At 73.6% G+C, this 112,368-nt stretch carries 108 protein-coding genes (2 of these 108 running past the window's edge); 38 read left to right on the top strand and 70 right to left on the bottom strand.

The features are described 5' to 3' along the window. From pcaH to ACN268_RS02865, 3 genes are all read right to left on the bottom strand, one after another. Window positions 1-508, bottom strand: partial view of a protocatechuate 3,4-dioxygenase subunit beta gene (pcaH, locus tag ACN268_RS02875; protein ID WP_421481585.1) — the 5' portion only. It extends 233 nt beyond the left edge of the window; 508 of the gene's 741 nt are visible here — the first part of the coding sequence; it begins with the start codon at window positions 506-508; the stop codon falls past the left edge of the window. After that, complete coding sequence (locus tag ACN268_RS02870; protein WP_421486793.1) at window positions 505-1,248, bottom strand: CoA-transferase subunit beta; 744 nt, start codon at window positions 1,246-1,248, stop codon at window positions 505-507. Before ACN268_RS02870 ends, pcaH begins: the two co-directional genes overlap by 4 nt. A 76-nt stretch (window positions 1,249-1,324) precedes the next feature. Further along, window positions 1,325-2,143, bottom strand: a complete 819-nt coding sequence (locus tag ACN268_RS02865) for a CoA transferase subunit A (protein WP_421481584.1) — start codon at window positions 2,141-2,143, stop codon at window positions 1,325-1,327. A 259-nt stretch (window positions 2,144-2,402) separates the two neighbouring features. On the opposite strand from ACN268_RS02865, the gene ACN268_RS02860 reads away from it, so the two are divergent. The 6 genes from ACN268_RS02860 (at window position 2,403) to ACN268_RS02835 (ending at window position 8,114) form a co-directional block, all read left to right on the top strand. After that, window positions 2,403-3,575, top strand: coding sequence for a 4-hydroxybenzoate 3-monooxygenase (locus tag ACN268_RS02860; protein WP_421481583.1), 1,173 nt, complete (start codon window positions 2,403-2,405; stop codon window positions 3,573-3,575). A gap of 212 nt (window positions 3,576-3,787) precedes the next feature. Beyond that, on the top strand, window positions 3,788-4,747 hold the full coding sequence (locus ACN268_RS02855) for an ABC transporter substrate-binding protein (protein ID WP_421481582.1): 960 nt from the start codon (window positions 3,788-3,790) through the stop codon (window positions 4,745-4,747). 64 nt (window positions 4,748-4,811) lie between these two features. Then, the gene (locus ACN268_RS02850) at window positions 4,812-5,606 is read left to right on the top strand and encodes an ABC transporter permease (protein ID WP_363654577.1); all 795 of its coding nucleotides are present in this window, start codon (window positions 4,812-4,814) and stop codon (window positions 5,604-5,606) included. Continuing rightward, window positions 5,603-6,424 carry an ABC transporter permease gene (locus ACN268_RS02845; protein ID WP_421481581.1) on the top strand — a complete coding sequence of 274 codons (822 nt, stop codon included), beginning with the start codon at window positions 5,603-5,605 and terminating at the stop codon, window positions 6,422-6,424. Before ACN268_RS02850 ends, ACN268_RS02845 begins: the two co-directional genes overlap by 4 nt. Further along, window positions 6,417-7,229, top strand: coding sequence for an ABC transporter ATP-binding protein (locus tag ACN268_RS02840; RefSeq protein WP_204926584.1), 813 nt, complete (start codon window positions 6,417-6,419; stop codon window positions 7,227-7,229). The genes ACN268_RS02845 and ACN268_RS02840 overlap by 8 nt, the downstream gene beginning before the upstream one ends. A 30-nt stretch (window positions 7,230-7,259) precedes the next feature. Continuing rightward, window positions 7,260-8,114: a PaaX family transcriptional regulator C-terminal domain-containing protein gene (locus ACN268_RS02835; RefSeq protein WP_357935270.1), complete on the top strand. Its 855-nt coding sequence runs from the start codon at window positions 7,260-7,262 to the stop codon at window positions 8,112-8,114. Here the strand turns inward: ACN268_RS02835 and ACN268_RS02830 are convergent. The 4 genes from ACN268_RS02830 to ACN268_RS02815 all read right to left on the bottom strand — a co-directional run bounded on the left by ACN268_RS02830 (window position 8,077) and on the right by ACN268_RS02815 (window position 12,014). After that, on the bottom strand, window positions 8,077-9,603 hold the full coding sequence (locus tag ACN268_RS02830; protein ID WP_421481580.1) for an acyl-CoA synthetase: 1,527 nt from the start codon (window positions 9,601-9,603) through the stop codon (window positions 8,077-8,079). The two genes, ACN268_RS02835 and ACN268_RS02830, sit on opposite strands and share 38 nt — an antisense overlap. 53 nt (window positions 9,604-9,656) lie before the next feature. After that, the gene (locus ACN268_RS02825) at window positions 9,657-10,109 is read right to left on the bottom strand and encodes a MaoC family dehydratase (protein WP_421481579.1); all 453 of its coding nucleotides are present in this window, start codon (window positions 10,107-10,109) and stop codon (window positions 9,657-9,659) included. Continuing rightward, on the bottom strand, window positions 10,106-11,008 hold the full coding sequence (locus tag ACN268_RS02820) for an amidohydrolase family protein (protein ID WP_421481578.1): 903 nt from the start codon (window positions 11,006-11,008) through the stop codon (window positions 10,106-10,108). Before ACN268_RS02820 ends, ACN268_RS02825 begins: the two co-directional genes overlap by 4 nt. 79 nt (window positions 11,009-11,087) lie before the next feature. Further along, entirely contained in the window at window positions 11,088-12,014 is a 927-nt protein-coding gene (locus ACN268_RS02815) for an SDR family oxidoreductase (protein WP_421481577.1), read from the bottom strand. Window positions 12,015-12,096: 82 nt separating this feature from the next. On the opposite strand from ACN268_RS02815, the gene ACN268_RS02810 reads away from it, so the two are divergent. Then, window positions 12,097-12,561 carry a MarR family winged helix-turn-helix transcriptional regulator gene (locus ACN268_RS02810; protein WP_421481576.1) on the top strand — a complete coding sequence of 155 codons (465 nt, stop codon included), beginning with the start codon at window positions 12,097-12,099 and terminating at the stop codon, window positions 12,559-12,561. Between the two features lie 6 nt (window positions 12,562-12,567). On the opposite strand, the gene ACN268_RS02805 is transcribed toward ACN268_RS02810, so the two are convergent. The 4 genes from ACN268_RS02805 to ACN268_RS02790 are packed head-to-tail and all read right to left on the bottom strand — an operon-like array spanning window position 12,568 to window position 15,535. Next, the gene (locus ACN268_RS02805; RefSeq protein WP_421481575.1) at window positions 12,568-13,320 is read right to left on the bottom strand and encodes an IclR family transcriptional regulator; all 753 of its coding nucleotides are present in this window, start codon (window positions 13,318-13,320) and stop codon (window positions 12,568-12,570) included. Window positions 13,321-13,350: 30 nt separating this feature from the next. Then, a complete protein-coding gene (locus ACN268_RS02800) occupies window positions 13,351-14,289 on the bottom strand; it encodes a PDR/VanB family oxidoreductase (protein WP_421481574.1) in 939 nt (312 codons plus the stop codon). After that, window positions 14,286-14,495, bottom strand: a complete 210-nt coding sequence (locus tag ACN268_RS02795) for a hypothetical protein (RefSeq protein ID WP_421481573.1) — start codon at window positions 14,493-14,495, stop codon at window positions 14,286-14,288. The genes ACN268_RS02800 and ACN268_RS02795 overlap by 4 nt, the downstream gene beginning before the upstream one ends. Next, window positions 14,492-15,535 carry a Rieske 2Fe-2S domain-containing protein gene (locus ACN268_RS02790; RefSeq protein WP_421481572.1) on the bottom strand — a complete coding sequence of 348 codons (1,044 nt, stop codon included), beginning with the start codon at window positions 15,533-15,535 and terminating at the stop codon, window positions 14,492-14,494. Before ACN268_RS02790 ends, ACN268_RS02795 begins: the two co-directional genes overlap by 4 nt. Before the next feature lie 181 nt (window positions 15,536-15,716). On the opposite strand from ACN268_RS02790, the gene ACN268_RS02785 reads away from it, so the two are divergent. Beyond that, window positions 15,717-16,505 (top strand): class I SAM-dependent methyltransferase, encoded by a 789-nt coding sequence (locus ACN268_RS02785; RefSeq protein ID WP_421481571.1) that lies wholly within the window; start codon window positions 15,717-15,719, stop codon window positions 16,503-16,505. 33 nt (window positions 16,506-16,538) lie between these two features. Here the strand turns inward: ACN268_RS02785 and ACN268_RS02780 are convergent, their stop codons facing one another. The 5 genes from ACN268_RS02780 to ACN268_RS02760 all read right to left on the bottom strand — a co-directional run bounded on the left by ACN268_RS02780 (window position 16,539) and on the right by ACN268_RS02760 (window position 22,124). Further along, window positions 16,539-17,504: a nitroreductase gene (locus tag ACN268_RS02780; protein ID WP_421481570.1), complete on the bottom strand. Its 966-nt coding sequence runs from the start codon at window positions 17,502-17,504 to the stop codon at window positions 16,539-16,541. Beyond that, complete coding sequence (locus ACN268_RS02775; protein WP_421481569.1) at window positions 17,504-18,592, bottom strand: hypothetical protein; 1,089 nt, start codon at window positions 18,590-18,592, stop codon at window positions 17,504-17,506. The genes ACN268_RS02780 and ACN268_RS02775 overlap by 1 nt, the downstream gene beginning before the upstream one ends. Next, a complete protein-coding gene (locus tag ACN268_RS02770) occupies window positions 18,589-19,029 on the bottom strand; it encodes a DUF4188 domain-containing protein (RefSeq protein ID WP_088642613.1) in 441 nt (146 codons plus the stop codon). Before ACN268_RS02770 ends, ACN268_RS02775 begins: the two co-directional genes overlap by 4 nt. Window positions 19,030-19,031: 2 nt before the next feature. Beyond that, window positions 19,032-20,609, bottom strand: a complete 1,578-nt coding sequence (locus ACN268_RS02765; protein WP_421481568.1) for a phenylacetate--CoA ligase family protein — start codon at window positions 20,607-20,609, stop codon at window positions 19,032-19,034. Between the two features lie 132 nt (window positions 20,610-20,741). Next, window positions 20,742-22,124 (bottom strand): FAD-dependent monooxygenase, encoded by a 1,383-nt coding sequence (locus ACN268_RS02760; RefSeq protein ID WP_421486792.1) that lies wholly within the window; start codon window positions 22,122-22,124, stop codon window positions 20,742-20,744. Between the two features lie 609 nt (window positions 22,125-22,733). Between ACN268_RS02760 and ACN268_RS02755 the strand changes: the two genes are divergently transcribed. Next, window positions 22,734-24,239, top strand: coding sequence for an endo-1,4-beta-xylanase (locus ACN268_RS02755; protein WP_421481567.1), 1,506 nt, complete (start codon window positions 22,734-22,736; stop codon window positions 24,237-24,239). A gap of 155 nt (window positions 24,240-24,394) precedes the next feature. Further along, window positions 24,395-24,835, top strand: coding sequence for a hypothetical protein (locus tag ACN268_RS02750; protein WP_421481566.1), 441 nt, complete (start codon window positions 24,395-24,397; stop codon window positions 24,833-24,835). 33 nt (window positions 24,836-24,868) lie between these two features. On the opposite strand, the gene ACN268_RS02745 is transcribed toward ACN268_RS02750, so the two are convergent. The 11 genes from ACN268_RS02745 to ACN268_RS02695 form a co-directional block, all read right to left on the bottom strand. Continuing rightward, window positions 24,869-26,503 carry an FAD-dependent oxidoreductase gene (locus tag ACN268_RS02745; protein WP_421481565.1) on the bottom strand — a complete coding sequence of 545 codons (1,635 nt, stop codon included), beginning with the start codon at window positions 26,501-26,503 and terminating at the stop codon, window positions 24,869-24,871. Further along, window positions 26,503-27,210, bottom strand: a complete 708-nt coding sequence (locus ACN268_RS02740; RefSeq protein ID WP_421481564.1) for a GntR family transcriptional regulator — start codon at window positions 27,208-27,210, stop codon at window positions 26,503-26,505. Before ACN268_RS02740 ends, ACN268_RS02745 begins: the two co-directional genes overlap by 1 nt. Beyond that, entirely contained in the window at window positions 27,210-27,893 is a 684-nt protein-coding gene (locus tag ACN268_RS02735; protein WP_421481563.1) for an N-acetylmannosamine-6-phosphate 2-epimerase, read from the bottom strand. Before ACN268_RS02735 ends, ACN268_RS02740 begins: the two co-directional genes overlap by 1 nt. Beyond that, window positions 27,890-28,858 carry an N-acetylglucosamine kinase gene (locus ACN268_RS02730; protein ID WP_421481562.1) on the bottom strand — a complete coding sequence of 323 codons (969 nt, stop codon included), beginning with the start codon at window positions 28,856-28,858 and terminating at the stop codon, window positions 27,890-27,892. The genes ACN268_RS02735 and ACN268_RS02730 overlap by 4 nt, the downstream gene beginning before the upstream one ends. After that, window positions 28,855-29,877, bottom strand: coding sequence for an ABC transporter ATP-binding protein (locus ACN268_RS02725; RefSeq protein ID WP_421481561.1), 1,023 nt, complete (start codon window positions 29,875-29,877; stop codon window positions 28,855-28,857). The genes ACN268_RS02730 and ACN268_RS02725 overlap by 4 nt, the downstream gene beginning before the upstream one ends. Continuing rightward, a complete protein-coding gene (locus tag ACN268_RS02720; protein WP_421481560.1) occupies window positions 29,852-30,874 on the bottom strand; it encodes an ABC transporter ATP-binding protein in 1,023 nt (340 codons plus the stop codon). Before ACN268_RS02720 ends, ACN268_RS02725 begins: the two co-directional genes overlap by 26 nt. A gap of 26 nt (window positions 30,875-30,900) precedes the next feature. Further along, window positions 30,901-32,415, bottom strand: coding sequence for an ABC transporter substrate-binding protein (locus ACN268_RS02715; protein ID WP_421481559.1), 1,515 nt, complete (start codon window positions 32,413-32,415; stop codon window positions 30,901-30,903). Window positions 32,416-32,438: 23 nt separating this feature from the next. After that, a complete protein-coding gene (locus tag ACN268_RS02710) occupies window positions 32,439-33,386 on the bottom strand; it encodes an ABC transporter permease (protein WP_421481558.1) in 948 nt (315 codons plus the stop codon). A gap of 3 nt (window positions 33,387-33,389) precedes the next feature. Continuing rightward, complete coding sequence (locus tag ACN268_RS02705; RefSeq protein ID WP_088642602.1) at window positions 33,390-34,313, bottom strand: ABC transporter permease; 924 nt, start codon at window positions 34,311-34,313, stop codon at window positions 33,390-33,392. A gap of 10 nt (window positions 34,314-34,323) precedes the next feature. Continuing rightward, on the bottom strand, window positions 34,324-35,328 hold the full coding sequence (locus tag ACN268_RS02700) for a Gfo/Idh/MocA family protein (RefSeq protein ID WP_421481557.1): 1,005 nt from the start codon (window positions 35,326-35,328) through the stop codon (window positions 34,324-34,326). A gap of 73 nt (window positions 35,329-35,401) precedes the next feature. Then, window positions 35,402-36,292 (bottom strand): S1 family peptidase, encoded by an 891-nt coding sequence (locus tag ACN268_RS02695; RefSeq protein WP_421481556.1) that lies wholly within the window; start codon window positions 36,290-36,292, stop codon window positions 35,402-35,404. A 185-nt stretch (window positions 36,293-36,477) separates the two neighbouring features. Here ACN268_RS02695 and ACN268_RS02690 point away from each other — a divergent pair, with 185 nt between their 5' ends. Both ACN268_RS02690 and ACN268_RS02685 read left to right on the top strand, forming a co-directional pair. Beyond that, window positions 36,478-37,137, top strand: coding sequence for a response regulator transcription factor (locus tag ACN268_RS02690; RefSeq protein ID WP_421481555.1), 660 nt, complete (start codon window positions 36,478-36,480; stop codon window positions 37,135-37,137). Further along, window positions 37,134-38,237, top strand: coding sequence for a sensor histidine kinase (locus tag ACN268_RS02685; RefSeq protein WP_421481554.1), 1,104 nt, complete (start codon window positions 37,134-37,136; stop codon window positions 38,235-38,237). The genes ACN268_RS02690 and ACN268_RS02685 overlap by 4 nt, the downstream gene beginning before the upstream one ends. A gap of 21 nt (window positions 38,238-38,258) precedes the next feature. Here the strand turns inward: ACN268_RS02685 and ACN268_RS02680 are convergent, their stop codons facing one another. Further along, window positions 38,259-38,729, bottom strand: a complete 471-nt coding sequence (locus ACN268_RS02680) for a septum formation initiator (RefSeq protein WP_421481553.1) — start codon at window positions 38,727-38,729, stop codon at window positions 38,259-38,261. A gap of 136 nt (window positions 38,730-38,865) precedes the next feature. Here ACN268_RS02680 and ACN268_RS02675 point away from each other — a divergent pair, with 136 nt between their 5' ends. Together ACN268_RS02675 and ACN268_RS02670 are read left to right on the top strand one after the other, a co-directional pair. Continuing rightward, the gene (locus ACN268_RS02675; protein WP_421481552.1) at window positions 38,866-40,167 is read left to right on the top strand and encodes an ATP-binding protein; all 1,302 of its coding nucleotides are present in this window, start codon (window positions 38,866-38,868) and stop codon (window positions 40,165-40,167) included. A 76-nt stretch (window positions 40,168-40,243) separates the two neighbouring features. Further along, window positions 40,244-40,780 (top strand): PepSY domain-containing protein, encoded by a 537-nt coding sequence (locus ACN268_RS02670; protein ID WP_421481551.1) that lies wholly within the window; start codon window positions 40,244-40,246, stop codon window positions 40,778-40,780. A gap of 15 nt (window positions 40,781-40,795) precedes the next feature. Here the strand turns inward: ACN268_RS02670 and ACN268_RS02665 are convergent, their stop codons facing one another. Further along, window positions 40,796-42,190: a PQQ-binding-like beta-propeller repeat protein gene (locus ACN268_RS02665; protein WP_421481550.1), complete on the bottom strand. Its 1,395-nt coding sequence runs from the start codon at window positions 42,188-42,190 to the stop codon at window positions 40,796-40,798. 242 nt (window positions 42,191-42,432) lie between these two features. Here ACN268_RS02665 and ACN268_RS02660 point away from each other — a divergent pair, with 242 nt between their 5' ends. After that, window positions 42,433-44,373 (top strand): sensor histidine kinase, encoded by a 1,941-nt coding sequence (locus tag ACN268_RS02660; RefSeq protein ID WP_421481549.1) that lies wholly within the window; start codon window positions 42,433-42,435, stop codon window positions 44,371-44,373. Further along, on the top strand, window positions 44,370-45,056 hold the full coding sequence (locus ACN268_RS02655) for a response regulator (RefSeq protein WP_421481548.1): 687 nt from the start codon (window positions 44,370-44,372) through the stop codon (window positions 45,054-45,056). Before ACN268_RS02660 ends, ACN268_RS02655 begins: the two co-directional genes overlap by 4 nt. Before the next feature lie 71 nt (window positions 45,057-45,127). Here the strand turns inward: ACN268_RS02655 and ACN268_RS02650 are convergent, their stop codons facing one another. Next, window positions 45,128-45,943 (bottom strand): SDR family NAD(P)-dependent oxidoreductase, encoded by an 816-nt coding sequence (locus ACN268_RS02650; protein ID WP_421481547.1) that lies wholly within the window; start codon window positions 45,941-45,943, stop codon window positions 45,128-45,130. 145 nt (window positions 45,944-46,088) lie between these two features. Here ACN268_RS02650 and ACN268_RS02645 point away from each other — a divergent pair, with 145 nt between their 5' ends. Both ACN268_RS02645 and ACN268_RS02640 read left to right on the top strand, forming a co-directional pair. After that, window positions 46,089-46,958, top strand: coding sequence for a hypothetical protein (locus ACN268_RS02645; protein ID WP_421481546.1), 870 nt, complete (start codon window positions 46,089-46,091; stop codon window positions 46,956-46,958). Between the two features lie 13 nt (window positions 46,959-46,971). After that, window positions 46,972-49,002, top strand: a complete 2,031-nt coding sequence (locus ACN268_RS02640; RefSeq protein ID WP_421481545.1) for a BTAD domain-containing putative transcriptional regulator — start codon at window positions 46,972-46,974, stop codon at window positions 49,000-49,002. A 41-nt stretch (window positions 49,003-49,043) separates the two neighbouring features. Here ACN268_RS02640 and ACN268_RS02635 read toward each other — a convergent pair whose 3' ends face one another. The 3 genes from ACN268_RS02635 to ACN268_RS02625 form a co-directional block, all read right to left on the bottom strand. After that, the gene (locus tag ACN268_RS02635; RefSeq protein WP_421481544.1) at window positions 49,044-49,886 is read right to left on the bottom strand and encodes an AfsR/SARP family transcriptional regulator; all 843 of its coding nucleotides are present in this window, start codon (window positions 49,884-49,886) and stop codon (window positions 49,044-49,046) included. 373 nt (window positions 49,887-50,259) lie between these two features. Next, window positions 50,260-51,582: an FAD-dependent oxidoreductase gene (locus ACN268_RS02630; protein WP_421481543.1), complete on the bottom strand. Its 1,323-nt coding sequence runs from the start codon at window positions 51,580-51,582 to the stop codon at window positions 50,260-50,262. Further along, window positions 51,582-52,166: a 4'-phosphopantetheinyl transferase family protein gene (locus ACN268_RS02625; protein WP_421481542.1), complete on the bottom strand. Its 585-nt coding sequence runs from the start codon at window positions 52,164-52,166 to the stop codon at window positions 51,582-51,584. Before ACN268_RS02625 ends, ACN268_RS02630 begins: the two co-directional genes overlap by 1 nt. Window positions 52,167-52,362: 196 nt before the next feature. Between ACN268_RS02625 and ACN268_RS02620 the strand changes: the two genes are divergently transcribed. Continuing rightward, window positions 52,363-53,382 (top strand): methyltransferase, encoded by a 1,020-nt coding sequence (locus ACN268_RS02620; protein ID WP_421481541.1) that lies wholly within the window; start codon window positions 52,363-52,365, stop codon window positions 53,380-53,382. A 49-nt stretch (window positions 53,383-53,431) separates the two neighbouring features. Here the strand turns inward: ACN268_RS02620 and ACN268_RS02615 are convergent, their stop codons facing one another. From ACN268_RS02615 to ACN268_RS02600, 4 genes are read right to left on the bottom strand one after another with little or no spacing between them, the layout of a single operon-like run. Then, window positions 53,432-54,361 carry an acyl-CoA thioesterase domain-containing protein gene (locus ACN268_RS02615; protein WP_421481540.1) on the bottom strand — a complete coding sequence of 310 codons (930 nt, stop codon included), beginning with the start codon at window positions 54,359-54,361 and terminating at the stop codon, window positions 53,432-53,434. Then, window positions 54,358-55,617 (bottom strand): glycosyltransferase, encoded by a 1,260-nt coding sequence (locus ACN268_RS02610; RefSeq protein ID WP_421481539.1) that lies wholly within the window; start codon window positions 55,615-55,617, stop codon window positions 54,358-54,360. The genes ACN268_RS02615 and ACN268_RS02610 overlap by 4 nt, the downstream gene beginning before the upstream one ends. Next, window positions 55,580-56,500: an SDR family oxidoreductase gene (locus ACN268_RS02605; RefSeq protein ID WP_421481538.1), complete on the bottom strand. Its 921-nt coding sequence runs from the start codon at window positions 56,498-56,500 to the stop codon at window positions 55,580-55,582. Before ACN268_RS02605 ends, ACN268_RS02610 begins: the two co-directional genes overlap by 38 nt. Continuing rightward, entirely contained in the window at window positions 56,497-57,531 is a 1,035-nt protein-coding gene (locus ACN268_RS02600; RefSeq protein ID WP_421481537.1) for a ketoacyl-ACP synthase III family protein, read from the bottom strand. Before ACN268_RS02600 ends, ACN268_RS02605 begins: the two co-directional genes overlap by 4 nt. Before the next feature lie 329 nt (window positions 57,532-57,860). Between ACN268_RS02600 and ACN268_RS02595 the strand changes: the two genes are divergently transcribed. After that, the gene (locus ACN268_RS02595) at window positions 57,861-58,139 is read left to right on the top strand and encodes a phosphopantetheine-binding protein (RefSeq protein ID WP_363654658.1); all 279 of its coding nucleotides are present in this window, start codon (window positions 57,861-57,863) and stop codon (window positions 58,137-58,139) included. Between the two features lie 169 nt (window positions 58,140-58,308). Here ACN268_RS02595 and ACN268_RS02590 read toward each other — a convergent pair whose 3' ends face one another. Next, window positions 58,309-64,755 (bottom strand): type I polyketide synthase, encoded by a 6,447-nt coding sequence (locus ACN268_RS02590; RefSeq protein ID WP_421481536.1) that lies wholly within the window; start codon window positions 64,753-64,755, stop codon window positions 58,309-58,311. A gap of 343 nt (window positions 64,756-65,098) precedes the next feature. Between ACN268_RS02590 and ACN268_RS02585 the strand changes: the two genes are divergently transcribed. From ACN268_RS02585 to ACN268_RS02575, 3 genes are read left to right on the top strand one after another with little or no spacing between them, the layout of a single operon-like run. Next, window positions 65,099-65,920, top strand: coding sequence for a glycosyltransferase domain-containing protein (locus tag ACN268_RS02585; protein ID WP_421481535.1), 822 nt, complete (start codon window positions 65,099-65,101; stop codon window positions 65,918-65,920). Further along, window positions 65,917-66,615: a class I SAM-dependent methyltransferase gene (locus ACN268_RS02580; RefSeq protein WP_421481534.1), complete on the top strand. Its 699-nt coding sequence runs from the start codon at window positions 65,917-65,919 to the stop codon at window positions 66,613-66,615. Before ACN268_RS02585 ends, ACN268_RS02580 begins: the two co-directional genes overlap by 4 nt. 52 nt (window positions 66,616-66,667) lie before the next feature. Then, window positions 66,668-67,618 (top strand): hypothetical protein, encoded by a 951-nt coding sequence (locus ACN268_RS02575; protein ID WP_421481533.1) that lies wholly within the window; start codon window positions 66,668-66,670, stop codon window positions 67,616-67,618. A 115-nt stretch (window positions 67,619-67,733) separates the two neighbouring features. Here the strand turns inward: ACN268_RS02575 and ACN268_RS02570 are convergent, their stop codons facing one another. From ACN268_RS02570 to ACN268_RS02550, 5 genes are all read right to left on the bottom strand, one after another. After that, window positions 67,734-67,994: a hypothetical protein gene (locus tag ACN268_RS02570; protein ID WP_421481532.1), complete on the bottom strand. Its 261-nt coding sequence runs from the start codon at window positions 67,992-67,994 to the stop codon at window positions 67,734-67,736. 137 nt (window positions 67,995-68,131) lie between these two features. After that, entirely contained in the window at window positions 68,132-68,542 is a 411-nt protein-coding gene (locus ACN268_RS02565; protein WP_421481531.1) for a hypothetical protein, read from the bottom strand. A gap of 214 nt (window positions 68,543-68,756) precedes the next feature. Then, window positions 68,757-69,431 (bottom strand): hypothetical protein, encoded by a 675-nt coding sequence (locus ACN268_RS02560; RefSeq protein ID WP_421481530.1) that lies wholly within the window; start codon window positions 69,429-69,431, stop codon window positions 68,757-68,759. Between the two features lie 135 nt (window positions 69,432-69,566). Beyond that, window positions 69,567-70,148 (bottom strand): TetR/AcrR family transcriptional regulator, encoded by a 582-nt coding sequence (locus tag ACN268_RS02555; protein WP_421481529.1) that lies wholly within the window; start codon window positions 70,146-70,148, stop codon window positions 69,567-69,569. 13 nt (window positions 70,149-70,161) lie between these two features. Then, window positions 70,162-71,670, bottom strand: a complete 1,509-nt coding sequence (locus ACN268_RS02550) for an MFS transporter (protein ID WP_421481528.1) — start codon at window positions 71,668-71,670, stop codon at window positions 70,162-70,164. 123 nt (window positions 71,671-71,793) lie between these two features. Here ACN268_RS02550 and ACN268_RS02545 point away from each other — a divergent pair, with 123 nt between their 5' ends. Beyond that, entirely contained in the window at window positions 71,794-72,183 is a 390-nt protein-coding gene (locus tag ACN268_RS02545) for a YybH family protein (protein ID WP_421481527.1), read from the top strand. 25 nt (window positions 72,184-72,208) lie between these two features. Here ACN268_RS02545 and ACN268_RS02540 read toward each other — a convergent pair whose 3' ends face one another. From ACN268_RS02540 to ACN268_RS02530, 3 genes are all read right to left on the bottom strand, one after another. Next, the gene (locus ACN268_RS02540; protein ID WP_421481526.1) at window positions 72,209-73,093 is read right to left on the bottom strand and encodes a fructosamine kinase family protein; all 885 of its coding nucleotides are present in this window, start codon (window positions 73,091-73,093) and stop codon (window positions 72,209-72,211) included. Next, entirely contained in the window at window positions 73,090-73,734 is a 645-nt protein-coding gene (locus ACN268_RS02535) for a hypothetical protein (protein WP_421481525.1), read from the bottom strand. The genes ACN268_RS02540 and ACN268_RS02535 overlap by 4 nt, the downstream gene beginning before the upstream one ends. A gap of 84 nt (window positions 73,735-73,818) precedes the next feature. Further along, a complete protein-coding gene (locus ACN268_RS02530) occupies window positions 73,819-75,057 on the bottom strand; it encodes a hypothetical protein (protein WP_421481524.1) in 1,239 nt (412 codons plus the stop codon). Window positions 75,058-75,174: 117 nt separating this feature from the next. On the opposite strand from ACN268_RS02530, the gene ACN268_RS02525 reads away from it, so the two are divergent. Further along, the gene (locus tag ACN268_RS02525) at window positions 75,175-75,639 is read left to right on the top strand and encodes a DIP1984 family protein (RefSeq protein ID WP_421481523.1); all 465 of its coding nucleotides are present in this window, start codon (window positions 75,175-75,177) and stop codon (window positions 75,637-75,639) included. A 224-nt stretch (window positions 75,640-75,863) separates the two neighbouring features. Here the strand turns inward: ACN268_RS02525 and ACN268_RS02520 are convergent, their stop codons facing one another. Beyond that, the gene (locus ACN268_RS02520) at window positions 75,864-76,451 is read right to left on the bottom strand and encodes a nucleotidyltransferase family protein (RefSeq protein WP_421481522.1); all 588 of its coding nucleotides are present in this window, start codon (window positions 76,449-76,451) and stop codon (window positions 75,864-75,866) included. 57 nt (window positions 76,452-76,508) lie between these two features. After that, the gene (locus tag ACN268_RS02515; RefSeq protein ID WP_421481521.1) at window positions 76,509-77,075 is read right to left on the bottom strand and encodes a kinase; all 567 of its coding nucleotides are present in this window, start codon (window positions 77,073-77,075) and stop codon (window positions 76,509-76,511) included. 80 nt (window positions 77,076-77,155) lie between these two features. Here ACN268_RS02515 and ACN268_RS02510 point away from each other — a divergent pair, with 80 nt between their 5' ends. The 3 genes from ACN268_RS02510 (at window position 77,156) to ACN268_RS02500 (ending at window position 79,537) form a co-directional block, all read left to right on the top strand. Then, complete coding sequence (locus ACN268_RS02510; protein ID WP_421481520.1) at window positions 77,156-77,641, top strand: YkvA family protein; 486 nt, start codon at window positions 77,156-77,158, stop codon at window positions 77,639-77,641. A gap of 390 nt (window positions 77,642-78,031) precedes the next feature. Further along, window positions 78,032-78,607, top strand: a complete 576-nt coding sequence (locus ACN268_RS02505) for a hypothetical protein (RefSeq protein ID WP_421481519.1) — start codon at window positions 78,032-78,034, stop codon at window positions 78,605-78,607. Between the two features lie 354 nt (window positions 78,608-78,961). Next, window positions 78,962-79,537, top strand: coding sequence for a lytic polysaccharide monooxygenase (locus ACN268_RS02500; RefSeq protein WP_421481518.1), 576 nt, complete (start codon window positions 78,962-78,964; stop codon window positions 79,535-79,537). 85 nt (window positions 79,538-79,622) lie between these two features. Here ACN268_RS02500 and ACN268_RS02495 read toward each other — a convergent pair whose 3' ends face one another. Then, window positions 79,623-79,751, bottom strand: coding sequence for a hypothetical protein (locus tag ACN268_RS02495; RefSeq protein ID WP_421481517.1), 129 nt, complete (start codon window positions 79,749-79,751; stop codon window positions 79,623-79,625). An 85-nt stretch (window positions 79,752-79,836) separates the two neighbouring features. Between ACN268_RS02495 and ACN268_RS02490 the strand changes: the two genes are divergently transcribed. Then, entirely contained in the window at window positions 79,837-80,688 is an 852-nt protein-coding gene (locus ACN268_RS02490; RefSeq protein WP_421481516.1) for an ABC transporter ATP-binding protein, read from the top strand. On the opposite strand, the gene ACN268_RS02485 is transcribed toward ACN268_RS02490, so the two are convergent. Genes ACN268_RS02485 through ACN268_RS02470 form a run of 4 tightly spaced genes read right to left on the bottom strand, consistent with a single transcriptional unit; the run spans window position 80,685 to window position 84,608 of the window. Next, window positions 80,685-81,497 carry an ABC transporter ATP-binding protein gene (locus tag ACN268_RS02485; protein WP_421481515.1) on the bottom strand — a complete coding sequence of 271 codons (813 nt, stop codon included), beginning with the start codon at window positions 81,495-81,497 and terminating at the stop codon, window positions 80,685-80,687. The two genes, ACN268_RS02490 and ACN268_RS02485, sit on opposite strands and share 4 nt — an antisense overlap. Beyond that, on the bottom strand, window positions 81,494-82,528 hold the full coding sequence (locus ACN268_RS02480; RefSeq protein WP_421481514.1) for a FecCD family ABC transporter permease: 1,035 nt from the start codon (window positions 82,526-82,528) through the stop codon (window positions 81,494-81,496). Before ACN268_RS02480 ends, ACN268_RS02485 begins: the two co-directional genes overlap by 4 nt. Continuing rightward, window positions 82,525-83,565 carry a FecCD family ABC transporter permease gene (locus ACN268_RS02475; protein WP_421481513.1) on the bottom strand — a complete coding sequence of 347 codons (1,041 nt, stop codon included), beginning with the start codon at window positions 83,563-83,565 and terminating at the stop codon, window positions 82,525-82,527. The genes ACN268_RS02480 and ACN268_RS02475 overlap by 4 nt, the downstream gene beginning before the upstream one ends. Further along, window positions 83,565-84,608, bottom strand: a complete 1,044-nt coding sequence (locus ACN268_RS02470) for an iron-siderophore ABC transporter substrate-binding protein (RefSeq protein WP_421481512.1) — start codon at window positions 84,606-84,608, stop codon at window positions 83,565-83,567. The genes ACN268_RS02475 and ACN268_RS02470 overlap by 1 nt, the downstream gene beginning before the upstream one ends. 99 nt (window positions 84,609-84,707) lie before the next feature. Here ACN268_RS02470 and ACN268_RS02465 point away from each other — a divergent pair, with 99 nt between their 5' ends. Next, complete coding sequence (locus ACN268_RS02465) at window positions 84,708-86,405, top strand: ABC transporter transmembrane domain-containing protein (RefSeq protein WP_421481511.1); 1,698 nt, start codon at window positions 84,708-84,710, stop codon at window positions 86,403-86,405. Continuing rightward, window positions 86,402-88,255, top strand: a complete 1,854-nt coding sequence (locus ACN268_RS02460) for an ABC transporter ATP-binding protein (RefSeq protein ID WP_421481510.1) — start codon at window positions 86,402-86,404, stop codon at window positions 88,253-88,255. The genes ACN268_RS02465 and ACN268_RS02460 overlap by 4 nt, the downstream gene beginning before the upstream one ends. Here ACN268_RS02460 and rpsD read toward each other — a convergent pair. After that, window positions 88,243-88,851 (bottom strand): 30S ribosomal protein S4, encoded by a 609-nt coding sequence (gene rpsD / locus ACN268_RS02455; protein WP_421481509.1) that lies wholly within the window; start codon window positions 88,849-88,851, stop codon window positions 88,243-88,245. The genes ACN268_RS02460 and rpsD overlap by 13 nt on opposite strands. Before the next feature lie 73 nt (window positions 88,852-88,924). On the opposite strand from rpsD, the gene ACN268_RS02450 reads away from it, so the two are divergent. The 3 genes from ACN268_RS02450 to ACN268_RS02440 all read left to right on the top strand — a co-directional run bounded on the left by ACN268_RS02450 (window position 88,925) and on the right by ACN268_RS02440 (window position 90,981). Then, window positions 88,925-89,659 (top strand): DUF2470 domain-containing protein, encoded by a 735-nt coding sequence (locus ACN268_RS02450; protein WP_421481508.1) that lies wholly within the window; start codon window positions 88,925-88,927, stop codon window positions 89,657-89,659. Between the two features lie 154 nt (window positions 89,660-89,813). After that, window positions 89,814-90,362 (top strand): hypothetical protein, encoded by a 549-nt coding sequence (locus tag ACN268_RS02445; protein ID WP_421481507.1) that lies wholly within the window; start codon window positions 89,814-89,816, stop codon window positions 90,360-90,362. An 82-nt stretch (window positions 90,363-90,444) separates the two neighbouring features. Further along, window positions 90,445-90,981: an AAA family ATPase gene (locus tag ACN268_RS02440; RefSeq protein ID WP_421481506.1), complete on the top strand. Its 537-nt coding sequence runs from the start codon at window positions 90,445-90,447 to the stop codon at window positions 90,979-90,981. Between the two features lie 36 nt (window positions 90,982-91,017). On the opposite strand, the gene ACN268_RS02435 is transcribed toward ACN268_RS02440, so the two are convergent. The 11 genes from ACN268_RS02435 to idi form a co-directional block, all read right to left on the bottom strand. Then, window positions 91,018-91,590, bottom strand: coding sequence for a cellulose binding domain-containing protein (locus ACN268_RS02435; protein WP_421481505.1), 573 nt, complete (start codon window positions 91,588-91,590; stop codon window positions 91,018-91,020). Window positions 91,591-91,804: 214 nt separating this feature from the next. Further along, window positions 91,805-93,106 carry an FAD-binding oxidoreductase gene (locus ACN268_RS02430; RefSeq protein WP_421481504.1) on the bottom strand — a complete coding sequence of 434 codons (1,302 nt, stop codon included), beginning with the start codon at window positions 93,104-93,106 and terminating at the stop codon, window positions 91,805-91,807. After that, a complete protein-coding gene (locus ACN268_RS02425) occupies window positions 93,106-93,915 on the bottom strand; it encodes a hypothetical protein (RefSeq protein ID WP_421481503.1) in 810 nt (269 codons plus the stop codon). Before ACN268_RS02425 ends, ACN268_RS02430 begins: the two co-directional genes overlap by 1 nt. Next, window positions 93,899-94,714 carry a hypothetical protein gene (locus tag ACN268_RS02420; RefSeq protein ID WP_421481502.1) on the bottom strand — a complete coding sequence of 272 codons (816 nt, stop codon included), beginning with the start codon at window positions 94,712-94,714 and terminating at the stop codon, window positions 93,899-93,901. Before ACN268_RS02420 ends, ACN268_RS02425 begins: the two co-directional genes overlap by 17 nt. Continuing rightward, window positions 94,699-95,967 (bottom strand): hypothetical protein, encoded by a 1,269-nt coding sequence (locus ACN268_RS02415; protein ID WP_421481501.1) that lies wholly within the window; start codon window positions 95,965-95,967, stop codon window positions 94,699-94,701. The genes ACN268_RS02420 and ACN268_RS02415 overlap by 16 nt, the downstream gene beginning before the upstream one ends. 28 nt (window positions 95,968-95,995) lie before the next feature. Beyond that, entirely contained in the window at window positions 95,996-98,134 is a 2,139-nt protein-coding gene (locus ACN268_RS02410) for a geranylgeranylglyceryl/heptaprenylglyceryl phosphate synthase (protein ID WP_421481500.1), read from the bottom strand. Further along, a complete protein-coding gene (locus ACN268_RS02405) occupies window positions 98,104-98,940 on the bottom strand; it encodes a radical SAM/SPASM domain-containing protein (protein WP_204926682.1) in 837 nt (278 codons plus the stop codon). Before ACN268_RS02405 ends, ACN268_RS02410 begins: the two co-directional genes overlap by 31 nt. Further along, window positions 98,937-100,133 carry a glycosyltransferase gene (locus tag ACN268_RS02400; protein ID WP_421481499.1) on the bottom strand — a complete coding sequence of 399 codons (1,197 nt, stop codon included), beginning with the start codon at window positions 100,131-100,133 and terminating at the stop codon, window positions 98,937-98,939. Before ACN268_RS02400 ends, ACN268_RS02405 begins: the two co-directional genes overlap by 4 nt. Window positions 100,134-100,151: 18 nt before the next feature. Continuing rightward, window positions 100,152-101,924, bottom strand: a complete 1,773-nt coding sequence (locus ACN268_RS02395; protein ID WP_421481498.1) for an ATP-binding cassette domain-containing protein — start codon at window positions 101,922-101,924, stop codon at window positions 100,152-100,154. Next, the gene (locus ACN268_RS02390) at window positions 101,924-103,663 is read right to left on the bottom strand and encodes an ABC transporter ATP-binding protein (RefSeq protein ID WP_421481497.1); all 1,740 of its coding nucleotides are present in this window, start codon (window positions 103,661-103,663) and stop codon (window positions 101,924-101,926) included. The genes ACN268_RS02395 and ACN268_RS02390 overlap by 1 nt, the downstream gene beginning before the upstream one ends. Before the next feature lie 4 nt (window positions 103,664-103,667). Further along, window positions 103,668-104,255 carry an isopentenyl-diphosphate Delta-isomerase gene (gene idi, locus ACN268_RS02385; protein WP_421481496.1) on the bottom strand — a complete coding sequence of 196 codons (588 nt, stop codon included), beginning with the start codon at window positions 104,253-104,255 and terminating at the stop codon, window positions 103,668-103,670. 345 nt (window positions 104,256-104,600) lie between these two features. On the opposite strand from idi, the gene ACN268_RS02380 reads away from it, so the two are divergent. Genes ACN268_RS02380 through ACN268_RS02370 form a run of 3 tightly spaced genes read left to right on the top strand, consistent with a single transcriptional unit; the run spans window position 104,601 to window position 107,462 of the window. Further along, a complete protein-coding gene (locus tag ACN268_RS02380) occupies window positions 104,601-105,686 on the top strand; it encodes a polyprenyl synthetase family protein (RefSeq protein ID WP_421481495.1) in 1,086 nt (361 codons plus the stop codon). A 43-nt stretch (window positions 105,687-105,729) separates the two neighbouring features. Then, window positions 105,730-106,665, top strand: a complete 936-nt coding sequence (locus ACN268_RS02375) for an NAD-dependent epimerase/dehydratase family protein (RefSeq protein ID WP_421481494.1) — start codon at window positions 105,730-105,732, stop codon at window positions 106,663-106,665. Then, window positions 106,665-107,462 (top strand): glycosyltransferase family 2 protein, encoded by a 798-nt coding sequence (locus ACN268_RS02370; RefSeq protein WP_421481493.1) that lies wholly within the window; start codon window positions 106,665-106,667, stop codon window positions 107,460-107,462. The genes ACN268_RS02375 and ACN268_RS02370 overlap by 1 nt, the downstream gene beginning before the upstream one ends. 59 nt (window positions 107,463-107,521) lie before the next feature. On the opposite strand, the gene ACN268_RS02365 is transcribed toward ACN268_RS02370, so the two are convergent. Both ACN268_RS02365 and ACN268_RS02360 read right to left on the bottom strand, forming a co-directional pair. Further along, complete coding sequence (locus tag ACN268_RS02365; protein WP_421481492.1) at window positions 107,522-108,220, bottom strand: hypothetical protein; 699 nt, start codon at window positions 108,218-108,220, stop codon at window positions 107,522-107,524. Next, window positions 108,217-108,894 (bottom strand): ATP-binding cassette domain-containing protein, encoded by a 678-nt coding sequence (locus ACN268_RS02360; protein WP_421481491.1) that lies wholly within the window; start codon window positions 108,892-108,894, stop codon window positions 108,217-108,219. The genes ACN268_RS02365 and ACN268_RS02360 overlap by 4 nt, the downstream gene beginning before the upstream one ends. Window positions 108,895-109,155: 261 nt before the next feature. Here ACN268_RS02360 and ACN268_RS02355 point away from each other — a divergent pair, with 261 nt between their 5' ends. Then, the gene (locus ACN268_RS02355) at window positions 109,156-110,184 is read left to right on the top strand and encodes a hypothetical protein (protein WP_421481490.1); all 1,029 of its coding nucleotides are present in this window, start codon (window positions 109,156-109,158) and stop codon (window positions 110,182-110,184) included. A 190-nt stretch (window positions 110,185-110,374) separates the two neighbouring features. Here ACN268_RS02355 and ACN268_RS02350 read toward each other — a convergent pair whose 3' ends face one another. The 3 genes in view from ACN268_RS02350 to ACN268_RS02340 are tightly spaced (at most 5 nt apart) and all read right to left on the bottom strand, a layout consistent with a single transcriptional unit that may run on beyond the window. Beyond that, window positions 110,375-110,839, bottom strand: a complete 465-nt coding sequence (locus tag ACN268_RS02350) for a hypothetical protein (protein WP_363654835.1) — start codon at window positions 110,837-110,839, stop codon at window positions 110,375-110,377. 5 nt (window positions 110,840-110,844) lie between these two features. Continuing rightward, complete coding sequence (locus ACN268_RS02345; RefSeq protein WP_421481489.1) at window positions 110,845-111,489, bottom strand: RNA polymerase sigma factor; 645 nt, start codon at window positions 111,487-111,489, stop codon at window positions 110,845-110,847. Then, on the bottom strand, window positions 111,486-112,368 hold the 3' portion of the coding sequence (locus tag ACN268_RS02340; protein ID WP_421481488.1) for a S8 family peptidase. Its footprint extends 431 nt past the window's final position; only the last 883 of its 1,314 coding nucleotides appear in the window; the start codon falls outside the window, past its right edge; the stop codon is at window positions 111,486-111,488. The genes ACN268_RS02345 and ACN268_RS02340 overlap by 4 nt, the downstream gene beginning before the upstream one ends.

The raw sequence follows: 112,368 nt of genomic DNA, 5'->3' as shown, positions 1-112,368 counted from the left end.
GGGAGAAGTGGATGTGCGCCGGCCGCCAGGCGTTGTCGTGGTTGCGCCAGGGGTAGGCCCCCGGTTGCACGGTGACGAACCGGTAGCGCCCCTGGTCGTCGGTGAGCGTCCGGCCCACCCCGTCGAAGTGCGGGTCGATCGGGGCCGGCCAGGTGTCGCGGGCGTGGCGGTAGCGTCCGGCGGCGTTGGCCTGCCAGATCTCGACCAACGTACGCGGCACCGGCCGGCCGTCGCCGTCGCGGACCCGGCCGTGCACGATGATCCGCTGCCCCTGTGGTGACCCGTCGTGCTGGCGGGTCAGGTCGTGGTCGAGGTCGCCGAGGCGTCCCTCGCCCAGCAGCGGCCCGGTGATCTCGGTCAGCCGCTGCGGCAGGTGGGCCAGCGGCTGCCGGGGCGCCCGCGTCACGGTCGACCGGTAGCCGGGGCTGAACAGCGGCGGGTGGGCGTCGACGTCGTCGCGCCGGTACACCGGCAGCGGCAGCCGGCGGCCGGTGGTGTCCTCGGTCATGGTCGGCTCCCCTCGGCCGTCGCCCGCAACGCGCGCAGCACCGCCAGCTCGTGTGCCGTGGGCGGTTCGTTCGTGGTCAGCGGCTCGGCGACGGCGAGGTCCCAGCCGGTGGCGGCCCGCGCCTGCTCCCGGCTCACCCCGGGGTGCAACCGGGTCAGGGTCAGCTCGCAGCTGACCGGGTCGGGTTCCAGGACGCCGAGGTCGGTGATCACCAGTCGGGGGCCGCCGCCGCGCAGGCCGAGCCGTTCCCGGTCCCCCGGGCCCGTGCCGTAGCCGACCGAGGTGACGAAGTCGACCCGCCCGGTGAAGGTGCGCGGGTTCTGCCGGACGATCACCACGACCTCGCGGCAGGAGGCGGCGATCTCGGGTGCCCCGCCCGCGCCGGGCAGCCGGACGGCCGGGGTGGCGTAGTCGTCGCCGACGACCGTGGTGTTGAGGTTGCCGTACCTGTCGAGTTGGGCCGCGCCGAGGAAGCCGACATCGATCCGGCCGGGCTGGAGCCAGTAGTTGAACACCTCGGGCACCGACACGACCGCGTCGGCGGTGTCGGCGAGGACACCGTCGCCGATGGACAGCGGCAGCCGGTCCGGTTTCGCGCCGAGGCAGCCGGACTCGTAGACGAGCACCAGGTTCGGGGCGTGGGTGGCGCGGGCGAGGTTCGCCGCGGTGCTGGGCAGTCCGATCCCGACGAAGCAGGCGACGCCGTCGCGGAGCTGCCGGGCGGCGGCGACGGTCATCATCTCGTCGGCGGTCCACCCGGCCGGCGGGGGCGGACCGGTCACGTCGGCCTCCCGGGGTGGGGGGCGGGCCGCGCGGTCACGCCGCCGCCCCGGCCCGGTGCACGTGCCGGTCGAGCCAGGCGCGGAAGGTGTCGCGGTCCCGGCTGACGGCGTCCCAGGCCCGGTAGAAGTCGTTGTCCCGGACCGAGTAGCCCTGGGCGTAGGAGGGGTGGGCGCCGCCGGGCACCTCGGCCACGGCGGTGACCGCCCAGCCGGGCAGTACGACCTGCCCGGGGACGGGGGTCAGCTCGGGCACGACCTCCTCGACGGTGACCAGCGACCGGCGGGCGGCGAGCACCGCCTCCTTCTGTACGCCGGTGATGCCCCACAGCTGCACGTTGCCGGCCCGGTCGGCGCGTTGGGCGTGCACCACGGTCACGTCGGGGCGCAGGGCCGCCACGGCGGTGAGGGTCTCGCCGGTGAACGGGCAGTCGACCGAGCTGACGTTGGCGGTGTGCCGGGGCAGGTCGGTGCCGGTGTAGCCGCGCAACACGGCGAACGGCAGGCCGGACGCGCCGGCCACGTAACGGTTGGCCATCCCGGCGTGGCTGTGTTCCTCCAGCTCCAGCGGGCGCGGCCAGGAGTGCTGCACGGCGTCGCGGAACCGGTGCAGCGACCCCACGCCGGGGTTGCCGCCCCAGGAGAAGACCAGCCGGCGGGCGCACCCGGCGCCGATGAGCTGGTCGTAGACGACGTCGGGGGTCATCCGGACCAGGGTCAGCTCCTGCCGTCGCTGGCGGATGATCTCGTGACCGGCGGCGAACGGAATGAGGTGGGTGAAGCCCTCCAGGGCCACCACGTCACCGTCGCGGACCAGTTCCGCCACGGCCTGCGCCAGCGGGACGAGCGTCGCCATGGGCCTCCCGCCTCACCTCTGACCGGTGTTCGCCATGCGGACCGTCGTGCTCATGTCGAACGTACGACCGATGGCGACATCCGTCAATGTCCATCCCGGACCCGGGCATCGGGACGACCATCGTCCGGGCAGGGCGTTGACGGGAGCCGGGTCGCGTGCCAACGTTCAATGGGAGAACACCCGTTCGCCAAGCGAACGCTTTCGGTGGCCCGCCGCCGGGCCCCGGTGTCGGGCCGGCGTCCAGGAAGGACGGACCGGGATGCGTACCCAGGTCGGCATCGTCGGCGCCGGGCCGGCGGGGCTCATGCTGTCGCACCTGCTGCACCGGCAGGGCATCTCCTCGGTGGTGCTGGAGAGCCGCAGCCGCGAGCACGTCGAGCACCGGCTGCGCGCCGGGGTGCTCGAACAGGGGTCGGTCGACCTGCTGTGCCGCACCGGCGTCGGCGAGCGACTGCTCCGCGAGGGGCTGCGGCACGAGGGCATCGAACTGCGCTTCGCCGGGGAGTCGCACCGGGTGCCGATGACCGAGCTGACCGGGCGGGCGATCACCGTCTACGGGCAGCAGGAGGTGGTCAAGGACCTGATCGCCGCGCGCCTCGCGGCCGGCGGCACGATCCTGTTCGACGCCGGGGTGACCCGGCTGGACGGGCTCGACTCCCCCGACCCGGTGGTCCACTACCGACGCGACGGCCGCGACGAGGAACTGCGCTGCGACTTCGTGGCCGGCTGCGACGGGTTCCACGGGGTGAGCCGGGGCGCGGTGCCCGACGGGGTGCTGACCAGCTACGAGCGGGCGTACCCGTTCGCCTGGCTGGGGGTGCTCGCCGCCGCCGCGCCGGCCGTGGAGGAACTCGTCTACGCCCACCACGACCGGGGTTTCGCCCTCTACAGCATGCGCTCACCGCAGGTCTCCCGGCTCTACCTCCAGGTCGCCCCGGACGAGGACATCGCCGCGTGGCCGGACGAACGGATCTGGGCGGAGCTGCGGGTCCGGCTGGAGACGGTGCCGGGCTGGTCGCTCACCGAGGGGCCGGTGCTGGAGAAGTCGATCACCCCGATGCGCAGTTTCGTGGTGGAGCCGATGCAGTGGGAGCGGCTGTACCTGGCCGGGGACGCCGTGCACATCGTCCCGCCCACCGGGGCCAAGGGCATGAACCTGGCGCTGGCCGACGTGGCGCTGCTCGGCGAGGCGTTCGCCGCGTGGTACTCCCACGGCCGCACCGACCTGCTGGCGGGCTACTCGACCACCGCGCTGCGCCGGGTCTGGCGGGCCCAGCACTTCTCCTGGTGGATGACCTCGATGCTGCACCGGCTGGCGCACGACGACCCGTACGAGGCGAAGTTGCAGACCGCGACGCTGCGGTACGCCGCCACCTCGCGGGCGTACGCGACGAGCCTGGCCGAGAACTACGTGGGCCTGCCCGAGGTCTGAGCGACGCCACCACGACGCAACGTCGTTCAACTGATTCATGACGGGCGTCAGAAATTCTTGACTTTCGATGTCGGGGTGGCTGACCATGGCCACCACAGCGGCGTGCGCCCCCACGCAGCGGTTGGTTCCCCCCGCAGGTCCGAGGCATCCCGCCGACTTCCGACGCACCCCACCACCCCCGCCCAGGAAGGGCCTCGTCAATGAAGAAGGTCATGGCTCTCGGGTTGATCGCCGCCGCGGTCGCCCTCACCGGATGTACCGACTCCGACGCCTCCACCCCGTCCGCGCCGACCTCCGGCGACCTGCGCAAGGTCCGGGTCGCGGCGCTGCCGATCACCGAGACCGCCGCGCTGTGGGGCGGCATCAAGGCGGGCCTGTTCGCCGAGCGCGGGCTCCAGGTCGAGGTGCTGCCCGCCCAGGGCGGCGCGCAGGCCATCCCGGCGCTGATGAACGGCGACATCGACTTCGCCATCGGCCAGCCGTTCGGCCCGTTCCGCGCCGACCTGCAGAACCTCGGCGTCGTCATCATCGGCAACTACGCCTCCTCCTACGCCCAGGGCGACGACATCAACGCCGTGGTGGCCTCGGCGAAGTCGGGTGTCACCCGGCCGGCCGACCTCGCCGGCAAACGGGTCGCGGTCAACAGCCTGGGCGCGGCCGGCGACGTCACGATCATGGCGGCGGTGGAGAAGGACGGCGGCGACCCCAGGAAGGTCAAGTTCGTCGAGGTGGCCTTCCCGGACGCCCCGGCCCAGCTCGCGGCGGGCAACATCGACGCCGCCTGGGTGCCGGAACCCTTCGTCACCCAGCTGAAGGGCCGGGGCGACAGGTTCGTCGTGGCGCCCTACCAGGCGGTGGTGCCGGGCCTTGCCACCCTGACCACCATCACCACCACCGCCCGCCTCGACAAGGACGCCGAGCTGGTCGAGGACTTCTCCGCGGCGATGAAGAAGACCCTCCAGTGGGCGCAGGACCCGGCCAACGCGCCGGCCCTGCGGCAGGCCATCAAGGACAACCTCCAACTGCCGCCGCCGGTGGCGGAGTCGGTCAGGCTGCCGGCGTTCGGCTGGGACGTCGACCGGGGCAGCCTCCAGACGCTCGCCGAACTCGCCGGCAGGTACCGGGTGCTCGACCGGCAACCCGACCTCGACCGGCTCGTCCGCCAGCAGTAGCCGACCCGGCGACGCCCCGGCGGCCCGGCCGCCGGGCGACGCCACCCTCGGAGGTGACCCGCCCGTGCCCACCACCCGACGGCCACCCGCGTTGCGCAGGACGCTGCTCGGCGTCACCGGCCTGGCCGCCTTCCTCGTCGGTTGGCAGGCGATCCCGACGCTGGGCCTGATCGACCCGCAGTACCTGCCGTACGTGACCGACGTGCTGGCCCGGCTCGCCGAACAGCTCGTCGACCTGGCGTTCTGGCGGCGGCTCGGCAGCACCATGACCTCCTGGGCGATCGGGCTGACCGTGGCGACCCTCGCCGCCGTCGCCCTCGGCACCCTCGTCGGCCTGGTGCCGTTCCTACGCCGGAGCACCCACACGATGGTCGAGTTCCTGCGCCCGATCCCGTCGGTCGCGCTCATCCCGCTCGCCGTGCTGATGTTCGGCATCCAGCGGCAGGCCGCCCTGGTCATCATCGTCTACGCGTCGTTCTGGCAGGTGTTCGTGCAGGTGATCTACGGGGTCGCCGACGTCGACGCGGTCGCCCGGGACACCGCGCGCAGCTTCGGCCTGCGCCGCCGCGAGCAGTGGACGCACCTCGTCCTGCCGACCACCCTGCCGTACCTGATGACGGGTCTGCGGCTGGCGGCGGCGGTGGCGCTCATCCTGGCCATCACCGCCGAGATGGTGATCGGCAACCCCGGCCTCGGCCGCATGATCGAGCTGTCCCGCTCCGGCGGCGACGCGGTCGGCCTGTACGCCCTCGTCGTGGTCACCGGCCTGCTCGGGCTGGCGGTGAACCTCGTCTTCCGGTTCGTCGAACGGCGGACGCTGTCCTGGCACGAGTCCGTCCGTGGGGAGCGGGCGCTGTGACCGCGTACCCGGGCCGGATCGTCGCCGCGCCACGCCGCCGGGCCGGCACCCGGGCCGTGGCGGGCCTGCTGCACGCGCTCGGGCTGCCGATGCTGCTGCTGGTGCTCTGGGGCCTGGTGGCGACCAGGGCGACGAACCGGTTCTTCCCCGACCCGGTGACGATCGCCGACGCCTTCGTCGACACCTGGATCGGGCCCGCGTTCGCCCAGGACGTGCTGCCCAGCCTCTACCGCCTCGGTCTCGGGGTCGCCGCGTCGATCGTGCTCGGCGTCGCCGCCGGCACCGTCATCGGCCTGACCCCGTGGTTGCGCGAACTGCTCGAACCGCTGCTGGAGTTCCTCCGGGCCGTCCCGCCACCGGTGCTGATCCCGGTGGCGATGCTCCTGCTCGGCATCACCGACACCATGAAGGTCGTGGTGATCGTCTCCGGCGCGGTCTGGCCGATCCTGCTCAACACCGTCGAGGGGGTACGGGGCATCGACAGCGTGCTGACGCAGACCGCACGGTCGTTCCGGGTCACCCGGTGGGAGCGGCTGTGGTTCCTGGTGCTCCCCGCCGCCAGCCCCCGGATCATGGCCGGGGTCCGGCAGGCCCTCTCGGTCGCGCTCATCCTGATGGTGATCTCCGAGATGTTCGCCTCGTCGGCCGGGCTGGGTTACCGGATCGCCTACTTCCAACGCAACTACCTCGTCGCCGAGATGTGGAGCGGCATCCTGCTGCTCGGCGGGGTCGGCGTGCTGCTCGCCGTCGTCTTCGGGGTCGTCGAGCGGCGCGTGCTGCGCTGGTACCACGGAATCAGGGAGGTCAACCGTGTCTGACCGGGGCACCCTGCTGCGGGTGACGCAGCTCAACAAGGTCTACCGGGCCCGTACCGGCGACGTCGAGGCGATCGGGGACCTCAGCTTCACGATGGACGCCGGCGAACTCGTCTGCATCGTCGGGCCGTCCGGGTGCGGCAAGACCACCCTGCTGAAGTGCCTCGCCGGGCTGCTGCGCCCGACCGGCGGCACCGTCGAGATGCACGGCGCGCCGGTCACCGGCCCCAGCCCCGCCATGGCCGTGGTGTTCCAGGAGTACGGCCGCAGCCTCTACCCGTGGCTGACCGTACGCGGCAACGTCGAGCTGCCGCTGCGGCACAAGCGGCTGTCCCGCGCGCAGCGGCACACCCTGGTCGCCGACGCGCTCGACGCGGTGGGCCTGGCGCACGCCGCCCGCAGCCACCCGTGGCAGCTCTCCGGCGGGATGCAGCAGCGGGTGGCGATCGCGCGGGCCGTCGCGTACCAGCCGGAGGTCCTGATCATGGACGAGCCGTTCGCGGCGGTGGACGCGCAGACCCGGGCCGACCTGGAGGACCTGGTGCGGGAGCTGCACGCCCGACGCGGGATCTCGGTGCTGTTCGTCACCCACGACATCGACGAGTCGGTCTACCTCGGGCAGCGGGTGCTGGTGCTCTCCCACGCGCCGACCCGGGTACGCGAGGACCTGGTGATCGACCTGCCCGCCGACCGCGACCAGATCACCACCCGCGCCCTGCCCCGGTTCACCGAACTGCGCACGCACGTCTACGGCGAGATCCAGCGGGCCAGACGCGGGCAGAATGTGGCCCCGCGACCCGCGCCGTGAGCGCGCCGGGCGTCAGAGGCGGCGGAGGGGATGACTGTGGCTAGGCGACAGCCCAAGCAGCTGGTGCTCGCCTTCTTCGGCGAACACGTCGTCGACGGCGACACCGGGCCGATCCGGGCCAGTGTCCTGATCACCGTGCTGGAGGGGGCGGGGGTCGCCGCGCCGGCGACCCGGGCCACCCTCGACCGGCTGGTGCGCAGCGGCGTCCTCGCCCGGGGGCGCAGTGGTCGGGAGACGCTGTTCTCGCTGACCGAGCACGGGGCGGCGGTGCTGCGGGAGGCGACGTACCGGGTGCGCGGGCCGCGGCCGTTCGACCCGCAGGGCAGCGGTTGGACCCTCGTCACCTTCTCGATCCCGGAGGAGCAGCGGACGCTGCGGCACCGGCTGCGCTCCACGCTCACCTGGGAGGGTTTCGCCCCGATCCGCGACGGGCTGTGGCTGGCCCCCGGCGAGGTCGACCTCGCCGGGTCGTTGGAGCCGCTGCGCCGGGATCTCGCCCCGCACCCCGTGGTCGCCTTCCACGCCCGCGAACTCGCCGGCTTCCCGATCGGCGACAGCGTCCGCGCCGCCTGGGACATCGAGGCGATCCGGCGCGAGCACCTGGCGTTCATCGACAGGTGGGCCGACCCGGCCGCGACCACGGCGACGGCGGGCGCGCTGACCCTGCGCACGATGCTGGTGGCGGACTGGCTGGCGCTGCTGCGGGCCGATCCGAGACTGCCTGCCGAGTTCATGGACGCGCAGTGGCCGGCCGCCCGGTCGGCGCAGACCTACCGCCTGGCGCACCGGGCGCTGGCCGAGGCGTCCGCGGCGGAGTTCGCCGCCCTGGTCACCCACCGGCCCACGGTCAGCCGGCGAACCGCGCCCGCAGCTCGGCCTTCCTGACCTTCCCCGACGCGGTGCGCGGCAGCTCGTCCACGACGACCACGTTCTTCGGCAGCTTGTAGCGGGCGACCCGGCCGTCGAGGTGGGCCCGGACGGTGCCGGTGTCCACCGAGGCCCCCGCCCGGACCGTCAGCACCGCCCACGGCACCTCCCCCCAGCGGTCGTCAGGCACCCCGATCACGGCCGCCGACACCACCCCGTCGATCTCGCCGAGCAGCAGTTCGAGTTCGGCCGGGTAGATGTTCTCGCCACCCGAGATGATCATGTCCTTGAGCCGGCCGGAGACGTAGAGGTAGCCGTCGTCGTCCAGGCGGCCCAGGTCGCCGGAGCGGAACCAGCCGTCGGCGGTGAACGCCTCGGCGGTCGCCTCCGGCAGGCCGTGGTAGCCGGGGAAGACGTTGGGCCCGGCCACCTCGATCTGACCCACCGCTCCGGGGGGCAGCACCGCACCTGTCGGGTCGGTGACCCGGACGTCGGTGAAGAAGTGCGGCAGGCCGACGCTGCCCTGCTTGGCCCGGGTCATCGCCGGCGGCAGCGCGGTCGCGCCCGGCGACGCCTCGGTCATCCCGTACCCCTGGGAGAACGACAGGCCGCGCGCCTCGTACGCGTCGAGGACGCGGGTCGGCACGGCGGACCCGCCGCAGGTGAGCTTCGTCAGCGTGGACAGGTCGGTCGAGGCCCAGTCGGGGTGGTCGGCCAGCAGTTGGTAGGTGGTCGGCACGCCGCTGAGCATGGTCACCCGGTGCCTGGCGATCTGCGCGAGCGCCCGGCCCGGCTCGAAACCGCGCTCGATGACCATCGTGGCCCCCTTGAGGATGACGGGCAGCGCGCCCATCCCCAGCGAGGCGACGTGGAACAGCGGCGAGATCATCAGCGCCACGTCGGTGGAGACCACGTCGTAGTCGACCACGCAGTTGAGCGCCACCCAGGTCAGGTTGCCGTGGGTGAGCACCGCGCCCTTGGCCCGGCCGGTGGTGCCCGAGGTGTAGACGATCGCCGCCGGGTCGGCGGGGCCGGGGTCGGCGTGCCCGGCCCGTGCCGGGTCGGCGTCGCGGGTCAGCGTCGCCAGGCCCGGCCGGTCCGGGGTGCCCTCGCCGGTGACCAGCACCCGTGGGGGCCGGGTGGTCGGCAGCGCGGCGGCCACCGGCACCGCGAAGTCCGGGTCGTGGATCAGCACCCGGGCCGCGCAGTCGGTCAGCACGTGGCCGATCTCGGGAGGTGCGAGCCGGGTGTTGACCGGCACGAACACGGCACCGAGCCGCACCGTCCCGAACATCACCTGGAGGAACTCGGGGCTGTTCTCGCCGAGGTAGGCGACGGTGTCGCCGGTGCCGACGCCGTACTCCCGCAGCACCGCCGCGGCCCGGTCCACGGCGTCGGCGAACTGCGCGTAGGTGACGGTCGCGCCCGCGCCGTGCACGAGGGCGACCCGGTCCGGGGACCTGAGCCGACGCCGGGCCACCCAGGCGCCGATTCCGTGCTGGTGCATCAGCAGTCTCCTGGTGGTGGAGGTGGGATGATCAGCTGGCCGGACGCGGGGCCTCAGGCGTGGAAGCGGTACAACCCCCGGGCGACCACCGCCGGCTTGGTGCCGCCCTCGATCTCGATGGTCTGGTCGACGGTGAGCTGGTAGCCGTCCCGCACCTCGGTCACCTCGACGACGGTGGCCCGCATCCGCACCCGCGCGCCGACCACGACCGGTGCGGGGAAGCGCACCCGGTCCAGGCCGTAGTTCACCTTGGTGGACACGCCCTTGACCTCCAGCAGCTCGGTCCAGAACGGCACCGCCAGCGACAGGGTGAGGAAGCCGTGGGCGATCGGCGCGCCGAACGGGCCGGCCGCCGCCCGCTGCGGGTCCACGTGGATCCACTGGTGGTCGTCGGTGGCGTCGGCGAACAGGTTCACCTGGTCCTGGGTGACCGTCCGGTAGCCGGTGTGCCCGAGGTCGGTGCCGGCGAGGTCGGCGAGCTGGTCGTAGGTGATGGTCGTCGTCATGGCGACTCCTCTCGTCGGTGCGGGGCGAGACCCAGCAGCCGGGCCGCGTTGTCCTTGAGGATGCCCGGGAGCACCTCCGGCCTCAGGTCGGTGGCCGCCACGTCACGCAACCACCGGTCGGGGGTCAGCAGCGGATAGTCGGTGCCGAACAGCACCCGGTGCCTCAGCACCGAGTTGGCGTGGCGCACCAGCGCGGCCGGGAAGTACTTCGGGCTCCAGCCGGACAGGTCGATCCAGGTGTTGGGCTTGTGGGTGGCCACCGACAGCGCCTCGTCCTGCCAGGGCACCGACGGGTGGGCCATGACGATCTGCAGGTCGGGGAAGTCGGCGGCGACCGGGTCGAGCAGCATCGGGTTGGACAGCCCGAGCCGCAGGCCGTAGCCGCCGGGCAGGCCCGCGCCGATGCCGGTCTGTCCGGTGTGGAAGATCGCCGGGAGGCCGGCGCGTTCGATCAGGGCCCACAGCGGGGCGTACGCCTCGTGGCCGGGGTCGAAGCCCTGCACCGTGGGGTGGAACTTGAACCCGCGTACCCCCTCCTGCTCGATCAGCCGGGTGGCGAGGTCGACGGCCGCCGGGCCGGTGCGCGGGTCGACCGACCCGAAGGGGATGAGCACGTCGGCGTGCTCGGCGGCGGCGCGGGCGATCTCGGCGCTGGACAGCGGCGGGTGCCGCAGTTGGGTGCCCGCGTCGACGGTGAAGACGACGGCCGCCATCTGCCGCTCGCGGTAGTACCGGGCCACCGCGTCGACGGCGGGTCGGGGCCCGTCGGTGCGGAAGTACTTCGACACGGCGGCCACCAGCGGTTCGGGCAGCGAGGCGTGGCCGTGGTCGTCGACCTCGATGTGCACGTGCATGTCGATCGCGGTGACGGCGTCGAGGTCGATTGCGGACTGGTACACGGGCGGCGGCCTCCGTCGGGCGGGTCCGGGCCGGCGGGGCGGGCGGACGGTCTCGTCGGTCAGGTGACGGTCGGCCGGGTCAGGGGCTCGCCGGCTGGAACTGGGCGGGCAGTTCGGGGAAGCGTTCGCCGACGCTCTGCGCGGCCCCGTCGAACGTCGTCGGCCAGGCCTCCACCAGCGCGTCGTAGGTCCAGCCGCCCTCGCGGTAGGCGGTCAGCGCCGCCTCCGGGTGGGTCCAGATCTGCAGGCGGTCGCCGCCGACCCCGATCACCTGCCCGGTGATCTTGGCCGCCGCGTCGGAGGCGAGGAAGGCGACCAGCCCGGCCACGTCGTCGACGGTGCCGAAGCCGAGGTCGTGCCGGAAGAACGCGGGCATCGGCTCACCGTCGGCCTCGGCGCGGACGGCGGCGGCGAAGTAGGGGACGGTGGCGGTCATCGCGGTCGCGGCGACCGGGACGACGGTGTTGGCGGTGATGCCGGCCCGCTTCAGCTCCAGCGCCCAGGTGCGCACCATGCCGACGATGCCCGCCTTGGCCGCCGCGTAGTTGGTCTGGCCGAAGGTGCCCCGCTGGCCGGTGGGCGAGCCGATGCAGATGATCCGGCCGCCCTCGCCGGCCTGCCGCATGTGCCGCACCGCCGCGCGCACGGTGGTGAAGGTGCCGCGCAGGTGCACGGTGACGACGGTGTCGAAGTCGTCGTCGCTCATCTTCCACAGCACGGTGTCGCGCAGGACCCCGGCGTTGGTGACCAGGGCGTCGAGCCGGCCGAACGCGGCCAGGGCGGTGTCGACCAGTTCCTGGGCCGTCTCGGTCGGGCCCACCGGCGCGGTCACCCCGACGGCCCGCCCGCCGGACGCCTCGATCGTGGCCACCGCCTCGGCCGTGACGTCGGCGTCGACGTCGTTGACCACGACGTGGGCGCCCCGCCGCGCCAGCTCCCGGGCGTAGGCCAGGCCGAGGCCCCGCCCGGAGCCGGTGACGATGGCGACTCTGCCGTCCAGTGACATGGGCACTCCCTTCCGTCGATGCGATCTGAGCACGAACCATTGAGAATGTCAATTATTCAGGAAGCTTGCTACCATCGTCGCCATGCCCGCCGAACGGACCCGGTCGACCGGCAGCGACCGGCTGCGGGACAGCGCGCTCGCCGGTGACCTGAGCTTCCTGCTGGCCCGCGCCAACGCGCTCGCCCTCGCCGCGGCGAACGCCGCCCTGGCCACCTACGGCCTGAAGGCCCGCTCCTACTCGGTGCTCGCGCTGGCCGCCGACGACGCCCGCCCGACCCAGCGGGAGCTCGCCGAGTTCCTGCGGCTCGACCCGAGCCAGGTCGTCGCCCTCGTCGACGGGCTGGAACAGCGGCACCTCGTCGAGCGGCACGCCGACCCCGCCGACCGGCGGGCCAACGTCCTCGTCGCCACCGACGCCGGCCGGGACCTGTTCGCCCGCGCCCGCGACGCCGTCCGCGCCGTGGGGATCGACTCGATGTCCGTCGTGCCGGCGCAGGACCAGGCCCGGCTGGCCCGGCTGCTGCGGCTGCTGGCCTTCCCCGACTGATCCGCCTCACCCGGGCGTGCTGCCCAGGGCCCGGGACAGCACCCGGCCCGCCGCCTGGACCAGCGGGGCCAGCGCCACCGGGTCCGCCCGGTCGTGGGCGACCACCAGCGACAGCGCCGCCACCACCCCCTCCGGGGCCCGGATCGGCGCGGCCACCGACAGGGCGTCCATGGTGACCTGCCGGTCGCTGACCGCGTACCCGACCCGGCGCACCTCGGCCAGGCAGCGACGCAACCGCCCCGGATCGGTGACGGTCAACGCGGTGTAGCGTTCCAGCGGCGCGGCCAGCACCCGTTCCTGCACCTCGGCCGGTGCGTGGGCGAGCAGCACCAGCCCGACCCCGGTGGCGTGCAGGGCGAACCGGCCGCCCACCCGGGTGCGCACCGGCACCGCCTGCCGGCCGGCGATCCGTTCGATGAAGACCAGTTCGAGCCCCTGCCGGACGGCGAGCTGCACGTTCTCGTGTGTCACCTCGTACAGGTCCTCCATCACCGGCAAAGCCACCTCGCGCAGCCCCAGGCCCCGGGGCGCGAGCGAACCCACCTCCCACAGCCGCAGGCCGATCCGGTACCGCCCGTCCCCGCCGCGCTCCAACGCACCCCAGGCCAGCAGTTCCGCCACCCGGCGGTGCACGGTGGACAGCGGCAGCCCGGCCCGGCGGGCCAGCTCACTGAGCGTCAGGGCCGGGCTGGCCGGGCTGAACGCGTCGAGCAGCGCCAGCACCCGGCTGGTCACCGTCCGACCCGGCTGCCCGCGCATCCCACCATCCTCCCCGCCCGCGCCGGCTGGTCACAGCTCCAGGACGAGCCGTGGGGTACGGGCCCGCGAGACACAGATCAGCATGGTGTCCCCGGCGGCGCGGTCCTGGTCGGACAGCAGGCTGTCGCGGTGCTCCGGCACCCCGGCCAGCACCGGGGTCTCGCAGGTACCGCAGGTGCCCTCCCGGCAGGACGACAGGACCGGCACCCCGGCCTCCTCCACCGCCCGCAGGATCGGCACCCCCGGCGGCACGGTCACCGTCCGCCCGGACAGCGCCAGTTCCACCTCGATCGCCGTGTCCGGCCCGGCGGTGTCGTCCCGGGGGGCGAACCGCTCGACGTGCAGCCCGCCGGGCGGCCAGTCCCGGCAGTGTTCCTCCACCGCCCGCACCAGCGACTCCGGGCCGCAGCAGTAGACGGGGCCGTCGCCGGGGCCGGCCAGCAGCCCGGCCAGGTCGAGCAGCCCGGTCTCGTCCTGCGGGTACAGGCCGACCCGGTCGCCGTACCGGTCACGCAGCGCGGTGGCGTACGCCATCGCGGCGCGGGTGCGTCCGCCGTACGCCAGGTGCCAGTCCGCGCCCGCGGCGTCGGCGGCGGCGACCATCGCCACGATCGGGGTGATCCCGATGCCCCCGGCGACGAAGCGGTACCGCCGGGCCGCGACCAGCGGGAACGTGTTGCGGGGCCCGTGCACCCGGACGGTCCCGCCGACGGTGAGCCGCTCGTGCGCCGCCCGGGAGCCGCCGCGCCCCGCCGCCTCCCGCTGCACCGCGATCCGCAGGACCGACCGGTCGGCGGGGTCACCGCACAGCGAGTACTGCCGCAGCAGACCGGGGCCCAGTTCCAGGTCGACGTGCGCCCCCGGCTCCCACCCGGGCAGCGCCGCGCCGTCGGGGCGGGCCAGGCCGAACTCGACGACCCCGGCGGCCACCTGCCGGCGGGCCACCACCACCAGGTGAGTTCCGGTCACGCCGGCACCGCCTGCCGGCCGGTCGGGTCGCCCGCCGGCACGATCGGGACGTGGTGGCCGCGCGGATGGTCGAGCAGCCACTGCCACAACGCGACAGGCTCCTCGGCGAGCCGCTGCGCGCCGCAGTGGCAGATGCCGCGCAGGGTGTCGGTGCCCGGCACCCAGTGGACCCGGTAGACCCGGCCCCCGTCGACCGCGGGGGTCACCGGGGCGCTCCCACCGTCCCCGACCCGACGAGCCGGGCCAGCAGCCGCCGGGCGGCCAGCCCACCGGTGTCGATGTTGATGCTCAGCTCCTGGTACCGCTCCGGTTCCGCGGCGATCACCCGCTCCAGGACGTTCAACGCCGCCACGTCCTGCATCACCACCGTGTGGTTGCTCTGGTGCAGGTACGCGCTGACCGACTCGTCGTCGACCGCGAAGTCCCGCGCCACCGCCCAGAAGTCGTACGTGCTGTGCGCGGTCGACGGGGTGATGGCGTAGACGATCTCAGCGTGGAAGGCGGCGCTGTCCTCGCCCTCGGCGGGTGGATGGACACCCTGCGGGGCGATCCGGCTGTGCAGCAGGTAGAGGCAGGGCGGGTGGTACTCGATGTCCTGCCAGCGGGTGATCCGACCCTGGATGCCTGTCGAGCGGGCGTAGAACGGCGGACACTCGGCGTCGTCCATGTGCCGGCTGACGTGCACCACGCCCCGGTCCTCGTCCACCTCGGTGGTGATCGGGGTGTCCGCCACCTCGGGGGTGCCGATGTAGCCGCCGTGCAGGTAGGTCTCGTGGGACAGGTCCATCAGGTTGTCCACCAGCAGGCCGTAGCGGGCGTCCAGCGGGGCCATGCCACGGACCACCGCGTACCGGGGGTCGACCAGCCACGGCGCGCGGGGGATCGTCGCCGGGTCGGCCCGGTCCCGGTCGCCGATCCACACCCAGACGAAGGAGTCCTGCTCCACCACCGGGTACGCCGCGACCCGCGCGGTACGCGGAATCCGCTGCTGCCCGGGGACGAAGACGCAGACCCCGGTGGGGTCGTAGGTGAAGCCGTGGTAGCCGCAGACGACGGTGTCGCCGTCGAGGCGGCTCTGCGACAGCGGATAACGCCGGTGCACGCACCGGTCGGCGAGCGCCACCGCCTCCCCCGCGCCGGTGCGGTACAGCACCAGCGGCTCACCGAGCACGGTGCGGGCGAGCAGGTCCCGGCCGACCTCGACGCCGTGGGCCGCCACGTACCACTGGTCCCGGGCGAACTCCATCCGCACGACCTCCTCGCGGGCTGACCATCGACGGAGACGAATCATCGCGTCCGGGGCCGGCGCCCGGGACCACGCCTTCCGTTGAGTGGAAGACGGGGTGACGGCACCGCGGGCCGCCGAACGCGCCGGACGCCGCCCGAGCGGGTCACCACGGCTGCGGCCCGTGCGGCACGATGGTCGGGTGGACACGCAGGGCTACTCCTTCGACAACGCCAGCGAGCAGGCCACCGCCCACCACGACGCGCTGGCGGACCTGTTGGACGAACCGACCCGGGCCGCCCTCACCGAACTCGGCGAGCTGACCGGCCGGCGCTGCCTGGAGGTGGCCGCCGGGGCCGGCAGCATCGCGCTGTGGCTGGCCGACCGGGCCGCCGAGGTGGTCGCCACGGACATCGCCCCGCAGCACGTCCCGGCCCGGCCCGGCCTCGTCGTACGCCGCGAGGACATCGTCACCGACCAACCACCTGGCGCCTTCGACCTGGTGCACGCCCGGCTGGTCCTGTGCCACCTGCCCCGCCGGGAGGAGGCGCTGCGGCGGATGGTCGCCGCGCTACGGCCCGGCGGCGCGCTGCTCATCGGCGAGTTCGCCCACCCGCCCGCCGACTTCGTCGCCGACGCGCCCGACGCGGCAACCGCCGACCTGCTGATCCGTTACCTCGCCGCCCACGTGGCGGCGCTGACCGCCCGCGGCCTCGACACGGGGTGGGCGCTGCGGGCCCCCGCCGCCTTCGCCGACGCGGGGCTGACCGACGTGCGGTCGGGCACCACGGCACACCGGTGGCGGGGTGGCGGCCCGGGCTGCCGGTTGCTGCGGGCCGGCATTCCGCAGCTACGGGCCGCCCTGCTGGCCCACGGGGCGACCGACGCCGACCTCACCGCGACGATGGCCGCCCTCGACGACCCCCGGCTGGTTCTCAACGGTTTCCCCTTCGTGCAGGTCAGCGGGCGCGCCCCGCACCGCCCGGCCTGACCTCGCCGGTCCGTCGCCGCCGACCCGGCCCGGTCAGGCCCGGACCCGGCGGGCCGAGCGGGGTGCGGGGCTGGTGGGCCGGCCCACCCGGGTGACGTGCAGCAGGCGCTGCGGCGCGACGTCGAGCAGCGCACCGAGCGCCGCCCGGGTGGCGGGGACGTCGATGAGCTGGCTCAGCGGGTGGGCGGCCAGGCCCGCCGTGTGCAGGGTCAGCCAGGCCCGCTGCAGCACCCGTCCGAACTCGACCTGGCCGGGCGGGTCGAGGTGGTCGGGGGCGAGCAGGACCAGCACGGTGCCGCCCTGGGCGAGGGGGTCGCCAGCGGCGGCGGCGAGCAGTCGCGGCAGGCCCAGCGGGCGCAGCACCGGGTACCCGGCCAGCGCCGCGCGCAGGCCGACGGCGGCGGGGCGCGACAGGGCGAGGCACCTGTCGGTCAGCCCGTCGGCGTGGTAGCCCGGGTGTGCCGGGTCGAGCCGTAGCCAGTGCCGGAGTTCCGCGACGATCGCCGGGTCGGCGTACTGCCGGCGGTCGGCGGTGCGCAGCAGGGTGCCGAGCCGGCCGGCGTCCGGCACGGCCCGTACCCTGCCGCCGGCCGGGCGGGCGACCGCGTCCAGCGCGGTGCGGGTGTCGGCGTCCACCGTCCCGGCGAGGATGCCCCGGTGGGTCCGGCGTTCCCACACGTCGGTGGTGCGGAACGGCGTCGGGTAGCGGTCCGGGGCGGGCCGCAGCGACCCCACCCACCGGTGCTGTTCGTCGTGGTCGGCGACGTACTCCAGCCGCAGGCCGGCGTCGGCCGCGACGATCAGGCACGTTTCGACGAACGCGCCGAGGGACAGCCGCAGGTCCCGGCCGGTGGGGTCACCGACGGGCAGGGTGTGGGCGGGGTCCCAGCCGATCCGGATCGCGTCGGGCTCGTAGCGCAGCCGCCACGGTTGGGTGTTGTGCGCGCTCGGGGCCCGCCAGCACCACGGTTCGAGGGCACGGAACGCGTCGTGGTCCACTAGCGCTCCTTCGCGTAGAAGGTGTACCCGTGCAGCGGGCGACCGCCGAGGTGGCGGTACTGTGCGGCCGAGGCGACGTTGTGCCGCTCGACGTAGGTGCTGCGCAGTGTGGTGTAGCCGCTGGCGTACAGGTTGCGGTGCAGGTGGGTGGAGAGCAGCCGCTGGTAGCCGCGCCCCTGGTACTGCGGGAGCACCCCCTTGACGATCAGCACCGCCTCCCGGCGGTAGCGGCGGCGGGCGGCGAGCAACCGGGCCTGGTTGAGCAGGTGCAGGTCGCCCCGGACGGCGATCAGGAACTCGCTGATGTCGGGTACGCAGAGCACGAACGCGACCGGCTCACCGTCGCGGGTCAGGTAGAGCAGCAGCGACTCGTCCAGCAGGTACGCCAGCCCGTCGGTCTGCCGCCGTAGCTGCGCGGCGGAGATCGGCGTGTAGTAGCCGAGTTGGGCGAAGGAGGCGTTGAGCATTCCGCGCAGCAGGTCGAGCTGGTCGTCGAGGTGGCGTACGTCGCCCCGGTGCAGCGCGATCCGGGCGCCGTCCGGGTCGACGTGCACCGGCGGGAGGGGCTCCGGTGGGGCGGGCACGGGGCAGATCCAGGTGTCGGCCTCGAACCGGCGGACGAACCCGTACGCCTCGTAGGCGGTCGGGTACCACGGCGGGTTCCAGGCGCTGTCGACGAAGCCCCGCTCGGCGTGCCCTGAGGTGATCACGCCACCGGCCTGGTTGGGCAGCAGCGCCACCGGGCCGAACAGCAGGTCCCGGTCGGTGCCGGCGTGCGCGGTGATCGCGTCGAACAGCGGCTGCGCCGCCGGCTCGGTGAACTCGGTGAGCCCGAAGAGCTGGCACCGGCGGCCGAGCTTCGCGTCGAGGTCCGCGTCGGTGTGCAGGGTGGTCCGGCCGACGACCGTGCCGGCGGCGTCGCGCAGCAGGTACAGCGGCACGCCGTCGCGCCACCAGCGGCGGATCTGCTGGCGGGGGGTGGGCACGTGGCGGGGTTCGCCGGCGTAGAGCCGGTCGCCGAAGGCGAGGAACTGCCGCAGGCCGCGCCGGTCGGTGACCCGGGTGAACCGGTGCCGGGCGGGGCTCACCGGCGGACCGCCGGCCCGGTCGTCTCCGCACCCAGCGGGGTGAAGGTGTCGATGTGCCCCATCTCCGGACCCTCGGCCCGCCAGGTGCCGTTGGAGTAGCCGTCGGGGCTGGCGGTGTAGAGCCGGATGAAGCCGGCGGTGGCGTTGCGGGTGCCGTCGGTCAGCCAGACCATCAGCCGGCGGTGGTGCCGGGTGCGGGCGAAGCGCAGCATCGCGTCGCGGTCGGTGAAGAACGCGATGGTGCCCAGGGTCAGCGGGAACTGCCAGTAGACGGTGTGCCAGCAGTAGCCGTTCATCCGACGCATGTCGCGCAGCATCCGGAACCAGGACGGGGCGAGCCGCAGCAGCACCAGCGGGTTGGTGTAGCGGGTGCCGCCGATGAACATGGCGCCGGCGCGGGCCTGCGCGGGGGCACGGGAGAAGTCACGGGTACGCATGGTCACCTCACCAGGTAGCTGTTCTTGATCTTCTGTTGCCCGGCGAACGGGCCGGTGCCGGCGTCGTGCAGTTCGACCCGCAGGTCACCGGCGGTGGCGTCCTCCACCAGGGACTGCGCGAAGTCGCGGGAGACCGAGGTCAGGTGGCGGCGGACGCCGAGGCGGCACGCGTCGGCGAGCGCGGCGCGTTGCGGGGCGGCCAGCGGGCGGCGCAGTTCGAGGTGGATCACCGGCCGGCTCTCCAGCGTCGCGTCCTCGACCAGGGCCAGGCAGAACCGGCTGATCTCGGCGGCGTACGGGTTGCCGACGTAGAGGCCGTACTCGACGTCCTGCGGGTAGAGGTTCGCACCGAGGTAGGAGATGGTGGAGTCACTGCGGCCGAAGAGCAGCAGCAGTGGCAGCGTCATCCGCTCGGCGGCGAGCGCGGGGCGCAGTTCGGCCCGGCGTACCGGGTCGGCGCAGACCAGCTCGACGGCCCGCTGGTACGACACGAGCAGCGCCTCGTCCCCGACGTTGTACCGCAGCCGGGGCTGGAGCACGTCCCCGGTGACCGTGCAGAGCAGTTCCCGTCGCTCGTTGGTCTCCAGGTAGGTGGCGAACGGGTTGTACTGGAACACCATCGGCAGCCGTTGCTCGCCCGCGCCGAGCAGGGCGTCGCGCAGCCCCCGGTCGGTCTGCAGGCGGCGGCGCAGCCACACCGTGAACCGGGTCTCCGCGCCGATGCCGATGCTCAGGTCCGACGCCCCGTACGCCGACCGGACGCGGGTGAAGCGTTGCTCCAGGTAGTCGCGCAGCGCCTCGGTCATCGCCTCCCCGCCGCAGCTGGCCGCGACGCGGTACCGCGACCAGGGGAAGCCCTCGGCGTCGAGCCGGTCGCGCAGGTGCTTGAGGAACGGCGGGTAGGCGGTCACCAGGTAGTCGAAGTCGGGGCCGAACTCCCGCAGGGTGTCGATGATCTTCCCGAGGTCGGGGCCGGTGTTCTTCACCACCGCGATCCGGGCCATCGCCGCGCCGGTGGTCGTCCCGGTCGCCCAGGCCCCCATCGAGTAGGCGTTGATGACGAACGGTCGACGCATCGGGAAGACCAGTCCGGTGTAGCCGGCGATGTCCCGGTGCACGGCGTGCAGTTCGCGTTCGCCGCGCGGCCAGTTGAACGGCTGCCCGGCCGAGCCGGCGGACTCGTCGACGACCACCCCCCGGGTGGGCAGCCGGCCGTGCCGGCACCGGGCGGTGGCGTCGTGGGCCAGCACGTAGCTGCGCTTGTCGGTCTCGGGAAAGTCGGTGAGCCGGCGGCGCACGCCCGCCGGGCGGGCCTGCAGGAAGGCCCGGTAGGCGGGGACCTGCCGGGCGGCCCGCGCGCACACCGCGCGGGCGTGCGCGGCGGCCAGCGCGTCCAGTGCCGGATGGTGCCGCCGGGCCGTCCAGCGCCAGCCGGCGGGGTGCCGGGCGGCGAGCCGGCCCAGCGCGGCCACCGCGCGGCCGAGGGCCCCCAGGCCGACCTGCCGGCCGTGCGCCACCACTGCCGGCAACGGCGATTCGACGGTACGCAGGGCGACGGGTCGGTGCGGTAGCTCGGCCATGCCGACCACTCTGTCCGGGTCGGCGCGCCGGGTCCTGAGGCCGGATGCGGTGGGTACCTGAGTATCCCTACTCGGTCGGCCGCCCCGGGGTGGGCGTGCCGGGGCGTTCCGGGCACGCCCACCCGGCCGGGGTCAGCCGGTGGGCCGGCCGAACCAGCGGGCCAGCTGGCCGTCCAGGTCGCTCTGGTCGTCGCCGAGCCAGGCGACGTGACCGTCGGGGCGCAGCAGGACGCCCGGGGTGTCCAGGGCCACCGTGGGGTCGGTGAGGTGGTCGACCCGGTCGGTCCAGCCGGCGACGCCGAGCCGGCCGGTGCGGTCCAGCAGCAGGCCCCGACCGTGGCGCAGCCGGTCGTAGAGGCGACCCTGACGCAGGTCGAGGTCACGCAGCCGCCGGCCGAGCAGGTCCGGTCCCGGGCCGAGGTCGTAGCGGACGCCGATCGCGGTGATCTTCTCGGTGAGGTGGCGGTTCACCGCGTCGAAGGCCACCAGTTCGGTGAGCAGCCGGCGTACGGCCTGCGCGCCCGGCCCGTCGGACAGCAGTTCCGTCTGGGCGCGGGTGTTGTCCAGCACGTCCGCGGCGACCGGACGGCGTTCGTCCTGGTAGGTGTCCAGCAGGGTGGCCGGCGCCCAGCCCCGGACCTGCCCGGCCAGCTTCCAGCCGAGGTTGACCGCGTCCTGCACGCCGAGGTTGAGGCCCTGCCCACCGATGGGCGGATGGATGTGCGCCGCGTCGCCGGCCAGCAGCACCCGCCCCACCCGGTAGGCGTCTGCCAGCCGGGTGGCGTCGCCGAAGCGGGACAGCCAGCGTGGGGAGTGCACCCCGAAGTCGGTGCCGGCGACGGCGCGTAACCGCTCCCGGACCTCGTCGATGGTGGGCGGTACGGCCCGGTCGGTGACCCCGGCGGCGGGGACGACGACGCGGCAGACACCGTCGCCGAAGGGGGTCAGGCTGAAGCGTCTGTCGACCTCCCCGAGCCCGGCCAGCGTGGCCGCGATCTCCTCGGGCGACATGCCGACCGCCAGCTCCCCCATCAGCGTCTCGGTCCGCGCGGGTTCGCCGGGGAAGGCGACGCCGAGCAGCTTGCGCACGGTGCTCCGGCCGCCGTCGCAGCCGACGAGGTGGCGGGCCCGCAGCCGGTGCCCGTCGGCCAGCGTGACGCCCACCCCCGCGTCGTCCTGGTCGAGGCCCACCACCGGCGTGCCGTGGCGGACCTGCGCCCCGAGGCCTGTCGCGTGCTCTTCGAGCAGCCGCACGACGACCGGCTGCGGGATGCCCAGCAGGTAGGGGTGGGCGGTGTCCAGGCCGGGGGGCGGGGGCGCGGCGATGGCCGCGAAGAAGCCGGCGGCGGGTCGCCGCCGGCCGTGCTCGTGCAGGCGGTCGAGCAGTCCGCGCATCGCCATCAGTTCGATGGTGCGCACGTGCAGGCCGACGATCCGCACCATCGAGGTGGGTTCGGTCTCCCGTTCCAGGACGAGGACCCGCACGTCGTGCAGGCGTAGTTCGGCGGCGAGCATCGCGCCGGTCGGACCACAGCCGACGATGATCACGTCGGCGTCGTGGGGTGGCCGGCCGGCAGGGGCCGGGACACCCGGTGCGGGCCCGACCGCTGCGGTGGACAAGGTGGGGGCGAGCGGCGACTGGTGCACGGGAAGCGCCTTCCGGGAGAGCCTGGTGGGTGGGGCGCTCCCGGGCGACGGTTACGTCGGTCGCCCGACCGCGACGGGCAGGGGGAGCACCCACGTGGGTACGGCGTTCATGGGTCTCACCTCCTCGGGTGGCGTCACGGGCAGCGGCAACCTATCCACCGGCCGGCGGCCTGTCCAGCGCTTTTTTCGGCCGCCCGGCCCCGAATTTCGAATGTTTCGGCGTCCGCCCGCCGACCGGCGACGGCAACCGGGTGTCATCCGTCCGGCCACTCCGGGTCCCGGCGCGTCCACCTGCGCGAATCCGACTCCCGCCAGCTCAGCCCACCCGGCGAGGTTTCCGGAACATTTCCGAAAGTTGTTGACAGTGCGGTAGACCGGTATCGATACTGACCCTTCGATGGGCATACACATGCATCAATTATTGACGTCATGTAGCGAGGAGGGTCCGTGGGCAGCAGCCTGAGGCGACGCAGGATAGTGAGCAGAACGGCCTTACCGGCGGCGGTGTTGTTGCTGGTCGGCGGCGCGGTGGCGGTCCAGTCCGGCACCCCGGCCGTCGCCGCCGAGACCACGCTGCGGGCCGCGGCGGCCAAGGCCGGGCTGTTCTTCGGCACCGCGTCCTCACCGAACCGGCTCTACCCGATCCTCGGTCAGGAATTCGGCCAGCTGACCCCCGAGAACGACATGAAGCCCGACCGGATCGCCACGTCGAGCGGTGGGCTGCAGAACACCAGCGGCGCGGACCAGCTGGTCAACCACGCGCAGAGCAACGGCATGCTGGTCCGGGGGCACACCCTGGTGTGGCACTCGCAGGCGGGCGCGCTGCAGGGGGCCAGCCAGGGCACGCTGAACACCTTCATCGGCAACGCCATCAACCGCTGGGGCAGCAAGATCGCCTACTGGGACGTGGTCAACGAGGCGCTGGAGGACAACAACACCGGCCGCCGCCGCAACCAGTGGCCGCACACCATGAACCGGGACGCCAACGGCGACGGCGACTTCTTCGACGCCGGGGACACCGACGTCATCCGGGACTCGTTCATCCGGGCCAAGCAGGTCGTGCAGGCCGGGGGCTACACCACCAAGCTCTGCATCAACGACTACGACGTCGAGGGGCTGACCGTCAAGGGCGGTGGCCCGAACCGCAAGGCCAACGCGCTGTACGACATCGTGCGGACCTACCGCCAGTACATCGACTGCGTCGGGTTCCAGTCGCACTTCAACGACAACCCGAACAGCATCATCAGCAACGACCTGCAGGCCAACATCCAGCGCTTCGCCGACCTCGGCGTCGAGGTGCACCTGTCCGAGGTCGACATCGACGACGACCTGAGCAACAACGACATCGGCGCCGGCCAGGCGGACAACTACCGCAAGGTCGTCCGGGCCTGCCTGAACGTCGCGAAGTGCACCGGCATCACCGTCTGGGGCATCTCCGACAGCGAGTCGTGGCGCTCCTCCGAGCGGGGCCTGCTGTTCACCGGCGGCAACGGCAACTACCAGAAGAAGGCCGCGTACTACGCCGTCCTCGACGAGCTGAACAAGGGCCGGACCACCACCCCGCCGACCACCACGCCGCCGCCGACCACCCCGCCGCCGACGACTCCCCCGCCCACCACCCCGCCGCCGACGACGCCGCCGCCCACCACCCCGCCGCCGACGACTCCCCCGCCGACCACGCCGCCGCCGGCGGGCGGCTGCACGGCCACGGTGTCGTTGAACTCCTGGACCGGCGGCTTCGTCGCCACCGTCCGGGTGACCGCCGGCAGCGCGCCGATCCAGGGCTGGAACGTCCAGCTCACCCTGCCGTCGGGTGCCGCGATCACCAACGTGTGGAGCGCCGAGCGCACCGGCACCAGCGGCAGCGTCCAGTTCAGCAACGTCAACTACAACGGCTCGGTCGCCGCCGGCCAGTCCACCGAGTTCGGCTTCCAGGGCACCGGGTCCGCCACCGGTCTGACCCCGGTCTGCACCGCCTCCTGAGCACCGCCCGTCCCGGGTGGGCGCGGACCGCCCGCCCGGGACGGGCACAGGGGACCGGCACGGGCCGGGAGAAACTCCTGACGGCGCGAGGACGACCCGGCGGGTGACCGCCGGGTCGTCCTCCGGTCATCCGGGCGGCAGGCTAGGTTGCCTGGATGAGTCTCCTCGATGACGTCGCGCAGCGGGACGGTTGGCGATGCTGGGTGTGCGACGAACCGGTCGACGCCGACATGTCGGTGAACCACGCGCGTGGTCCCAGTGTCGACAGCCGCACCGCCGACCGGAAGGCCAAGGTCGTGGAGCGGCTCGCGCACCGCGCCTGCAACAGCCGCAAGGGGGCGGTCAAGGTCGTCATCGCCTGGCCGGAACACCTGCACGTGGTGGAGCCCGCGCCGCTGATCACCGTCGCCGAGCGGCTCTCCCGCAAGGCGGGCCGTGAGCTGGTCGCCCGCTGTCCGCGCCGCAGGGACGCCCAGGAGGCGGCGGACTGGCTGGTGGACCGGTTCTCCCGGTTGGTGCCCGGACTGCCGGTGACCGCGAGCGTCGAGGAGGGCGGTGGGCAGTACCTCGTCGCCCTGACCAGCGGTCGTCGCTGACGGCGGGGGTTCGCCGCTCCCCCGGACGTCGGGTCAGCTCGGCAGGGCGTCGCCGCCCACCGCTCCCCCCGCCGCCGCCAGGGTCTTCGGCCAGCGCAGGTCGACCCCCCGCCGGGCCAACTCGGACTGGAAGTCCTCCAGCAGTTTCGGGCTCGCCCGGACCCCGTGCGGCGACGTCTGCCGGTCCAGGCAGTAGGCGGCCAGCGCGCCGGCGGCCTCCCCGATCGACCACTCGGCCGGGTGCACCCGGTAGCAGCCGTTGGTGATGTGGGTGGTGCCCACGGCCTTGCCGGCGGCGATCACGTTGGTGACCCGCTCGGGCAGCAACGCCCCGAGCGGGATCTCGAACGGGTGCGCCGCCACGTCGAGGTAGCCGTCGCCGCCGGTCGTCGGGTGCAGGTCGATCCGGTAGTGACCGGTGCCGACCGCGTCGGGATAGTGGACCGCGCCGGCGGCCCCGCGCACCGCGACCGACAGGTCCTGCTCGGTCGGCGTGGTCACCGCCACCAGCCGGCGGGCCTCCCGGATGTACGGTGCCTGGGCGAAACCGTCGACGGTCCCGGTCACGTCGGGGCGCAACCGCAGACCGGGGAACCCGGTGCCGCCGTCCGGGCGGGGCGCCTCGGTCTGCAGCCAGTACAGGAACGCATGACTGGCCTCCCTGGCCCGTCGGACGTGCCGCCCGGCGTCCGGCACGTCGAACAGCGGCCCGTCCAGGTAGTCGTTCATCGGCCAGTTGACCAGCGTCACGTCGCTTGCGAACAGGCCGGGCCGGAACGCCTGCCGGTCGAGGATCCGCCGGTACGTCCACAACTCGGGCGCGACCAGTCCCTCCTCCATCGACGTCGCCGTCGAGCGGGGGTTGGGGGTGAACCGGCCGGTGACCGGGCGACCGGTGCGCGGATCGGGATAGGTCCAGCTGAACAGGGGGCCCGGCCAGCCGGGTGCGGTCCGGGTCCGCCAGTGGTCGTAGTCGGCCGGCCGGTCCACCGTGTGGTCGCCGTCGACGTGTTCGAGGGCGAAGCAGACGGTGGCCGCCTGCATGTTCAGCGGAGCGGGCCGGTCCGGGGCGCTCGGTTCACCGGTCTGCGCCTGCGACTCGGTGCCGGTGCGGTGTTCGATGCCGGCCAACGCCAGCAGCTCACCGGTCTCGCTCGCTTCCATGACGAGGCCGGCCCCGAGGTGGCACAGCGTGCCGTCGGCGAGCCGGACGGTCAGGGCGGTCACCGCGTCCCCGTCGGTGTGCGCCCGTTCGACCTGCGCCCGGGTGTGCACGGTGAGCCGCCCCGCCGCCCGCCAGGGGGCGATCATGGCCTGGAGTACGGCCAGCGCCACCCGGGGCTCGTGACACAGCGGACTGACCCAGCCGTTGCCCGGGTTGAGTGGACGGTCGGACCCGTCGGCGGCCAGCGGATACCAGCGCCGGTAGTGGTCGCGTACCGCCTGCCGGAACCGGCGGTAGCTGGCCGTCGAGCCGTGCGTCTCGATCCAGGGGTGCTCGTCCGGCGGCACCGCCTGCGAGGTGAGCTGTCCCCCGATCCACCCGTACGGCTCGACCACGACGACCCGGGCGCCGCCCTCGCAGGCGGCCAGCGCGGCGGCGATCCCGCCCACGCCCCCGCCGACCACCAGGACGTCGGTGTGCTGCTCCGTCGGGGTGGTACGCATCAGTCCGCCTCGCCTCGTCGTGCGGTCAGGGAGAAGTGGTAGCGGTCGCCCCGGTAGAGCGACACCGCCCGTTCGACGGCCCGGCCGCGTCCGTCGTAGCCGATCCGGCGGACCTCCAGCAGCGCCGCCGAGGGCGGGATCTCCAGCAGGTCGCACTGCCGCCGGGTCGGCACCACGGCGGCGATCATCTGCTGGGCCACCGTGACCTGCACGTGGTAGCGGTCCTTCATGATCCCGTAGAGCCCGGCGTCGAGGTTCTCCACCAGCAGCCCGGGGAACAGGTCGGCCGGCAGGTGCACCTCCTCGAGGCACATCGGTGCGCCGTCGGCGAGCCGGAGCCGCTCCACCCGGTAGAGCAGCGACCCCTCGGGCAGGCCGAGGTCCGAGGCGTCCGCGTCGCGGGCGACCATCGCGTCGGCGACGATCAGCTTGCTGCTCGGCAGCAGTCCCCGGGCCAGCATGTCCTCGGTGAACCCGCTGAGGCTGGTGCCCTTGGCGATCCGGGTGTCGGAGACGAAGGTGCCCTGCCCCCGGATGGTGTAGACCAGGCCGGCATCGAGCAGTTCGCGCAGCGCCTGGCGCAGCGTCGTCCGGCTCACGCCGAGTTCCTCGGCGAGGTCCCGTTCGCGGGGCAGGGCCGAGTGCGCCGGCAGGCCCGCGACGCGGTGCCGGAGTTCGGTGCGGATCTGGCTCAGTTTGGTGGTCATCACGAGTCCAACCGGGGATGCGGGCAGGCCTGCGCGAACCTGCGCGTGGTGTTGACCGGGTCCGAGATGGCGGTGCCGACGACGACTGCCCATGCACCCTCGTCGAACGCCGCCGCGACCTGGGTACGGGTACGGTATCGCCCCTCCGCGATGACCGGAACCGGACAATGTCGACTGAGCGTCCCCACCAGGGCGATGTCCGGTCCGTCGGGGACGGGGCCGGTGACGTATCCGGACAGCGTGGTGCCGACCAGGTCGGCGCCGGCGTCGACGGCGGCCATGGCGGCGTCCAGGCTGTCGACGTCGGCCATGAACAGCGCCCCGGCGGCATGGGTCGCCGCGACGAGGTCGGACAGCTTCTCCCCGCCGGGCCGGGGGCGGCCGGTGGCGTCGGCCGCGACGATCTGCGCCCCGGCGTCGGTCAGCGCGGTCACGTCGGCCTCGGTCGGGGTGATGTAGACCGGACTGCCGGGGGTGTGCCGCTTGACCAGCCCGACCACCGGCACCCCGAGGTCGACCATGCCCCGCACGTGGTCCACGCCCTGCCCCCGCAACCCGGCGGCGCCGCCGAGCACGGCCGCCGCCGCCATCGCCATCATGTGTCCGGTGTCCCGGAACGGGCTGCGGCCCTGGGCCTGGCAGGACACGACCAGGCGTCCACGGATGGCATCGGCCACGTTCATCGGTGTTCTGCCTTTGCGTCGAAGTCGATCTGGACGGTGAGTCCGGGGAACGGACCGGGGCCGGGTGGCCCGTCGGCCAGGGTCAGCGCACCGGCGAGCGGGTCCCCGGCGGCCGGCACCGGCTGCGCCGCGGGCGCTGCGGCCCGCAGCGCCGCGGTGAACGACGGCCACAGCAGGTCGGTGGCCCGGAAGACCCCGCCGGTGCCGGCTACCGGGACCGGGGTCGCCTCGAGGCCGGCCCGGAACAGCGCCCCGACCACGGATTCGGCGAGCAGCTCACCGGCTCGACGCCAGATCCGTCCGGCGTCGTCGTCCCCGGCGCGGGCCAGGTCGGCGACCGTGGCGGCGAAGCCCGCGATCCGTTGCGGGGTCGGTGGGTCGGCCCGCCAGCGGGCCGGCAGTGTGTCGACCGGCCCCCAGGCGGCGGTCACCGCGTCGGCGAGCCGGCCGGGCGCGGCCCGGTCCCGGTCGCGCAGGGCGAGCCGGATCGCGGTGCGGCCGATCCAGTGACCCGAGCCCCGGTCGCCGAGGTCGGCGCCCCATCCGTCGGAGCGGGCGGTCCGGCCGGCGGCGTCGGCGGCGAGGACCACCGCGCCGGTGCCGGCGGCGACGACCGCGCCGGGGACCGGGCCGAGCGCACCGAGGTACGCGGTCACGCTGTCGTCGGCGACCCGCAGCCGCCCCGCCCGGCCGAGGGTGCGCAGCCCGGCCCGCAGGGCGTCGGTCGCCGGTGGCTGGCCGTTGAGCCCGGTCATGCCGACGCCGACCAGCACCTCCAGGTCCGGGCCGAACGGTCCCAGGTCGGCCAGCGCACCGGCCACCGCGTCGACGATCAGGGCGTCGGCGGCACCGGACCAGAAGCCCGGGGTCTCGGCGTGCCCGGTCGAGCGGCCGTGCCGGGCCACCGCACGGCAGCCGCCCTGACCCAGGTCGACCCCGACGCGGACGGGGTCGGTGCCGCTCACCGGGTCACCGCCGTGGTCGACGGTGCGGCGTCGGCGAGGCTGGACTCGGCGTAGTGGCAGGCGACCTCGCGTCCGGCGACCGTGCGCAGTTCCGGTTCGACCTCGGCGCAGCGCGGCTGGGCGAGTCGGCACCGGGTCCGGAAGCGGCAGCCGGACGGCGGCGAGGCCGGGGACGGGACCTCGCCGGTGAGCAGGATGCGTTCGGCCGGCGGCGTCGCCCAGGGGCGGGGCACCGGGGCCGCCGAGATCAGCGCCCGGGTGTACGGGTGGGCCGGGGTGTCGTACACCGTCGCCGCCGGCCCGGTCTCCACGATCCGGCCCAGGTACATCACCGCGAGGTCGTCGCTGATGTGCCGGACCACCGACAGGTCGTGCGCGATGAACAGGTAGCCCAGTCCCAGGTCGGCCCGCAGGTCGGCGAGGAGGTTGAGGGTCTGTGCCTGGACCGACACGTCCAGCGCGCTGACCGGCTCGTCGCAGACCAGGATGCGGGGCGACATGGCCAGGGCGCGGGCGATGCCGACGCGCTGGCGTTGGCCGCCGGACAGCTGGTGCGGATACCGGTCGGCGAGTTCGGCGGCGAGACCGACCCGGGCCAGCAGGTCGGCGGTGCGGGCCGGCCACTGGTCGCGGGGGACGGAGCCACGGTGCACCCGCCATCCCTCGGTGACGATGAAGGACACCTTCTTGCGGGGGTTCAACGACGAGTACGGGTCCTGGTAGACCATCTGGATCTCGGCGGTCAGCCGGCGTCGGCGGGCCGCGTCGGCGGTGTCGACCCGTTCGCCGGCGTACCAGATCTCGCCGCCGGTCGGTCGGCGCAGGCCGACGATGGTCCGGGCCAGGGTGGACTTGCCGCAGCCGGACTCGCCGACCAGGCCCAGGGTGCGGCCGGTGGTGACGGTCAGGCTGAGCCGTTCCACCGCGTGCACGGCCGCCGGCCGGTGCAGCAGGCCGCCGTGGGTCGGGTAGCTGACCCGCAACTGCCGGACCTCAAGCCGCGTCGGCGACGTCGACACCGGCCATCACCTCCTCGGCGTAGTGGCAGGCCGCCTCGTGGCCGGCGGCGACGGTGCGCAGGGTGGGCCGGTCGGTGCGGCAGGCGCTGCGGGCGACCGGGCACCGGGGGTGGAACGGGCAGCCGGTGGGCGTCGCCAGTGGCGACGGCGGCATCCCCTCGATCGGGGTCAGCCGCTCACCGGGGCGGTCGGGGGCGGGAACGGAGGCCATCAACCCCCGGGTGTACGGGTGGGCCGGTGCGTCGTACACGGTGCGCAGCGGCCCCGACTCGACGACCGTGCCGGCGTACATGACGGCGACCCGGTCGGCCACGTCGGCGACCACCCCGAGGTCGTGGGTGATGAGGATCATCGACATCCCGTCGGCCTCGCGCAGTTCCCGTAGCAGGTCCATGATCTGCGCCTGCACGGTCACGTCCAGCGCGGTGGTCGGCTCGTCGGCGATGAGCAGCCGGGGCCCCAGGGCGAGGGCCATCGCGATCACCACCCGCTGGCGCATCCCGCCGGAGAACTGGTGCGGGTAGTCGTGGGCCCGGCGGGCGGCGTTCGGGATGCCGACCCGGTCCAGGCCGGCGACCGCGCGTCGCCAGGCCTCCCGGCGTGAGGTGCGCTGCCGGACCCGGAACAGTTCGGCGATCTGCTGGCCGACCCGGACCACCGGGTTGAGCGCGGTCAACGAGTCCTGGAAGACCATCGCCATCTCGGTGGCGGACAGCTCGCGGGTGCGCCGTACCGGCAGCGCGGAGATCTCCTCGCCGTCGTAGCGGATGGTGCCGCGTTCGATCGTGGCGCTGTGCCGGGGCAGCAGCGCCATCACCGCGCGGACGGTGACCGACTTACCGGACCCGGATTCCCCCAGGATCGCCAGTGTCTCGCCCCTGCCGACGGAGAACGAGACACCGTTGAGCGCCCGGTAGGCGCCGAGCGGGCCGTCGAACGAGACGACGAGATCGTCGACCGTCAACAGGGGGCGGGACGTGTGCGGTGGTGCGACCATCGGGTCCTCCGGGTCCGGTTCTCGGGTCAGCGCAGCGATACGCCGGCGAAGTCGGGCAGGTCGTTCGGGGTCGGGGTGAACCCCTCGACGTTGCCGCGCAGCACGACGTTGCCGTTGAGGTCGAGCGGGAAGAGGCCGACCGCCTGGTCCCAGACGATCTTGCCGGCCTGGGTGTACAGGGCGGCCCGCTTGTCCTGGTCGAGTTCGGCGCGGGCGGCGAGCAGGATGCGGTCGAGTTCCGGGTTGGCGTAGCCGTTGCGCTTGGCGGTCGACAGGTAGAGCCGGGCCAGGGTGAAGTCGGCGTCGCCGGTGACCGTGCTGCCGGTGGTCATCGTGCTGTCCCAGTCGAGCTTGAGCAGCTTGTCCAGCCAGGTGGCCCGTTCCAGTTCCTGGGGCTTGACCACGATGCCGACCTTGGCCCAGTCGCTGATCATCGCGTCGGCGAAGGAGTTGCCGTTGGTGCAGCAGCCGCTGCTCCACATCATCGTGGTGCTGAACCCGTCCGGGTAGCCGGCCTCGGTGAGCAGCTGCCGGGCCCGGGCCGGGTCGTAGGTGTACGGGTTCTGCCCGGCGGCGCCGAACACGGCCTCCGGCAGCGGTCCGGTGGCCGGGGTCCCGGCCTGGTCGAACAGCGACTTGCTGATCTTGGCGAAGTCGACCGCGTGCCACATGGCCTGCCGGACCCGCGCGTCGGTGAACGGCTTGCGGGAGCTGTTGAACCAGATGTAGTAGTTGGCGTACGTCGGGAACGACCGGACGGTCAGGTCCTTGTTGTCCCGCAGCCCGGTCAGCTGGTCGGGCGGCAGACCCCAGGTCACGTCGATCTCGTTGTTCGACAGCGCCGTCACCCGGCCGGACACCTCCGGGATGTAGCGGTAGGAGATGCTGGTCAGCTTCGGCCGGTCACCCCGGTAGTTGTCGTTGCGGACCAGGTTCACGCTCTGCCCGGCGGTGAACGACGAGACCTTGAACGGGCCGGTGCCGTACGGGGCGTCGAAGAACGCGTTGTCGCCGAGCTTGGCGGCGGGGGCGATCCAGAGCAGGGTGAGGTTGCTCAGCACGGTGCCGAGCTGGCTCGTGGTGTGGATGGTCAGGGTGCGTTCGTCGGGGGTGCGGATGTCGTCGACGGTGGCCCACAGCCCGGCCAGCGGCCCCTTGCCGTCGATCAGCGCCCGGAGCGAAGCCTTGACGTCGGCGCTGGTCATCGGCGTCCCGTCGGCGAAGGTGACGCCGCTGCGCAGCACGAACTGCCAGGTCAGCGGGTCGGGGTTGGTCCAGCTCTCGGCGAGCTTCGGGGCGATCTTCCCGTCCTGGCGGACCACCAGGGTCTCGAAGACCTCCTGGACGACGGTGAGGGTGGGTTGGTCGGCCGAGTTCGCGGCGAACGGGTTCAACGAGACCACCGGGGTCGGGTTGGCTACCCGCAGGGTGGTGACGCCGCCGCCGTCACCGGCGGGGTCGTCGGAGCCGAAGGAGCACGCGGTCAGTCCGAGTACGCCGGCGAGGGCCAACGCACCGAGCCGGATGGTCGAAGATCTCATGTCTTCCCATTTCGCTGACGGGGTTACCGGGTGGAGAGGTTCGGATCGGAGCGGTCCCGTAGTTCGTCGCCGAGCACGCCGACGCAGACCACGAAGACGGCCAGGACCAGGCCTGGCAGGGTGGCGATCCACCAGGCGCTGGCCAGGTAGTCGCGGCCGTTGGCGATGGTGGTGCCCCAGCTCGGCGTGCCGGCCGGGATGCCCAGGGACAGGAAGCTCAGCGACGCCTCGGCGACGATGACGAATCCGAGCTGGACGGTGGCGATGACCAGCAACGGGCTGGCCACCGCGGGGAGCACGCAGTGCCGCACGACGTGCCACGGCCCGGCGCCGAGGGTGCGGGCCGCGTTGGCGAAGTCCCGGGAGCGGGTCGCCATGGTCTGCGCGCGGGCCACCCGCGCGAAGATCGGCCAGGTGGTGATGGACAGGGTGAGTACCACGTTGGTGACGCTGGAACCGAGCACGCCGGCGACGAAGACGGCGAGCAGGATGGACGGGAAGGCCAGTTGGATGTCGGCCAGCCGCATGACTGTCGCGTCCACCACCCCGCCGAGGTAGCCGCAGAGGATGCCGATCGCGGCGCCCACGGTGCCGGCCAGCAGCAGGGTCGCCGCGCCGACCAGCAACGAGATCCGGGCCCCCTGCATGATCTGGGGTAGCAGGTCCCGGCCGACCTGGTCGGTGCCGAGCAGGGCCAGGCCGCCGTCGGACATCCGGCTGCCCGGGGGGAGCAGCCGGTCGGTGACGGAGGTCGCGATCGGGTCGTACCGGGCGATCAGCGGCCCGACCACCCCGGCGACCAGGTAGGCGGCGATCACCCCGAGCGGGAGCCACAGGCGCAGCCGGCGACGCCGACGCCGGGGTGCGGCGGCCGGTGGGGTCGCCGTCGCGTCGGGCGGACCGTCGTCGGGGGGCACGAGCGGGGCGCCGAGCACGGCCGGGCCGGGTACGCCGTCGGACACGGTGGTCACCTCTCAGACGCTCTCGCGGACCCGGGGGTCCAGCCGGACGTACAGCAGGTCGACGAGCAGGTTGATGACGATGAAGATCACCGCGACGGTGATCACGCAGGCCTGCACGACCGAGTAGTCGCGGGCGGCGATGGCGTCGGTCATCAGCCGGCCCACCCCCGGCCAGGCGAAGACGGTCTCGACGATCACCGCGCCACCGAGCAGGCTGCCGAACTCCAGGCCGGCCACGGTGACGACGGGGATCAGCATGTTGCGCATGGCGTGCCAGCCGACGACCCGGGTCTCGGACAGGCCCTTGGCCCGGGCGGTGACCACGTAGTCCTCGTGCAGCACGTCGAGCAGCCCGGAGCGGACCAGCCGGAGCACCACGCTGAGCAGCGGCAGGGCCAGCGTCACCGCCGGCATGACCATCGCGGCCGGGGACGCCGCGCCGGAGCTGGGCAGCAGGTGCAGGAACCGGGAGAAGACCAGGATCAGCATGATGCCGACCCAGAACGTCGGCAGGGACTGGGTGAGCATCGACAGCACCGAGACCACCCGGTCCACGACGCCGTTGGGTCGGGTCGCGGCCAGGGTGCCCAGGGCGAACCCGAGGACCAGGGCGATGGCGAAGGCGGTCAGCGCCAGGGCGGCCGTGGCCGACAGGTGGGTGAGCACCAGGTTCGTCGCGGCGTCGTGCAGCCGGAACGACTCACCGAAGTCGAGGGTGACGGCCCGTCGGAGGAACTGGACGTACTGGACGGGTAGCGAGGCGTCGAGCCCGTACTCCCGGCGCAACGCCTCGACGGCCGACTGGTCGGCGTCCGGGCCGAGCACCGCGGTCGCCGGGTCGCCGGAGACCGCCCGCATCGCGAAGAAGACCACCGTCGCCGCGCCGAACAGGACCAGCACCGAGATCGCGAGGCGACGCAGCGCGTACCGCAGCATCCCGGACCCCTCAGTGGCCGGGCGGCGGGTCGTCGGCCAGCGCCGCCTCGATGTCCTCGACGACGACGACGGCCGCGCGGCCCTCCTCGCCGCTGACCGGTGTCGGTCCGCCGGTCAGCGCGGCGTCGACGAACGCCTCCAGCTCGGTACGCAGGTTGTAGGCGCCGCCGCCGTCGCGGCTGGGCCAGAAGTAGGTGTCCATGAAGCTGGCCACCCCGTCGCGGCGGGCGTACAGCAGGTCGTTGTGCGAGAGGTTCATCTCGAGGATGCCGTGCTCGCCGACGATCCGCAGGCCGGCGTCGGCGCGCGACGGACGGGAGTGCGGCAACGTCCAGGTGTTCTCCATCGTGCCGATGGCCCCGTCGTCGAAGCGCACGGTGGCGTGCACGACGTCGTGGCTGGGCGAGAGCACCTTGCGGCCGACCGCGCCGGTGACCTCGACCTCGCGGCCTGTCACGAACCGGAGCAGGTCGGCGTCGTGGATGCCGAGGAACCAGGCGACCGAGGTCCGGTCCCAGATCCCCTCGCCCACCGCCTGCGAGGTGCACCGCCACACCTTGACGTGCCAGATGTCCCCGAGTTCGCCGGAGCGCACCACCTCGCGCAGGCGCAGCACCCGGGGGTCGAACCGCAGCACGTGGCCGATCATGAGCGCGTCGGGATCGGGCCGGCCGGCGATGATCCGGTCGCAACTGGCCCGCGACAGCGCCATCGGCTTCTCCAGCAGCACCCGCTTGCCCGCCGCGAGCGCGGCGAGGGTCGCGTCCTCGTGCAGGTGGTCAGGTGTGCAGACGCTCACCGCGTCGACCTCGTCGAGGAGGTCGCCGACGTCCGGGACGGCCCGCACGCCCAGGTGGGTCTCGGCCCATTGCCGGTTACCCGGCGAGATGTCGGCGACGGCGACCAGTTCGGCCTGCCGCACGTCGCGCAGCGCGCGGGCGTGCAGCTGTCCCTGGACCCCGACTCCGACGACACCGATCCTTAAGCGGTCCACACCCGGCCCCCACTGTTGCATACCACCGAAAGCTAGATGTGTACCTAGCTGCGATAGTTGTACACCTGCACCGAGGGCCGCGCAAGACGCGGATTCACTTCCGCATCCGGCCTCCGACCTGCGGGATCGACGATCGCCGGTGGCCGCCCGCGTGCCGGCGACGCAGCACCGCCAGGGCCGCCGACAGCAGCACCACCCCCGCGCCGGCACCGACCGACAGCCACCGGACCGGCACCGGGGACGGGTCGACGGTGGCGGCGATCCACTCCCCGAGGACGTCGGTGCGGGCACTGAAGTCGGGGCCCGGATGGGGACATCCCGGCCCGGTGCTGACCAGGGCCACCAGGACGGCCGTACCGTCGGCGCGCTCCCGGAAGTAGGGGCCGCCGGAGTCGTGCGGACACGGGCTGGTGTCCGCCCGGGGTCGCCGGCCGGAGGTCTCGACGAGGTCCGCACCGACCCGGTCGACGGTGAACTCGCCGGTCTGGAGCCGGTCCGTCGGCGCGGCGGCGTCGGCGGCGGTCAGGCCGTACCCGGTCAACCGCAGCACCTCGCCGGCCACCGGCGGCCCGTCGGCGATCTCCAGCGGCGGCACACCGGTGACCGCGGTGTCGAGTTCGACCAGGGCCACGTCCGCGCCGTCCGCCTGACGGACCGCGACGACGCCGGCCTCGTAGCCGTCCCGGCCGCCAAGGTCCGTCCGCCCCACCGTGACGGTGGTCCGCTCCGCCACCGTCCGGCTGACCCGCCGGCCGTCCGGGGTACGGAAGCAGTGGCCGGCGGTGATCACCCAGCGCGGGGCGACCAGCGCGCCGGAACACCAACTGTCCCGGGTGCCGCCGCCGCCCGCCGGCAGACCCGTCATGGTCAGCCGGGCGGTGAACCGGTACGCGCCGTCGGCCGCGTCCTCGCCGTGGGCGATCGCCGACGCCGGCCGGGGCGCGACGGGAGCGACGGCAACCGCCGTGGCCGCCACGGCGACCATGACACACTGTGTGGCGAGTCGGAGCACGGGTTCACCAGCCTGTACGTACGGGAGCAGGAACGCTGCGATGCTGCGCCCCCGGCCGTGCGGGCGGCGTCAGCGGCACCCTTATCGGTTCTTTATGCGCCGGGTGCCAGCCTTGCGGGCGGTCCCGGGCACGGGGGAGGCGACGGGAGGGGGACGGCGTGCGGGTGCTGATGGCCGACGACGAGCGGGTGCTGGCCGACATGGTCGCCGAGGGGCTGCGCCGGTTGTCCATGGCCGTCGACGTGGTCTACGACGGCGACAGCGCCCTGGAACGGCTCGCCGTCAACCGCTACGACGTGGCAGTGCTCGACCGGGACATGCCCGGCCAGACCGGCGACGAGGTGTGCCGGTGGATCGCCGGCTCCGCCACCGGCACCCGGGTGCTGCTGCTGACCGCCGCCGCCGGCATCCGGCACCGCGTCGAGGGCCTCGGCCTGGGCGCGGACGACTACCTGACCAAGCCGTTCGCCTTCGCCGAACTCGTCGCCCGGTTGCAGGCGCTGTCCCGGCGCTCGACCCCGGCGCTGCCCCCGGTGCTGGAACAGGACGGCCTCGTGCTGGACGTCACCCGGCACACGGCCACCCGGGACGGGATGCCGCTGGCGCTGTCGCCCAAGGAGTACGCCGTCCTGCACGTGCTGATGCGCGCCGGCGGCCGGGTGGTCAGCGCCGAGGACCTGCTGGAACAGGCGTGGGACGAGAACGCCGACCCGTTCACCAACACGGTACGGACCACCGTGATGACCCTGCGCCGCAAGCTCGGGGACCCGCCGGTGATCCACACCGTGCCCCGGGTCGGCTACCGGCTCGGGGCATGAACCTGCCCTCACCGGCCCGGCGGATGCTCCTGGTCGTCGGGGCGCTCCTGCTCGTCGCCCCGTTCGTGACGACGGCCGCCGACCTGCTGCTCGCGCTGTGGCGGGAGTTCGGCCCGTCGTGGTGCACCATCCCCGAGTTGCGGGCGCCGGGCGACGACGCCCCGTTCGTCTGCGTCCAGGTGTTCCGGCGGCCGAGCATCCCCCTGGCGATCGCCGTGACGATCGTGCTGCTGACCCTGCTGGCCGCCGCCTACCCGGCCGTGCGCTGGTGCCTGCGTCCGCTGCGGGACCTCGTCCCGGTGATCGCCGACGTCGGGCCGCAGAACCTGGGCCACCGGCTCAGGCCCGGTCCCGGCCGCGATGAGCTGGCCGTCCTCGGCCGCACCATCGACGAGATGATGGACCGGATCGCGGTGGGCTACGAGGCGCAGCGCCGGTTCGCCGCCGACGCGTCCCACGAGCTGCGCACCCCGTTGGCCGTCCAGCGCACCCTGATCGAGGTCGGCCTGACCCGCACCCTCACCGACGACCAGCTCGCACTGCTCGCCGCGCAACTGCTGGAGACCAACGAACGCAACGAACGCCTCATCGAGGGGCTGCTGGTGCTCAGCGAGAGCGACCGTGGCCTGCTGACCCGCGTCCCGCTGCGGCTCGACCGGATCGTCGCGACGGTGCTCGACGCCCACCGCAGCCGCGCCGAGCAGGCCGGGGTCACGATCGTCAGCCGGCTGAGCCCCCGGCTGGTCGTCGGTGAGCAGGTGCTGCTGGAACGGCTGGTCGTCAACCTGGTGCAGAACGGCCTGAAGTACAACCGGCCCGACGGCACCCTTACGGTTCAGGTGGGCACCGATCCGGCGCTGGTGGTCGAGAACACCGGCGACGACGTCCCCCCGGACGAGGTCGCCGCCCTGTTCGAGCCGTTCCGACGCCGGTTCGGCAAGCGAATCGACCACAGCGGCGGCGCGGGCCTCGGCCTGGCGATCGCCCGTTCGATCACCCGGGCGCACGAGGGCATCATCACCGCCTCCTCCACCGGCCGCGACGGGCTGCGGGTGCAGGTCACCTTCCCGACCGTGGACACCGGCACGGACGACGGCTGAGTCGGCGGGCCGACCCGACGCTCAGTCGTTGTCGCCCGGACGGGCGACCGGTTCGCCGCCGATGCAGCCCACGTTCACCTCGAACTCCCCCGCCGGGCCGGCGAAGGTCACCTCGGCGTCGTCGTCCGGGCCCCGGTCCACGTCCTTCACCCGGTAGTCCTGCGCCGGTGCCCAGGAGACCAGCCGCACCTCGGACCCGACGCACTCGGCGACCGCCGTACCGCCGGGGGTGGAGAAGCTGCGACGCTGGCCGGGCGTCGCGGCGGGGCCGACGGTCGGGGACGACGACGCGGACGCCGCCGGGGCCGACGGTGCCGCCGGGGTCGGCTCGGGGGCCGCCAGGGCCCGCTCCACCTCGGCCTGGCTGCGCACCCCGCCGGGGGTGCCGGTGATGCTCTCCCCGACCAGCCGGATCGCGGCCACCCCGATCAGGGTGGCGAGCACGGCGGCGGCCAGCCAGCCGGCGGTGGCGAGGAGCGTACGGCGACCCATGCCCCGACTATGCCCGACCCGTCGCCAAGCCGGGCCCGGCGGCAGGATAAGCGGAGGTTAAGAGCCGGCCCGTCAGCCGGTGGCACCGGCTAGCCTGCCTAGCGGTGGCAACCCTGCTCCTGATCGGGGACGACGGATGAGACGGCGGCTGGCGCTGCTGGTCGCGGCGACCAGTTGCCTGATCCTGGTGGCCTTCCTGGTGCCGCTGGCCCTGCTGGTGCGCACGGTCGCCGAGGACCGGGCCACCGTCCGGGCGACCGCCGACGTGCAGGGGCTGGTGCCGGTCGTCGGCACCGCCGACACCGCGACGATCCGGTTGACCGTGGAACAGCTCACCGCCGAGTCGGGGCGGCCGGTCAGCGTCTACCTGCCCGACGGCACGGTGCTCGGCGCGCAGGAGCCGCGTACCCCCGCGGTGGCGCTCGCCGCCCGGGGCCAGAGCCTCACCGCGGAGCTGGACGGCGGTCGGGAGATCGTGATCGCGGTGCAGGGCCGGCCCGACGGCACCGGCGTGATCCGCACCGTGGTGCCCCGCGCCGACGTCACCGCCGGGGTGGCCCGCGCCTGGCTGGTGCTGGCCGCCCTCGGCATCGTGCTCGTGCTGCTCGGCCTCGCCGTGGCCGACCGGCTGGCCCGCACCCTGGTCCGACCGATCACCGAGCTGTCCTCGGTCTCGCACCGGCTGGCCAACGCCGAGCTGACCGCCCGCGCCGAACCGGCCGGCCCGCCGGAGCTGCGGGAGGTCGCCGGTGCGCTCAACCACCTGGCCGCCCGGATCCAGGTGCTGCTGCGGGAGGAACGCGAGCAGGTGGCGGACCTGTCGCACCGGCTGCGGACACCGTTGACGGCGTTGCGGCTGGAGGCGGAGTCGCTGCGTGACCCGGACGACGCGGCCCGGGTGGCGGCGGCCGTGGACGGGTTGGAGCGGGCGGTGACCGGCCTGATCCGGCAGGCGCGCTGGCGCAGCGACCCGGTCGACGGTGCTCCCGGCGCGGTCGCCGCCGACGCCGCCGCGATCGTGGGGGAACGGGTCGCCTTCTGGTCGGTGCTGGCCGAGGACACCGGCCGCACCGTCGACCTCGACCTCGCGGCCGGGCCGCTGCCGGTCGGGGTGCCCGCCGACGAGTTGGCCGCGGCCGTGGACGCGCTGCTGGGCAACGTCTTCGCGCACACCCCGGAGGGCACCGGCTTCACCGTCCGGTTGACCCGGGAAGGGGCCGGGGCCGCGCTGACCGTCCACGACGCGGGACCGGGGATACCGGCCGTGCTGGTGGAACGGGGGGCCAGCCAGGCCGGCTCGACCGGGCTGGGCCTGGACATCGCCCGGCGGGCCGCGCAGGCCAGCGGCGGCCGGCTCGACCTGGGGTCGGGCGCGCAGGGTGGCGCGGTGGTGACGCTGCGGCTCGGGCCGCCCCGGTCGGCCTTAACCGGAGCTTAGGGTCGGCGCAGCGCGCCGCTATCCACCGCCGGAGCACGCTGGGCGCACCAACCGAGAAACTCCGGAGGTACGCATCATGAAGCGCACATCCCTGCTCCTGGCCGCTGCCGGCGGCGCCGCCGTCCTCGCCGTCACCGGCACGGCGATCGGCGTGTCCGCCGCGGAACGGGCCCCCGGCCCCACCGCCACCGCGACCACCGCCCCGGCCCCGGTGGACCCCACCGTCGCGCCGACGGCCGCCACCCCCGGCGGTACGCCGACGGCGGGGACGCCGGGTGGCGGCCCGACGACGGGGACGCCGGGTGGCAGCACCGCCCCGGCCACCGACGACGCGGTGAGCCAGCAGCGGGCCGGTGAGATCGCGCTGGCCAAGGTGGGTGGTGGTCGGATCACCGAGGTCGAGCGGGAGCAGGAGGGGGACCGCCCGGTCTGGAGCGTGGAGATCATCGACGGCGACACCGAGCACGAGATCGACGTCGACCGGGACAGCGGCGGCATCGTCAAGTCCGAGCAGGAGAAGGCGGACGCCGACGACCTGTCCGGTCGCGACGACGACTCCGACGACCAGGACGACGACTCCGACGACCAGGACGACGACGGCGACGACGACTGACCGTCCGGGTGGCGGTCAGAAGGTGTACAGGTCGACCGTGAGGCCACCGGCACCGGAGCGGCTGACCGCCACCCGGTCCGTGCCGGCTCCGACGAGCCACCCCGGATAGCGGCCGAGCTGCCGGCCGGTGTCCACCTCGTACACGAGCACCATCGGGCGCTCGTCCTCGGCTGCGCTGACCGCCACCAGCCCGGCCGTCACCGCCGACCGCCAGCTCGCCGACGTGCCGGGCAGCATCGGGTCCGGCGCGGTCCAGCGGGAGACGCCGGTGGCCAGGTCGAGCAACGCCAGCGCACCCGTGTCGGCGGTGTCGCGTACCAGGACCGACCGGTCGTCGCCGTCGATCGGCACGCCCGCGTTGGCACCCTGCCAGACCGTCCGACCGGTGCGCAGGTCGACCAGTTGCGGTCGCTCGTCGGCGGTGACCGCGACGAGCCGGGTCCCGGCCCCGATCAGCTCCCTGCCGCTGCGGGGGTGCGCCAGCCGCTTGGCGCACCCGCCGTCCTCCCGACGCCCGCTGTAGACCGCGCCGGACCAGCCCTTCGCCCCGGTGCGCGCGTCGACGCTGGCGATGCTGACCGTGCAGCGCCCGTCCCCCTCGGGCGGGTCGTGGTCGGTGCTGACCAGCAGGTCGTCGGCGGCGAAGCCGAACCAGGCCCGGTTCGGCAGCCGCCCGGCGCCGGCCCGCCCGGTGGTGGGGGCGACGGGGGTGTAGGTGGCCGCCCGGGCGGAGGCGCTCAGCCGCACCACGACGTACCGGCCGGCGGCCGGCGCGTACGGCAGGCGCGCGCCGAGGGTCACGTCGCTGACCCGGGCGAACCGGTCGGAGGGCAGTTTCCACAGTTGGCGGCCGCTCTCCAGCTCCCGGCCGATGATCACGCAGGTCGCCTTCGTGCCGGCACCGACGCATTCCCGGGCGTGGACGACCGTGCCCTGCACGACGACGTCCTGACTGCCGTCGGCCCGCCACCGGGTGGCCCCCGTGAGCGCGTCGAGCACCTCCACGCCGCCGCCGTCGTTGTCGCCGGCCACGATGGACCCGTCGGCGATCACGTACCGGTAGCCGCCGTCGAGCGGGTGCCGCCACCGCTCCTGCCCTGTGCCCCGGTCCACCGCCCGCAACTCCCGCTCGTCGGGGACGACGATGAGCTGACCGGTCTCCCCCACCTCCTGGTCGATCCGTCGCAGCGACACCGACCAGGCCGACGCCGGGCCCGGCGGGGGCGACGGGTCGGGCCCGTCGCGCAGCCGCTCGGGGGTCTGCTCGACCGGGGCCGGTGGTCGCTGCGGGCGGTGCTGCGCGCAGGCGGGAAGCCCCACGACCAGGGTCAGGGCGGCAGCGGCGGTACGCCAACGGGCTGGTCGGTGCGACGGCACGGGTTCCCCCTCGGTGGACGGTCGAGCCGTCACCCTAGGACCCGCGCACCTCCCCTGCCACCTGACGGTCGATGCGCCGGTCCCGACGGCGCGGGACATCCACCCCTGGCCGGCGGGACAGGACGCGGACCAGGCTGCGCTGCGCGTCCGATCCGGCGGCGCGCGGTGATCCGGAGGAAGCCCGTGGGTGTGCTGGTGCGGTCCCCGATGCCGACGGCGGCCGGTGCCGCTGTCCGTGGCGGTGGTGGTGGTCATGCTGGGACAGTGGACCGGCCATGCCGAACGTATCTGTGACCGCGCGGTCGACCGGGTGGGCGGTGCTCACCGGCACCGTCCTGCTCAGCCTCGGCGCGGTCGTCGCCTGGGCGGTGGCGACGCCGTCGTGGTCCGCCGCCCAGCTCTACTCGCTGGTCGACCTGCTGGACGGCATCGTCTACGGCACCCTGGCGTGGCTGATCCTGAGCCGGCAGCGGACCGGCAGCCGGATGCCCGCCGTGATCGCCTGCGCGGCGGCGCTGGGCAGCGCGGTCGCCGCCTGTGCCGGCCAGTGGCAGCTCGTCGTGGGCGGGCCACCGGTGCTGACCGCGCTGCACCGGTGGGCCTGGGTGCCCGGCCTGTACGCGCTGGTCGTGGTGATGCCCTGGCTGCTGCCGGACCGGCCGTTGGAGCGGTTCGGCCGGGGCGCGGTCGCCGCCGGGGTCGGCTACGTGGTGGTGACGATGGCCGCCGCCGTCACCGCGCCACCGCCGCTGGGGGTGCTGCCGCTGCCGGACGGGCTGCGGGGCGTGCGGGCCGCGCTGCTGCCCGTCCTGCCGTACCCGCTGGTCGGGCTCGGCCTGCTGGCCTGCGCCGGGTTGGGGTGGCGGTGGCGACGTGGTCCCGCCGCGCAACGCCACGGCCTCGGTTGGGCGACGGCCGGCAGCGGGCTGCTCACCCTGGCCTTCCTCGCCACCCTGCTGCCCCCGGCCGTCCCGGCGGCCCTGCCGGCGCTGCTGATGCTCGCCTCGCAGGCGTTCTTTCCCGCCGCGGTGGCGGTGGTGGTGCTGCGCCAGCAGCTGTGGGGGCTGCGGCTGGCCGTGCGCCGCACCCTCGTGTGGTACCTGATGACCGCGGTGGTGATCGCCGCCTACTGCGCGACGGTGGCGCTGCTCGACCGGTTGCTGCCGCAGCGGCTGCCGCTGCCGCAACTCGTCGTGACCGGGGTGCTCGCGGCGGCCTTCCAGCCGATGCGCGAGGTGGTGCAGCGGCGGGTGGACCGGCTCGTGCACGGTGAGGCCCCGGAGCCGCTGCTGCACCGGGTGGTGCACAGCGTCGGCAGCACCACCGAGATCAGCGCGACGATCGCCGCCGCGCTCCGGCTCGCCGAGGTGCGCATCACCGAGGGTGGGCCGCAGCCACCGCCGGACCCGTACGGCTGTCCGTTGACCGTGCCGTTGACCAGCGGCGACCGGCTCGTCGGCCAGTTGCACGCCTGGCCCCTGCCCGGTGAGCTGCTCGACGGGCGGGCCCGCGAGTCGCTCGCCGTCCTCGCTCCGGTGGTCGCCGCGGTCGTGGACCTGGCCGGCACCAACCGGGACCTGGCCCGCTCGCGCCAACGGCTGGCCGAGGTGCGCGACGAGGAACGCCGCTCCCTGCGCCGCGACCTGCACGACGGTCTCGGCCCCGCGCTCAGCGGCATCGGGTTGGGACTGGCCGCCACCCGCAACCTGCTGCGCCGGGACCCGGAACGGGCCGAGGACCTGCTGGACAGGTTGACCGGCGAGCTGACGGCACGGGCGGCGGAGGTGCGGGACATGGCGCACGGCCTGCTGCCCCCGGTGCTCGCCGACGGCGGCCTGAGCCCCGCCCTGCACCTGCTGCGGGACCAGTACGCCCGCAGCGGCCTGCGGATCGTGCTGCACGGGCCGGCCACCCTGACGCCGCTGCCGGAACCGGTCGCGACCGCCGCCTACGGGGTCACCGCCGAGGCGATCCGCAACGTGCAGCGGCACGCCGGGGTGGACCGGTGCACCGTGTCGCTGGACCAGCGGCCCGACCGGCTGCGGGTCACCGTCACCGATCAGGGTCGGGGCCTTCCGTCCGGCCCCACCGGCCACGGCGTCGGCCTGCACGCGATGCGGGAGCGGGCCGAGGCGGTGGGCGCGACCCTCACCGTGGGGCCGGCCGGCTCCCGGGGCACCACCGTCTGCCTGACCGTCCCCCTGGAGCAGCCGTGACCGACACCCCGATCCGCGTCGCCGTGGTGGACGACCACCCGGTCTTCCGGCTGGGCATGGGCGCGCTGCTCGACACTCTGGGTGGCATCGAGTGCGTGGGCGAGGCCGCCGACGCGTCGACCGCCGTGGCGCTCGTGGCCCGGGTACGCCCGGACGTGGTGCTGATGGACCTGCACCTCGGCCAGGGGTCGGGGATCGAGGTGACCCGGCTGCTGCGCCGCGACCATCCGTCGGTGCGGGTGCTGGTGGTGAGCATGCTCAACGACGACGCGTCCCTGGTCGCCGCGCTGCGCGCCGGAGCCCGCGGCTACCTGCTCAAGGGCGCCTCCGCCGCCGACGTGGAGCGGGGCATCCGGGGGGTGGCCGGCGGTGACCTGGTCCTCGGGGGCCCGCTCGCCGACCGGGCCGGCGCGCTGCTGGGTGCCCGCGCCGACGTTCCGTTCCCGCAGCTCACCGACCGGGAACGGGAGATCCTCGAACTGCTCGCCCGGGGGCTGTCGAATCCGCTGATCGCGCACCGGCTCGGGTTGAGCGCCAAGACCGTCCGCAACAACGTCTCGGTCATCCTGGTCAAGCTGCACCTGGGCAGCCGCGCCGAGGCGATCGCCCTGGCCCGCGACCACGGGCTGGGCGCGCCCAGCCCGGCCGAGGCCCCGGCGGCCCCGGTCCCGGGCCTGTCGTGACCGGGGGCGACCGCGACCCCGGTCACGGGCCGGCCGGCGGCCCGACCGCCGGTCGGGCCGGAGTCGGGCGGTCACCCGGCCGGCGGGACGCCACCGTCGGCGGGTCGGCGCGGTCGGGCATCGGGCAGGGTGACGCCGGTGAGCTGCGCACAGTAGGCCAGCAGGTCCTCCCCGAGCCCGGCGAGCCGCGACGGCGACGGCCGCCAGTCGCGGGTGCTGACGTACCGCCCGCTGGCCAGGACGTCGGGGTCGGTGCCCACGGCGAGGCGCACCTGGGCGCGGGCGGCGTCGTCGGGGCTGGTCGGGGCGGTGGCACCACCCATCCGGGTGCGCACCCAGCCGGGATCGAGGGCGTTGCTCAGGGTGGCGGGCCAGCGGCGGGCGACGGCGACGGCGAGCGCCAGGTCCAGCAGCTTCGAGGTGCAGTACGCCTCGATGCCGTCGAAGGGGCGGGTGTCGTAGCGCAGGTCGGTCAGGTCGGCCACCCCGTCGGCGGCCATCGCCGACGACACGAACACCAGCCGCCCTGGCGGCGGCAGCAGCGCCGTCAGCAGGTACGGCGCGAGCACGTTGACCTGGAACGTCGACTCCAGCCCGTCGCCGGTCAGCTCCCGCTCGACGGCGTCGAGGCGGGCGATCCCGGCGTTGTGGACGATCGCGTCGTACCTGCCGAACGCGGCCAGCGACCGGGCCAGCGCCGTGGTCTCCTCGAGGGAACCCAGGTCGCCGACGACGATTCCGGCCGCGTCGGGGACCGCCGCCTTGGCGACCGCCGCCCGTTGCTCGTCGCGGGCGTGCAGTACGACGCGGTGCCCGGCGGCGACGAGCTGCGCCGCGGTACGCCGACCGATGCCGTCCACCGACCCGGTGACCACCATGGTGCCCATACCGTTCCCTCCGTCCTGGTGCGACCGCACCCCGGGCAGGTCGTTGCCCCGACCGATGGGACCGCGCGTCACTTGGTGACGGCTGAACGGGGCCGCCACCGGGCACGCCAGGTGCACGCCAAGTGGTGCTTGCTGTGCTGGACGGATGAAGAGAATCCTCGCCATCGGCCTGGCGCTCACCCTCAGTGCCGGGCTGACCGTGACCGCGGCCGGCACCGCCCTCGCCCGCCCCTACTGCGACGTACCCAACCCGCCACCGGCCTGCGACGACGGCCCGGCCGAGCCGACTCCCCCGCCGGTGGGCAGCGACAGGTACCCGATGGGCTGGCTGGAGTCGTGGGAGTACGTCGGCGGGGCGGTCCGGGTCAGTGGCTGGGCCAGCGACCCCAACGGCGGCCCGGTGCAGGTGACGGTGCAGACCGACGTGCCGCCGGCGGTGACCCGCCCGGCGAACCTGTGGCACGTCGAGCGGGGCGGTTTCGTCGGCTTCTCGTTCACCGTGCCGAGTTCGGCGCTGGCCGGGGTGCACACGTTCTGTGTCACCGCGAACAACGTGCCCGACGGCAGCCAGCCGGTGCCGGAGGTCGTGCCGCTGTCGTGTCCGCAGTACCGGATCAGCCCGGCGACGCCGAGCGGGCTGACGCTGTCCGCCGGCTACCAGGAGGGCAAGCGGACGTTGGACGTCACCTTCACCGACAACTCGGTGCGGGAGGACAACTACCGGATCGACCTGAGCTGGCTGCAGACCACACCGGACGACACCCCGACCGATCCGGGGCTGCCCACCACCCCGCCGGGCGGGCCGTCGCTGCCGACCCCGCAGCCCACCTGGGGTGCGCCGATCCCCACCACCGAGGTCGGCGTCGCGCGGGCGGTCATCTACGGCACCCCGGACACCGGGCGGCGTACCTGGCACTTCACCCACATGCCGCAGGCCTTCGTGCACGTGGTGGTGGTCGCGAACGAGGCCGGTCTGACCTCCGCCGCGCTCAGCGGGGGCATCTCCACCCGCTGAGCGGGGGCCGGGCGTGACGGCGGTCGGCGTGCTCGGGCCGGTGCGGGCGGTCCGCGACGGCATGCCTGTCGACCTCGGCGCGCCCCGGCAACGTGCGGTGCTGGCCCGGCTCGTCGCCGGCGGCGGGCACGTCGTGTCGGTGGACCGGCTCGTCGACGATCTGTGGGCGGGCGACCCGCCGCCCCGGGCCCGGGCCGCCCTGCAGGTGTACGTGTCGAACCTGCGCCGTGTCCTGGAACCGGACCGTCGCGCCCGGACCCCCGCCCGGGTCCTGGTCACCGTCGCCCCCGGGTACGCCCTGCGGCTACCGACCACGCAGGTGGACGCCTGGCGGTTCGAGGCGGCGCTGCGGTCGGCGACGCCGGACACCGCGCCCGGTCCTGTCGCGGCGCTCGCCGTCCTCGACGCGGCGCTCGCCTGCTGGGGTGCCGACGCCCCGTACGCCGAGTTCGGTGGCCAGCCGTGGGCGGACCGGGAGGGGGAGCGGCTGACCCAGCTCCGGGCGGGCGCCGTCGAGCAGCGCGCCGGGCTCCTGCTCGAACTCGACCGACCGCACGAGGTGGTGCGCGACCTCGACCCGCACGTCCGCGAGCATCCGCTGCGGGAACGGGCCGCGATGCTGCTCGCGGTCGCCCTGTACCGCCTCGGTCGGCAGGCCGACGCGTTGGACGTGCTGCGTACGATCCGTGCGACGCTGGCGGAGCAGTTGGGCATCGACCCCAGCCGGGCCCTGCGGGCCCTGGAGACGGACCTGCTACGGCAGAGCCCCCGGCTGGAGCCGGCCGTCCCCGGGCCGCCGGTGCGCGCCGATCCCGGCCCGCCGTCGGCGGCGAGCGGGCCGCCCGCCGCGCCGGACCCGCACCAGGTGTGGGGACGTACGGCGGAACTGACCCGGCTGCGGGCGGCGGCCGACCGGGCCGCCCGGTCGGGGCTCGGCATCTGCTGGCTCGGCGCGGAGGCCGGGGCGGGGAAGTCGACGCTGGTGCGGCAGCTCGCCGGGGCCCTCGCCGACGCCGGGTGGCGCACGGCGGTCGGCACCTGCCCGCCGGTGGCGGGTGCTCCGCCGGCGTGGGCGTGGCGTGAGGTGGTCGCCGCCACCAGGCGGTTCCTGCCGCCCGGGGAGACCGGGGACCGGGACCTGCGCCCGCTGACGGACCCCGCCGGGCCGGACGACACGCGGGGCGGGTACGACGAGTTCCACCTCTGTCGGGCGCTGTCCGCCCACCTGTCCCGGCTGACCGGGCACGGTCCGCTGCTGCTGGTCGTCGAGGACGTCCACCACGGCGACGGGGCTACCCTGCGGGTGCTGCGGCAGCTCGCCGCCGCGCTCACCGGCGCCCCGGTGCTGGTGGTGGTGACCTACCGGCCGGACGAGATGACCGACGACGTGGTGGCGGCGCGGGCGGCACTGGCCGGCGTACCGGCGGTCGAGGTTCCGCTCGGTGGTCTCGACGCGCAGGCCGTCACCGCGTTGCTGCGCCGGCACGGCGTGCACGACGCCGCGCTGCTGCGCACGGTCCGGGAACGCGCGGCGGGCAATCCGCTGTTCGCCATCGAGCTGGCCGGGCTGGTGGCGGCGGAGGGGCCGGCGGCGGCCCGCGACGGGGTGCCCGCCGGCCTCGGGCACCTGCTGGCCCACCGGTTGGCACGGTTGCCCTCGGACGCGCGGACGGTGCTGCGGCACGCCGCGGTCTGTGGCGTGGAGGTCGACGTCGATCTCCTGCTCGCGGTCGATGGCGGACCGGAGGAACCGGTCCTCGCCGGCCTGGAGGCCGGCGTGGCGGCCGGCCTGCTCGTCGAGCCCGCACCGGGGCGGGTGCGGTTCGCCCATGCCCTGATGCGCGACGTGCTCTACCACGGCCTTCCGTTGCTGCGCCGGACCCGGCTGCACGCCCGCGTCCTCGCGGTGCTCCGCGAGCAGCGACGCGACGACGTGGCCACGTCGGGACGGCAGGCGCTGGCGGCGCTCACCCCGTCCGCCGGCGGTGTGCGCCGGCCGGCGAGGGCGGAGGTGACGGTCGGCCATCCGGCCGCGCCCGGATGAACAGCCGCCGGGAGGGACAGGACGTTGCCGGACGGGGACGGCTACCGGGTCCGGGGCCGCTGGAGGGCGAGGTGGTCGAGCAGTTGGGTCAGTCCGTCGTCCCGGGGCGCCACCTCCAGCGCCGGATCGTCGGCGAGGACCGCCTGTTGGAGCAGGTGCAGCCGCTTCGACGGCTCCAGCCCCAGTTCCTCCACCATGGAGGTGCGCAGCCGGTGGAAGACCGCCAGGGCCTCGCGCCGCTGGCCGCTGCGGTGCAACGCCACCATCAGCTGCGCGCAGAGGTTCTCGTTGAGCCCGTGCTCGGCGATGAGCAGGGTGAGTTCGGCCAGTACGTCCTGGTGGTGGCCGAGGCGCATGCGCGCCTCGATGCACTGTTCGACGGTGGTGAGCCGGGTCTGTTCCAGCGCCTTGAGGCGGGGCTCGGCCACGGTTCCGGCACGTACGTCGGCGAGCGCCGGGCCGCGCCAGAGCGCGCAGGCGCGCACCAGCAGCGCCGCCGCGTCGACGTTCTCACCGGCCGCCAGGGCGCGTCGACCGGCCGAGGCGAGCTGTTCGAACAGGCGCAGGTCGAACTCGTCGGGGCCGACCCGGAACACGTAGCCGCCGGGGACGGTGACCAGCACCCGCTTGGCCACCTCGGCGACCGGGACGTCGAGCAGGCCGGCGAAGCACTTGCGGATCTGGAGCACGTACGTCTGGAGCGTGGTCAGTGCACTGACCGGTGGGGACGCGCCCCACAGGTCCTGGATCAGCGCGGAGACCGGCACGGTCTGGTCCGCGTTGAGCAGCAGCAGGCCCAGCACGCTGCGGGGTTTCGGGGCGGTCGGTGTGGCGGTGTGACCGGCGTGGGCGAGCACGAGCGGTCCCAGGATCTGGATCTCCATTGCCTCTCCCCCAGAGCACGAACTGCCCGCGTCGACGTGCCGCCGCGGGGGCCGAACGACAGCGGAAACCACACCTATCCATAGACAGGCGTCAGCTACAGGCGACATTCGGGCCTTTTCGCGTCGCAGTGGTGCGACGTTCGACTGAGAGGCTAGCCGGTTTCTGAGCGATCGTCGTCAATTGTTCGAGCAATTTTCGAGGACCGGGGGGAAAACCGAGGCCAGACCCCTCGGCGAGGCGGAAGAGCAGGGCCCTGCGGTGACCCGGGACGGGCGGCAGTCACCCACACATCGACATCATTGATGGCCTTCATTAAAAAACGGGATGGGTCGCCCCGAAGCGTCCCGAGCGCCACGCTTCGGACGGGCCGGTTCACCGCCGGCGCAGCGCCGCCGCCCCGACCCGCCAGAGGATCTCCGGACGGCGCAGCCGGGCGGGGCCGGCCGTCAGGTTGACGACCTCCAGGAAAGCCCGGTGGACCACCTCGTCGGTCACGGTGGCGTGCTGGACCGCCTCGGCCAGGCCCCGGCGCAGCCGCCAGCCGAACGGTCGGGCGACGGTCACGTGCGGCAGGTAGCAGTCCTGCGCGGCGGAGAAGTCCCAGGCGTCGTCCACCACCGCCCGCACCCGCCGGAAGTACCCGTACGCCGGCCGGTCCACCGCGCCCGGCTCGGCGAGCCACTCGCCGAGCGCGACCGCCTGCAGGGCCGCCACCGAGATGCCCTGTCCGTAGGTCGGGTTGAACGAGGCGACCGCGTCACCGATCGCCACCAGCCCGGCGGGGAACCGGTCCAGCCGGTCGAAGTCCCGGCGGACGCTGTCGGGAAAGCGGTGCACGTACACCTCGCTGGCCGGCTCGCACGCGTCCGGCAGCAGCCGCAGCGGGGTGGCCGGGTCCGACCGGCAACGCTGCAGGAACCCGCCCAGGTCACGGCCCGGCCGCCGGTCGCCGTAGCCGCTGACCAGCGTCAGCCAGCGGTTCCCCTCGACGGGCGTCATCGAGCTGGGTCCGGTGCGCGCCCGGCTCGGCGTGTGGACCGAGTACACCGCCACGTGCCCGGCCAGCCGCTGGCCGGGTTCCCGGTGGAACAGGCAGGTGGCGTAGCCGAGGTCCAGGGCCATCCGGCGTTTGTCGGGGGCGGGGTAGCCGAGCCGGCCGAGCCAGTCGGCCAGCCGGCTGGACCGCCCGGTGGCGTCCACCACGAGGTCCGCGCCGTGCCGCTGGGCGTCGGTGTGGCCCGGGGCGCGCACCAGCGCCCCGTCGACCCGGCCGGCGGTGGCGGTGAGCCCGACCGCGGTCCCGCCGACCAGGGCCACGTTGGGCAGCGCGAGGACCCGCCGGCGGAGGTGCCACTCCAGGAACGGCCGGGACACGCTGACCACGCTGCCGCCACGTACCGGGACCTTGGCCCGGCCGTTGAGGAACCACTGCGCGCCACCGGGACCGCTGGTGACCAGTTGGCCGCCCTCGCGCACCATCTGCCGTACGACGCCGGGCAGCAGCCGGTCGATGACCGTCCGGCCCCGGCCGAGCAGGGTGTGCGCCTGGCTGCCGTGCGGCGCGCCACGGCGGATCACCGGGGCGTCCGCCAACCGGTCGGGCTCGACGATCCACACGTGGTCGGCGTGGTCGGCCAGGACCCGGGCGGCCACCAGGCCGGCGATGCTGCCGCCGAGGACGAGCGCGGTCCGCATCAGCGACCGACGGCCGGCCGGGGGCGGCCGGGCCACGCCGACGCGCGGGCGACCGCCAGGACGTGACCTGGCAACTCCCGGTGGGTCACCAGGACGCCGGGGGCGTCGACGGCGGCCCGCCACGCCGGTGGCGCCGGCGGCGCGGTGCGCCAGCGCAGCAGCCGGCCGCCGCACAGCCCGGTGCCGTGCAGCTTGGCCACCGCCTCCTTGCCGGTCCACAGCGCCAGGAAGTCGACGCCGAGCCGTTGCGCCGGCCGACCGCGTAGCCAGTCGGTGTCCTCCGGGGCGAACCACCGCCGGCTCAGCGCCACCGCGGGCAACGGGCGCAGCGCCTCCACGTCGACGCCGACCGGTCCGTGTCGGGACACCGCAACCGCGACCAGGCCACGGGTGTGGCTGACGCTGGTGTGCCAGCCGGTGGCGACACCGCGCAGCACCGGCGCACCCGTCGCCGTGTGCTCCACGGTCACCGCGGCCGGCGGGACGCCGGCCAGCGCCGCGGCCGTCTCGACGAGTAGCGCGCGGGCCGTCGCCCGCCCGTCGTCCACCGTGCGGCGCAGCCGCACCACCAGGTCAGCCGGCACGACGGTACGCCCCGACGGAGCACCCGACCGCAGCGACCGCACCCATTCGATCCCCCACGGCTCCCCATTGACGACAATTGTCAGCGCACCCTGGTTAATGCGAGGATGACCGGGCCGAATCGACCATACCGAGGCGCCTGCGGGCCCGGCCCGCACTTCTCTGGACATTCACTAGAGTCTCAGTGGAGGGCCATCCGTGGCGCGTGACGACGATTACTTCCGCAAGCGGCTGCTCACGGTGCTCTGTGCCACCTGGACGGCGCAGGCGTGTTCGGTGTTCGCCCTGCTCGGCCTGGCCGACCGGATCGCCGCGGGCACCACCGGCGGCGGCGAGCTGGCGACCGCCGCCGGACTGGACCCGGTGGCGCTGCGCCGGTTGCTCGCCGCGCTCGCCGACGCCGGTGTCCTGCGCCAGACCGGTCCCGACGACTTCGTCCTGTCCGGCATGGGGGAATACCTGCGCACCGACGTCCCCGGTTCGGTCCGCGACACGGCGGTCCTGTACGGCCAGGAGGTCTTCGCCTCGTTCGCCGGCCTGCTCGACACCGTCCGCACCGGCCGGCCGGCCTTCACCGACCGCTTCGGCGAGTCCTTCTACGAGTACCTGGGCGGGCATCCCGAGCTGGCCGCGACGTTCAACGGGGCGATGTCCACCGCCCCGGAACCGCCGCCGCCCCCCGCCCGGCTGTTCGACGACGCCCGTACGGTGGTGGACCTCGGTGGCGGCGACGGCGGCCTGCTCGCCGACCTCCTGCGGGCCCGCCCCGGGCTGCGCGGGGTCCTCGTCGAGCTGCCCGAGGCCGCCGCCCGGGGACGTGCCCGGCTCGCCGCCGCCGGGGTCCTGGACCGGGTCGACGTCGTCGTCGGCAGCTTCTTCGACCGGGTGCCCACCGGCGGGGACCGGTACGTGCTGCGGCGGGTCCTGCACAACTGGGACGACGGGAACGTCGCCCGGGTGCTGGCCCGGGTACGGGCGGCGATGCCGGCCGGGGCGCGGCTGCTGGTGCTGGAGGAGCTGCTGCCGGCACAGCCGCAGCGGGCCGGCGCCGGCGCGGGCACCTGGGGGGCACCCCGCAACCGGATCGTGGATCTGCTGATGCTGGTCCTGATGGAGGGCCGGGACCGCACCGCGGCGGAGTACGGCCGGCTCCTCGCCGACGCCGGCTTCGCCGTCGCGGGCGTCACCGACGGCGCGATCGAGGCAGTCCCGGTCTGAGCCGGCGGACCGGCCCCGACCCGCCGGGGCCGACTCGTCGTTTCCCGGCTCAGCGGGCGGACCGGGTCAGCAGCAGCCCCTCCTGGGCCACCGTGGCCACCAGGTCGCCGTCGCGCGTGTACAGCCGACCGGTCGCCAGGCCACGACCGGCCGCCGCCCACGGGCTGTCGCAGTCGTACAGCAGCCACTCGTCGGCCCGGCAGGGTCGGTGGAACCACACCGTGTGGTCGATGCTGACGCCGAGGTCACCCGGACCCCACTCGGTCGTGTGCCCGGCCACCATCGCGCTGAGCAGCAGGGGCAGATCCGAGACGAGCACCAGCGCGCCGGCGTGCAGCGACGCGGCGTCGGGCAGCCTCCCGGCCACCCGTACCCAGGCCCGACGGTGTGCCTCGCCCGCCCGCTCCCCGTCGGTCCGCCCGCCGGGCGGCGGGCCGAGGTACCTGACGTCGAACGCGAAGAGCATGTCCTGCACGGCGGCCAGCCGATCGGGCGCGTCGGCGAGCAGCCGGGCCAGGGTCGGCACCTCGTGCGGCGGCGTGACCTCGGGCGCGGGCCGCCCGTGCGCCGGGCCGCTGCCGGGGTCGTGGAACGAGGCGGTCAGGAAGAAGATCGGGGTGTCGCGCTGGAGGGCGACCACCCGCCGGGCGGACATGGACGGGCCGTCGCGCAGGGTCTCGACCAGGTAGGTGACGGGCCTGCGGCTGTCGCCCGGCCGGGTGAAGTAGGCGTGCAGCGAGTGCACCGGTCGACCGGAGCGCACGGTGTGCGCGGCGGCGGTCAGCGCCTGGGCGGCGATGAGCCCCCCGTACCGGCGGGTGGTGCCCCGCGTCGTGCCGCGTCCGGAGAACACCCCCGCGACGGGCACCAGCCGGTCCGTGCTGACCGACGCGGGGTCGACGGGCAGCAGGTCGAGCAGCCCGACCACCTCCTCGACGACCGCCCGGCCACGGTCGGCGGCGGTCGGTGCACCGCTCATCGGGCGAGGTACCTGTCGACCTCGTCGGCGGCGACGAGCGTGCCGTGGGGTTCCGCGCGCATCTGCTCGCCGAGCTGTGCCGCGCGCCGCCGCAGCGCGGCGGTGGTCAGGCGGGACATGCCGGAGCGCAGCACGTCCTCGGACAGGTCGGTGAACCGCACGTGCACACCGACGCCGAGCCGTTGCAGCTGGTGGCCCCAGAACGGCTGGTCGGCGTAGGAGGAGCAGACCATCGTGGGGATGCCCGCGCGCACACCGGCGGCGGTGATGCTGGCGCTGCCGTGGTGCACCACCATGGCACAGTGCGGCAGCACCAGGTCGTAGTCCACGTAGGGCACCACCCGCAGCTCCGGTGACGTGGACGGCGCGACCCCGGCCAGGCCCCAGCCGGTGGCCACCAGGGCACGTACCCCCAGCGACCGGCAGACCCGCCCGATGCCCGCCATCATCGCCGCCGGGTCCGCCACGTGCGTGCTGCCGAACGTCAGCAGGGCCGGCGGTTCGCCCGCCGAGAGCCATCCCGCGAGCTCCGGATCGAGGGTGGACATCCCGGCGCGGTCCAGGTCGTCCGGGGTCAACCGGAGGTCACCGACGATCGGCCGGTAGGCGTCCCAGGTCAGGCCCGGCACCAGGGTGGGACTGTAGCCCTGCAGCTCCAGCGGTCGCCGCAGCTGCTTCGGGGGCGGCGGCATCGCGGGGAGGCCGAGCTGGCGACGGAACGCGAACATCAGGTCCCGCCGGTACCGCCAGGCCCGTCGGGTGTAGTGCAGGTAGGTGGCCCGGTTCGCCGCGGCGGTCGGCAGCGGGTCGAGGGCCACCAGCGGATGCGGCACCACGTCGTTCGGCCGCGACGGCGTGAGGTCGTACGCGATCAGCGGGACGTCGTACGCCTCGGCCAGGGTCGCGGCCCACTGCTCACTGACCACGGCGCAGACGATGGCCTCGGTGCCGGCGGTGATCTCGATCGCCTCGTCGCCGAACCGACGGCCGTAGTCCCGGTACGCCTCGATCGTGATCTGGAGGAAGGAGTCGAGGGTGCTCTTGGTGACCCACTCCCGGCCCCGCTCGGTCTGCATCATCGACTGCTGGTTCCAGCCGACCGGCACCACGTCGAGGCCGAGCTGCCGGGGCAGGTCGACCAGGTTCATCGACGCCCCGACGCGTACCTCGTGGCCGTGGCGGGCCAGCTCGGCGGCGAGTGCCGTCAGCGGATAGACGTCACCGCGGCTGCCGAGCGCCAGGACGGTGATGCGCATCGTCGTTCCCCTCTGGTCCTCGGTGCGGCGTCAACCCGTCGCCTGCGTTCAGGTCGGTGGAGAACGCGAGTTCCCGCTGGTCCTCCAGGTCCGCCAGGCGCGCGGTCAGGCCGCGCCGGATCGCGGCGTACGCGTCGCTGCCGAGCGCGAGTCGCAGCGGGGCGGTCGGCCCGGTGGCGACGTCGACCACGGCGGCGGCCATCTTCGCCAGGTCGCCACGGCACGGCAGGCGGCCGTCCTGCGCCCGGCGACGCAGGATCGCCGCCGGGGTGCCCGCGTAGCCGGGCGACGCGGTGGTCAGTTCCTTGCTCCGTCCGAAGAATCCGGTGCTCACGGTGCCGGGCTCGACGATCGTCACGCCTATCCCGAAGCCCTTCACCTCGGCGGCCAGCGACTCGAAGAAGCCCTCCACGCCCCACTTGGTGGCGCAGTAGACGGCCGTGCCGGGTGACCCCCGTTGCCCGGCCATGCTCGACACCTGGATGATCCGCCCGCCGCCCTGCGCGCGCAGGTACGGCAGCACCGCCCGGGCCAGGTGGATGGGGCCGGTCAGGTTGGTGCGGATCTGCCTGTCGACCTGCTCGCCGCTGGCCTCCTCGGCCGCGCCGACCAGCGCGTAACCGGCGTTGCTGACCACCACGTCGAGGCGGCCGAGCGCGCGGGCGGCGTCCTCGACGACCTGCCGGATCTGCTCCGGATCGGTGACGTCCAGTCGGGCCGTCCACAGTGTTCCCGCGCCGGAAGGTCGCAGGTCGGCCAGGGCGCGCGGATCGCGGGCGGTGGCCGCCACCGTCTCGCCCCGGGCGAGCAGTTCGGTCACCAGCGCCCGGCCGATCCCGGTCGAGCTGCCGGTGACGAACCAGACACGCGGGGACGCGGTCATGCCCCGGCCCACTCCGGGACGTCCAGGATCTCCAGGACCGCGCAGGACAGGGTGGCCGGTGCGCCCCCGTACAGCAGCAGGTGGTCACCGGCGGCGAGCTGGCCGGTGACCAGCAGGTGGTTGAGCGACAGCAGCTGGTCGCTCGCGCCGGTGTGGCCGACGCCGCGACCGAACTGCCAGGTGGTGCGCTCCATCGTGATGCCCAGCGGCTCCACCAGGTCGTGCTGCACCATGTACGCCGCCGCGTTCCCGCAGATGACCCGGGTCATGTCGGTCAGCTTGCGGTCCGCCTCGTCGAGCGTGCGGTCGATCAGGTCGAGCCGGGCCCGGTTCCTCAGTTCGGCGGCGTCGGTCAGCGACATCACGTTGTCGCGGAAGTACTCGGCCCGTTCGCGCATGTCGATCGTGCGGCCCTGGCCCGCCGCCGGTGGGTACAGCGGCTCGCCGCCCCGGTACAGCGGCTCCACCTCGGGCACCGCGACGCTGCCCACGGCGCGTACCCGGGCGAAGCCGTGGTCGCGGTCCAGCAGCAGCGCGCTGCCGGCGTCGCCCAGGATGAACCCGGGTGCCGAGTTCCACCTGTCGATCAGCGGCGAGCCGAGGTTCTCCGCCGTGGTCACCAGCACCGTCGCGCCGGCCGCCGCGCCGGCCAGGTGCCCGGCGGCGATCTCCAGCGCCGCGAACACGCCGTTGCAGCCCAACCGGACCTCGAACGCGGGGGCCGCCGTTCCGACGACCTCCCGCTGGATGTACGGGCCGGGCAGCCACATCTCCGGGCCCTGGTGGTGGATGGAGGCGTGCAGCACCAGGCCGATCCCGGTCGGGTCGGCGGCGGCGCGGGTCAGCGCCTGACGGGCCGCGTGCACGGCCATCTCCGGCGGTGAGACGTCCCCGGCGATGCAGGTGCCGGTCAGCCGGTTCTCCAGGTAGGCGGCCGGGCTGTAGTCGCCGCGCCGGGCGGCCTGGCCGGCGTCGACCACGGGGGGTTGGAAGACACCCAGCCCGGACAGGTGAACGTTGGTGATCTTCAAGCGCGTCTCCCGGGTCGGCCGGCCATGGCGCCACGTCCGCCTATCGCAAGGACTGTAGTTGCCCCGCGCGCCGGGGCGGTGCACGTGACCTCGACGCCTGACTGAGAACTGCTCGAGTTCCGCCGCCGCTCCGCCTTGCGCACCCGTGGAGGCCATTTCCGGCGCATTGACCGCCGCGAGTGCCCGTTGATAGCTTCGGCCCACTCATTTCGGCAGTACGTCGTCGACCGACGTGATGACGCCGCAGGTCGTCGGTGACGGAGGACGACGTCGTCGACCGACGCCGGCCCCGCCGCTCCCGCGCCATCCGACAGGAAGGTAGCCCCACCATGTCAGCCGACGAGGTCCTGGCGTTCACCCTGCAGTCGCTGCGCGAGATGAACTTCTACACCGACGACACCGGCCCCGACTCGATGCTCGGCCCGTCCGGTGTGGACCTCGACTCGCTCGCCGTGTCCGAGCTCGCGCTGCGGGTCGAGGACCAGTTCGGTGTGACGTTCGACGACGACGACATCGAGACCCTCGCCATCATGACGCTCGGCGAGTTCGCCGCGGAGGTGGCCCGGCGGGCGGAGCTGATCCCGCAGGCCGACGCGGCCCGCGGCTGACGGCGCGACGGGCGACACCCGACGTACGACATGGTGGCGGTGACCGGCGCGTCCGGTCACCGCCACCGTTCGTGCCGGGCCCCGGCCGCGCCGGTGAGCGGGGCCGGGCGGACCGGGGCCGGCGGACGGCTACGCGGGGCGACCCGCACCGCCCACCGGCCCGGCCCCGTCAGCGGCGGCCGGCCTCGCCCAGCTGGCTGAACACCTCGCCAGCCAGCTCGGCGACGCTGTGGCCGCCGAGCATCTTCGCGATCGGCAGCAGCATCCCCAGGTCGCGCTGGACCCGGGTGCGGACCTCCACGGCCATCAGCGAGTCCAGGCCCTGCCGCTTGAGCGGCCGCCGGGTGTGCACCTGCGCCGACGGCATGCCCAGCACCTCCGCGAGGACCTGGGCCAGGTAACGCTCCACGGCGTCCCGGTCGGTCAGCGTGCCGGCCACCCCGGCCCCCGCCTCCCCTGGCCCCACCGGTGCGGGAGGGGTCGGCACGGGGGCGGGTGGGGCGGCGGTGACCGGGGCCGTGGTGACCGGGGCGGTGGCCTCGGGTCGCGCCGGGGGTGGGGAGGTGGACGGCGGCGACCAGGGCACGACGGACGCCGGGGCGGCGGGCGCGGCGACGGCGGTGGGGTCGGCGAGCAGGTCACGCAGTAGTGGCGAGGTCGCCGCGTCCGGGTGCGCGGTCGCCCACCGCCGCCAGTCCGCCGGCAGCACCACGCCGTGGGTGGCGTCGCGGGCCAGCAGCAGGCGCAGCGCCTCGATGCCCTCCCGGGGGCTGAACGTGTCCATGCCGGCCGGGTTGATCGCCCGGCCGTGCTCCCGGCCGACCCGCGCGGGCATGCCGACCGACCAGAAGCCCCAGTTCACGCTGAGCGCGGTCTGACCGGCGAGCCGGCGCTGGTCGGCCAGCGAGTCCAGGGCGGCGTTCGCGGCCGCGTACGCGCCGAGCATCGGGGAGCTGAGCACCGCCGAGCCGGAGGAGAACAGCACGAAGAAGTCCAGCGGCTGCCCGGCGAACAGCCGGTGCAGCACGGCCGCGCCGGTGACCTTCGGGCGCAGGACCGCCGACAGGGTCCGGTCGTCCAGCTCGGACAGGGCGCGGTACTCGATCACCCCGGCGGCGTGCACCACACCCCGGATCGTCACGCCGTCGGCCTCGTGCCGCCCCACGACCGCCCGCATCGCCTCCTCGTCGGCCACGTCGACCGCCTCGTACGCCACCCGCACCCCGTGCCGCCGCAGCTCCGCCAGCCGGTCCGCGCCGCCGGTCCCCGACAGCGGGGTACGCCCGGTGAGCACGATGTGCCGGGCCCCCTCGCGGACCAGCCAGTCGGTGACCACCCGGCCGAGGTCGCCGAGCCCACCGGTCACCAGGTAACCGGCGGTCGGATCGATCCGCACCGGCCGGTGCGGGGCCGGGGCGGGCTGCGGCGCGGTCAGCTCCCCGACGGACACCAGCACCTTGCCCACGTGCCGGGCCTGGGCCATGTGCCGGAACGCGCCGACCAGGTCGGTCGCGGAGAAGACGCGGTACGGCAACGGTTCGAGCAGACCGGCCTGCACCAGGGTCAGCGTCTCCTGAAGGATCGCGCCGAGCCGGCGTGGTTCGTTGAGCCCGAGGTCCACCACGTCGACCACGAAGAACGACGCCCCGCGCGCCAGCAGCCGCAGGTCGAGCCGGGTGCCCTCGACCAGGTCACGCCGGCTCAGCTCGACGTAGCGCCCCCGGTCGGCCAGCAGCTCCACGCTGCGGAGCAGGCCCTCCCCCGCCTGCGTGTTGAGCACCACGTCGACGCCCTCGCCCCGGGTGGCGTCCCGGATCTCGTCGGCGAACCCGGTGCCCCGCGAGTCGGACACGTGCGTGACGCCCATCATCCGCAGCAGCGCGCGTTTGTCCGGGCTGCCGGCGGTGGCGTACACCTCGGCACCGCGCCACCGGGCCACCTGGACCGCGGCCAGCCCCACCCCGCCGGTGGCGTGGTGGATCAGGACCCGTTCGCCGGGCCGCACCTGCGCCAGCTGGACCAGCGAGTGGTACGCGGTGACCATGGCCACCGGCACGGTGGCGGCCTCCTGCGCGGTGAGCCGGGCCGGCCGTCGGCGTACCAGGTGCGCGTCGACGCAGAGGTGGCTGGCGGCGGGTACGCGCAGCGAGATCGCCACCACCTCGTCGCCGGGCCGCAGTCCGGCCACGCCCGGTCCGACCCGGGTGACCGTGCCGGCGCACTCGCCGATCATGCTCGCGGGCTGGTCGGACAGGCGCGGATACAGGTCCATGGCGATCAGCACGTCGCGGTAGTTCAGGGCGAGGTGGTCGGCGCGGACCTCCACCTCGCCCGGCCCCGGCGGCCGGCGCGGCACCGGCACCAGGCGCACCCCGTCGAGCAGGCCGGGCGAGGTGACCTGGAGCTGGTGGGCGACGTCGGCGTCGGCCGGCCGGCCGGCGGGCGTGGGCAGCAGGCGGGCGGCGTACCGCTGGCCGTCGCGCAGCGCCACCTGGTCCTCCGGCCCGACACCTGCCAGTTCCCGGTCCAGCGCGGCGGCGAGTTCGGCGGACGGGCCCGCCGGGTCCAGGTCGACGAGCGCGCAGCGCAGTTCCCGGTGCTCGTGGGCGACGACCCGGCCCAGGCCCCACAGCGCGCCCTGCCACATCGACACGGTCCGGTCGGCGTCGCGCACCCGGTGTGCGCCCCGGCTCACCAGCGACAGCCGGGGCGGCTCGGGTAGGCCGGCGTCGGCCAGCGCCCGCAGCAGCCGCAGGACGCTGCCGCAGCCGAGGCGTTCGGCCTCCCCGGCCGCCTGCTGCGCCGACTGGGAGCTGTCAGGCTCGTCAAGCGTCCAGAGGTGCACCACCTCGGTCGGCGCGAGGCCGTCGAACCCGGCCCGGACGTCGGCGAGCAACCGCCGGTACTGTGCCGGTGCCGTCGGGTCGATCTCGTACCGGTCGGCCGCCAGCCGTTGGTATCCGCCGCCCGCGAACACCCGGACGTCGGCGGGCAGTGCGTCGCCGACGCCGGACCGGTCGGCGAAGACCAGCCGGCGCTCGGCCGGCCGGGGCGCGTCGGGCAGCGCCGGCAGCGGCTGCCACCGCAGCTCGTGGAACCATCCGTCGGGGTCGCGTACCGAGTCCGGGGGTTGCAGGTACTGCAGGCGCAGTCCCTCGATCTCGACGATCACCCGGCCGTCGGCGTCGGCCACCACGAGGTCGCCACAGACCGAGTCGGACCGCCAGGCGGTGACCGCGACGGCGTGCGCCCAGCCGGGGACGCCCGAGTCGGGGTGGATCGTCACCGCGTCGATGCCGCCTAGGACGAACGCCGACGACCGGTCCTCGGCCGGGATCAGCGACGCGAGGACCTGCCCGCACGCGTCCAGCAGCGCCGGGTGGCAGGTGTACCCGGCCGGGTCGACCCCGGCGGGCACCTGGATGCGGCCGAGTGCCTGACCGTCGCCCGTCCAGAGTTCCGCGACGCCCTGGAACGCGCCCTGCCACTCGTTGCCCCGCGCGGCGAAACGGCGGTAGAAGTCGACCCCGGTGAGCTGGTCGGGGCAGGCGGCACGGGTCGCCTCCACCGGCAGCCGGCGTCGTTCGGGCGGCGGGGTGCGGGTGACCGTCGCGGTGACGTGGGTCGTCTCCGCCCCGGTCACCGCCACGTCCCAGGTGTCGGGCCCGCGCGGGGTGAACGTGGTGGACAGCGCGGGCGGCGGCTGGTCCGGGCGCAGGAACAGCGCGTCGAGATAGCGGATGTCGCGCAGCACGGGTGTCTGCCCGGCGCAGATCCCGGCGGCGGCGGTGTGCAGCAGCTCGACGTACGCGGTGCCCGGCACGACCACGGTGCCCTGCACCCGGTGATCGAGCAGGTACGGCTCCCGGGCCGGGTCGACGACCCGGTCCACGCGGTGCGGGGCCGGCTGTCCGGCCGGGGTCGGGGCGAGCCAGTACCGCTGGCGCTGCCACGGGTAGGAAGGGAGCCGCACGTAGCGGGGCGGGGGCCCGCCGACCACCCGGCGCCAGTCGACCGGGCAGCCGGCGCGGTGCAGGGCGGCGACGGTGTCGAGCAGGCTGGCCCGTTCCGGCTCGTCGCGGCGCAGGCAGCCGACGGCGGCACCGTCGGTCCCGGCCGCCGCCAGGGTCTCCTGGATGGCCGGCAGCAGGATGGGGTGCGGGCTGATCTCGACGAACACCGTGTCGCCCGATCCGGCGAGGTGTGCCACCGCGGCCCCGAACCGCACCGGTTCGCGCAGGTTGCGGATCCAGTAGGCGGCGTCCCAGCCGGAACCGTCGCAGGGGGCGTCGTCCACGGTGGAGTACAACCGGACGTGACCCGCGCGGGGGGTGACGTCGCCGAGGTCGGCCAGCAGGTCGTCGCGGAGCTGGTCCATCTGCGGGCTGTGCGAGGCGACGTCGACCCGGACCTGCCGGCAGAACACGCCGCGTTCGTCGAGGCCCGCGACGATGGTGGCCAGCGCCTGCGGGTCGCCGGAGAGGACCGTCGAGGTGGGGCTGTTGCTGACCGCCACGGACACGAGGTGCTCGTGGCCGGCCAGCGCGGCCCGGGCGTCGTCGGCGGACAGCTCCACCGAGTACATGACGCCCTGCCCGGCGACGGTGCGCAGCAGCCGGCTGCGCCGGCAGATGACCGCACCGGCGTCGGCGAGGCTGAGCGCGCCCGCCGCGCCGGCCGCCGCCACCTCGCCCATGCTGTGCCCGACCACGTGGTCGGGCTCGACGCCCCAGTCGCGCAGCACGGCGCAGAGCGCGGTCTGCATCGCCCACAGGGTCGGCTGGACGGTGTCGATGGACGCCGGGGCATCCGTCTCCCCCGTCAGCCGGGCCAGCAGCGACCAGCCGACCTCGGCGCGGATCACCTCGTCGCAGCGGGTGAGCGTGTCGCGGAAGACCGGTGAGCGGGCCAGCAGTTCGCGGCCCATGCCGTCCCACTGCGAGCCCTGCCCGGGGAAGACGAAGACGACCGTGGGCCGGTCGCCGTCCACCGGCGCGGACGCGGTGCCGCCCAGCCGGGGGCGGGACTCACCGGCGGCGTACGCCCGAAGCCGCTCGACCAGGTCGTCGGGTGACGCGCCGACGGCGGTCAGCCGGTTCTCGTGGTGGTCCCGGCGGGTGGCCGCGCTGAAGCACACGTCGCGCAACGGCAGGTCCCGCCCGTCGCCACCCGGCCCGAGGAACCGCGCGTAGTCGGTGGCGAGGGCGGTGAGCGCCTCCCGGTCGGGTGCGGAGAGCACCAGGAGCTGCGCGGCGTCCCCGTCGGGCGTGTCACCGTCGGCGGGCGCGGGCGCGGGCGCCGGTGGGGTGTACTCGCCGAGCACCACGTGCGCGTTGGTTCCGGAGATGCCGAACGAGCTGACCCCGACCAGGCCCGGCCGGTCGGTCTGCGGCCAGGGGGTGCGTTCCCGCACCAGCCGTAGCCGCAACCCCGCCCAGTCGACCGCGTCGGTCAGCTCGGCGGCGTGCAGGCTCGGCGGGATCTCCCGGTGCTGGAGCGCGAGCACCGCCTTGATGACCCCGGCCAGCCCGGCGGCCGCCTCGGTGTGGCCGATGTTCGTCTTGACCGAGCCGACCAGGCAGTGCCCGTCCCGGCCCGCGCCGGCCACCGCGCCGAGGGCGCCCAGCTCCACCGGGTCACCGGCCGGGGTCCCGGTGCCGTGCGCCTCGACGTAGTCCACCAGCGTGGCGGACACGCCCGCGTCGGCGTACGCAGCGCGCAGCGTCTCCTCCTGGCCGGGCTGGGAGGGTGTGAGCAGGTAGCCGCCGGACTGGCCGTCGTTGCCGACCGCGGAACCCCAGATCACCGCGTGGACGGCGTCGCCGTCGGCCTCGGCCCGGTCCAGCGGTTTGAGCACCAGCACGGCGACCCCCTCGCTGCGGACGAAGCCGTCGCCGTGGGCGCTGCCGAACCTGCACCGGCCGTCGGCGGAGAGCATCCGGGCCGCCGAGAACGGGATGGTCTCCTCGGGGGCGATCACCAGGTTCACCCCGCCGGCCAGCGCCAGTTGGGTCTCCCCGTTGCGCACGCTCTGGTAGGCCAGGTGCAGCGCCGCGAGGCTGGAGGAGCAGGCGCAGTCCACCGCCATGCTGGGGCCGCGCAGGTCGAAGGCGAAGGACACCCGGCCGGCCAGGAAGCTTCGTGCGCCGCCGGTCGCCGCGTGCAGGTCCAGCACCGACGCGTCGCTGAGCAGCTGCCCGTACGCCGAGGACATGCCGCCGACGTAGACGCCGGTGCGGGTGGTGGACAGCCGGTCGCGGGTCAGGCCGGCGTCGGCCAGCGCCTCCGCCGCGGTCTCCAGCAGCAGCCGCTGCTGGGGGTCCATCCGTTCCGCCTCCCGGGGGGCCACCCCGAAGTAGCCGGCGTCGAACTGGTCGATCTGGTCGAGGAAGCCGCCCCGGCGGCTGACGATCCGGTTCGGCGTGCCCGGCCGCGGGTCGTGGTAGGCGTCGATGTCGTACCGGCTGGCCGGCACGTCGGTGATCGCGTCGCCGCCGTCGCTGAGCAGACGCCAGAACTGCGCCAACCCGTTGGCACCGGGAAACCGGCAGCCGATGCCCACCACGGCGACCGGTGTCCCGCCCGGTGTGTGCGCCGACTCGTCCCGTCCGGTCATCCGCCCCGCCTCTCTCGGCGTCGTGTGCTGGCTGCGCCCCGAGTCTTCCGGCCACCGCTTGGGAACGGCTTGAGAAACCACGGACGCCGGTGGGCAGACCCGCTCGCCTTCCGGTCGGAACCGTCGGCGCGGGGTCCCGGCCGGCAGTGCCCGGCGGTGGCCGTCCTTGAGAACGGCTCGACGACAGCTCTCGGACAGGGCCGGGGACGATGCCACGGGTCGACAACGACCATCGTGGATCGATAGTTTGGCAGCCGGTCCGACCCCGGCCCACCGGTCGGGCACCAGGGCGCAGCCGGTGTGGTCCAACGGCACGAACCGTCAGCACGATTGGACGCCGACCATGAGGGTCATCACCATCGCCACCGACCTCGAACACCCCTTCCTGCAGCGGCTGCTGGCGCCGTCCTGCGCGGCGGTGGGGCTCGATCTGGTCGTCCTGGAGGGCCGGCAGCGGGGGTTCCGGCCCCGGGACAAGCGGGCGCTGCTCACCGACCACCTGGCCCGGCACGTCCCACGGGACGAGCTGGTGCTGTTCACCGACGCGTACGACACGCTCCTGCTGCGCGGGGAGGAGTACATCCGCACGGCGTACGCGGGCTTCGCGCAGCGGATCGTGTTCAGCGCCGAGCCGAACAGCTGGCCGATGGGCCCCGTCGGTCTCGCGTTGCACGAGGACCCGCCCGTCGGCCCGTACCCGTATCTCAACAGTGGCGGTTTCCTCGGGCCCGCCGGTGACCTCCTCGCCCTGTGCGCGGCGTATCCGGACCCCCCGAGCGGGCGGTTCCCGCTGCTGAACCGGCTGCGGGCGCACCAGGTCGACACGGACCGGCTGCACGGCACGAGCGACCAGTACTACTGGACCCTCGTGCAGCTTCTCGAACCGGACACCGTCGGGCTCGACCACGGGGCCGTCCTGTTCGAGAACTTCGCGCCGAGGGTCACCAACTTCTGCGAGCTGAACCGCTGGACTGACGACTTCCGCACCCACGGCAGGCAGTCGGCGAGCTACCGGCGGGAACGTTCCCGGCTCCTGTCGCGGCTGCGCACGCCCAGCGGGGCGGCCCAGGTGCACTTCGCCTCCGCCCTGGCCAAGACGGTGGTGCTGGACCTGCTCGACGAGGGTCTGCTGCCCTCCTGGCTGGTGGGGATGGTGCCACGGTGACCGCGCGACCGGAGTACGAGCAGCGCCACCGTCCGTCGCTGCAACGCAACGAACTCCAACGCAACGACCTGCTGGCCATGCAGGCGCTGGCCCCGCTGTCGCTGACGTACCTGCCGTGGAGCGCGAGCGCCATGCGACCGAGCGGGGTGGTCGCGGTGCTCAACGAGATCATGGTCAACCGGCGGCGGTGCGTCGTCGAGCTGGGCGGTGGCGTCTCCACCTTCTACATCGGCCGGCTGCTGCGGCAGCGGGGCGGGCACCTGTGGACCGTGGAGCACGACGAGCGCTGGGCGGAACTGCTCGGTCAGGAGCTGGCGGGCGAGGGTCTCGGCGACGTGGTGACCGTGGTGCACGCCCCCCTGACACCTGTCGAGTCCCGCTGGCCGGACGAGGAGTCGACCTGGTACGAGCAGCGCCGCCTCGCGGAGATGACCGCGGGCCGGGCCGTCGACCTGCTCCTTGTCGACGGCCCTCCCGCCTACCGGGCGGCGAACGCGCACGCCCGCCATCCCGCCGGGCCCTTCTTCGCCGCGCGGTTCGCCGCGGACTTCGCCGTGGTGCTCGACGACATCGACCGGGAGGGTGAGCAGGACATCATGCGGTGCTGGGAGGAGGAGCTGGGGGTGACGTTCGAGCACCGCCCGACCAACGGCCGGATCGGCATCGGTCGGCCCGGACCGGCGTTCACGGTGTGAGCAGGGCCGGTGCCCCGCGGCGGGCCGGGTGCCGGCTGGCTAGCATCGCCCCATGATCGAGGAGCTGGTCCGGCAGGTGTCCGTCGGTGACGACGAGGCGGTCGAGGAGCTGTCCCTGGTCGCGGACGCCGAGCCGGGCAGGCTGACGCCGCACCTGAGTTCGCTGCTCGACCACGATGTGCTGTGGCCGGGAAAGCTGTACCGGGCGGCGGACGCCGACGTGGTCCGTCGGATCGTCGCGCGCGTCGACGGGGGGCGGACGCCGGAGCAGCTCAACCACCTGCTGGTCGCCCTGGCGCACACCGCCCACCCGCTGGCCGAGGACGCCCTGCGTCGCTGGTCGGCACAGCCCCCGCCCGGCGCGGACGCGCTGCACGTCGACATCCTGGACTACGCGCCCGAGGGCGGCTGGACGGTCGACCCGCAGGGCCACCGGCGCGACCTGTGCGGTGACACCGCGTACCGGTGGATCATGCGCGAGGCACCACGGCGGCCGGACGGGGCGAACTGCCCGTGGTGCGCGTCGCCGCTGTGGACGGCTGCGGACCTCGACCCGGCGGACCCCGCCGTCGGTGTCGCGTTGGCGCACACCGGCTGGTCCGGCCGCCTGGTGATCGGGACGTGCCATTTCTGCGCCTGTTACACGACGCTGTACAGCCGGGTCACACCGGACGGCGGCACCGAGTGGTGGACCGGAAACACCCGCCCCGACCATCTCGGCCCCGCCGGGGTGGAGGATCCGCCCGCGCTGCTGCCCGTCCCCGGGGAGGTCCGGCAGAGCCCCTACCAGGCCAGCGCGTGGGACCGGGGCGGCTCGACGCTGGGCGGCCGGCCCGACTGGATCCAGGACGCCGACCACCCCGACTGCCCCGGGTGCCGGCAGCCGATGGACTACGTCGGTCTGGTCGGCGGCGCGGACCTGGACGAGTACGGCGAGGGCGCCTACTACCTGCACCTGCACCGGCCGTGCGGGTTCGCCGCCGTCAACTACCAGCAGAGCTGACCCGGGCGGTGCCCCGGGGCGGCCACCCGCACCGGGGTGACCGCCCGTTCGGCGTACCGGAGGCGGTGGCCTGCGGCAGGCGGTGGTCGGGGGTGGACGGACCGTTCGTCGGGGCTCAGCCCGCGATCGCGGCCCGGAAGTACCAGCCGTTGTACTGGCTGTCGGGCAGGGTGCGGTAGACGCAACTGCTGCCCGCCTCACCCCAGTAGCTGGCGTCGATGCGCCACTGCTCGCACTCCTCGTACGTGGCGAAGGCCCCGTTCCATTCGAACGGCACGGCGGCGGCCGGGGCCGGCTGGACGGTGAAACTGACGGCGGCCGCCGCGGTGGCGACCACCGCGAGTCGGGTGAACCGGCGGCGCATCGGCTGGGGCATGGGGGTCCTTCCGCAGGGGTGACGGGACTGTGACCGATCGTAGATCCACAGTGGCCGATCGCTGATCCACCGTTCGGGCAGGCCCCCGGGAGGCCGGCGCGGGGCGGCCGGGCCGCCCCGCGCCCGCACGCGAGATCTCAGTCGTGGACGCCGACGTGGAAGTTGAAGACCGCACCGTTGCGCTTGAGGGTGAGGTTCCACTTCCCGCCGTTCTTCAGCACCTCCGGGCTGGAGTTCGGATACCGCTGGAGGAACCACTCCTCCAACCGCTGCGCCTCCGCGGCGGCGAGTACCCCGACCTCACCGATCGCCGCCGCGTGGTGCGGTTCCTGGTTGCAGCCGGCGTTGAACCGGTAGCTGGTGTCGCGGTTCCACCGGCCGCTGCCGAGCATCGTGACCGTGACCGGGCCGGATTGCTGGAACGCCAACTGCGGGACCGCGGGGTCGGCGACGACCACGCCGGGTGGTGTCTCCAGGGACGGGAACGGCACGGCCACCGTCTCGATGACGGCCTGCGATGCCCAGTTGAAGTCGACCTCGAACGGCATGCCCATCCTCCTGACCGGGGTGTCCCGTGCGCCGGCCTGTCGCGACGGCACGTCGACGTGACCCATCATGGGCGGGACCCGGCGTCACCTGACGGCCACTGTCCGTGCCCGGACACTGCCGACCAACCGACAGCGTCCGGCACGGCCCGGCCCCGGCGGGCGGTGGCGACGTCGACCGTCGGTGACGGACCGGTCGTCGCGCCGCCGGCCGTCGTCAGCAGACGGCGCGCTGACCGGAGTAGTGGACGCCGATCCGGCCGACCACGGTCAGGTCGGTCAGGGCGGTGTCGGCGGCGCGGTTGACGTAGCAGGAGTACCGGTGCTGGTTGATCACCTCGAGGTGGATGTGCGCGCCACTGTCCCCGTTGACCTGGTAGCAGCTGGAGTACCGGAACCGGCCGGTCTCACCGAGCTTGGTCCACGGGCCGACCGAGGCGCCGACGACCACACCGCCGGGCTTGTTGTTCACGTGCATCACGTCCGCCCGGCCGACGACCCCGCCGGTCGTGGTGTCCCGGGCCTCCAGCCCGATCCGGTAGCCGCCGTCGGCGAGGTTGCCGGTCGCGCAGCCCGGACGGACGGTGACCACGGTGACCGCGACCGGGTGCCCGGCCGCCGTCTTGGTGCCGAACGGGGAGACGACGGTGGCCCCCGGGTTGCGGTAGATGTCGACCGCCCAGTCGTTGGTGTAGCCCCAGTTACCGAACACGATGTGGTGGTTGGCCGGCCCGGACCCGCCGAACCTGTTCCAGGTGGACGAGCCCTGGATCGGCGGGTACACCGCGATCGCGTCGGCGGTGTCGTGCGCGGCGGCCGGGGTCGCCGGTACGGCGACGGCTCCCAGTACGAGTGTGAGTGCGCCGAGCGTACGGGCGGTGCGGAACCTCATCGTGCCTCCGAAGGGTGTGCGGAGCGGAACGAAACCACCTCGCCGATCGACGAGAGTGGATGAGGATACCGCCTGTGGCGGGACGTCGACAGCCGCCGACGGCGCGGCCGTGACGGGCCGCGCGGGTCGCCCGGCTCAGGGCGTGAGCGTCTCCCACAGGTGCGGGTGCCGGGTCAGGTGCAGCAGCCGTTCCAACAGTCGCCGGTGGGCCGGGGTGTGCGTCGGGGCCCCCCACAGGGGCGCGCTTCCCATGCCGTCCGCCGCCGCGACCACGAGCGCCAGCACGTCGGCGGGCAGCCCGTCGGCGGCGAGGGCCGCCGCCAGCCGTTCCGCGTCGGCGCGGGCGAGTTCGGCGACCGCGGGCAGCGTCATGAGCTGGGTGACCAGCGCCATCGAGGCGCGTACGGCGGCGTCGTCGTCGGCGGGGGCGACCGACGCGCGCAGGTAGGCCCGGGTCAGCCGTCCCGGTGCGGTGTCGCTGGGGTCCAACGCGGCGTCGATGCCGGCCTGGAAGGAGGCGAGCTGGTCGCGGGCCAGTTCCAGGATCAGGTCGTCCTTGCTGGCGAAGTGGTAGATCAGGCCGCCCTTGGACACGCCGGCGAAGCGGGCGATGTCGTCCAGCGAGGCGTGGATCCCCCGGGCGCGGACGACGTCCGCGGCGGCGTCCAGCAGGGCACGTCGGGTGTCCTGCGGCGACCGGCCGGCTGTGCGTCCCACGGCGACACCGTACCTACGGCCGCGTGGGGCGCGGTGAGGGGATGAGCACCCAGGCCAGCACCGCCGCGCCGAGGGTCAGCGCCGCGGCGAGCGACGAGGTGACCTGCACGCCGGTGATGAACGCGTCCCGCGCCCCGGCGGCGGCCTGCGGCGGCAGCACCTGCAACGCCGAGCCCAGCGAGTCACGGACCCGGGCCGCGTCGGCGGCCGGCAGCCCGGACGGAACGCTCACCGCGTGCCGGTAGACCAGCGACAGCAGGGAGCCCAGCACCGCGATGCCCAGCACCACGCCGAGTTCGTTGGCGGTCTCGGTGATCGCCGAGACGGAACCGGCCTTGCGCGGGGGCGCGGCCGAGATGATGGCGTCGCCGGTCAGGGTCATCGCCAGCCCGATACCGAGGCCGATGGGCACGAGCGCCAACGCCAGCCACGGGTACGGCGCGTGCGCGGCGACCGCCACCCCGGCCAGCCCCGCGGCGGCCAGGCCCAGGCCGAGCGCGATGGCCCGGCCCCGGCCGAACCGGGCCACGACCGCAGCGATGATCACGACGACGACGATCGAGGCCAGGGTCGCGGGCAACTCGGCCAGGCCCGCCTGCAACGGGCCGAACCCCCTGGCGAACTGGAGGTACTGCGAGAAGAAGAACAACATGCCGACCAGCGCGAAGATGGCGATGACGTTGGCGACGACCGCCCCGAGGAACGCCGGGTTGCCGAACAGCTCGACGTCGAGCATGGGCTGTTCCAGCCGCCGCTGCCGCCGCACGAACAGCACCCCGGCGGTCACGCCGACCAGCAGGCAGGACACCGTCACGCCGTCGACGCCGGCCCCGACCACGTGCTTGACCGCGTACACCAGCGGCACGACCGCCGCCATGGACAGCACGGCGGAGAGCACGTCGAAGCGGCCCGGTCGCGGGTCGCGGGACTCCGGGAGCAGCAGCAGGCCGGAGACCACCACCAGGACCATCACCGGCACGTTGATGAGGAACACCGAGCCCCACCAGAAGTGCTCCAGCAGGAACCCGCCCACCAGCGGCCCGACCGCCGACCCGGCGCCGAAGGCGGTGGACCAGATGGCGATCGCCCGGGTCCGTTCCCCGCTGTCGGTGAAGATGTTGCGGATCAGCGACAGGGTGGACGGCATCAGCGTCGCGCCGGCCACACCGAGCAGCAGCCGGGCCCCGATCAGCGCCGGTGCGCTGGGGGCGAACGCCGCCAGCAGCGACGCCGCGCCGAACGCCACCGAACCGACCAGCAGGACCCGCTTTCGCCCGAACCGGTCGGCCAGGTTGCCCATCAGCACCAGCAGCCCCGCGAGGGTCAGCGAGTAGACGTCGCCGATCCAGAGGACCTGTTCCGCGGTCGGCGCCAGGCTCGCGGTCAGCGCCGGAACCGCCAGCGAGAGCACCGTCCCGTCGACGGCGAGCAGCAGCACCGCCGCGGCCAGCACGGCCAGCGCCGCCCACCGGCGGCGGGTGGACAGCACCGGAGCGGGAACCGGGGTCGAGGACGTGATCACGCCGGAACTGTACCGACCAGCCGGTACAGTTCGTCAGGGTGACCTGCCCCACCCCCGGCTGCCGGCCCACCGGAGCGCGGGCAACCCGGGTACGGGTGCCGGTCGGATGGCAGGGTGGGGCACATGGACAGGAAGCAGGTCGACGACTGGCTCGTCGGCTACGAGCGGGCCTGGCGCACGCCGGGCACGGACACCCTGGTCACGCTCTTCACCGAGGACGCGAGCTACCAGCAGGGGCCCTATCTGACCCCCGTGGTGGGCCTGCCGGCCATCGCCCGGATGTGGGAGGAACAGCGCGACGGCCCCGACGAGGTCTTCCGGATGACCAGCACGGTCGTCGCGGTCGACGGCGACACCGCCGTGTCCCGCCACGAGGTCCACTACGGCGACCCGGTCACGCAGGAGTACCGCGACCTGTGGGTGATGCGCTTCGCCGACGACGGGCGGTGCCGGTCGTTCGAGGAATGGCCGTTCTGGCCGGACCGGCAGCCGCCCGGGGTGCCGCAGTCGTGACCGGCGACACCCGGCCCCGGGCCGGTCAGGCCCGCGACCGGAACGGGGCCAGGGTGGCCCGGATCGTGTCGGCGGCACCCCAGTCGTCGTCGAACTGGGCCAGCACCGCCAGGTGCTGCCGCAACTGGATGATCGGCATGCGGTCCCGCCAGTCGGCGTCGAGGCCGGTCAGCTCGGCGTAGACGGCGAAGAACCGATCCGACTCCGGTGGGGCCGCCGTGGTCCACAGGTGCGCTAGGTCCACCTCGGCCCACAGGTACGACACCGCCGGGTCGATCAACGCCGCCCGTCCGTCCCCGGTGGACAACACGTTCTGCGACCACAGGTCGCCGTGCGTCAGGCAGGCCGGCCGGTCCGGCAGCAGCTCGGGCAGCCGGGCACACAGCCGTTGCACCGCGGCCCGGTCGGTGGCGTCGAGCGCCGCCCGCACCCTCGGCTCACCCAGCCAGCGCAGCAGGCGGTGCTCGGCGAAGAAGGCGAAGCCGTCGTCGGCCCAGGTGTTGACCTGCCGGCGACGCCCCAACCAGTTGTCCCGGTGCCAGCCGAAGCGGGGGTGGACGGTGCTGGTGTGCAGGTGGGCCAGCGCGTGCGCGAACCGCTCCCAGAACGCCCCGTCCTGCGGCCTCGGCGACAGCAGCGACAACACCAGCAGTTCGTGGTTCGCCACGAGCACGTCGGGGGTGGCCAGCCCACCCTGCTGCCGCAGGGCCGTCAGCCCCTCGGCCTCCGCGACGAAGGCGTCGCCGTCGGGCGCCTCGGCGAAGGTCTTGACGAAGACCGGCGGCGCGTCCCTGCGGTGGGCGATCCCGGCGAGCGCGGCGAGACCACCGCTCACCGGCTCGACGGTGACGACGTCACCGATCCCGGCCCGCAGCAACCGTTCGGCGAGCAGTTCCGTCGCTCCGGTCACCCGCCGGTGCCCTCTTCGGCGCCGTCGTGCTGGTCGCCGTCCAGATAGACGTGCTGGTGGCCGTGGCCGGCGTCGACGTTGACCTGGTCGAGTTGGGTGGCGGCGACGGACCAGGCGGCGGCGGCCTGCTCCGCCTGCCGTTTCGCCAGTGCCGTCAGCGCCGCCCGCTGCGCGGGTGGCCCGGTGACCGCGAGGAGGTACGACTCGACGGCCAGGGACGTCTGTTCCACCGCGCCGCGCAGGCCGCCGCGCGCCACGTTGGTCGCCGTGCTGCCCGACGGCGGGTTGGCGAACGGCTCCGCCGCCCGCAGCAGGGTCTGCTGCCACTGACGTGCCTGCTGCTGGTCGGCGGTCGGCTCGGCCCGCAGGGCGTCGAGCACGGGGGTGATCTCGTCGCGGAGGCGTCGGGCGGTGGCCGTCAGCTCGGTGATCTGCTGGGCGTCCCGCCTCGCCTCGGCCCGGCGCAGGTCGGCGATGGTCGACTCGGTGGCGTCCGGTCGACCGACCGCATAGCCGATGCCGCCGCCGACGAGGGCGACGACGAGCCCGATCGCGGCGACGACGGCGAGCCGGGACAGCCGGCGGCGTGGTGACGCCGACGCGGCCAGCAGATACGAGGGCCTACCGGTACGACGCGACACGTCATCTCCCTGCTCGACGGGGACTGGTCGCAGCATAGTGCCGTCCGGCGGGCGGCGGGTCGCCCGTTTGTCGACCCGCCGGGGTCACCGCAGCGCCACCACGGCCTCGGTGCCCCCGTGGTGGCGCAGCACGGTCTCCGGTGCCGGATCGTGGCGCAGCAGCGTGTGCCGGACGAGGTCGGTGCCGGCGGCGAGATCGTCGAAGACCGCGATGTCCACGCTGACGGCGTGGGTGACGTAGCCGCCGGAGGCGTCCCGGCGCATGCTGCTGCCGCCCTGCCCGGCGTGGCCCAGTCCGCGCTCGCGCAGCGCCCGGTCGAGGTCGCGGGTCACCGTGGTGGCGTACCCGCGCGGGTCGGACCGTCCGCCGACCTCCAGGTGCAGGCTCAGCCGGTGGCGACGGGCCGAGCGCAGCGCGCTCGGGCCGAACCACCTGGCGACGAGGGAGCCCTGCGGCGCGCCGGTGACCGTTTCGAGGATCCAGCAGACCTCGGCGGGGTGCGCGGGTTCGGCGAGTCCGCGCAGGAGCACCGGATGCCCGACGCCGGCGGCGGCGAGCGTCCGGCCGGTCTGCGCGGCCAGGCTCAGGTCACGGTCGGCGACGGCCCGGGCCGGCAGGTCACCGAGGGCGTCGCGCGCCGGCACGGGCACGGCGGCGGCGACGGTACGCCCGGCGGCGGCCAGCAGGTCACGCCAGGCGTCGAACGGGAACTCCGACCCCGGGCCGCGCAGGCTGTAGAGCGTGAAGTCGCCGCCCTGGTCCTCGTCCTGCTCGACGGTCCAGTTGCCGGCGTCGTCGCGCTGCCAGGTGACGCCTCTGCCGCGCCCGTCGCACCGGTACAGCCAGGAGCGGACCGTCGGCCAGTAGGCGGCGTCGTCGGGACCGGTCCCGAAGGCGGCGGCCAGCAGCGGGGTGACCGCGTCGAGGTCGTCGTGCTCGCCGAGCAGCACGAACCTGCTGACCAGCGCCAGCAGCGGGCCGGGATGCGGCAGGTCCGGGTCCCGCAACGCGACGGCCCGGGCGACCAGGTCCAGTTCGTCCCAGCGCAGGGCGTGCGGGAAGGGATGCGCGTCGTCGTCCCAGCCGAGCTGCAGCGGCTCGGTCACGCCGGGCGGGCACACCCCGAGGTTGAGCATGCCGAGATCGATGTCGATCTCCAGGACGAGGGTGTGACCGTCGCCGACGTCGGCCGTCAGCGTCCACCCGGGATGGTCCTCCCAGCGCTCGTCGTCGTCATCACCGTCGTCGCCCTCAGCGCGCTCGTAGGCCGACCAGAACGACGGGTCCTTCAGCAGGTCACGCAGGTCTGCGGGGAGAGGCACGCCGGGCATCGTACCCAGCCACCCCGACGTTCCCCCGGGGTCGGTCGGCGGCGCGGTCTCCCCCGGCGTCGGCGAAATGGGCGGCGGCGGTGATCTTCGCCGGTCATACTGGCGGGCATGAAGCTCGCCGAGGCCCTGGCGTTGCGCGCGGATGCGGCGCGCCGCGCCGAGCAACTCCGTGCCCGCATCGTGGCCAGCGCCCGGTTCCAGGAGGGCGAGACACCGGCGGAGGACGCGGCGGCGCTGCTGACCGAGGCCGGCGGGGTGCTCGGTGAGCTGGAGACGCTGATCCGGCGGATCAACCGCACCAACGCCGCCACCGTGGTCGACGGCGGCACGCTCACCGACGCCCTGGCCCGCCGCGACGTGCTCCGGCTGCGGCACGGCGTGGTCACCTCCGCGGCCAACGCCGCCGCCGGTGAGGGTCAGCGGGGGTTCCGGCAGCTACGCTCGGAGCTGAGGATGATCCCGGCGCTGCCGGTGGCGCAACTACGTGGCCAGGCCGACGACCTCGCCCGGCAGATCCGCGAGGTCGACACGCTGATCCAGCGGGCCAACTGGGAGGTCGACCTGCTGGACTGACGGGTTGCGGAGCAGGTAGCCGACGTGGAGGCGTGCACCGACCCGAGAGCCGGCGGGTATCCCGGCTCACTCCTGGCGCGCCGGAGGCAGGCGCGGGGGTTCGATTCCCCGGCCATACACCGCATGCCCAGCACAGCACACAGGTGACGGCGCACAGGGCACGGCACACCACCGGGTGCAGATCCACGACGGCGAGGGTGGGACAGGGGACCTCCGCAACCCGCTCACCGGTCGTCGGCGGCCGGGTCGACCACCCGTACGCCGGGCCAGCGTGCCGCCGGGCGCTGGCGGGCGAGTCGGCGTCGGGACACCTCGCGGCCGGCCCGGGTCGGGTTGTGCCGCCACACCCCGTCGAGCAGGTCGTCCAGGCCGTACGGCGCGCAGACCGCGATCCGGTCGTCGGCGAGCAGGCGTACCGCGACGGCGGTGGCGTACTCGGGCCAGGTGGCGACCGCCTCGGCGATGGTCCGCAGCGGGGCCACCGGGTCGCCGCCGAACGTCGCCGGGTACCAGGTGTGCACGGCGGCCTGGTTCTTCGCCTCCCACGGCGGCTGCGGCCAGGCCGTCGCCAGTCGCGCGGTGGCCCGGTCGTCGTTGGCGCGGGTCAGGTCGGTCGGGTCGAGGAAGACGACGTCGACATCCCGTACCGCCGACGGGTCGAAGCCGTGGCCGTACCGTCGGCCCCAGACCAGGTCCCGCACGACCCCCGCCCCGATCCACGCGTCCGGCAGGCCGGTGTCCCGGACCACCCGCAGGGCGCGCATCAACCACCCGTCGCCCCGGACCAGGTCCCGTAGTTCGTCCTCGCGCACCCGACCAGCCTAGGAGCAGTCACCGTCCACCGTCGCCTGGACGCAGACGGTGGGTGCTCAGGGCCGCACCGGGAGGAAGTCGGCGTCACCCCCGGTCAGGGGCAGGCCGGCGGTGGCGGCGATCCGCCGGACCGCCTCCTGAAGCGGGGTCGTCTCGGGCAGGACGGCCTCGTCGTCGTACCCGAGCAGGTCACGCGGGGCGTACCAGCCCCGCATGTCGTCCGCGGTGAACTCCGTGGCCTGCGGACGTGTCGCGTGTCGTCGCAGGGTCTCGGGCAACGAGACGTCGAGATAGACGAACACCGTCCTGCCCCGGTGACCGTCGCGCAGCGCGGTGAGCATCCGCCGGTACCGGGCGGTGTGCAGGATACCTTCGAGGATCACGTGGTAGCCGTGGTCGAGGGCCAGCCGGACCGTCTGCCCGATGAGGGTGGGCGCGAGCCCACCGGGCCGGTCCCGCTCCCGCAACACGACCCGACGCAGGTAGTCCTGCTCGACCAGGGCGCAGCCACGACCGTGCCGCAGCCGCAACTGCCGGGCGATGCTGCTCTTGCCCGCCCCCGAGTTCCCCCGGACGACGATCAGGATCGTCCGGTCGCTGCCGGTCGGGATCGCCTCGTCCATCGCGGTGACCCTCCCCGGGTGTCGGCCGGTCCGGCCACCGGTGCCGCGTCGACCGACGGGCCCGGCGGGACTCTGCGACGATGCCCTGGCCGCGCGGACGGGTGCGGCGGAAGGGGGCGGCGCGGATGGTCGCGGACATCCTGGTCGGTGGCGCGGTCGCGGTGGCGGTCTCGTGGGTGGCGTTGCTGGTCGGTCTGCTGATCGTACGACCGCAGGGCCCGTTGCTGGCCGAGGCGCTGCGTATCCTGCCCGACCTGGTGCGGTTGCTGCGGCGGCTGGCCGGTGACACCACCCTGCCGCGCGGCGTCCGGGTGCGTCTGGGCCTGCTGCTGGCGTACCTGGTCGTCCCGATCGACCTGATCCCCGACTTCGTCCCGGTCCTCGGATACGCCGACGACGCGATCCTCGTCGTCGCGGTGTTGCGCTCGGTGGTCCGCCGGGCGGGTGTCGGTGCGCTGCGCCGGCACTGGCCGGGCACACCGGACGGTTTCGCCGCGCTGTGCCGGCTGACGGGCGTCCGCTGCGCCGGCAGCGACCACGGCCGGGGCGACGCCGGCCCCGGATGACGGGCGCGGGCGCGCACCGGACGCCGGGGCGTGGAGAATCGATTCCGGCGTCCTCACCTGCGGAGACGATCGGGCCGAACCGCCACTGACACCCGTCAATGTTGCCAGAGCGACTCCAGACGTGTTGGAATGGCTCATATCGCCGCAGCACGGGGGCAACCGTGCTGAGCACGGCCAGCACGGGAGCACCGCGGTACGGGTGGCACGCCACCCTGGCGGACGTCCGCACGTCACCGCGCCGGGCCATCGTCCTGACGACGGGCATCCCGCCACGACAGGCACCTGAGCCTGCCGTGCGCACCCCGGCACGTGTCCCCGACTACCGGCGCGTCCGACGCCCCGGCAGCGGTCGGTCCGCCAGCACCAGAACCGGCGACGAGGTGAGAAGCGATGAGTTCCCCAGAGAGTTCCGCGTGGTACCGGCACCGCCTGGTGTGGGTGGCGGTGGTCCTGCTGGTGGTGTCGGTCGGCACGGTCGTGCTGGCCAACCGGAGCAGCACGAGGGCGGAGCCGGCGGATCTGCCGGCGCAGATCGTGGCCCGGATGCGTACCACGCTCGAACGGGCGGACCCGGCCCAGCACCAGCACGCCGGGCACGACGCCCAGCAGGGTGCCGGCGCGGAGAAGCCGCCGGTGATCTGCGGGGTCCGCGTCTACGGCTTCGAGCCGGCCGGGGCCACCACGTTCGCCGACGTCCGGACGGTCTACGGCTTCCACCTGTGCGGGATCGCCGAGCAGAAGCGCCCCTGGGACGTGGCGGTCAAGCTGGCCGGCCCGCTGATCATGGACATGTCCACCGATCCTCCGGGAATCAGGGTCGTCGAGGCGACGGCGGAGGTCAGGTTCGTCGACCGGCTCCGGGAGATGTTCCCGCCCGCGTACGCGACGATGGCGCAGCAGGAGTCGCTCGGCGCGACCGAGATGGCCGACCTGCGTCGCCGCTACGACGCCGCCGCCAAGCTGTGACGCGCCGGGCGTCGTAGCGGCCGTTTTCGGCCACCGGACCCGGCACCCGATCCGCGGTGATGCCGTGTCCCCGGTCCGCCGTGCCCGTCGTCGATCCGGTGATCTCGGACAGCTCGACCACATCCGACAGCTCGATCCAATCCCACTAAACATCGATCAACGTTGATATTTTGCGTCATTGGTGCCACAGTGGATTCGGGAGCATTCGCCTTCCGATGTCTCGTACCGACGAATGGAGGATGAACAGTGCGTTCACACCAGTCCGACCAATCCGGTGGACGTCCCCGGTCAACCGTCCGCCGGTCCCTCCAGGCGCTCGTCCTGATGTTCGCCATGGTGGTCGGTACGCTGCCCATGACCAGCCCCGCCCAGGCGCACGGGACGATCATCAACCCGGCGACCCGGGCGTACCAGTGCTGGAAGACGTGGGGCAGCCAGCACACCAACCCCGCGATGCAGCAGCAGGACCCGATGTGCTGGCAGGCGTGGCAGGCCAACCCGGACACCATGTGGAACTGGATGAGCGCGTTGCGCGACGGCCTGGCCGGCCAGTACCAGCCGAGCACCCCGGACGGGCAGCTGTGCAGCAACGCCCTGTCCCGGAACAACTCGCTGAACACGCCCGGGGCGTGGAAGGCGACCACCGTCAGCCGTAACCTCACCGTCCAGATGTACGACCAGGCCAGCCACGGTGCGGACTTCTTCCGGGTCTACGTCACCAAGCAGGGGTTCAACCCGGCCACCCAGAAGGTCGGGTGGGGCAACCTGGACCTGATCACCACGACCGGGCGGTACGCGCCGGCACAGAACATCTCGTTCAACGTCTCGATCCCGTCGTCGCGTTCCGGAAGCCACGTCCTGTTCTTCATCTGGAAGGCGTCGCACGCGGACCAGACCTACATGTGGTGCAGCGACATCAAGATCGCCTGATCGACGACGCGGCACTCATCCGGCCCAGGGCTGCCCCGCCCTGGGCCGGACCGTTCCCGGGCCAGCTCCACCGCCCGTCTGTCATTCAGCCGGCCCGGGGCGCGTCCCGCCGGCGTTCGTAGTCGGCGACCGTCGGGACGACGGGGAGCACGAGCAGCCCGACGAGGTACGCCACGGCGAGCAGCCCACCGGTGACCATGGTCAGCAGCAGCACGACGGTGCGCGGGTGCGCGGCGGGGCCGTCCCACCCCGGGAGATTCGACCGGGCTGACGCCGGGAGCTGTTGTTACGGTCTGCGCATGCTGCCGCAGGGTTTCCCCGTGACCGCGCCGCCGGTGCTGTCCGTGACGGACGCGGCCGTCGTCCGCGACGGCAGGCCGATCCTGTCCGAGGTCTCGCTGACGGTACGGGCCGGCGAGCACTGGGCGCTGCTCGGTGCCAACGGGGCGGGCAAGAGCACCCTGCTCAGCCTCCTCGGGGCGGTCTCCCATCCCACCCGGGGCACCGTCGAGGTGCTCGGGCACCGGCTGGGCCGGGTCGACCTGCGGGAGCTGCGTTCCTACGTCGGCCACGTCAATCCACGGCACGACCCGGGTTCCCCGCTCACCGTGCACGACGTCGTGCTGACCGGGTTGACCAACACCAACGACCGGGTTCCCCGGTGGGAGCCGACGCCTGCGCAGGTCGCCGAGGCCGACCGGCTGACCGGCCTGCTCGGCCTCGGTGAGCGGCGCGGGGCGCGGTGGCCCACCCTGTCGCAGGGGGAACGGGGCCGCACGCTCATCGCCCGCGCGTTGATGCCCAGGCCCCGGCTGCTGCTGCTCGACGAGCCCGCGACCGGCCTCGACGTGGCCGGCCGGGAACAGCTCATCGAGCGGCTCGACGCACTGCAGCAGACCTGTCCGCAGCTCGCGTCCGTCCTGGTCACCCACCACCTGGAGGAACTTCCTCCCGGGACGACCCACGTCATGCTGCTGCGCGACGGACGCCCCCTGGCGTCGGGCCCCGCCGACGAGGTCCTCACCAGCGACCAGGTCAGCAAGTGTTTCGACCATCCGATCCGCCTCATCCGCACGGACGGGCGGTGGAGTGTGCGGGCGAACCGCCCGACCGCGCGCCCGGACGGTCCACCGCCGGGCGGTGAAGGCTAGGCGCGCGCGGCGCGGACGTGGTGGCGGCCGATCGGCAGCATCAGCGGCCGGCCGGAGACCGGGTCGACGATGACCCGGCTGTCCAGGCCGAAGACGGCCCGTACGCACTCCTCGGTCAGCACCTCGGCCGGCGGTCCGGCCGCGTGCAGGCCGCCGTCGGCGAGCGCGATGAGGTGGCCCGCGTAGCGGGCCGCCATGTTCAGGTCGTGCAGCACCATCACGATGGTGGTGCCGCGCGTGGCGTTCAGGTCGGTGAGCAGGTCGAGCACCTCGACCTGGTGGCTGACGTCGAGGAAGGTGGTGGGCTCGTCGAGCAGCAGCAGCTCGGTCTGCTGGGCCAGCGCCATCGCGATCCACACCCGTTGGCGCTGGCCGCCGGAGAGTTCGTCGACCGACCGGTCGGCCAGGTCGGCGGTGTGGGTGGCGTCGAGGGCGGCGGCGACCGCGCGGTCGTCGTCCCGGCTCCAGCGGGACAGCAGCCGCTGGTGCGGGTTGCGGCCCCGGCCCACCAGGTCGGCCACGGTGATGCCCTCCGGCGCGACAGGTGACTGGGGCAGCAGGCCGAGGGTACGGGCCAGTTCCTTGGCCGGTGTCCGGTGCACCTGGCGGCCGTCGAGCATGACGTGACCGGTGCGCGGGGCGAGCAGCCGCGACATCGACCGCAGCAGCGTCGACTTCCCGCAGGCGTTGGCCCCGACGATCGCGGTGATCCGGCCGGGCGGCACGAGCAGGTCGAGCGATTCGATGACGACCCGGTCGCCGTAGCCGACTGTCAGTTTCTCGGTCGTCAGGGCGTGGTCGGTGGTCACAGCGAGCCTCCGGCGCGGTTCGTGCGGACGAGCAGGTAGATGAGGTACGGGGCACCGAGCACCCCGGTGACCACCCCCACCGGGAAGCGGATGTCGAAGGCGAACTGGCCGATGAAGTCGGCGACCAGCACCAGCAGCGCGCCGACGAGGGCGGACGGCACCAACGGTGAGCCGCCGGCCCCGACGAGCCGGGCGGCGATCGGCCCGGCCAGGAAGGCCACGAACGCGATCGGCCCGGTGGCCGCCGTGGCGAACGCGATCAGACCGACGGCCGCGACGATCGAGACCAGCCGGGTACGTTCCAGCCGGGTGCCGAGCGCCGCGGCGGTGTCGTCGCCGAGTTGCAGCATGGTCAGGCTGCGCGCCCGACTCAGCAGCACCGGGCCGAACAGGGCCAGGGCGGCCAGCACCGGCACCGTCTCGTCCCAGGTGGAGCCGTTGAGGCTGCCGTTGAGCCAGCGGGTCGCCGCCTGCAGGTCCCACTGGCCGGCCTGGTTGAGGATGTACGCGGTGGCGCTGTTGAGCATGGCGGCGATGCCGATGCCGATCAGCACCAGCCGGGTGCCGGCCACGCCATCTTTGAACGACAGCAGGTAGATGAGCACGGCGACGCCGAGTGCGGCGACGATGGCGAAGACCGCGACGCCGGTCTCGTCCAGCCCGAGCACGATGATCGCGAAGGCCGCGGCGGCGCTCGCCGCCGAGCTGATGCCGATGATGTCGGGGCTGGCGAGCGGGTTGCGCATCATGGTCTGGAAGGTGACCCCGCCCATGCCGAAGCAGAGACCGGTCGCCAGGGCCAGGACCGTGCGGGGCAGCCGGAGTTCACCCACGGTGAACGACGCGCCGGGCACGGTCTCGCCGAGGATCACCCGCAGCACGTCGCCGGCCGGGTAGAAGGTCCGCCCGACCATCAGCGAGACGACGACCATGACGGCCACCGCCAGGGTGAGTGCGGCGAGCACGGCGCGTCGTCGGCGGCTACGCCGGACCCGGCCGCGGGTGACGGCCTGAAGGGTCGTGGTGCTCACAGTTCGCGTACCTTCTGCCGGCGGACGATGTAGATGAAGAACGGGGCGCCGATCAGGGCGGTGATGATGCCGGCCTCGATCTCGTCGGGGCGGTTCACCACCCGTCCGGCGACGTCCGCGACGGTCAGCAGCGCGGCGCCGACCAGGGTCACGAACGGCAACAGCCAGCGGTGGTCGAGTCCGACGAGCAGCCGGCACAGGTGCGGGACGATCAGGCCGACGAAGGCGATCGGCCCGGCGACCGCGGTGGCCGCGCCGCAGAGCACCACCGCGCCGGCGGCGGCGATCCCCCGCACCAGGGCGACGCGTTCGCCGAGGCCGGCGGCGAGGTCGTCGCCGAGCGCGAGGGAGTTCAGGGCCCGGGCGCACAGCAGGCAGACGGCCAGCCCGGCGGCCAGGAACGGCAGGACCTGGCCGATGCTGTCCCAGCTGGCCCCGCCGACGCCGCCGACCTGCCAGGACTGGAAGTTCTCGGCGATGTCGCCGCGCGGCAGCACGACCGCGGCCACCAGCGACGCGAGGGCGGCGGAGGTGGCCGCCCCGGCCAGGGCGATCTTGAGCGGGGTGGCGCCGCCGCGACCGAGTGAGCCGACGGCGTAGACGAACAGCGAGGACAGCGCCGCCCCGGCGATGGCGACCCAGATGTACGCGGTGGCGGTGTACAGGCCGACGGTGGCCAGGCCGACCGCGATGGCCAGCATCGCGCCCATGTTCACCCCGAGGATGCCCGGGTCGGCGAGCGGATTGCGGGTGACGCCCTGCATCACCGCGCCGGACAGGGCCAGGGCCGCGCCGACGAGGGCGGCGAGCACCGTACGGGGCAGGCGTTTGACCACGGCCGCCTGGTCGAGGGTGTCCTGGGTGCCGCCGAGCGCGGCGGTGATGTCGGCCCACCCGACGACCCGGGAGCCGAAGGCCACCGACGCGACCAGGGTCAGGGCCAGCGCGCCGAGGACGACCAGGAGCCAGGTCAGGCGGGTCCGGGCCGGGCGTCGCCGCAGGGCGACGTCCGGCCCGGAGGTGGTTGCACCGGTCATCAGAGCTTGTCGGCGGCTTTGCCGAGCAGGTCGACGTAGTCCTTGAGGACGTACGACACGCCGAGCGGCGTCGGGTTGGCGGCGGTGGCGACGGGGGTGCTGCCGGGCAGGGAGACGAAGGAGCCGCGCTTGATCGCAGGGATCTTGGACAGCAGCGGGTCCTTCTGGAGGGTGGCCAGGGTGGTGCCGGCGGCGTCACCGTAGGTCACGATGATGTCCACGTCGCTGAGGTTCTGCACCTGCTCGGCGCTCTGGGTGAGGCTGAACTCCTTGGTGGTCGCGGAGGCCTTCGCGATGCTCTCCGGGTGCTTCATGCCGAGGTCGGTGAAGAACTGGGCCCGGGTGTCGTTCGTGGTGTAGAAGCTGATCTTGCTGAGGTCGGTCGGGTCGAGGTGGGTCAGGAACATCGCCGACCGGCCGGCCAGCTTCGGGTAGCGGGCGGCCTCGTCCTTCATCTGCTTCTCGATCTTGGCGATCAGTGCGTCACCCTCGGCGGCCAGGCCGAGGGCCTTGCTCTCCAGCGTGATGCTGTCGCGCCAGGACGTCGCCCAGGGTGCCTGCGGGTACGCGACGACCGGCGCGATCTTGCTCAGGGTGTCGTAGTCCTGCTTGGTCAGGCCGGAGTAGGCGGCCAGGATGATGTCCGGCCTGGTGTTCGCCACCGCCTCGAAGTCGATGCCGTCGGTCTCGTCGAACAGCACCGGGGTCGACGCGCCGAGTTCCTTGAGCCGAGCGGCGTCCCAGGGCAGCAGCCCGTCGCCGTCCTCGTCGCCGAAGTTGGCCTTGGCGTAGCCGACCGGGACGACGCCCAGGGCGAGGGGGACCTCGTGGTTGGCCCAGTTGACGGTGGCGACCCGTTCGGGCTTCTTCGCGATCGTGGTGGTGCCCAGCGCGTGGGTGACGGTCAGCGGGAAGGTCGCCGTCGCGGACCCGGACCCGGACGCGGCGGGCTTCTCGTCGGCGTCGGAGGACCCGCCGCAGGCGGCGAGGGCGAGCGTGGTGGCGACCGCGACGATTCCGGTGAGCAGCCGGGTGGGGCGCATACGGAGTACTCCAACTCACATAGTAAGGACAGGCTTACCTAAAACTTGATCGGTAAAGTACTCCACGTTCCTGAGCCGTTGACCAGGGGGTTCTCCGTAGTGAGCAAGGTCAGTACCGGCGCTGCGGTCCTGCGCCGGGCGGTCGCCCGCAACGGGCGACGCCTCTGGACCGGCACGGCGCTGGCCGGCGTCTACCAGCTCTGCGCGGCCCTGGTGCCGATCCTCGTCGGCGTCATCGTCGACCGGGCCGTGGCCACCGGTGCGATGACCGCGCTGCTCGCCTGGACCGCGACCCTGGCGCTGGTCTATCTCGTCCTGGTGGTGACGTACCGCTTCGGCGCGCGGAACCTGCAACGGGCCATCGCCGAGGAGGGCCACCAGCTACGGGTCGAACTGGCGGCGAAGATCCTCCACCCGCGGGTGCTGCGCACCGGGCGGCACACCGGCGACCTGCTCGCGGTCACCACCACCGACGCCGAGTACACCTCCTACCTGCTCGACCACATCCCGCGGGTCACCAGCGCCCTGGTGGCGGTCACGGTCAGTGCGGTCGCGCTGCTGCTGATCTCGACGCCGCTCGGGCTGACCGTGCTGATCGCCATCCCGGTCGTGCTGGCGGTCCTCACCCGCACCGCCCCGCTGATCGCCAGGCGCGTCAAGGAACAGCAGGACCAGGCCGGTCGGGCCAGCGCGCTCGCCACCGACCTGGTCACCGGGCTGCGCCCGCTGCGCGGCATCGGCGCGCAGGACGCCGGGACCGGGCGGTACCGCCGGGTGAGCCGGCACAGCCTGGCCGCCACCCTGCGCGCCTCCCGGACCCAGAACGCGTACCTGGGCGCGTCCACCATGCTCAGCAGCCTGCTGGCCGGGGGCATCGCGCTGATGGCGGGCTGGTTCGCGCTGACCGGCCGCATCACCGTCGGCCAGTTCATCACGGTGATCGGCTCCGCGCAGTTCCTCGTCGAACCGTTCGGCGTGCTCGCGGTCGTACCGGGCTGGACGGCTGCCGCCCGCGCGGCGGCGGACCGGGTCGCCGCCGTCCTGCGGGCCGACGTGGTCCTGCCGCCGGGCACCGCCGTGCCCGACGGGTGCGAGCTGCGCCTGACCGACGTGACGTACGGCCCGCTGACCGGCCTGCACCTGCACGTCCGCGCCGGGGAGTTCGTCGGCGTGGTGGCCCCCCGGCCGGCGGACGCCGAGGCGCTGGCGCGGCTGCTGGCGGTGCCCGACGGCCATACCGGTGACGTCCTGCTCGGCGGCGAACGGCTGGAGACCGTGGACCGGGACCGGGCGCGCCACCTGCTGCACAGCGAACCGCACCGCACCGACCTGTTCACCGGCACCCTCGCCTCGAACGTCACCCTGCACGACGGCGACAACGACGGCGACGGACGGCTCGACGCAGCCCTGCGCGCCGCTGCCGCCGACGAGGTGGCGCACCTGCATCCGGCGGGCCTGCGGATGCCGGTCACCGAACGCGGCGCGAACCTCTCCGGCGGCCAGCGGCAACGCGTCGCGCTCGCCCGCGCGCTGCTCGCCGGGCCGCCGCTGCTGGTCCTGCACGACCCGACCACCGCCGTCGACGCGGTCACCGAACAGGCCGTGGCCGACGGCATCCGGACGCTGCGGCACGGGTCGGACGGCGGTTACGGCACCGTCGTCATCACCGGCAGTCCGACGTTGCTCGCCGCCACCGACCGGGTCGTGTTCGTCGCCGACGGGGTCGTCGCCGCCGAGGGGACACACGCCGAGCTCGTCGCCGACGACGACAGCTACCGCCGGGCGGTGCTGCGGTGACGCCCCCCACCCTGCCCGTGGCCGGCCCCCGCGAGAGCAGGGCGTGGCTCGGCGCGCAACTGCGGACCCGCCGGGGCGCCGCCTGCGGCACACTGGTCGTGGGACTGCTCGCCGCCGCCACCGCGATCGTCCCCGCCTACGCCTTCGGCCTGCTGGTCGACCGGGTCCGTGCCGGTGGCGGCACCGGGGTGCTCGTTCCGGTCGCCGTGCTCATCGCGACCGCCGCCGTCGTCGGTGGCCTGGCCACCGGCATCAGCGCCCACCTGATCCGCCGGTTGGGCGCGGGCATCCTCGCCGACCTGCGCGAACGCACCCTGGACGTCGCGTTGCGGCTGCCCGTGGCGGTGCTCGACCGGGCAGGGCGGGGCGACCTGGTCTCGCGGGTCGGCGCAGACGTCAGCGCCATCGACCGGGCCGTCACCGAGGTGCTGCCCACCCTGGTCTCGGCCCTGTTGCTGGCGGCGATCAGCCTCGGCACGATCGTCGGCATCGACTGGCGGCTCGGGCTGGCCGGCGCGGTCGCCGTCCCGCTCTACGTACTCGCGTCGCGGTGGTACCTCCCCCGGGCCGCACCGGCCTACGCGGCCGAGCGGGTCGCCATCGCCCAGCGGTCCCAACGGTTCGTCGAGAGCGTGCAGGGCATCAGCACGGTGCACGCCTACCGGCTGGAGGACCGCCACCTCGGCGGCATCGCGGACGCCTCCGCCCGCGCCCGGGACCTCTCGACGAGCGTGTTCGCCCTCTACACCCGGTTCGTGGGACGGATCAACGGAGCGGAGCTGGCCGGGCTCGGGTCGGTGCTGGTGGTGGGGTTCCTGCTCGTACGCCGGGAAGCCGTCACCCTCGGCGAGGTGTCGGCGGCCGCGTTGCTGCTGCACCGGCTGTTCGGCCCGGTCCTGCAACTGATGGTCACCTTCGACAAGGCCCAGGACGCGGGGGCCAGCCTGGCCCGCCTCGTCGGGGTGCTGCGCTCGGACCCGGACCGTCGCGCGGGCGGCACCGCGCCCGCGACGCACGACCTCGTGCTGGACGGCGTCAGTTTCAGCTACGACGGGGCGACGCCGGTGCTGCGCGACGTCTCGCTGCGGGTCGGGGCGGGCCGGGTGGTAGCGCTGGTCGGCTCCACCGGTGCCGGGAAGACCACCGTCGCGTCGATCGCCGCCGGGGTCCTGCGCCCCGGCAACGGCGTGGCCACCCTGGGCGGCGTTCCCGTCGCCGAGCTGCCCGCCCGGACGATCGCCCTGGTCAGCCAGGAGACCCACGTGTTCGCCGGTCCGCTCGCCGAGGACCTGCGGCTGGCCCGCCCCGGCGCCTCACCGGAGGAACTCACCGTCGCCCTGGCCCGGGTTGGCGCCCTGTCCTGGGCGCTCGCCCTCCCTGACGGGCTGGACACCGTGGTCGGCGAGGGCGGCCACCCGCTGACCGCCGCGCAGGCGCAGCAGTTGGCGCTCGCCCGGGTGGTGCTGCTCGACCCGGCGGTCGTGGTGCTGGACGAGGCGACCGCGGAAGCCGGCAGCGCGGGGGCGCGTGACCTCGAACAGGCCGCCGCCGCGGCGTTGGCGGGACGCACCGCCCTGGTCGTCGCCCACCGCCTCACCCAGGCCGTGACCGCGGACCACATCGTCGTCATGGACCGTGGCGAGATCGTCGAGAGTGGCCGGCACGCCGAGCTGATCGGGGCGGACGGCAGCTACGCCCGGCTGTGGGCGGCGTGGAACGCCCGCGCCGACGACACGCCGACCCGGCCCGGCGACGCGCCGGGGTCCGCGGTGGTCGGCGGCGACCCGCCCGTACCGCGACCACGGCACGGGCGGTGGACCGGGCCGCCGCTGACCGCTCAGCGGGAGTAGAACTCCACCACGAGCTGCTCGTCGCAGATCACCGGCACCTCGTGCCGGGCGGGCTCGCGCAGCAGCGTGGCGCGCAGCGCGGTCAGCTCCACCGACAGGTACGGCCGGGGACGGTCGTCGGCGTGCGCGCCGGCGGCGGCGAGCTGGAACGGCGGCAGGGTGCGGCTGCGCTCGCGGACCGCGACCACCTGGCCGGGCCGCAGCCGGTACGAGGGCCGGTCGACCTTGCGTCCGTCCACCGTGAAGTGGCCGTGCCCGACGAGCTGGCGTGCCTGGTAGATGCTGCGGGCCAGCCCGGCCCGGAGCACCAGCGCGTCGAGTCGCCGTTCCAGGAGGGCGACCAGCGACTCGCCGGTCTTCCCGACACCCCGGGCGGCCTCGTCGAACGTGCGGCGCAACTGTGCCTCGCTGACGTTGTACTGGTGGCGCAACCGCTGCTTCTCCAGCAGCCGTACCTGGTAGTCGGAGGTCTTGCGCCGGTTGCGGCCGTGTACGCCCGGCGGGTAGGGACGCCGCTCGAAGTAGCGAACGCACTTGCGGGTCAGCGGGATGCCGAGGGCACGGGAGAGCCGGGCCTTGGGACGGGGGTGGTTCACGTTCGACGTCTCCGATCGGATGGTCTAGCCTGCGAGTTAGGTAAGGCTAACCTATGTTGAGGAGATCGGGATCATGCGACCCAGCCCGGCGGAGATCGTGCGCACCCTCGTCGCGGGCCACCTGCCCGCCCTCGCCCACCTGCCCGGCAGCACCGGCCCGCGCCAGGTCAGGCACGCCACCGACCCGGCCGGCCGGGTGCTGCTGCTGGTGCCGGCGTCCAGCGACCTCGCCACGGCACTCGCGCCGCCGGCCGGGGACACCGACGTCGCCACCGTCCTCGACGTGCTCGACCTGCCACCCACCGCCGACGCCCCCTCGCTCGGCCGGGCCTGGGTCTCCGGCTGGGCCGAACGCCTCCACGGCGACGCGGCGCGGCAGGCCGCGATGGACTTCGCCGCCACCCGGCCCACCGGCGACCTGCTCGACGTGGGCAGCAGGTTCCGGCTGCACCGGTTCGCGGTGACCGAGGCCCGCTGGGAACGCACCGACGGCATGCGCCCGATCGACCCGCAGGCGTACGCGCAGGCCGAGCCCGACCCGTTGCACGCCGCCGAGGCGGACCTGCTGGCCGACCTCGCCGACCACCACGCCGAACAGGTCGCGGCCCACCTGCGCCGGCAGTTGAAGCTCTCCGGTGCCGAGTCGCCCCGGGTGGTCCGGATCGACAGGTACGGCCTGACGGTCGCGTACGGCCGGCCCGGTGCGGTCCGACGGGCGAGGGTGAGCTTCGGACGACCCGTCACCGACGTCGACGAGCTGTCCCGGCTGCTGCACCCGATCCTCTGCCCCCGGCAGGCGGCCGCCTGACCCGGGCGCGGACCACTTCCCCTGCCCCGGAAGTGGAGCCCCACCCCTGATGCCGTCGCGGCCGCCCGGGCCAACCGGTTCCGGGGCGGCGGCCGACGCGGTGGATCGACGGGTCGGGGTTTCGCCGGTTGCCGGTCGCGGGTAGCGGAGGGCCGTGAACCGCGATCTCGTGACGGCCCTACAGGCGGCCTGGGGCCTACCGGAGTTCCGCGACGGGGTGCGCCACGTCATCGACCTCGACGAGGTGGCGCTGCTGCTGGCCACGCTCTCCGTCCCGGACCACGACCGCGAGGTGGAACGCAGCCTGCTGCGGCTGCTGCGGTCCAGCCTGGACACCACCGAGATCCGGGAGGCGGTGTTGCTGCTGCTGGAACGCGACGCGGTACGCCGTCCTCTCCTCGCGGCGGTGGTGCGTCCGCGTGCCGACCGGCCGGGTCTGGCTGCCGCCGTAACCTCGGCGGCCGAGGACCCCCGGGTGCGGCGTGAGGTACGCGCGGTGCTGGACGACGCCCGGGTGCGCGAGCTGGTCTGGCAGGTGGTCGAGAACCAGGTGGACGCCGACCGGGTCGGCCTGGTCCGCCGCGCCGCCGTGCTGTTCGTCCGGCACCCGAGCGTTCCCCGCCTCGCCTGGGCCCTGCGCCGCCACGGCGTCCTGCGCGAGCTGCGCCGCACCGCCGCGTCGGATGACGGCGGCGCGGCCTGAGCGGCCGGCTCCCACCCTCCGAACCGCGAGCGGCGGTCGCGGCGATGAGCGATGATGGGGCACGTCCGACCGGAGGGTGACGATGGGGCGACCGACACTGTTCCTGACCGTGGGGCTCCCCTGCACCGGGAAGACCACGGCGGCGCGGCGTATCGAGGTCGAGCACGACGCCCTGCGCCTGACGAAGGACGAGTGGGTGAAGGCGCTCTACGGGCCCGGGAACCCTCCCCTGGCGGGGGCCGTCATCGAGGGGCGGCTCATCGGGATCGGACTGCGCGCTCTCGAACTCGGCACCAACGTGGTGATCGACTACGGCCTGTGGAGCCGCGACGAGCGTTCCGCCCTGCGCCAGGCCGCAGCGGACCTCGGCGCGAGGGTGGAGCTGCACTACTTCACCCTCACCCCGGCCGAACAGCGCAGACGGCGTGACCGACGCCAGGCCGATGCGCCGCACACGACCTGGCCCATGGCCGATGAGGAACTCGCCGGGTGGGCCACCCGCCTCGACGTCCCCACACCGGGGGAACTCGACGGCAGCGAACCCATCGATGCTCCCCCGGCGGGGTTCCCGACCTGGCACGCATGGCGTACGCACCGCTGGCCGCCGTCGGCCCACTGAGACCTGCGGACCGGCCCCGCCCGCCTGACCGCTGGATCAGCCGAGCGCGCAGGGCGTCCCGTTGAGGGTGAACGAGGACGGGCTGCCGGTGTCACCGGTGTGGTCGGCCACGAACCCGATGGCGATCGCCCCGCCCGGCCCGATGGTGACGTTGTCGTCGTGGCCACGGGCCGTGACGGTGCCACTCGACGGCGAGTACACCGCGTTCCAGCCGGTGGTGATGCGTTGCCCGGGGGGCAGCGGGAACGTCAGCCGCCAGGCGGTGATCGTGGTGGCACCGGTGTTGACGATGGTGATGCTGCTCGTCAGGTAGGTGTCCCAGGTGTAGGCCGAGTACCGGACGGTGCAGGCGGCCCCGCTCGGTGCCGGGCTGCTCGGCACGGAACTGCTCGGTGCCGGGCTGCTCGGTGCCGGGTCACTCGGCACGGGGCTGCTCGGTGCCGGACTGCTCGGCACGGGGCTACCGGGCGGCGGGCTGCCCGGCGATGCGGTGCTTGAGGGCGGGGTCGTGCCGGCCGAGGCGACGCCGGGTGCGCTGACCCCGGCCAGGGCGGCGGCCAGTGTCACACCTGCGGCGGCGACGCCGAGAAGGCTGCTCGTAGGTCTCATGGCGGTGGTGGCTCCTCCGGGGAACGCGCACGGCTGCGCGGCGGAGCGAGGACGCCGGTCGGCACCGGGTCTCGGTGCACCTCGCAGGATCTGACAGTAATCGATCAGCCTCGATCGTGCCGCGGATCGGACCGACGCCCTCGACGTGCCCCGGTTCGGTCCGGCCGGCACCGCGCGGGCGGACGCGGGCCGGCGGGCCGGGCCACGGGACGGTTCAGATCGGAAGCCGTGGGCCGAGCACGGTTCCCGGGTCGTGGCGGCGCTTCACCTCCCGCCACCTGTCGACGGTCGGCCCACCGAACTGGGCCCGGTAGAAGTCCCGCTCCACCCGGTGGTAGCCGTGCAGGTAGACCCGGCCGCCGAGGTCGTGACAGAGCGCCCCCGCCGCGTCGAAGTGCTCCCGGTAGGCGTCCACCCGATCCGGCGGCACGATGCAGTAGAAGCCGAACGTGCGTACCCGGTCGGCGTCGGGCAGCGGGCTCAGCGGTGGTCGGGGCCGGCCCCCGGGGCGCAGGAACGTGCCGTTGACCACCGGGATCACCGCCGGGTCGGCGAACCTGTCGCGGACGGCGGCGAAGAAGGCGTCCGCCTTCTCCATCGGCAGGAAGAAGTCGCTCCACAACCGCCGGGCCTCGGCGACGTCGGCCAGCAGACCTCCGGCGACCTGGGCGCGGGCGATACCGACGGAGAACCCCGCCTCCGCCTCGAACAGCCGCTGGTGGTAGTCGGCGACCAGGGTCTCGTCCGACCCGGCCGCCGCGTCACCCGCCGCCCGCCCGACCTCGGTCTTCCACCGGCCGGCGGCGGTGGAGAACACCGTGCGACAGATCCGCAGCCGCTCGTCGCCCCACACCTGCTCCGCCACCGTGGCGAGGTCGTCGCCGCCGAGCCGGCGGACCAGGACTGCCGGCTCCGCCGGGACCACCCGCAGATCGGCCCGGACGATCACCGCCACCTGGCCGAGGCCGCAGAGCGCGTACCGGAACAACTCCGGGTACGGCCCGTCGGCGGTCGCGTGCACGAGCGTGCCGTCACCCGTGACGACGTCCAGCGCCGTCACCTGGTCGACGACCGAGCCGACGAAGGGCGACGTCGGCCCGAACCCGCCGACCGACAGCGTCCCGCCGACCGTGGCGTGCTCGTTGCTGGTCACCACCGGCAGGGCGAGGCCGTGCTCGTGCAGCCAGCGGTGCAGGGTTCCCCAGCGCACCCCCGACTCGACCCGCACGGTCGCCGCCCCGAGAAGTTCGATCCGGTCCAACGCGGCGGTGTCCAGTTGCAGGCTGTCGGTGAGGCTCTGCCCGTTGCTGCTGCACCCGTTACCCCGTGCGACGACCGCCAGCCCGCCGGCGAGGGCGTACCGCACCGTCTCCTGCACGTCGGCGACACCTGCGGGGAAGACGACCGCCTGTGGCTGCCGGCGGTGCAGCCGGCCGAAGTCCCGCTGGCAGTCCTCGGGTGCCGGATCCACCAGTTTCCCGGCGAGCAGCCGGGCGAGCGGTTGGTGCGGCGTCATCAGACGACCGCCGCCGGCCGGCTGAGCAGGCCCTTCAGCTTCACCGCGAAGTGGTCGAAGAACGGCACCAGGTCGCACACCGGGTCGCCCTGCCGCACCGCCGCGACGGCCCGGTCGCGCCACTCGTCGATCGCGGTGGCGACGTCGGTGACGTCGACCGCGCCCGAGGCGACCAGGTGGGCGAGGTTCCCGTCGCGCTCCTGGATCTCGTCGAAGTCGACCGCGTCGTCGCCGATCATGTAGAGCACGCCCAGTGCCTCACCGAACTCCCGGGCCGGCCCCACCAGCTCGGGAACCCCGCCCGCGAGGCAGTTGACCGCGGCGTAGTTGGCGAGCATCACCCCGGCCTTGATCCGGGCCGCCGCGATCCACGACTCGACGGTGGTCGGCCGGGGCGCGGCGACCTCGACGATCTCCTGCCGCCAGATGTCCCGGTAGTCGTCCTCGAGGGTCTTCAGCACCTCGACCGGGCGCTGGTGGCTGGCCAGCAGCGTGGTGCCGACCGAGAGCAACTGGACGCCGAAGATCTGGTCGCGCGGCGAGAGCGGCTGGTCGTCGTCGATGAGGTCGTCGATCAGCTTCACGCCGACCGCGTGGATCGACACCCCCGCGCCGAGGTCGGCGCGCACCTGCGGGTCGTGCACCCACAGCGTCGTGTAGTACGGCGTACGCGGGTAGCCGGGGAGGTCACGCACGAAATCCAGCCCCTGTGGGGACATGCCCAGGCTGGTGAGTTCGGTGAGACACCGCTGGACCACCCGCGCCTGGCTGGCGTCCATCTCGGCCTTGAACTCAGGAAACGTCAACACGGTCGTCCTCCAGAAGAAAGGTGATCAGACGGTCGGCGAAGTCGGCCATGAAGCCGGCGATCGGGAACTCGGGTGGGAACTCCGCCAGGGCGCGCAGCGCCTCCGCGCGCCACCAGCGGGTTGCCGCGACGGCGGCATCGCGGCTCACCCGCCCGCTACGGATCAGGTGGCACAGGTTGCCACCTGCCTCTCCGAGGTCGCGGTGGTCGCGGATGTCGTCACCGATCATGAACAGGACGCCGAACGCCTCGCAGAAGGCGCGGGCGGCGGGCAGCCGGTCCACGACGTCGGCGGCGAGGCAGGCGGCGGAGGCGTAGCACATCATCATCCGACCCGACTTGATGCTGGCGTAGTGGATCCAGCTGTCCAGGTCGTGTGCCGGGCGTTCCGCCTCGTTGATCTGCTCCCGCCAGATCACCCCGTAGTCCTCGTCGAAGACCCGCAGCACCTCGGCCGGCCGGTGGTGGGCGCCGAAGGTCGCCGTGCTGCTCTGGGTGAGGAACATGCCGAGGATCTGGTCCCAGGGCCGGATCGGCTGGTCGCCGTCCATCAGGTCGTCGACGAGCTTGATCCCCATCGCGTGGGTGCAGATCGCGATCCCCAACTCCTGCCGCAGTTGCGCATCCGGCACCCAGAGCGCGGCGAAGTAGGGGATCCGGGGATAGCCCTTCATCTGCCGGACGTACTCCAGCCCCTGCGGCGTCATGCCGGTCCCGGCGAGCCGGTCGGTGACCCGCTCCAGCAGGACGCGCTGCGCGACCGCCCACTCGTCGTCCAGGCCGCTCACTCCGGAGAGCACGGGGCCTCCTCGTCGATCCGCACCGGCCGGCCGTCGAGCACCGCGGCGACGGCGGCCACGGTCCGCCGCCGGGCCCGGTCCGGGTCGAGCAGCGTACGGGCCAGGGTGGTGGCCAGGTGGCGGCGTCGGGGCAGCTCGTCGGGGTCGCCCAGCCAGCGCACGGCGACGTCGACCAGATCCTCCATCCGGTCGAAGCCCTGGCCGACGCCGTGCTCGGCGAGGAACGGGCCGACCCACTCCTCCATCGGCAGGCCGGAGCGCACCAGCAGTTGCGGGATGCCGAAGTAGAGCCCCTCCAGCATCGAGTTCGGTCCGGTCTTGGAGATGAACAACGGCGCGTCGGCGGCGTGCAGCCAGGACAGGTACCGCAGGTAGTCGCCCTGCGCCAGCCGGTCGAAGGTCTGCCAGGCCGGCACCTTCAACTCGGTCAGCAGCGCGGCGGCCTCGGCGGCGAGCGCCGGATTGTTGTACGCGATGAAGACCAGCGCCGCGTCGGGATGGGTGGTGGCGATCCGCTCCACGGCGGCGAGGTACTCCCGACCGCCCCGGTTGGACAGGATCAGGACCCGGGTACGCGCCTCGGCCAGCGCCGGCTCCATGGCGTCGGCGTCGGTGTCACCGATGCGGCCGCCCTGCGCGGCACCCTCGAAGACCTGGGCGGCCTGGGCCTGCGCGAGCAACCGGCCGACCGGCACGACCTGCTCGGGGCGGTAGCCGTGCTCGCGGATCAGGTAGTCCCGGGCCCGGTCGAACTGCACCAGGTGCACCGGCAGGTGCGGGGCCCGGTGCACCGGCAGCCGGAGCAGCCCCTCGTTGGTCACGTAGTTGACCACCGGGATCGGCAGGTCCGCGACCCGTAGCGCGGCATGGCTCAGCCGGGAGATCACCCCCTTGGTGCCGATCACCAGATCCGGTTTCGTCCGGGCGAAGTGCTCGACGACGGCGGTCAGCCGGTCGGCGGTCGCCGCCGGCACCGGGTCGTCGTCCAAGCCGCCCGGCAGCCGGCTGGTGAAGTCGGCCATCAGGCGCAGGTAGCCGGCCCGGACCTCGTCGGCGGGCAACCGGGCCGCCACCAGCTCACGGATGGCGGCACCGGCCTCGGCGAACTGCGGGAAGATCGTCTCGGCCTCGACGACGGTGACGTCGACGTCGTCGAGGCCGGCGGCCAGGGTCGCGGCGAGTGTCCGGCCGGCCAGGAGGTTCCCCAGCTCTCCCCAGGTGCGCATCGAGATGACCTGCACGCTGCGGGTCATGCCCACTCCCTCCGTCGCGCTCGCGGTGTCATGCCAGCAGTCCCGGGTTGAACAGCCCCTGCGGGTCCAGCTCCCGGCGGAGCCGGCGCAGGGTGGTGAGGTCGTCGCCGTACATCGACTGCAGGTCCGCCTCGGTCAGGTCGTACCAGCCGGCGAGGTAGGGCCGCCCGCCGAGCGCGAGGCACTGCGCCAGCACCCGACGGTGCAGGCCCTGCACCAGGTCGACGGCGGGCCGGTCCCCGCGCGGGACGCTGAAGTACAGTCCGAAGCCGAGCGCCAGGCCCCGCAGGCCGGCCGCCGGGGTGAACGGCACGCCCGGACGCTGCTCCGGCCGGTGCACGCCGAGCATGAGCAGCCGGCCACCGCCCTCCCGGTAGCCGGTGCCCGCCAGGATCTCGACGTCGAGGAAGCGGGCGAACTCGGCCGCGGCCGGCAACGACAGGCAGTAGTCGGCCCAGATGAAGTGCACCGACGGGTCGGCCGGGTTGCGCCGGGACTCGCGCATGGACCGCAGCGGCCAGTCGGCCTCGACCCGGGTCTCGGCCCGCCCCGCCAGCCGCTGCGGCAGCGGGCCACCACCGCGCATCCCGTACGTGGCGACGAAACCCCCCTCGTAGTGCTGGGCGGAGAAGAGGTCGACCGGCGAGCGCTGCTCCTGTGCCAGCCAACCGACCTCCGCCACCAGGGCGGTCAGGGACGGATGTCGCTGCGTGGCGATGGTGGTGTGCCGCTGGTGCTCGACCGTGCGCAGCACCACCCGGTCCAGCACGCCCAGGGTGCCCAGCGCGCCGATGCCGTAGCGGAACAGCTCCGGCGACTCGGTGGGCGAGCACCACCGCGGCTGCCCGTCGGGCAGGACCAGCCGGAACCGTTCGACCAGGTCGACCTGGCCGCCGTGGGTGATCGTGCCCTCGCCGTAGCCGCCGACCGACAGGGTGCCGCCGATCGAGACCGTCAGGTGGTTGGTCAGCACCGGGATGCTGCGGCCCTGGGCGTTCAGGGCCAGCTCGGCGGCGTACCAGGGAGCCCGGGCGGACACCTCGGCGGTGCCGTCGTCGAGCACCCGCACGGCGGGGTCCCCCGGCTCGCCGACGATCAGCACCCCGCCGTCGGACAGGCCCTGCCGGCCGAACGAGTGTCCGCTGCCCCGCACCGCGACGGGTGTGCCGGCCGCCCGGGTCGTCCGCAGGACGTGCGCCACCTCCTCCGCCGAGGTCACCGGGGTCACCACGGCCGGTAGCAGGTGGTGCAGCCGGCCGACGTTCGTGGCGTACGCCGCCCGACCGGCCGGATCGGACCGTACGGGCCGGCGTAGCCCGCGCTGCAACGCGGCGGCGAGCGCCGGGGGGACGGCGGGGTCGCCCGCGCCGCCGGGCCGTCCGCCCGGACGGCCGGACAAGCCGTGCAGGGTGTCCCGCCAGTCGGCGGTCTCCAGGCCGTTGCCGACGACGACCCAGTCGACGCCGCAGTCGTGGTACTCGCGGACCTGACGGTACGAGGTGACCCCGCCGCCGACGAAGAGCAACTGTTGGGGTGCCAGGCCACGCCGGTAGGCACGCAGCACCCGGTCGGGGACCCGGCCGTGCCGGTAGAGCAGATAGGCGAGGTCGAAGTCGGCGGCGGCGACCTCGGCCACGAGCCGGGGCAGTTCCCGGCCGTCCTCGGCCGCCGGCCGGGCACCGACCGCCTCGTGGGTCTTGCCGTCGGTGCCGAAGGCGAACGACGCCGAACGCAGCAGTTCGGGCCCGTCCTGCCCGAGCGCGGTCGCGGTGCGGGCGGTGGCGGCCAGACCACCGGTGACGAAGAAGGAGCGCACCGAGTTCAACACGGCGTGCACCAGCACCGCGTCGGCACCCGGACACAGCGGGGCGCCCCGCCCGGGTATCGACGGGAAGTGCAGGACGAGCGGCAGGTCGGTCCGCTCGCGCAGCTCGGCGACGTAGGGGGCGACCCGCTGGTCGAACGCGGGGTTGTCGGTGCTGCCGACCAGCAGCGCGGGGTGACCGAGATCGGCCATCGCCCGTGCCTTCTCGACCGCCTCGGCCAGCGGCACCTTGTACGGGTCCACGACGTGCAGGAGGCCGGGGGCCTGCGCCCGCAGCGCCGTCAGCACCGGGGCGGCAGCCGGGACCGTGCTCAGATTCCCGGAAAGTCGCACTTCGCGCATAGGTCGGTCCGCTCCTTTCGCAGCAGGCTCGCGCGGCGGGCGGTGTACTTCTCGTTGTTCCAGATCTCCTCGATGGTGTTGTCGTTGACGTTGCCCATGACCTCCTGCACGCTCCAGTCCTGGCAGCACAGGACGACGCGGCCGTCATGGGTGATGTAGAACTCGTTGAACGGGCGTACGCAGAACTGGTTGAGCAGCACGGTCGGCCGCCCCAGCACGTTGCCGGCCCGGTTGGTGAGGGTGGCGTCCGGGTCGCGGTCGACCAGCACCAGCTCGGGTCGGGCCGGATACCGGCGGACCTTCTCCAGCACCGACAGGTCGGTGGTGTAGTCGTTGACGACGACGGTGGCGTACTTCGTCAGCTCGTCGGCCAGTTCCTCGGTGAGCTTGGAGCCGTTGGTCTGGATGGAGATCGACGCCCTGGTGCGCTCCTTGGCCATCCGCACCATCTCGGGTAGCCGTCGGTCCAGCAGCGGCTCGTTGAACAGGTACGGGTGGATGACGCCGGTGAAGTCGGCGAGCTGGTCGAGCAGCGACTCGTAGAGTTCCATCGACATCCGACCGGACGGCATCTTGATGGTGCCGATGGGGCAGAACGAGCAGCGGTAGTTGCAGCCGCTCATCGTCTCGATCGCGATCATGCTGAACTGCGGGGGCGTGCGGCTGGACTTCTGCTTGAGCCAGGCGGCGTCGCTGAGCGTCTTGGTTCCGGTGCCGTTGAGGTAGGTGCGGGACACCCCGCTGAGCACGTTCAGGACGCCCTTGCCCTGTGCACGCTGTTTGATGTATTTCGCGATGTCTGTCATGCGCGTTCCCCTCCGGGGATCGTGGGAGACAACGGGACCGACGAGGCCGTCGGCTTGGCGTGCTTCGTGTATGCCGACCAGGGGATCTCGCGTCGGGGCCGACCGGCGACGCCGCGTACGGCCAGCCCCAGCGCGACCGTCGAGAACCAGCCGAAGTGGACCGACTTGAGCAGCCACTTCTTCGCCGCGAAGCGGATGCCCTGACCCCGGGCGGCGGGCGCCAGCGGCCACAGCCCGTAGAAGTACATGCGCCAGTACCGCCCGGCGACGTCGGCGGGAAAGTCGGCCATCAGCACCGCCGCGGTCAGCAGCGAGCGGTTGACGCGCTGTCTGATCTCGCCCGCCGGGCCGCCGGTCAGGTGGTAGCTCACGGCGTCCGCGACGATGTGCGTACGGTGCAGCGGGTTCTCGTCGCGTGGGTCGAGCAGCGCGAAGCAGAAGTAGTCGTCCTCGCAGGTGTAGCGGTCGGGGATGCCCCGGGCCGCCAGGTCGGCGTCGACCACCATGCAGCACCCGTGTGGGTAGCTGAACTTCGGCGTCTTGGTGATCCCCTTGCCCCGGTGCAGCAACCGGGCCGCCGCGTACGGGTTGGGTTGGGGAACCTTGCTCGCCCCGACCGAGCCCCGGGCGCCACGGTCGAGGAAGTCCTCGAACAGCCGGCCGATGCAGCCGGTGCTGAACGTGACGTCGTCGTCGACCCACGCCACGCCGGCCAGGCCGAGGCCGGTGGCCATGGCGAAGGCGGCGTTGAGCATGCGGCTCTTCCCGGCCTGGGGCATCGCGATGCCGACGAAGGTCGGCCCGCCCGGGGAGGCCGCGACCTCGCTGAGCCGGCGCAGTCGTTCGACCGCCTCGTCGTGCTGGCCGTCGCGGTACTGCATGCCGACGACCAGCACCAACGGGCGGGCGGCGACCGTCGGGGGGAGGTCGGTGAGCTGGCTGACGAGTTCCTCGACGCTCTCGCGGTGGCTCGACAGCGGTGCGCGACCCACGTAGGTCGGCAGGACCAGGGCCAGCCCACCGGCGAAGCCGTCGCCGAGCGTCGCGGCGACATCGCGGACCGGGATTCCGGACCGCACGACTGTCGGTCCGGGGCGGACCACGAGGCACCCGGTGGGCGGTGGATCACCCTCGGCGGGCTGGTAGCCGCGCCGGATCGCCCACCGGACGGGCCGGGTCACTAGCTCGATCATCGGTGCCTCCGCATGGGGTCAGTCGTGGGCCACGGCGGACCAGAGCCGGCGTATCTCGTCGGAGCTGTCGAGCAGGTCCGCCGGGGCCCCGACCGCCGTCAGCCGACCGTCGTGCAGGACGACGACGAGGGCGGCCCGGCGGAGCACCTCGGGCCGGTGGGACACCGCGAGGACCGTGCTCCCGCCGTCGCGGAGGATCCCCTCCCACAGGGCGTCGCTCGTCTCGGGATCGAGTGCGCTGGAGACGTCGTCGCACAGCACCAACGGGGTACGGCGCACGAGCATCCGCGCCACGGCCACCCGCTGTGCCTGGCCGCCGGACAGGCGTAGGCCGCGCGGCCCGATCACCGTGTCGAGCCCGTCGGGCATCGTCGTCAGGTCGGCGTCGAGCGCCGACCGGGACACCGCCTCGGCCAGCCGGTCCGCCGGCAGCCCGAGCAGGATGTTCTCCCGGATCGTGCCGGTGAACAGTCGCGGCACCTGCGGCGTGTACGCGCACCGGGGCGGCACGAGCACCGCGCGGCGGTCGGCGGGCAGCGGGACGTCGTCCCAGCGCACCTCACCGGTCGCCCCCGGAACCTGACCGAGCAGGGCACGCAGCAGCGTGGTCTTGCCCGAGCCGACCTGGCCCATCACCACCGTCAGTTGCCCGGCCGGCATCGTGAAGCCGATACCGGCCAGCCCGTGGGCCGCGCCGTCGTGCCGGGCGGTGAGGTCCGTGACGGTGATCGTGGGCGGGCCCGGGGCGGGCGGCGGGGGCGGCTGCCGCGGTGGGACACCTGTCATCGCACCGGGTCGGCCGTGGTCGAGGTCCATCCCGTGCCGGGGTTGCAGCCGACCGCCCGTGATCGCCGTCATCCGGCGCAGCGCGACGAGCACGCGTTGCAACTGGACGGTGAGCACGCCGAGGGAGGCGAGCGTGTCGACGAGCAGTTGCAGGTAGAACGTGAACAGCACCATGTCGCCGATGGACAGCTCGTTGCTGCTGATGGCCGGCGCGGCGATCAGCAGCACGATCCCGGTGCCGAGCGGAGCGGCGTTCAGCAGGGTGCTGCGCTGCACGGCGACGGCGAGTTCCTCGGCGATGGCGATCCTGGCCCGGTCGGCGTTGAGCCGGTCGAGGTGCCGGGTGACCGCCTCCTCGGCCCGCGCGGCCTGCACGCCCAGCGCCGCGCCCGTCACCTCGCGCAGCGCCTCGGTGACCCGTGCGGTCTGGGCGCGACTCTGCTCGCGGTAGGCCACCATCCGCCCGTGCACCAGGCGCATCAGCGCCACGATCAGCACGAAGAGCCCGAGGATGCTCAGGGTGATGAGCACGTCGATGCGCATCATGATGGTGATCGCGGCGACCGCGAAGAGCCAGCGGGCGATGTTGATCGGTGACCACACCACGAAGAAGCCGGCGTCGGCGGCGTCGGTGCCGACGGTCGCGACCGCCTCGCCCACGCTGCCGCCTCCGGCCTGCGGTGGCGGTTCGAGCAGCGACTCGAACAGCGACATCCGCAACGCGCCGACCGTGTGGTACTGCATGCGCGGTTCGAGCCAGGGCACGACCGTGCTGAACTGCAGCGAGATGCGCGCGGCCTCGATGCCGGCGACGAGGGCGACGACACTCCACAGGTTCAGGCCGGCGGCCGACTCGCCGCTGAGGGAGTCGAACGCCGTCTGCATCAACAGTCCCAGGGCGAGCATGCCCAGGCGCAGCACCGCCCACACGGCGGCGAGCACGGCGTACCGGCGTCCGCGACCGGCCAACAGCAGGCGGGCCCGGCCACCGCTCGTCGTGGTCATCAGGACCGCCCTACGAAGAACCGCTGGTCGACCGGTCCGCCGGTGCCGTCGGTCGGGTCGGGGCGGGGCGTCAGGCTCACGACCCGGCCCTCCTCGACCACCATCACGTCGTCGACGATGGTGAGCGTCTCGGGCCGGTGCGCGATGACGAGCGCCGTACGACCCTCGATGAACCGCTCCATCGTGCGGCGCAGCCGCCGCTCCGCATGCGGGTCCAGGCGGGCCGACGGCTCGTCGAGGAGCACGATGTCGGGGTCGGTCAGCAGCGCCCGGGCCAGCGCGAGCAGTTGCTCCTCACCGGCCGACAGCCCGGCTGCACCCGGCCCGATCCGGGTGTCGAGGCCGTCGGGCAGGGCGGCGTACCAGGTGCCCAGCCCGACCTCCTCCACCGAGCGGAGCAGTTGCTCGTCGGGCCACCTGTCGTCGTAGAAGGTCAGGTTGTCGCGCAGCGTGCCGGCGATGACGTGCACGTCCTGGGTGACGAGCGTGATGCGGGAGCGCAGCGCGACGACGTCCAGCCGCCGGACGTCCACCCCGCCGACCGACACCGTCCCGGCCTGCGGGTCGTACTGGCGGAACAGCATCCGCAGGATGGTCGACTTCCCGCCGCCACTGCGTCCGACCAGCGCGACCCGACGGCCGGCCGGGATCGTGAACGAGACGTCCGACAGCACCGGACGGTCGTCGTAGGCGAAGGTGACGCCGGTGAAGCTCACCGCGCCGCGTCCGGGTGCGAGGGTGCCACCGCCGTCGGGGACGATGTGGGCCTCGCCGAACAGTTCCTCGACGCGGCGGACGCTACCCAGGACGTTCTGCACGTCCTGGAACCGCGAGGTGATGCTGACCAGTGGCATCCGCAGCAGGATCGCGTACGACAGCCCGGCGAAGACGGTGCCGACGCTGACTCCCCGGTTCTGGCTGAGCCACACACCGGTGGCCAGTGCCGCGCAGAGGTTGACGGCGGTGAGCACCTGGACTGCCGCCGGCCAGGTGACCGTGGCGCGGGCGGCCCGCCGGGCGAGCCGGTAGTGGTGCGTGATCCGTTCCCAGGCCGTCTGAAGGGCATGGGTCGTCCCGCCGTTGGCGTTCAGGTCCTCCCGCCCGGTCAGGTTCTCCTCGAGGTAACCGAGCAGGCCCGCCTCCGCCCGTTGCCGGTCGGCGATGAGCGGCACCGCGCGGCCGAGCAGCCGCCGCAGGAGCAGCAGCATCACCAGGGCGAGCGGGGTGAAGAGCGCGCCGTACCGCCAGTCGAGCAGGAACAGCGCCACGACGATCCCGATGATCATCAGCAGTTGGACGGCGATGTCGAGTACCAGTTCGGACAGCAGCTTGGCCAACCGGGTGACGTCGCCGTCCATCCGGTCGACCAGTTCCCCGGGCGGGTGCCGGAGGAAGAACGCCGGCCCCTGCCGCAGGACGTGCGCGAGCAGGTCACGACGCACCTCGTTGGTCGTCCGCCAGGCGACCCGGCCGGAGACCCAGCCGGTGCCTGTCGACAGCACCTGCCGGACGACCGCGAGCGCCACGAAGACCACGGCGTACCCGGCCAACTCTGCCTGCGACCGGCCGCCCACCGCCGCGTCGATGAACCGGCGTACGACCTGCGGCGCCACCAACTGGGTGCCGACGTCGAGCGGGATGAGCGCGGCCAGGAGCAGGAACCAGCGGCGGTGGCCGCCGACGTAGGCCACATAGCGTGCCCAGTTCGTGGCGGCCGTCCGCGGCTCGTGGGACGTCATCTGGTCAGCCGTGCCCGGCGACCGCGACCCTGGCTGCGGGGGGCAGCTCGGCGGCGTCGCCGGTGGGCCATTCGGCCGGTACGGGGCCGAGCCCCGCCAGTTCGTCGACCTGCAACCGGCACCACGGGGACAGGGCCGGGTCGGTTCGGACCCGCTCCCGGAACGAGTCCCAGTCGACCCAGTCGACCCGGTCGACCTCGTCCGGGTTCGGCACCGGGTCGCCCACCGCCTGGGCCACGTACACCGGGCACATCTCGTTCTCGACCACACCGTCGAGTTCGGCGCGGTAGCGGAAACGGGGCAGCACCAGACGAAGGTTGCTCAGCGTGATGCCCAGCTCAGCGGACGCCCGCCGGTGAACGGCGTCGGTCATCGCCTCACCTGGGGCGGGATGGCCACAGAAGCTGTTGGTCCATATACCTGGCCACGTCTTTTTCCGCAACGATCGGCGCGACATCAAGAAATGCCCACTATTGCTGAACACGTAACAGGAGAATGCTAGGTGAAGCGGGGTGCCTCCATCATGGACGGTGTATTTGTCCTGCTCACCAACGACTTGGCCATCCTGGTCGAGTAGCACGACCTGCTCCATACCGCTCCCCCACCATCCGGATCGGTCAATTTCGCTCGCACAACAATCCACGGTAAATCGACTCCAGTCAACCCCCTACAAAGAACAAAACGCCCACACGGGAAATTGCGGATAAGCAAAGTAGGGGGTCCCAGATGCTCATCGATCGGCTACAGTGGATACCCAGCCAGCCACGAGGGGTCACGTAAGCGCAGGCCACCCCACTCAGGCCGTCACTGATCGTGATCACTTCACATCGAGGGTCGGCCCCGCTCTGCCGCATTCAGCCTGCGCGATCGTTCACCCCGGCGGGACCGGACACCGGTTACCTGCCGTCGACATCGCCTGCGACCGGACGGGGGACAGATGATCGCCACCAGCGAGACCACCCGAGGCGCGCCCGGCCTCCCCGGGCCCGCGCTCAGGGTCGAGGTGGAACGCACCATCGACAGTTTCCTGACCGCCCGGCGGGACATGAACGCCAACCCCGAGTGGCGCGACGGAGTCGACGCGCTGCGCGCCCTGGCACTCGCCGGAGGCAAACGCACCCGACCGACGTTCTGCTGCCTGGGCTGGCGCGCGTTCGGCGGTGACGACGATCCCGGCATCGTCGTGGCCGCCACGGCGCTGGAACTGTTCCACCTCTTCGCCCTGGTGCACGACGACATCATGGACGACAGCGACGTCCGGCGGGGCAATCCGACCCTGCACGTCACCATGGCCCAGGCGCACCGCCGGCTCGGTTGGCGCGGCGACCCCGAACACTACGGCCGCAACGCGGCGATCCTCTGGGGCGACCTCTGTCTGACCTGGTCAGACGAGGCGTTCCACGGTTGCGGCCTGCCGGCGGAGCGGGTGGCGGCGGCGGCCGGGCTGCTCCAGAGCATGCGCGTCGAAGTGCTGCTCGGGCAGTATCTCGACGTCCGTGGCGAGGCCGTCCGGGCCGACCTGGCCGACTGCCTGACGATCCTGCTCTACAAGTCGGCGAAGTACACCGTGGAGCGTCCGCTGCAGATCGGCGCGATGCTGGCCGGCGCGCCCCGAGCGGAGGTGGACCGGCTCTCCCGGTTCGGTGTTCCGATCGGTGAGGCGTTCCAGCTGCGCGACGACATCCTCGGCGTGTTCGGCGACGACGCGGTCACCGGCAAGTCGACCCTGAGCGATCTGCGCAGCGGGAAGTCCACCGTACTCATGGCGCTGACCAGGCAACGGGCGGATGCCACCCAGGCCGACGAGATATCCCGGTGGCACGGCAACCCGGGCCTCGGCGAGCGGGAGGCACTACGGCTGCGGCAGATCGTGCGGGACACCGGCGCGTTGCGGACGGTCGAAGAGATGATCCACGCCCGCACCGAGCAGGCGGTGGCGGCGCTCGACTCCCTGCCCATCGCCGCGCAGGTGCGCACGGCGCTGACCGACCTGGCCCACACGCTGTCGGTCCGACGCAGCTGAGAGTCCACCGCCAGGCACGTCCCAGACCAGGGAGGGCACGGAAATGACGGTTCACGACCCACGGCGTACGGTGCTGGTGACCGGTGCCGCCGGGTTCATCGGGCGACACCTGGTGGAGCACCTGGCCGACCGTGGCCAGCCGGTGATCGGTGTCGACCTGCGGCCCCGACCGGCCGGTGCGGCCGGCGGGCACGTCGTCGCCGACCTACGCACCACGGACATCCGTCCGTTGCTCGACGGGGTCTCCGCGGTGGTCCATCTCGCCGCGCTGCCCGGGGTCCGGCCCTCGTGGGACCGCTTCGACGACTACGTCGAGTCGAACGTGATCGTCACCCGGCGGCTCCTGGAGGCAGGGGTGCAGACCGGACTACGACGACTGGTGATCGCCTCGTCGTCAAGCGTCTACGGCAACCAGCGCGACGGGGTGATGACCGAGGACCAACCGCCCGCACCGATCTCCCCGTACGCCGTGACCAAACTGGCGGCCGAGCACCTCGCGCTGGCCTACGCGGCGCGTCCCGCCTCCGTGCTGACCAGTATGGCCCTGCGGTTCTTCACGGTGTACGGCCCACGGCAACGACCCGACATGCTGATCTCCCGGATCATCTCCGCGGTCCGCGACGGCCGGGAGATCCGGGTCTTCGGCGACGGCTCGCAGCGTCGCGACTTCGTCTTCGTCAAGGACGCGGTACGCGCCGTGGCGGCGGCCGTCGACGCGCCGGGCCCGAGCCGGGTGTGCAACGTCGGCACCGGTGAGCAGATCTCGGTCACCGGGATCATCGACCTGATCAGTGAGCTGATGGGACGCCCGGCGAACGTCCGTGTCGAGCCCCACCGGGCGGGCGACGTGGTGTCCACCCGCGCCGACGTCACCCGCACGGCCGAGGCGCTGGGCTTCCGCGCCTCGGTCTCCCTGCGGGAGGGGCTGCGGGCGCACATCGACGCGGTACGCAGCGAGTCGATGCCGGTCGGCGCCTGATGGGTGGGCAACCCCTGCTGACCGTCATCGTGCCGCACTTCCGCTGCGCCACCTACCTGCCCGAGTCGGTCGCCTCCATACTCGGGCAGACCTATTCCGACCTGCGGCTCGTGGTCGCGGACGACCACTCGCCGGACGACGACTGGATCACCGCGCTCGCGCCCTGGCGGGACGATCCACGGCTCACGCTGCTGCGCGCGTCGCGCAACGTCGGGCCGCTGCGGCTGAAGAACGCGGTGGTCGAATCGGTGTCCACGAGGTACATCGGCTTCCAGGACGCCGACGACGTCAGCGAACCCGACCGGTTCGCCCGCCAACTGGCCGTGCTCGAACGGGGCCGGGCCGACCTCGTCGGCTGCGGGTACCGCGTCATCGACGCGTCGGGCAACCCGCAGGGGGTACGGCACATGCCGCGCAACGGGAACCTGGTGCACCGCTTCGGCCGTAAGACGGTCGCGCTGCACCCGGCGACGGTCGTCCGGCGGGAGGTCTTCACCCGGCTCAACGGCTTCGACGGCACCGCGGCCTTCGGCTCCGACACGGACTTCCAACTGCGGGTCGCCTGGCTGTACCGCATCCGCAACCTGCGCCGGCCGCTCTACCGCTACCGGGCCTGGGCGGCCTCGCTGACCGCGGCGCCGGAGACCGGCTTCGGGTCACCCGCCCGTGCCGCGTGCATGCGGCGCATGGCCGAGCTGGAGCAACGCCGCCGGCAGGCCCGCACCCCCGCGGAGCGGCTGCCGTTGCTGGTGGCACCACCGAACGACGTGTCGTTCGCCCTGCAGGAGGTGAGGTGAGCGGCGGGCGGGCGCGGCGCACCACGCCCGCCCCGCTGCTCCTACCCGCCCCGCTGCTCCTACCGGACGGCCGCCCGGATCCGCAGGTGCCTGCGCTGCCGTAGCCGCACGCTGGCCAGCACCGCCGTGACCAGGACGAGGCCGGTGCAGTACAGGGCGCCGTGCAGCAGGCCCTTGCGGAGGTATTCCGGGTCGCCGCCGTCGAGACCGAAGGTCCCGACCTGTTGGGTCGACCAGAACGGCAGGGCCTTGCCGAGTTTCTGGTCCGGCTCGACGAGGAACTGCAATCCGGTGATCGAGATCAGGACGAGGGTGCCCTCCAGATCGTGGGGGGCGACGGCGCTGATCAGCAGGCCCAGCGGGGCGGCGACCACCACCGTGAGCCCGAACTCGATGGCTACCGCGCCGGGCCGGGCCAGGTTGTCCTGGTCGAGATAGATGAGCACCCAGTAGACCGTGGCGAGTACGGCACCCAGGGCCAGCAGCGCGGTGAGCGTGCCGAGGTAGAGGTGCGCCGGCCGGTAGCCGATCTGGCGCAGCCGCCGCTCCACGGCCTTGGTGGTGTTGCTCAGGAAGAGGCCGGCCGTACTCACCGCCCAGGCCAGGCCGAGACCGGCGAAGCGGATCGCCTTCTCGGGATTACCGTCGTGCCGGGCCAGGTAGAACAGCAGGGGGACGAATGCGAGCAGCGCGAGGGCCACCCGCCGCCGGGCGAGATCCCGACCCATCATCTCCGCGACGGTGAGCAGCTTGGTCATGACTCGGCGGCCTTCGCTCCGAGGTCGAGAACGGCGTCGACCCGGTCGAGTGAATTCAACATGTGGGTGATGACGAGCGTCGACTTTCCGGCGTCGCGGCGCTGCAGAACCCAGTCCCAGAAATCGATGTAGCTGCCCCGGTCGAAACCCTGGTAGGGCTCGTCGAGCAGCAGGATGTCGGGATCGGTCAGCGCGGCGAGAATAAGGTTGAGTTTCTGCTGGGTGCCGCCGGAGAGATGCCTGGCCTGCGTTGTCATGCCGCCGTCCCAGGCCAGGCTTTTCGCGAGCTGCCGGCCGGTGGCCTGAGCCTCGCTCCGACCCATTCCGTGCCCGGCACCGAACAACGCGAAGTGCTCGTCGGCGGTCAGGTAACCCATGAGTCCTGCCTGCTGAGGGCAGTAGGCCATGCTCTCGTCCACCTCCACCACACCACTGGACGGGCTGACCAGACCGGCGCAGATCCTCATGAGCGTCGACTTTCCGCAGCCATTGGCGCCGATAATGGCGACCACCTCGCCGGCACGGACCGTCAGATCGACGCCCTTCAGGACATGATTCTTGCCGTACCGCTGGTGAATGTTCGCCGCACGGAGCCGGATCGGTGTCGACGAGTCGCCCTCCGTTGGACCGTGCCGGGTGGCTGTCACCGGTGAGGCGCTGTCACTCAGATCCATGGGAGCACCCTAGTACACCTTACGTCCGGCAGTGGTCGCGATCACGCCCGGATGACCGTGTCGTTCCGGTGGCACCCCGCCGGGGCGCATACGCGCCAGACATCGATGAGTGTCTTATTTGCCGGTCCTGGCGTCATCTGACGGCCGACCCCGCGACGGTATTTCCCGGCACGTTCACGGCTCTTCAACGACGTCATCGCGTCGACACGGCATCGCAACACGCCGGACTCGACGTCCCCCGCCGATGGGAGAAAACCTGTCATGGGCAAGGTAGGAAAGCGCGTCCGCCGCTCGACGCTGGCCGTCCTCACGGGCGCGGCGCTGGCCGGGCTGCTGGCGGTCACCGCCGCCGCCGCGGCACCCGGCGAGGCACCGCAGGGCAAGGCCGCCGCGGCGGCCCGCACCGACGTCTACATGAAGGACGTCACCGCCGACACCGGCATCCAGCCGCACTCGTACAGCCCGCTGTGGGCAAGCCCCGACATCAAGGTCTGCCCGACGGCCGTGGAGTGCTCCACCAGCCAGAACCCGAGGGTCGGGGTCACCAACTACCTCTTCATCAAGCTGCGCAACAACGGACCGTACGGCTCGGGCATCGACAACGGGGTGCTGCGCGTCTACCGGACGACCCCGGGCGGCGGCGCCACCTGGCCGACCCACTGGACCCAGATCGGCGCGGTCAGCGTGCCCGTCTACCCGGGCGTCACCACCGTGACGATCCCGTGGACCGGGGTGCCCGGACCGGGGCACTTCTGCCTGCTGGCGCGCTGGGTCTCGCCCACCGACCCGATGACCTTCGAGGGGCCGAGCACCAGCGTCAACACCCAGTACAACAACAACGTCGCCTGGCGCAACGTCGACTCGGTCCGACTCGTCTCGGGCGGGCCCCGGGTCGTCCGGCCGTTCGCCATCGGCAACGTGACCGCCGCGGAGACCAAGAACGACCTGGTCTTCACCCAGCCGGCCGAGCAGGCCCAGGGCGCCCGGGTCTTCGTCGACCTCGGCCCGACCCTGTTCGAGCGTTGGCAGTCCACCGGCAAGGTCGCCACGGGAGTCCGCCAGGTCGGCAAGACCGAGCTGGAGATCGTCGATCCGGGGCGGGCCACCATCAGCGGGCTGCTGTTGAAGCCCGGTGAGCGCCTCGAGTTCTCCCTGGGCTTCTCGGCCGACACGACCCTGACCAAGGAGACCGCGCTCAACGTGACCCAGTTCGGGCCCGACGCCGACGGCACCGAACGGGCCGACCTCGGCGGGGTGCAGTACCTGCTGGCGGGCGAGCAGCGGGGGTAATACCGTCACCACCGCAGGACGGTGGGGCGCGGGCCGTGCGGCCCGCGCCCCACCGTCGTGGGTCGCGGCCACGACCGGGCACGGGACGCCGACTGTACTGTCGGACGCCGTCGAGAGGGCGGCGCACCGCGCGTGCGGCACCGGATCACGGCGCAGCAGCGCGGCCAGCACGACCACGGTCGGACCGAGGTCAGCGCAGACAGACCCAGGCGGTGGACACCGCGTACCCGACGGTGCGCGCGCACAGCTGGACGGGGCCCGGCGGCGGGACACCCAGCGAGAAGAAGCCCACGGCGTCCACCGACGCCTCGTCGTAGGTGCCGGCGGCCGTCCGGGCACTGACCCGCCCGCCACCGGACGGGGAGAGCTGGCCGACGATCCCGGCGTCGGTCACCTCGATCTCCACCAGCACCGACCCGGCCCGGAACGACAGCGTCCGCGCGGACGCCGCGGAACGGGTCATGCCGGCCAACTCGGCGTCGACCGCCGAGTCGAACGTCAGCTCCGCGACGGCCAGTTCCGCGTCGGCGGTCCGCCAGGTGAACGCGGCCAGGGCCGCGCTCAGGTACGCCTCCGAGACCGGCCCGGTGTCCCACAGGGCCGCACCCAGCTCCGTCGTCAGCGCCTCGTCATCCGCAGGCGGCCACGGCTCCATCCGGTTCACCCCCGATTCGTACCGATGGTGGAAGCTCCGAGAAACTCGACGATCGCCGGGCACTCCCGCAGCCTACGCAGGCATCGTGCCTGGGTCGGGCCGATGCTGCCGATCGGCACGCCCAGCCGTTCGGCGACCTCCCGGTAGCTCACCGGCGGGTCGGCCGTCAGCAGCGCCAGCAACGCCTGGCAGCGCGACGGGAGCTGCACGAAACCCGCCCGCAACGCCTGCCGGCGCTCCGCGCGCAGCAACTCGTCGTCCGGTGCGGGTGCCATCGCCGCCCGCTCCCGGGAGAGCCCGTACTGGCCCTCCAGTGCCTGGTCGTACGGGTCGACGGGGTGGGACCGGCGGCTCACCCGGGACAGCCGGTAGCACTCCCGGCGGGTGGTGGTGGCCAGCCAGCCCGGTAGCGCCTCGGGTTCGCGTACCCGACCCAGCTGCTCCACCAGACGCAGCCAGACGGTCTGGTTGACGTCGGCCGCGTCGTACCGGCTGAGGTCGTAGGCGCGGATGACCGCGTACACGATCGGGGTGTACCGGCGGACCAGCTCGGCCCAGGCCGACTCGTCGCCGCGGGCGGCGGCGGACAGCAGGCTGGTCGCGCTGGCACCGGTCGCCGGGTCACCGCCCGGGGCGTCGACGCGGCTCATCCGACGAGCACCCCGTAGTCGGGATGCCAACGGGGGGCGGCGAGCAGGCTCGCACGCGCCGCGTCCGCGCTGAGGCCCCCGGCGGTCATCATCGCGGCGAGCCGCCCGGAGACGTGCCCGGTGGCGAACGAGGTGCCGGCCCAGACGGCGAACCCGTGGAACTGCCGTGCCGGCCTGCCGGGCAGGGGGAGCTGCCCCTCGACGTAGGTGCTGTGCCGCTCGCCGACGGCGCAGGCGTCCACCCAGGGTCCGTAGCAGCTGTCGGCCGCCGGCACCGGGCCGCCGGTCGTCTGGCTGACCGCCGCGACCGCCACCACCCGGTCCAGGGCGGCCGGCCAGAGTGGTCGGCTGGTGCCGGCGTTGCCGGCCGCCGCGACCACGGCGCTCGTCGCCGGCAACGCCGCCACCGCGTTGGCCAGTGGCAGCGACGGCTGGTCGTCCAGGGTGTAGCCGCCCAGCGAGAGGTTGAACACGGCGACCTGCGGCGCGAGCCGGCTCAGGGCGGCCACCACCGTCGACTCGTCGCCCACCCCGGTCGGGTCCAGGGCCAGTTCCGGGTCGACGCGTACGCCCGGGGCCGCCTGCCGGACCACCCCTGCGACGAAGGTGCCGTGCCCGCCCTGCGGGGCGAGCACGTCGGTGTGGACGTAGAGCGGGTCCTCGTCGTCGAGTTGCGGCAGGTACGCCCCGCCGAGCCACTGCGGGTGGCACGCGCCGGCCTGCTGCCAGATCCCGGTGTCGCAGATGCCGACGGTGACGCCGGCGCCCTCACCGAGCCGGGTCGGGTCGGGGGGCGGCAGCGCCGGGGCGGAGCGGGGCGGGGTGCCCGGGTTCCCCATGATGTTGCCCAGCCCGAGCAGCACGTGGTGGGGTTGCACC

Source organism: Micromonospora sp. WMMD735, from assembly GCF_049178995.1.
In the GTDB taxonomy this organism is placed as follows: Bacteria; Actinomycetota; Actinomycetes; order Mycobacteriales; family Micromonosporaceae; genus Micromonospora; species Micromonospora wenchangensis.
The sequence above is the reverse complement of the archived record's forward strand: the minus strand, read 5'-3'. Positions and strand labels throughout refer to the sequence as shown.

Coding starts and splice junctions, on each gene's coding strand:
- ACN268_RS02500 (WP_421481518.1), top strand. CDS start 78,962: ATGACCAGCCCCGCCCAGGCGCACGGGACGATCATCAACCCGGCGACC.
- ACN268_RS02435 (WP_421481505.1), bottom strand. CDS start 91,590: ATGAGACCTACGAGCAGCCTTCTCGGCGTCGCCGCCGCAGGTGTGACA.
- ACN268_RS02670 (WP_421481551.1), top strand. CDS start 40,244: ATGAAGCGCACATCCCTGCTCCTGGCCGCTGCCGGCGGCGCCGCCGTC.
- ACN268_RS02515 (WP_421481521.1), bottom strand. CDS start 77,075: ATGGACGAGGCGATCCCGACCGGCAGCGACCGGACGATCCTGATCGTC.
- ACN268_RS02765 (WP_421481568.1), bottom strand. CDS start 20,609: ATGGCCGAGCTACCGCACCGACCCGTCGCCCTGCGTACCGTCGAATCG.
- ACN268_RS02570 (WP_421481532.1), bottom strand. CDS start 67,994: ATGCCCCAGCCGATGCGCCGCCGGTTCACCCGACTCGCGGTGGTCGCC.
- ACN268_RS02790 (WP_421481572.1), bottom strand. CDS start 15,535: ATGGAGTTCGCCCGGGACCAGTGGTACGTGGCGGCCCACGGCGTCGAG.
- ACN268_RS02695 (WP_421481556.1), bottom strand. CDS start 36,292: ATGGTCGCCGTGGCGGCCACGGCGGTTGCCGTCGCTCCCGTCGCGCCC.
- ACN268_RS02360 (WP_421481491.1), bottom strand. CDS start 108,894: ATGGATCTGAGTGACAGCGCCTCACCGGTGACAGCCACCCGGCACGGT.
- ACN268_RS02860 (WP_421481583.1), top strand. CDS start 2,403: ATGCGTACCCAGGTCGGCATCGTCGGCGCCGGGCCGGCGGGGCTCATG.
- ACN268_RS02705 (WP_088642602.1), bottom strand. CDS start 34,313: ATGCTGCGGTACGCGCTGCGTCGCCTCGCGATCTCGGTGCTGGTCCTG.
- ACN268_RS02855 (WP_421481582.1), top strand. CDS start 3,788: ATGGCTCTCGGGTTGATCGCCGCCGCGGTCGCCCTCACCGGATGTACC.
- ACN268_RS02350 (WP_363654835.1), bottom strand. CDS start 110,839: ATGGAGCCGTGGCCGCCTGCGGATGACGAGGCGCTGACGACGGAGCTG.
- ACN268_RS02430 (WP_421481504.1), bottom strand. CDS start 93,106: ATGACGCCGCACCAACCGCTCGCCCGGCTGCTCGCCGGGAAACTGGTG.
- ACN268_RS02605 (WP_421481538.1), bottom strand. CDS start 56,500: ATGACCGCGTCCCCGCGTGTCTGGTTCGTCACCGGCAGCTCGACCGGG.
- ACN268_RS02650 (WP_421481547.1), bottom strand. CDS start 45,943: ATGGGCACCATGGTGGTCACCGGGTCGGTGGACGGCATCGGTCGGCGT.
- ACN268_RS02440 (WP_421481506.1), top strand. CDS start 90,445: ATGGGGCGACCGACACTGTTCCTGACCGTGGGGCTCCCCTGCACCGGG.
- ACN268_RS02585 (WP_421481535.1), top strand. CDS start 65,099: ATGAGGGTCATCACCATCGCCACCGACCTCGAACACCCCTTCCTGCAG.
- ACN268_RS02610 (WP_421481539.1), bottom strand. CDS start 55,617: ATGCGCATCACCGTCCTGGCGCTCGGCAGCCGCGGTGACGTCTATCCG.
- ACN268_RS02720 (WP_421481560.1), bottom strand. CDS start 30,874: ATGGTCGCACCACCGCACACGTCCCGCCCCCTGTTGACGGTCGACGAT.
- ACN268_RS02745 (WP_421481565.1), bottom strand. CDS start 26,503: ATGCGTACCACCCCGACGGAGCAGCACACCGACGTCCTGGTGGTCGGC.
- ACN268_RS02750 (WP_421481566.1), top strand. CDS start 24,395: ATGAGTCTCCTCGATGACGTCGCGCAGCGGGACGGTTGGCGATGCTGG.
- ACN268_RS02575 (WP_421481533.1), top strand. CDS start 66,668: ATGATCGAGGAGCTGGTCCGGCAGGTGTCCGTCGGTGACGACGAGGCG.
- ACN268_RS02505 (WP_421481519.1), top strand. CDS start 78,032: ATGAGTTCCCCAGAGAGTTCCGCGTGGTACCGGCACCGCCTGGTGTGG.
- ACN268_RS02565 (WP_421481531.1), bottom strand. CDS start 68,542: ATGCCGTTCGAGGTCGACTTCAACTGGGCATCGCAGGCCGTCATCGAG.
- ACN268_RS02870 (WP_421486793.1), bottom strand. CDS start 1,248: ATGATGACCGTCGCCGCCGCCCGGCAGCTCCGCGACGGCGTCGCCTGC.
- ACN268_RS02770 (WP_088642613.1), bottom strand. CDS start 19,029: ATGCGTACCCGTGACTTCTCCCGTGCCCCCGCGCAGGCCCGCGCCGGC.
- ACN268_RS02410 (WP_421481500.1), bottom strand. CDS start 98,134: ATGCGCGAAGTGCGACTTTCCGGGAATCTGAGCACGGTCCCGGCTGCC.
- ACN268_RS02675 (WP_421481552.1), top strand. CDS start 38,866: ATGAGACGGCGGCTGGCGCTGCTGGTCGCGGCGACCAGTTGCCTGATC.
- ACN268_RS02490 (WP_421481516.1), top strand. CDS start 79,837: ATGCTGCCGCAGGGTTTCCCCGTGACCGCGCCGCCGGTGCTGTCCGTG.
- ACN268_RS02560 (WP_421481530.1), bottom strand. CDS start 69,431: ATGAGGTTCCGCACCGCCCGTACGCTCGGCGCACTCACACTCGTACTG.
- ACN268_RS02830 (WP_421481580.1), bottom strand. CDS start 9,603: ATGCACCAGCACGGAATCGGCGCCTGGGTGGCCCGGCGTCGGCTCAGG.
- ACN268_RS02660 (WP_421481549.1), top strand. CDS start 42,433: ATGCCGAACGTATCTGTGACCGCGCGGTCGACCGGGTGGGCGGTGCTC.
- ACN268_RS02615 (WP_421481540.1), bottom strand. CDS start 54,361: ATGAGCGGTGCACCGACCGCCGCCGACCGTGGCCGGGCGGTCGTCGAG.
- ACN268_RS02740 (WP_421481564.1), bottom strand. CDS start 27,210: ATGACCACCAAACTGAGCCAGATCCGCACCGAACTCCGGCACCGCGTC.
- ACN268_RS02865 (WP_421481584.1), bottom strand. CDS start 2,143: ATGGCGACGCTCGTCCCGCTGGCGCAGGCCGTGGCGGAACTGGTCCGC.
- ACN268_RS02470 (WP_421481512.1), bottom strand. CDS start 84,608: ATGCGCCCCACCCGGCTGCTCACCGGAATCGTCGCGGTCGCCACCACG.
- ACN268_RS02365 (WP_421481492.1), bottom strand. CDS start 108,220: ATGACCAAGCTGCTCACCGTCGCGGAGATGATGGGTCGGGATCTCGCC.
- ACN268_RS02735 (WP_421481563.1), bottom strand. CDS start 27,893: ATGAACGTGGCCGATGCCATCCGTGGACGCCTGGTCGTGTCCTGCCAG.
- ACN268_RS02715 (WP_421481559.1), bottom strand. CDS start 32,415: ATGAGATCTTCGACCATCCGGCTCGGTGCGTTGGCCCTCGCCGGCGTA.
- ACN268_RS02400 (WP_421481499.1), bottom strand. CDS start 100,133: ATGATCGAGCTAGTGACCCGGCCCGTCCGGTGGGCGATCCGGCGCGGC.
- ACN268_RS02450 (WP_421481508.1), top strand. CDS start 88,925: ATGCGACCCAGCCCGGCGGAGATCGTGCGCACCCTCGTCGCGGGCCAC.
- ACN268_RS02815 (WP_421481577.1), bottom strand. CDS start 12,014: ATGTCACTGGACGGCAGAGTCGCCATCGTCACCGGCTCCGGGCGGGGC.
- ACN268_RS02405 (WP_204926682.1), bottom strand. CDS start 98,940: ATGACAGACATCGCGAAATACATCAAACAGCGTGCACAGGGCAAGGGC.
- ACN268_RS02835 (WP_357935270.1), top strand. CDS start 7,260: ATGACTGTGGCTAGGCGACAGCCCAAGCAGCTGGTGCTCGCCTTCTTC.
- ACN268_RS02475 (WP_421481513.1), bottom strand. CDS start 83,565: ATGACCGGTGCAACCACCTCCGGGCCGGACGTCGCCCTGCGGCGACGC.
- ACN268_RS02375 (WP_421481494.1), top strand. CDS start 105,730: ATGACGGTTCACGACCCACGGCGTACGGTGCTGGTGACCGGTGCCGCC.
- ACN268_RS02700 (WP_421481557.1), bottom strand. CDS start 35,328: ATGCAACAGTGGGGGCCGGGTGTGGACCGCTTAAGGATCGGTGTCGTC.
- ACN268_RS02635 (WP_421481544.1), bottom strand. CDS start 49,886: ATGGAGATCCAGATCCTGGGACCGCTCGTGCTCGCCCACGCCGGTCAC.
- ACN268_RS02355 (WP_421481490.1), top strand. CDS start 109,156: ATGGGCAAGGTAGGAAAGCGCGTCCGCCGCTCGACGCTGGCCGTCCTC.
- ACN268_RS02630 (WP_421481543.1), bottom strand. CDS start 51,582: ATGCGGACCGCGCTCGTCCTCGGCGGCAGCATCGCCGGCCTGGTGGCC.
- ACN268_RS02545 (WP_421481527.1), top strand. CDS start 71,794: ATGGACAGGAAGCAGGTCGACGACTGGCTCGTCGGCTACGAGCGGGCC.
- ACN268_RS02390 (WP_421481497.1), bottom strand. CDS start 103,663: ATGACGTCCCACGAGCCGCGGACGGCCGCCACGAACTGGGCACGCTAT.
- ACN268_RS02805 (WP_421481575.1), bottom strand. CDS start 13,320: ATGCGCGGGCAGCCGGGTCGGACGGTGACCAGCCGGGTGCTGGCGCTG.
- ACN268_RS02345 (WP_421481489.1), bottom strand. CDS start 111,489: ATGAGCCGCGTCGACGCCCCGGGCGGTGACCCGGCGACCGGTGCCAGC.
- ACN268_RS02760 (WP_421486792.1), bottom strand. CDS start 22,124: ATGCTCGCCGCCGAACTACGCCTGCACGACGTGCGGGTCCTCGTCCTG.
- idi (WP_421481496.1), bottom strand. CDS start 104,255: ATGGAGCAGGTCGTGCTACTCGACCAGGATGGCCAAGTCGTTGGTGAG.
- ACN268_RS02525 (WP_421481523.1), top strand. CDS start 75,175: ATGAAGCTCGCCGAGGCCCTGGCGTTGCGCGCGGATGCGGCGCGCCGC.
- ACN268_RS02590 (WP_421481536.1), bottom strand. CDS start 64,755: ATGACCGGACGGGACGAGTCGGCGCACACACCGGGCGGGACACCGGTC.
- ACN268_RS02645 (WP_421481546.1), top strand. CDS start 46,089: ATGAAGAGAATCCTCGCCATCGGCCTGGCGCTCACCCTCAGTGCCGGG.
- ACN268_RS02810 (WP_421481576.1), top strand. CDS start 12,097: ATGCCCGCCGAACGGACCCGGTCGACCGGCAGCGACCGGCTGCGGGAC.
- ACN268_RS02395 (WP_421481498.1), bottom strand. CDS start 101,924: ATGACCACGACGAGCGGTGGCCGGGCCCGCCTGCTGTTGGCCGGTCGC.
- ACN268_RS02510 (WP_421481520.1), top strand. CDS start 77,156: ATGCCCTGGCCGCGCGGACGGGTGCGGCGGAAGGGGGCGGCGCGGATG.
- ACN268_RS02415 (WP_421481501.1), bottom strand. CDS start 95,967: ATGACCCGCAGCGTGCAGGTCATCTCGATGCGCACCTGGGGAGAGCTG.
- ACN268_RS02380 (WP_421481495.1), top strand. CDS start 104,601: ATGATCGCCACCAGCGAGACCACCCGAGGCGCGCCCGGCCTCCCCGGG.
- ACN268_RS02825 (WP_421481579.1), bottom strand. CDS start 10,109: ATGACGACGACCATCACCTACGACCAGCTCGCCGACCTCGCCGGCACC.
- ACN268_RS02370 (WP_421481493.1), top strand. CDS start 106,665: ATGGGTGGGCAACCCCTGCTGACCGTCATCGTGCCGCACTTCCGCTGC.
- ACN268_RS02680 (WP_421481553.1), bottom strand. CDS start 38,729: ATGGGTCGCCGTACGCTCCTCGCCACCGCCGGCTGGCTGGCCGCCGCC.
- ACN268_RS02595 (WP_363654658.1), top strand. CDS start 57,861: ATGTCAGCCGACGAGGTCCTGGCGTTCACCCTGCAGTCGCTGCGCGAG.
- ACN268_RS02685 (WP_421481554.1), top strand. CDS start 37,134: ATGAACCTGCCCTCACCGGCCCGGCGGATGCTCCTGGTCGTCGGGGCG.